This window comes from Glaciibacter kafniensis (genome assembly GCF_039538945.1).
In the GTDB taxonomy this organism is placed as follows: Bacteria; Actinomycetota; Actinomycetes; order Actinomycetales; family Microbacteriaceae; genus Cryobacterium; species Cryobacterium kafniensis.
The window spans coordinates 559587-674929 of sequence record NZ_BAABCN010000002.1; the positions used below are offsets into that span (position 1 = coordinate 559587).

Annotated in this window: 102 protein-coding genes, 4 tRNA genes and 1 other RNA gene (2 of these 107 cut by a window edge); 64 read left to right on the forward strand and 43 right to left on the reverse strand. The window is 65.0% G+C overall.

What is annotated here, in order from left to right; translation table 11 throughout:
- A protein-coding gene (locus tag ABD791_RS03095; RefSeq protein ID WP_345062181.1) for a COG4315 family predicted lipoprotein crosses the window boundary here: on the forward strand, positions 1-323 show its 3' portion. Its footprint begins 229 nt before the window's first position; only the last 323 of its 552 coding nucleotides appear in the window; its start codon lies off the left edge, out of view; the stop codon is at positions 321-323.
- Here the strand turns inward: ABD791_RS03095 and ABD791_RS03100 are convergent.
- Both ABD791_RS03100 and ABD791_RS03105 read right to left on the reverse strand, forming a co-directional pair.
- Complete coding sequence (locus ABD791_RS03100) at positions 317-715, reverse strand: A1S_2505 family phage non-structural protein (protein WP_345062183.1); 399 nt, start codon at positions 713-715, stop codon at positions 317-319. The genes ABD791_RS03095 and ABD791_RS03100 overlap by 7 nt on opposite strands.
- 11 nt (positions 716-726) lie before the next feature.
- A complete protein-coding gene (locus tag ABD791_RS03105; protein WP_345062185.1) occupies positions 727-1500 on the reverse strand; it encodes a VOC family protein in 774 nt (257 codons plus the stop codon).
- 141 nt (positions 1501-1641) lie between these two features.
- On the opposite strand from ABD791_RS03105, the gene ABD791_RS03110 reads away from it, so the two are divergent.
- The 3 genes from ABD791_RS03110 to ABD791_RS03120 all read left to right on the forward strand — a co-directional run bounded on the left by ABD791_RS03110 (position 1642) and on the right by ABD791_RS03120 (position 5904).
- Complete coding sequence (locus ABD791_RS03110; protein ID WP_345064460.1) at positions 1642-2388, forward strand: phosphoribosyltransferase; 747 nt, start codon at positions 1642-1644, stop codon at positions 2386-2388.
- Positions 2389-2692: 304 nt separating this feature from the next.
- Positions 2693-3976: an HNH endonuclease signature motif containing protein gene (locus ABD791_RS03115; protein ID WP_345062187.1), complete on the forward strand. Its 1284-nt coding sequence runs from the start codon at positions 2693-2695 to the stop codon at positions 3974-3976.
- A 179-nt stretch (positions 3977-4155) separates the two neighbouring features.
- Positions 4156-5904, forward strand: a complete 1749-nt coding sequence (locus ABD791_RS03120; protein WP_345062189.1) for a bifunctional 3'-5' exonuclease/DNA polymerase — start codon at positions 4156-4158, stop codon at positions 5902-5904.
- Positions 5905-5920: 16 nt separating this feature from the next.
- Here ABD791_RS03120 and ABD791_RS03125 read toward each other — a convergent pair whose 3' ends face one another.
- Entirely contained in the window at positions 5921-6562 is a 642-nt protein-coding gene (locus ABD791_RS03125; protein WP_345062191.1) for a PadR family transcriptional regulator, read from the reverse strand.
- A gap of 240 nt (positions 6563-6802) precedes the next feature.
- Between ABD791_RS03125 and ABD791_RS03130 the strand changes: the two genes are divergently transcribed.
- Positions 6803-7324 carry a DUF3145 domain-containing protein gene (locus ABD791_RS03130; RefSeq protein WP_345062193.1) on the forward strand — a complete coding sequence of 174 codons (522 nt, stop codon included), beginning with the start codon at positions 6803-6805 and terminating at the stop codon, positions 7322-7324.
- Positions 7325-7509: 185 nt separating this feature from the next.
- On the opposite strand, the gene ABD791_RS03135 is transcribed toward ABD791_RS03130, so the two are convergent.
- From ABD791_RS03135 to aceE, 6 genes are all read right to left on the reverse strand, one after another.
- Positions 7510-8745: a beta-ketoacyl-[acyl-carrier-protein] synthase family protein gene (locus ABD791_RS03135; RefSeq protein ID WP_345062195.1), complete on the reverse strand. Its 1236-nt coding sequence runs from the start codon at positions 8743-8745 to the stop codon at positions 7510-7512.
- 99 nt (positions 8746-8844) lie between these two features.
- The gene (locus ABD791_RS03140) at positions 8845-9093 is read right to left on the reverse strand and encodes an acyl carrier protein (protein WP_179577782.1); all 249 of its coding nucleotides are present in this window, start codon (positions 9091-9093) and stop codon (positions 8845-8847) included.
- A gap of 62 nt (positions 9094-9155) precedes the next feature.
- On the reverse strand, positions 9156-10160 hold the full coding sequence (locus ABD791_RS03145) for a beta-ketoacyl-ACP synthase III (RefSeq protein WP_345062198.1): 1005 nt from the start codon (positions 10158-10160) through the stop codon (positions 9156-9158).
- Positions 10161-10215: 55 nt separating this feature from the next.
- Positions 10216-11136 carry an ACP S-malonyltransferase gene (locus ABD791_RS03150; RefSeq protein WP_345062200.1) on the reverse strand — a complete coding sequence of 307 codons (921 nt, stop codon included), beginning with the start codon at positions 11134-11136 and terminating at the stop codon, positions 10216-10218.
- Between the two features lie 282 nt (positions 11137-11418).
- The gene (locus tag ABD791_RS03155; RefSeq protein ID WP_345062202.1) at positions 11419-12624 is read right to left on the reverse strand and encodes a PucR family transcriptional regulator; all 1206 of its coding nucleotides are present in this window, start codon (positions 12622-12624) and stop codon (positions 11419-11421) included.
- Positions 12625-12632: 8 nt separating this feature from the next.
- The gene (gene aceE / locus ABD791_RS03160; protein WP_345062204.1) at positions 12633-15359 is read right to left on the reverse strand and encodes a pyruvate dehydrogenase (acetyl-transferring), homodimeric type; all 2727 of its coding nucleotides are present in this window, start codon (positions 15357-15359) and stop codon (positions 12633-12635) included.
- A 236-nt stretch (positions 15360-15595) separates the two neighbouring features.
- Here aceE and ABD791_RS03165 point away from each other — a divergent pair, with 236 nt between their 5' ends.
- Complete coding sequence (locus ABD791_RS03165) at positions 15596-16072, forward strand: peroxiredoxin (protein ID WP_345062206.1); 477 nt, start codon at positions 15596-15598, stop codon at positions 16070-16072.
- 9 nt (positions 16073-16081) lie between these two features.
- Here the strand turns inward: ABD791_RS03165 and ABD791_RS03170 are convergent, their stop codons facing one another.
- Positions 16082-16534: a DUF1003 domain-containing protein gene (locus ABD791_RS03170; protein WP_345062208.1), complete on the reverse strand. Its 453-nt coding sequence runs from the start codon at positions 16532-16534 to the stop codon at positions 16082-16084.
- A gap of 128 nt (positions 16535-16662) precedes the next feature.
- Here ABD791_RS03170 and ABD791_RS03175 point away from each other — a divergent pair.
- A tRNA-Val gene (locus tag ABD791_RS03175) sits at positions 16663-16735 on the forward strand.
- A gap of 172 nt (positions 16736-16907) precedes the next feature.
- Here ABD791_RS03175 and ABD791_RS03180 read toward each other — a convergent pair.
- Complete coding sequence (locus ABD791_RS03180) at positions 16908-17450, reverse strand: DUF4352 domain-containing protein (protein WP_345062210.1); 543 nt, start codon at positions 17448-17450, stop codon at positions 16908-16910.
- A gap of 179 nt (positions 17451-17629) precedes the next feature.
- Here ABD791_RS03180 and ABD791_RS03185 point away from each other — a divergent pair, with 179 nt between their 5' ends.
- The gene (locus tag ABD791_RS03185) at positions 17630-18913 is read left to right on the forward strand and encodes a sensor histidine kinase (RefSeq protein ID WP_345062212.1); all 1284 of its coding nucleotides are present in this window, start codon (positions 17630-17632) and stop codon (positions 18911-18913) included.
- A gap of 9 nt (positions 18914-18922) precedes the next feature.
- Positions 18923-19600 (forward strand): response regulator transcription factor, encoded by a 678-nt coding sequence (locus ABD791_RS03190; protein WP_345062214.1) that lies wholly within the window; start codon positions 18923-18925, stop codon positions 19598-19600.
- Positions 19601-19638: 38 nt separating this feature from the next.
- Here ABD791_RS03190 and ABD791_RS03195 read toward each other — a convergent pair whose 3' ends face one another.
- A complete protein-coding gene (locus ABD791_RS03195; protein ID WP_345062216.1) occupies positions 19639-20448 on the reverse strand; it encodes a CPBP family glutamic-type intramembrane protease in 810 nt (269 codons plus the stop codon).
- Between the two features lie 140 nt (positions 20449-20588).
- Between ABD791_RS03195 and ABD791_RS03200 the strand changes: the two genes are divergently transcribed.
- Positions 20589-21245 carry a TetR/AcrR family transcriptional regulator gene (locus tag ABD791_RS03200; RefSeq protein ID WP_345062218.1) on the forward strand — a complete coding sequence of 219 codons (657 nt, stop codon included), beginning with the start codon at positions 20589-20591 and terminating at the stop codon, positions 21243-21245.
- Between the two features lie 146 nt (positions 21246-21391).
- Positions 21392-23047 (forward strand): AbgT family transporter, encoded by a 1656-nt coding sequence (locus tag ABD791_RS03205; RefSeq protein WP_345062220.1) that lies wholly within the window; start codon positions 21392-21394, stop codon positions 23045-23047.
- 36 nt (positions 23048-23083) lie between these two features.
- Here ABD791_RS03205 and ABD791_RS03210 read toward each other — a convergent pair whose 3' ends face one another.
- On the reverse strand, positions 23084-24793 hold the full coding sequence (locus tag ABD791_RS03210; RefSeq protein WP_345062222.1) for a DUF222 domain-containing protein: 1710 nt from the start codon (positions 24791-24793) through the stop codon (positions 23084-23086).
- Between the two features lie 462 nt (positions 24794-25255).
- On the opposite strand from ABD791_RS03210, the gene ABD791_RS03215 reads away from it, so the two are divergent.
- The 5 genes from ABD791_RS03215 to rnpB all read left to right on the forward strand — a co-directional run bounded on the left by ABD791_RS03215 (position 25256) and on the right by rnpB (position 30012).
- Positions 25256-27154, forward strand: a complete 1899-nt coding sequence (locus tag ABD791_RS03215) for an APC family permease (protein ID WP_345064463.1) — start codon at positions 25256-25258, stop codon at positions 27152-27154.
- A 54-nt stretch (positions 27155-27208) separates the two neighbouring features.
- Positions 27209-27808 (forward strand): hypothetical protein, encoded by a 600-nt coding sequence (locus tag ABD791_RS03220; RefSeq protein WP_345062223.1) that lies wholly within the window; start codon positions 27209-27211, stop codon positions 27806-27808.
- Between the two features lie 68 nt (positions 27809-27876).
- Positions 27877-28695 (forward strand): Nif3-like dinuclear metal center hexameric protein, encoded by an 819-nt coding sequence (locus tag ABD791_RS03225; protein ID WP_345062225.1) that lies wholly within the window; start codon positions 27877-27879, stop codon positions 28693-28695.
- A 92-nt stretch (positions 28696-28787) separates the two neighbouring features.
- Positions 28788-29525 (forward strand): zinc ribbon domain-containing protein, encoded by a 738-nt coding sequence (locus ABD791_RS03230; RefSeq protein ID WP_345062227.1) that lies wholly within the window; start codon positions 28788-28790, stop codon positions 29523-29525.
- An 85-nt stretch (positions 29526-29610) separates the two neighbouring features.
- An RNA gene (rnpB, locus tag ABD791_RS03235) (RNase P RNA component class A) lies at positions 29611-30012 on the forward strand.
- Between the two features lie 39 nt (positions 30013-30051).
- On the opposite strand, the gene ABD791_RS03240 is transcribed toward rnpB, so the two are convergent.
- The 4 genes from ABD791_RS03240 to ppgK form a co-directional block, all read right to left on the reverse strand.
- Positions 30052-30456, reverse strand: coding sequence for a DUF779 domain-containing protein (locus ABD791_RS03240; RefSeq protein WP_345062229.1), 405 nt, complete (start codon positions 30454-30456; stop codon positions 30052-30054).
- Between the two features lie 106 nt (positions 30457-30562).
- The gene (gene exaC / locus ABD791_RS03245) at positions 30563-32086 is read right to left on the reverse strand and encodes an acetaldehyde dehydrogenase ExaC (RefSeq protein ID WP_345062230.1); all 1524 of its coding nucleotides are present in this window, start codon (positions 32084-32086) and stop codon (positions 30563-30565) included.
- 119 nt (positions 32087-32205) lie between these two features.
- On the reverse strand, positions 32206-33600 hold the full coding sequence (locus ABD791_RS03250; protein WP_345062232.1) for a transcriptional regulator: 1395 nt from the start codon (positions 33598-33600) through the stop codon (positions 32206-32208).
- A gap of 42 nt (positions 33601-33642) precedes the next feature.
- The gene (gene ppgK, locus ABD791_RS03255) at positions 33643-34401 is read right to left on the reverse strand and encodes a polyphosphate--glucose phosphotransferase (protein WP_345062234.1); all 759 of its coding nucleotides are present in this window, start codon (positions 34399-34401) and stop codon (positions 33643-33645) included.
- A gap of 287 nt (positions 34402-34688) precedes the next feature.
- Between ppgK and ABD791_RS03260 the strand changes: the two genes are divergently transcribed.
- The 3 genes from ABD791_RS03260 (at position 34689) to ABD791_RS03270 (ending at position 36939) form a co-directional block, all read left to right on the forward strand.
- Positions 34689-35177, forward strand: coding sequence for a ribose-5-phosphate isomerase (locus tag ABD791_RS03260; RefSeq protein ID WP_345062236.1), 489 nt, complete (start codon positions 34689-34691; stop codon positions 35175-35177).
- A gap of 2 nt (positions 35178-35179) precedes the next feature.
- The gene (locus ABD791_RS03265) at positions 35180-36190 is read left to right on the forward strand and encodes an Fpg/Nei family DNA glycosylase (protein ID WP_345062237.1); all 1011 of its coding nucleotides are present in this window, start codon (positions 35180-35182) and stop codon (positions 36188-36190) included.
- A gap of 113 nt (positions 36191-36303) precedes the next feature.
- The gene (locus ABD791_RS03270; protein WP_345062239.1) at positions 36304-36939 is read left to right on the forward strand and encodes an FMN-binding negative transcriptional regulator; all 636 of its coding nucleotides are present in this window, start codon (positions 36304-36306) and stop codon (positions 36937-36939) included.
- A gap of 258 nt (positions 36940-37197) precedes the next feature.
- On the opposite strand, the gene ABD791_RS03275 is transcribed toward ABD791_RS03270, so the two are convergent.
- Complete coding sequence (locus ABD791_RS03275) at positions 37198-38868, reverse strand: HNH endonuclease signature motif containing protein (protein WP_345062241.1); 1671 nt, start codon at positions 38866-38868, stop codon at positions 37198-37200.
- A 313-nt stretch (positions 38869-39181) separates the two neighbouring features.
- Between ABD791_RS03275 and ABD791_RS03280 the strand changes: the two genes are divergently transcribed.
- The 3 genes from ABD791_RS03280 (at position 39182) to ABD791_RS03290 (ending at position 42627) form a co-directional block, all read left to right on the forward strand.
- Complete coding sequence (locus ABD791_RS03280) at positions 39182-40207, forward strand: hypothetical protein (protein WP_345062243.1); 1026 nt, start codon at positions 39182-39184, stop codon at positions 40205-40207.
- A gap of 160 nt (positions 40208-40367) precedes the next feature.
- Complete coding sequence (locus ABD791_RS03285; RefSeq protein WP_345062245.1) at positions 40368-41891, forward strand: sensor histidine kinase; 1524 nt, start codon at positions 40368-40370, stop codon at positions 41889-41891.
- 40 nt (positions 41892-41931) lie between these two features.
- On the forward strand, positions 41932-42627 hold the full coding sequence (locus ABD791_RS03290; RefSeq protein ID WP_345062247.1) for a response regulator: 696 nt from the start codon (positions 41932-41934) through the stop codon (positions 42625-42627).
- Positions 42628-42639: 12 nt separating this feature from the next.
- Here ABD791_RS03290 and ABD791_RS03295 read toward each other — a convergent pair whose 3' ends face one another.
- Both ABD791_RS03295 and ABD791_RS03300 read right to left on the reverse strand, forming a co-directional pair.
- The gene (locus tag ABD791_RS03295) at positions 42640-43332 is read right to left on the reverse strand and encodes a hypothetical protein (RefSeq protein WP_425562213.1); all 693 of its coding nucleotides are present in this window, start codon (positions 43330-43332) and stop codon (positions 42640-42642) included.
- 157 nt (positions 43333-43489) lie between these two features.
- A complete protein-coding gene (locus tag ABD791_RS03300) occupies positions 43490-44818 on the reverse strand; it encodes an MFS transporter (protein ID WP_345062249.1) in 1329 nt (442 codons plus the stop codon).
- A 127-nt stretch (positions 44819-44945) separates the two neighbouring features.
- On the opposite strand from ABD791_RS03300, the gene ABD791_RS03305 reads away from it, so the two are divergent.
- On the forward strand, positions 44946-45299 hold the full coding sequence (locus tag ABD791_RS03305) for an MmcQ/YjbR family DNA-binding protein (RefSeq protein ID WP_345062251.1): 354 nt from the start codon (positions 44946-44948) through the stop codon (positions 45297-45299).
- 205 nt (positions 45300-45504) lie between these two features.
- Here the strand turns inward: ABD791_RS03305 and ABD791_RS03310 are convergent.
- Positions 45505-45575: transfer RNA gene (locus ABD791_RS03310), tRNA-Gly, on the reverse strand.
- A gap of 255 nt (positions 45576-45830) precedes the next feature.
- Between ABD791_RS03310 and ABD791_RS03315 the strand changes: the two genes are divergently transcribed.
- From ABD791_RS03315 to ABD791_RS03340, 6 genes are all read left to right on the forward strand, one after another.
- A tRNA-Pro gene (locus ABD791_RS03315) sits at positions 45831-45907 on the forward strand.
- A gap of 39 nt (positions 45908-45946) precedes the next feature.
- Positions 45947-47362: a trigger factor gene (gene tig / locus ABD791_RS03320; RefSeq protein WP_345062253.1), complete on the forward strand. Its 1416-nt coding sequence runs from the start codon at positions 45947-45949 to the stop codon at positions 47360-47362.
- 213 nt (positions 47363-47575) lie between these two features.
- A complete protein-coding gene (locus tag ABD791_RS03325) occupies positions 47576-48175 on the forward strand; it encodes an ATP-dependent Clp protease proteolytic subunit (RefSeq protein ID WP_345062255.1) in 600 nt (199 codons plus the stop codon).
- 17 nt (positions 48176-48192) lie between these two features.
- Entirely contained in the window at positions 48193-48876 is a 684-nt protein-coding gene (locus ABD791_RS03330; protein ID WP_345062257.1) for an ATP-dependent Clp protease proteolytic subunit, read from the forward strand.
- Positions 48877-49022: 146 nt separating this feature from the next.
- On the forward strand, positions 49023-50303 hold the full coding sequence (gene clpX, locus ABD791_RS03335) for an ATP-dependent Clp protease ATP-binding subunit ClpX (protein ID WP_345062259.1): 1281 nt from the start codon (positions 49023-49025) through the stop codon (positions 50301-50303).
- Positions 50304-50452: 149 nt separating this feature from the next.
- Entirely contained in the window at positions 50453-51655 is a 1203-nt protein-coding gene (locus tag ABD791_RS03340) for a benzoate/H(+) symporter BenE family transporter (RefSeq protein ID WP_345064468.1), read from the forward strand.
- Between the two features lie 114 nt (positions 51656-51769).
- Here the strand turns inward: ABD791_RS03340 and ABD791_RS03345 are convergent, their stop codons facing one another.
- Positions 51770-53827: a M3 family metallopeptidase gene (locus ABD791_RS03345; RefSeq protein WP_345062261.1), complete on the reverse strand. Its 2058-nt coding sequence runs from the start codon at positions 53825-53827 to the stop codon at positions 51770-51772.
- 55 nt (positions 53828-53882) lie between these two features.
- On the opposite strand from ABD791_RS03345, the gene ABD791_RS03350 reads away from it, so the two are divergent.
- From ABD791_RS03350 to ABD791_RS03360, 3 genes are all read left to right on the forward strand, one after another.
- Complete coding sequence (locus tag ABD791_RS03350) at positions 53883-54716, forward strand: methyltransferase domain-containing protein (protein ID WP_345062263.1); 834 nt, start codon at positions 53883-53885, stop codon at positions 54714-54716.
- Positions 54717-54819: 103 nt separating this feature from the next.
- Positions 54820-56370: a class I adenylate-forming enzyme family protein gene (locus tag ABD791_RS03355; RefSeq protein WP_345062265.1), complete on the forward strand. Its 1551-nt coding sequence runs from the start codon at positions 54820-54822 to the stop codon at positions 56368-56370.
- A complete protein-coding gene (locus ABD791_RS03360; protein ID WP_345062267.1) occupies positions 56354-57619 on the forward strand; it encodes a thiolase family protein in 1266 nt (421 codons plus the stop codon). The genes ABD791_RS03355 and ABD791_RS03360 overlap by 17 nt, the downstream gene beginning before the upstream one ends.
- Before the next feature lie 25 nt (positions 57620-57644).
- On the opposite strand, the gene ABD791_RS03365 is transcribed toward ABD791_RS03360, so the two are convergent.
- The 7 genes from ABD791_RS03365 to ABD791_RS03395 all read right to left on the reverse strand — a co-directional run bounded on the left by ABD791_RS03365 (position 57645) and on the right by ABD791_RS03395 (position 66436).
- Complete coding sequence (locus tag ABD791_RS03365; protein ID WP_345062269.1) at positions 57645-57911, reverse strand: hypothetical protein; 267 nt, start codon at positions 57909-57911, stop codon at positions 57645-57647.
- Between the two features lie 5 nt (positions 57912-57916).
- Positions 57917-58363, reverse strand: coding sequence for a GNAT family N-acetyltransferase (locus ABD791_RS03370; protein ID WP_345062271.1), 447 nt, complete (start codon positions 58361-58363; stop codon positions 57917-57919).
- Positions 58364-58372: 9 nt separating this feature from the next.
- A complete protein-coding gene (gene valS / locus ABD791_RS03375; RefSeq protein ID WP_345062273.1) occupies positions 58373-61012 on the reverse strand; it encodes a valine--tRNA ligase in 2640 nt (879 codons plus the stop codon).
- Between the two features lie 112 nt (positions 61013-61124).
- The gene (locus ABD791_RS03380; protein ID WP_345062275.1) at positions 61125-62897 is read right to left on the reverse strand and encodes a dipeptide ABC transporter ATP-binding protein; all 1773 of its coding nucleotides are present in this window, start codon (positions 62895-62897) and stop codon (positions 61125-61127) included.
- Positions 62894-63778, reverse strand: coding sequence for an ABC transporter permease (locus tag ABD791_RS03385; RefSeq protein ID WP_345062277.1), 885 nt, complete (start codon positions 63776-63778; stop codon positions 62894-62896). Before ABD791_RS03385 ends, ABD791_RS03380 begins: the two co-directional genes overlap by 4 nt.
- A complete protein-coding gene (locus ABD791_RS03390) occupies positions 63775-64737 on the reverse strand; it encodes an ABC transporter permease (protein ID WP_345062279.1) in 963 nt (320 codons plus the stop codon). Before ABD791_RS03390 ends, ABD791_RS03385 begins: the two co-directional genes overlap by 4 nt.
- A 22-nt stretch (positions 64738-64759) precedes the next feature.
- Positions 64760-66436: an ABC transporter substrate-binding protein gene (locus ABD791_RS03395; RefSeq protein ID WP_345062281.1), complete on the reverse strand. Its 1677-nt coding sequence runs from the start codon at positions 66434-66436 to the stop codon at positions 64760-64762.
- 94 nt (positions 66437-66530) lie between these two features.
- Between ABD791_RS03395 and ABD791_RS03400 the strand changes: the two genes are divergently transcribed.
- The 5 genes from ABD791_RS03400 (at position 66531) to ndk (ending at position 73087) form a co-directional block, all read left to right on the forward strand.
- A complete protein-coding gene (locus ABD791_RS03400) occupies positions 66531-67163 on the forward strand; it encodes an acyl-CoA-like ligand-binding transcription factor (protein WP_345062283.1) in 633 nt (210 codons plus the stop codon).
- Positions 67164-67412: 249 nt separating this feature from the next.
- Positions 67413-70901, forward strand: a complete 3489-nt coding sequence (ileS, locus tag ABD791_RS03405) for an isoleucine--tRNA ligase (protein ID WP_345062285.1) — start codon at positions 67413-67415, stop codon at positions 70899-70901.
- On the forward strand, positions 70894-72276 hold the full coding sequence (locus ABD791_RS03410; RefSeq protein WP_345062287.1) for a bifunctional folylpolyglutamate synthase/dihydrofolate synthase: 1383 nt from the start codon (positions 70894-70896) through the stop codon (positions 72274-72276). The genes ileS and ABD791_RS03410 overlap by 8 nt, the downstream gene beginning before the upstream one ends.
- Positions 72273-72668: a DUF4233 domain-containing protein gene (locus ABD791_RS03415; protein WP_345062289.1), complete on the forward strand. Its 396-nt coding sequence runs from the start codon at positions 72273-72275 to the stop codon at positions 72666-72668. Before ABD791_RS03410 ends, ABD791_RS03415 begins: the two co-directional genes overlap by 4 nt.
- A complete protein-coding gene (ndk, locus tag ABD791_RS03420; protein WP_345062291.1) occupies positions 72665-73087 on the forward strand; it encodes a nucleoside-diphosphate kinase in 423 nt (140 codons plus the stop codon). The genes ABD791_RS03415 and ndk overlap by 4 nt, the downstream gene beginning before the upstream one ends.
- A 687-nt stretch (positions 73088-73774) precedes the next feature.
- On the opposite strand, the gene ABD791_RS03425 is transcribed toward ndk, so the two are convergent.
- Positions 73775-74374 (reverse strand): vitamin K epoxide reductase family protein, encoded by a 600-nt coding sequence (locus ABD791_RS03425; protein WP_345062293.1) that lies wholly within the window; start codon positions 74372-74374, stop codon positions 73775-73777.
- A 283-nt stretch (positions 74375-74657) separates the two neighbouring features.
- Between ABD791_RS03425 and ABD791_RS03430 the strand changes: the two genes are divergently transcribed.
- Positions 74658-77231, forward strand: coding sequence for an Rne/Rng family ribonuclease (locus ABD791_RS03430; protein ID WP_345064471.1), 2574 nt, complete (start codon positions 74658-74660; stop codon positions 77229-77231).
- 34 nt (positions 77232-77265) lie between these two features.
- On the opposite strand, the gene ABD791_RS03435 is transcribed toward ABD791_RS03430, so the two are convergent.
- Positions 77266-77556, reverse strand: coding sequence for a DUF4031 domain-containing protein (locus ABD791_RS03435; protein WP_345062295.1), 291 nt, complete (start codon positions 77554-77556; stop codon positions 77266-77268).
- 203 nt (positions 77557-77759) lie between these two features.
- Here ABD791_RS03435 and rplU point away from each other — a divergent pair, with 203 nt between their 5' ends.
- The 13 genes from rplU (at position 77760) to ABD791_RS03500 (ending at position 87928) form a co-directional block, all read left to right on the forward strand.
- The gene (gene rplU, locus ABD791_RS03440) at positions 77760-78068 is read left to right on the forward strand and encodes a 50S ribosomal protein L21 (RefSeq protein ID WP_345062297.1); all 309 of its coding nucleotides are present in this window, start codon (positions 77760-77762) and stop codon (positions 78066-78068) included.
- Positions 78069-78086: 18 nt separating this feature from the next.
- Positions 78087-78344, forward strand: a complete 258-nt coding sequence (gene rpmA / locus ABD791_RS03445; protein WP_092323831.1) for a 50S ribosomal protein L27 — start codon at positions 78087-78089, stop codon at positions 78342-78344.
- Positions 78345-78422: 78 nt separating this feature from the next.
- Complete coding sequence (gene obgE / locus ABD791_RS03450; RefSeq protein ID WP_345062304.1) at positions 78423-80033, forward strand: GTPase ObgE; 1611 nt, start codon at positions 78423-78425, stop codon at positions 80031-80033.
- Entirely contained in the window at positions 80030-80836 is an 807-nt protein-coding gene (gene proB, locus ABD791_RS03455; RefSeq protein ID WP_345062306.1) for a glutamate 5-kinase, read from the forward strand. The genes obgE and proB overlap by 4 nt, the downstream gene beginning before the upstream one ends.
- A 9-nt stretch (positions 80837-80845) precedes the next feature.
- Positions 80846-82114 carry a glutamate-5-semialdehyde dehydrogenase gene (locus ABD791_RS03460; protein ID WP_345062308.1) on the forward strand — a complete coding sequence of 423 codons (1269 nt, stop codon included), beginning with the start codon at positions 80846-80848 and terminating at the stop codon, positions 82112-82114.
- Between the two features lie 58 nt (positions 82115-82172).
- Complete coding sequence (locus ABD791_RS03465) at positions 82173-82379, forward strand: hypothetical protein (RefSeq protein ID WP_345062310.1); 207 nt, start codon at positions 82173-82175, stop codon at positions 82377-82379.
- Between the two features lie 15 nt (positions 82380-82394).
- On the forward strand, positions 82395-82988 hold the full coding sequence (gene nadD / locus ABD791_RS03470) for a nicotinate-nucleotide adenylyltransferase (RefSeq protein ID WP_345062312.1): 594 nt from the start codon (positions 82395-82397) through the stop codon (positions 82986-82988).
- Positions 82985-83992 (forward strand): hypothetical protein, encoded by a 1008-nt coding sequence (locus ABD791_RS03475; RefSeq protein WP_345062314.1) that lies wholly within the window; start codon positions 82985-82987, stop codon positions 83990-83992. Before nadD ends, ABD791_RS03475 begins: the two co-directional genes overlap by 4 nt.
- A 40-nt stretch (positions 83993-84032) precedes the next feature.
- Complete coding sequence (gene rsfS, locus ABD791_RS03480) at positions 84033-84410, forward strand: ribosome silencing factor (protein ID WP_345062316.1); 378 nt, start codon at positions 84033-84035, stop codon at positions 84408-84410.
- Positions 84411-84485: 75 nt separating this feature from the next.
- Positions 84486-84559: transfer RNA gene (locus ABD791_RS03485), tRNA-Ala, on the forward strand.
- A gap of 298 nt (positions 84560-84857) precedes the next feature.
- On the forward strand, positions 84858-85259 hold the full coding sequence (locus ABD791_RS03490; RefSeq protein ID WP_345062318.1) for a YchJ family protein: 402 nt from the start codon (positions 84858-84860) through the stop codon (positions 85257-85259).
- 130 nt (positions 85260-85389) lie between these two features.
- Entirely contained in the window at positions 85390-86733 is a 1344-nt protein-coding gene (locus ABD791_RS03495) for a glycosyltransferase (protein WP_345062320.1), read from the forward strand.
- Positions 86734-86884: 151 nt separating this feature from the next.
- Positions 86885-87928: an LLM class flavin-dependent oxidoreductase gene (locus tag ABD791_RS03500; protein ID WP_345062322.1), complete on the forward strand. Its 1044-nt coding sequence runs from the start codon at positions 86885-86887 to the stop codon at positions 87926-87928.
- Here the strand turns inward: ABD791_RS03500 and ABD791_RS03505 are convergent.
- Positions 87925-88263 (reverse strand): hypothetical protein, encoded by a 339-nt coding sequence (locus ABD791_RS03505; protein ID WP_345062324.1) that lies wholly within the window; start codon positions 88261-88263, stop codon positions 87925-87927. The genes ABD791_RS03500 and ABD791_RS03505 overlap by 4 nt on opposite strands.
- Before the next feature lie 169 nt (positions 88264-88432).
- On the opposite strand from ABD791_RS03505, the gene ABD791_RS03510 reads away from it, so the two are divergent.
- Both ABD791_RS03510 and ABD791_RS03515 read left to right on the forward strand, forming a co-directional pair.
- The gene (locus tag ABD791_RS03510; RefSeq protein ID WP_345062326.1) at positions 88433-89797 is read left to right on the forward strand and encodes a GH1 family beta-glucosidase; all 1365 of its coding nucleotides are present in this window, start codon (positions 88433-88435) and stop codon (positions 89795-89797) included.
- A gap of 101 nt (positions 89798-89898) precedes the next feature.
- A complete protein-coding gene (locus ABD791_RS03515; protein ID WP_345062328.1) occupies positions 89899-90390 on the forward strand; it encodes a hypothetical protein in 492 nt (163 codons plus the stop codon).
- Here the strand turns inward: ABD791_RS03515 and ABD791_RS03520 are convergent.
- Positions 90387-91517, reverse strand: a complete 1131-nt coding sequence (locus tag ABD791_RS03520; RefSeq protein WP_345062330.1) for an NAD(P)H-dependent flavin oxidoreductase — start codon at positions 91515-91517, stop codon at positions 90387-90389. The genes ABD791_RS03515 and ABD791_RS03520 overlap by 4 nt on opposite strands.
- Before the next feature lie 139 nt (positions 91518-91656).
- Between ABD791_RS03520 and ABD791_RS03525 the strand changes: the two genes are divergently transcribed.
- Positions 91657-92778, forward strand: coding sequence for an epoxide hydrolase family protein (locus tag ABD791_RS03525; protein ID WP_345062332.1), 1122 nt, complete (start codon positions 91657-91659; stop codon positions 92776-92778).
- Between the two features lie 63 nt (positions 92779-92841).
- Here ABD791_RS03525 and ABD791_RS03530 read toward each other — a convergent pair whose 3' ends face one another.
- Positions 92842-93636 (reverse strand): oxygenase MpaB family protein, encoded by a 795-nt coding sequence (locus tag ABD791_RS03530; protein ID WP_345062334.1) that lies wholly within the window; start codon positions 93634-93636, stop codon positions 92842-92844.
- Positions 93637-93835: 199 nt separating this feature from the next.
- Here ABD791_RS03530 and ABD791_RS03535 point away from each other — a divergent pair, with 199 nt between their 5' ends.
- On the forward strand, positions 93836-94399 hold the full coding sequence (locus ABD791_RS03535; protein WP_345062336.1) for a YceI family protein: 564 nt from the start codon (positions 93836-93838) through the stop codon (positions 94397-94399).
- Positions 94400-94453: 54 nt separating this feature from the next.
- Here the strand turns inward: ABD791_RS03535 and ABD791_RS03540 are convergent, their stop codons facing one another.
- The 4 genes from ABD791_RS03540 to sepH all read right to left on the reverse strand — a co-directional run bounded on the left by ABD791_RS03540 (position 94454) and on the right by sepH (position 99051).
- Positions 94454-95212 carry a TMEM175 family protein gene (locus ABD791_RS03540; protein WP_345062338.1) on the reverse strand — a complete coding sequence of 253 codons (759 nt, stop codon included), beginning with the start codon at positions 95210-95212 and terminating at the stop codon, positions 94454-94456.
- A gap of 9 nt (positions 95213-95221) precedes the next feature.
- Positions 95222-96274, reverse strand: a complete 1053-nt coding sequence (locus ABD791_RS03545; RefSeq protein ID WP_345062340.1) for an FUSC family protein — start codon at positions 96272-96274, stop codon at positions 95222-95224.
- A gap of 200 nt (positions 96275-96474) precedes the next feature.
- Positions 96475-97629 carry a winged helix DNA-binding domain-containing protein gene (locus ABD791_RS03550; RefSeq protein WP_345062342.1) on the reverse strand — a complete coding sequence of 385 codons (1155 nt, stop codon included), beginning with the start codon at positions 97627-97629 and terminating at the stop codon, positions 96475-96477.
- Between the two features lie 108 nt (positions 97630-97737).
- Positions 97738-99051 (reverse strand): septation protein SepH, encoded by a 1314-nt coding sequence (sepH, locus tag ABD791_RS03555; protein WP_345062344.1) that lies wholly within the window; start codon positions 99049-99051, stop codon positions 97738-97740.
- A 198-nt stretch (positions 99052-99249) separates the two neighbouring features.
- Between sepH and ABD791_RS03560 the strand changes: the two genes are divergently transcribed.
- Positions 99250-99543 carry a DUF4193 domain-containing protein gene (locus ABD791_RS03560; protein WP_345062346.1) on the forward strand — a complete coding sequence of 98 codons (294 nt, stop codon included), beginning with the start codon at positions 99250-99252 and terminating at the stop codon, positions 99541-99543.
- Between the two features lie 20 nt (positions 99544-99563).
- Here the strand turns inward: ABD791_RS03560 and ABD791_RS03565 are convergent, their stop codons facing one another.
- On the reverse strand, positions 99564-100019 hold the full coding sequence (locus tag ABD791_RS03565; RefSeq protein WP_345062348.1) for a DUF3093 domain-containing protein: 456 nt from the start codon (positions 100017-100019) through the stop codon (positions 99564-99566).
- 38 nt (positions 100020-100057) lie between these two features.
- On the opposite strand from ABD791_RS03565, the gene dut reads away from it, so the two are divergent.
- The 5 genes from dut (at position 100058) to ABD791_RS03590 (ending at position 105822) form a co-directional block, all read left to right on the forward strand.
- Positions 100058-100528, forward strand: coding sequence for a dUTP diphosphatase (gene dut, locus ABD791_RS03570; protein ID WP_345062350.1), 471 nt, complete (start codon positions 100058-100060; stop codon positions 100526-100528).
- A 35-nt stretch (positions 100529-100563) separates the two neighbouring features.
- The gene (locus ABD791_RS03575) at positions 100564-101154 is read left to right on the forward strand and encodes a DUF3710 domain-containing protein (protein WP_345064474.1); all 591 of its coding nucleotides are present in this window, start codon (positions 100564-100566) and stop codon (positions 101152-101154) included.
- Positions 101155-101175: 21 nt separating this feature from the next.
- Positions 101176-101994, forward strand: coding sequence for a DUF3159 domain-containing protein (locus tag ABD791_RS03580; RefSeq protein WP_345062351.1), 819 nt, complete (start codon positions 101176-101178; stop codon positions 101992-101994).
- Between the two features lie 210 nt (positions 101995-102204).
- Positions 102205-105051: an aconitate hydratase AcnA gene (acnA, locus tag ABD791_RS03585; RefSeq protein WP_345062353.1), complete on the forward strand. Its 2847-nt coding sequence runs from the start codon at positions 102205-102207 to the stop codon at positions 105049-105051.
- A gap of 93 nt (positions 105052-105144) precedes the next feature.
- Positions 105145-105822 carry a thermonuclease family protein gene (locus ABD791_RS03590; protein WP_345062355.1) on the forward strand — a complete coding sequence of 226 codons (678 nt, stop codon included), beginning with the start codon at positions 105145-105147 and terminating at the stop codon, positions 105820-105822.
- Here the strand turns inward: ABD791_RS03590 and ABD791_RS03595 are convergent, their stop codons facing one another.
- Positions 105823-107319, reverse strand: coding sequence for a carboxylesterase/lipase family protein (locus tag ABD791_RS03595; RefSeq protein ID WP_345062357.1), 1497 nt, complete (start codon positions 107317-107319; stop codon positions 105823-105825).
- A gap of 151 nt (positions 107320-107470) precedes the next feature.
- On the opposite strand from ABD791_RS03595, the gene dxs reads away from it, so the two are divergent.
- From dxs to ABD791_RS03610, 3 genes are all read left to right on the forward strand, one after another.
- Positions 107471-109426, forward strand: a complete 1956-nt coding sequence (gene dxs / locus ABD791_RS03600; RefSeq protein WP_345062359.1) for a 1-deoxy-D-xylulose-5-phosphate synthase — start codon at positions 107471-107473, stop codon at positions 109424-109426.
- Between the two features lie 101 nt (positions 109427-109527).
- Positions 109528-109911: a MerR family transcriptional regulator gene (locus ABD791_RS03605; protein ID WP_345062361.1), complete on the forward strand. Its 384-nt coding sequence runs from the start codon at positions 109528-109530 to the stop codon at positions 109909-109911.
- Complete coding sequence (locus ABD791_RS03610) at positions 109908-110882, forward strand: aldo/keto reductase (RefSeq protein ID WP_345062363.1); 975 nt, start codon at positions 109908-109910, stop codon at positions 110880-110882. The genes ABD791_RS03605 and ABD791_RS03610 overlap by 4 nt, the downstream gene beginning before the upstream one ends.
- Positions 110883-110929: 47 nt before the next feature.
- Here the strand turns inward: ABD791_RS03610 and ABD791_RS03615 are convergent, their stop codons facing one another.
- The 3 genes from ABD791_RS03615 to ABD791_RS03625 form a co-directional block, all read right to left on the reverse strand.
- Entirely contained in the window at positions 110930-113068 is a 2139-nt protein-coding gene (locus ABD791_RS03615) for a 3-hydroxyacyl-CoA dehydrogenase NAD-binding domain-containing protein (protein WP_345062365.1), read from the reverse strand.
- A 2-nt stretch (positions 113069-113070) separates the two neighbouring features.
- A complete protein-coding gene (locus ABD791_RS03620) occupies positions 113071-114270 on the reverse strand; it encodes a thiolase family protein (protein WP_345062367.1) in 1200 nt (399 codons plus the stop codon).
- A gap of 77 nt (positions 114271-114347) precedes the next feature.
- A protein-coding gene (locus ABD791_RS03625; protein WP_345062369.1) for a ribonuclease D crosses the window boundary here: on the reverse strand, positions 114348-115343 show its 3' portion. It continues 213 nt past the right edge of the window; 996 of the gene's 1209 nt are visible here — the last part of the coding sequence; its start codon lies off the right edge, out of view — the gene reads right to left on this strand; the stop codon is at positions 114348-114350.

Consider the following 115343-nt stretch of genomic DNA (forward strand, 5'->3'; position numbering starts at 1 on the left):
ACGGCACCGGAATGACGGTTTACGTCTTCGACAACGACACCGCGAACTCCGGAAAGAGCGCCTGCGAAGGAAACTGCGCAGCGTCCTGGCCCGCAGTGACCACGACGGGCACGCCAACGGCCGAGGGCGTTACCGGCACGCTGGGCACCATCACGCTCCCCGACGGAGCGAAGCAGGTGACGCTCAACGGGCTGCCGCTCTACCGCTATGCACCTGACACCGCGGCCGGTGATGTGAAGGGACAGGGAGTCGGCGGAATCTGGTGGGTGGTCGGCCCGGATGGGGCCAAAATCACGACCGCAGCATCGGGTGGTGGTTACTGAGAAGACCCGGGTTCGCCCAGTTCGCCGGGTTCTCTCGGCTCACCGAGTTCGCGCATGAAGCGGTCGGGAAGCGCCACATTGGCGGGGCTTTTCGCAAACAGCGGCGCGATCTCGTGGGGCTGGTACCCGGCGATCCCACAGCCGATGGCGGTCACCAGAAATCGCAGTTCGGGGTGTGCCGCCGCGAATTCGAGAAACTCCGCGACCTCTCGCTCGATCACGGCAAAGCCGCTCATCGTGTCGATGCCGTAGCTCTGCCCGTGCAGGCCATGACCTTCGCCCCAGACGGCGCCGAACTTCTCCCAGGCGAGACGGGCGGCGCCCGCTCCGTGCGATCCATCGGCGTTCGAACCGAAGACGAAGACTTCGTCGGGGGCGAGAGAGGTGATCATCGGGCTACTCGTCACGGCGTCAATGAGGTGAGCTTGAAGTACGCTCCCGTCGGGTCGGTTGCCCCGGCGAGACGACCGAACGGGGTGTCTTCAGCGTCTTCGACGATGGTTCCGCCCAACAGGGCGATCCTCGCCAGGGTCGCGTCGACATCCGCTGAACCGAAGTACACCTGCCAGCTTGACGGCATTCCTTCTGGCAGAAAGCCGCGGGCATCCATGATCCCGGCCAACTGATCTGGTCCGGAGACCTGAACCGTGTATCGAAACTCGTCGGTGTCACCGGTGATCTCGGTTTGCCAGCCGAAGACATGCTGATAGAACGGCACGACGACCGGGTAGTCGCGGGTGTGAAGTTCATGCCAGAACGGTGTTCCCGCCGTGCCGTGGGCGGCGAAGCCGGGGTGATCTTTGGCTTCCCACACCCCGACGGATGCGCCACCCGGGTCGACGATCATCGCCATCGTGCCCATCGACACCACCTCCATCGGCGGCAGCAGGATGGTTGCGGATGCCGACTCTGCGGCGGAGACCGTGGCATGGATATCGGAGCTTGACAGGTAGGTAGACCACTCGTCGGGATACCCGGATTCTGCTTCGTTCTTCATCAGCCCCGCGACGATGTCGTCGCCGTGAAAGAGGCTGATATATCCGCCGTATTCCGCACCGCCCTGCTCGGCTCGCCATCCGAAGATGTCGCTGTAGAACGCAATGGCACGGTCGGGATCGGAACTCAGCAGATCGATCCAACAGGGTGCACCGAGCGGGGCGGCGTATCGAGTGGCCATGGGGTCTCCTTTGACGTTTCAGCGAGCGGGTTGGGGCGGGTCGGGTAAGTCGGTGGATGGTGTCGTGTGCGCAGCGAGCGTAGCGCCCGGTGCCGTTCTCCTCTACCGGGGTTAGGCTTTCGAGAGAGAAGCGAGAAGGTGATGTTCAGCGACCGGAGGGAAGCCGGACGTCGACTCGCAACGCGGCTGGCGGCGCTGCACCTCGACGATCCGATTGTGCTTGCGTTGCCGCGCGGCGGTGTTCCTGTCGCCCTCGAAGTGGCGCGTGCGCTGGAGGCACCGTTCGACCTGCTCATCGTCAGAAAGATCGGTGCTCCTGGGTTTCCGGAGGTGGCCCTCGGCGCGGTGGCGGATGCTGCGGATTTGCCCGGCGGTATGACCAGCGACGGCGAGGCCCTCGACGGCGCTGGCCGCGATGGCGCCGATGCGCCGACCGTCGTGAACCTCGATGTCTTTCGGTCAACGGGAAGCGACGCGAGGGGACTCGACGCAGCGCGCACACGGGAACTCGCTGAGATCGACCGGCGTCGACGGCGCTACCGCGGTGACCGCCCCGCACTTCCTGTGCGCGGGCGGGTCGTCATCGTGGTCGATGACGGTGTGGCCACCGGGGCCACGGCGAAGGCGGCGGTGGCGCTGCTGCGTCGTGAGGGGGCGGCTGAGATCGTGCTCGCTGTCCCGGTGGCGCCCGCCGATCAGGTCGCTGAGATGGGGGAGGTGGCCGACCGTTTCGTCGTCGTGAAGGCGCCGCGCGTCTTCTGGGCGATCGGCGAGTTCTACTCAGACTTTCACCAGTTGAGCGATGAGGAGACGCTGGCGTTGCTCGCTGAAGCCTGGGGAGATGGCGCTGAACACCCTCTCGGTGATCGCGCCCATCCCGGTGATTGAGGAGCGCCCACCCCGTTGATCGAGGAGCGGCCGACGGAGGAGGCCGCGTCTATGAGGTCTATGTCCTTCGCGTTGATCGAGGAGCGCGCGAGCTTGCGAGCACGCGTCTCGAGATCTCGTGAGCCAATCCTTGAACTCGGGTTGCGTTCAAACAGTGGCTCGCGAGGCCTCGAGATGGCCTCTGACCCCGCCACACTCGACCCCCGTCCTCCACCGACACCCCCTGGCGAAGTTATCCACAACCCCCGGTCAACAAGCCTTTCTAGCGGGTCGAGTGTCAGTGGTCCCTGGCAGACTTTCACGTATGAACCCGATGTTAGAACGCCTCGGCGAACAGCTCGACAGGGTCGCCGCCTCACACCGTCGAGAGGCGATGGATGCCGCTGAAACCGCTCTCGAGATCGACCGCACCCGGGTGCTCAGCGAAGACCTGACCACCCTCCCGGTGACCGAATCGGTCCTGCGGCAGCGCTGGGCGAACCGGCGCGTGCTCGTCTCCGAACTGGCCGCCATCCTCGTGCTGCCGGAGCGCACGATCGAAACGAAGATCGAGGTCAGTAAAGCCCTCATCCACGCCCTGCCCGATACCTTCGCCGCGTTGCGGGCTGGGGAGATCAGCTATCGGCACGCCGCCGCCCTGGCCGATCAGACCTTCGGGCTCAGCGCGGAGAACAAAGCGGAGTTAGAGAAAGCTGTGCTGCCCGGTGCCGGCGACTTGATCGTGTCGAAGTTCACCCAGAAGGCCCGCACAGCCCGGGAGCGCCTCGACCCGGAATCGATCACCGTACGGCATCAGAAAAGCGTCGCCGATCGGGCGGTATTCCTCGACCCGGCCGCAGACGGGATGGCGTATCTCAGCGTGTTCCTGCCCGTGACGCAAGCGACGGCGATCTGCAACCGGCTGACGAACACGGCGATGGGACTGCAACGCGCGGACGAACCACGCACCCTCACCCAGTTGAAGGCCGATGTGCTCGTCGACCTGATCCTCGACGGCGCAAGTGGCGATGCGGGGAGTGCCGGCGGCGAGAAGGGCGGGGCGAAGCGCAGAAAGCGCGGCATCAAAGCGGATGTCGTGATCCTGGTCCCCGCACTGACGCTCCTCGGTCGCAGCGACGAACCGGCGGTGCTCGAAGGCTACGGGCCGATCGACCTCGACACTGCAACCGAGCTCGCCGGAACCTCGTCCGGCTGGCTACGGGTGCTCACCGACCCAGAAACCGGGGCGTGGCTCTCCGTCGGCCGCAAACGATACAGACCACCACCCGATCTCCGCCTGGTGCTCAGGCTGAGGGACGCAACTTGCCGCTCCCCGGGCTGCAGTCGACCGGCCGCCGAATGCGATATCGATCACACGATCCCGTTCTGGGAGAACGGCCACCGCGGCGAGACGAAATTGACCAACCTCGCGAGTCTGTGCGGCAAAAACCATCGCGATAAACATGAAATCGGCTGGACCTACATCCAAGACGACACCGGCACCATCCACTGGACCTCACCCACCGGGCGCCCCTACACCACTGAACCCGAACACCGGATCCGACCGGTCACCCTCCCCGACACCGACACCGCCATCCCGCCGTTCTAGCTCCGCTTGAGACCGTCGGTGGTTCACTCAGCGAGGTAAAGGCCGCAGGTGGTATCGAGGGCTACTGCGGGGGTGCCGATCGTGTCGCCCGTGGGGAGGCAGGAGTCTTCGATGTCATGGTGGAGCCCACCGGGGTGTCGGCCACCTGCCGTGTCGGTGGTCCGGGAGAGAATTGCAGTGTGTATCGCGTTGTGAGTCAATCGGGCAGCGGGGGAGTCCTCGTGCAGAGCGTCGAACCCACCCCCGATGGCGCGGTCGCTCCATCGACCCCACCGCTCACGCTGACGGAGGCGGAGTTTCACGAGTACGTGCTGAGCGAAGAACCCACGGCCCCACGCTGGGTCTGGGACGACACGGCACGCTGGTATCCCCGATTGCTGCGTGCCGGCATCCGTGTGCAGCGTGCGCACGACCTGCGCCTCTGCCACACCATTCTGCGTAACTCGGAGCTGACCGCGAGCAGCAGCTTGGCTCGGGCCGCCCCCACGAAATGGGATGGCGCGTCGACGATCCCCGGAGACGCGGCACTGGCACCGGCGACACTGTTCGATTTCTTCGCCGCAGAGGCCGACTCCGACGACTCAGATTCGGAGTCCGCCGCCGAAGGCCCCCTCGCCGAGTTTGCCCGCCAGATCGAGGCCGTCGCATCGTCGGCCGAACCGGCGGGCTTGCGCCTTCTCCTGGCCGCAGAGTCAGTGGGCGCCCTCATCGCAGCCGAAATGCAGTTCGCCGGACTGCCGTGGCGCACCGACATCCACGATCGTCTGCTCACCGCCGAGCTCGGACCGCGCGTGCCCTACGGCAGCCGGCCGAGCAGATTGGAGCATTTGGCCGGGCAGATTCGCACGGCACTCGACGATCCGCTGCTGAACCCCGATTCGCCCCAAGATGTGTTGAAGGCGCTGCAGCGGGCCGGGCTTCGCGTGGTGTCGACACGGGCCTGGGAGCTGCAGGAGCTTACGCACCCGGTGATCGCTCCGCTGCTTGAGTATAAGAAGCGATCGCGCCTGCTGACCGCGAACGGCTGGTACTGGATGGACGCCTGGATCGTCGACGGTAGGTTCCGCCCCGACTACGTTCCCGGTGGAGTCGTGACGGGCCGGTGGGCGGCCAAAGGTGGCGGTGCCCTCCAACTGCCGAAACAGGTGCGCGGGGCGGTCGTCGCCGATGACGGCTGGACCTTCGTGGTGGCAGATGCCGCCCAGCTTGAGCCGCGCATCCTCGCCGCACTGTCACTCGACATGGCCATGGCCGATGCAGGGCGTGGCACCGACCTCTACGCGGGCATCGTCGCGCGTGGTGTCGTCGAAACGCGTGATCAAGCCAAAGTTGCGATGCTCGGCGCCATGTACGGGGCGACATCCGGTGAGAGCGGCCGACTGTTGCCGAGTTTGGCCAGGGCCTATCCACGTGCGCTCGCCTTGACCGAAGCAGCAGCGCGCGCCGGAGAACGCGGCGACATCGTGACCACACGCCTCGGTCGGTCTTCCCCGCGCCCTGGCGAACGCTGGCTCGCCACCCAAGCGCAGGCGTACGACCCCGGCGCCTCGGCGACCGACGAGCGGCGGGCGCGCACAGAGGCTCGCGATTGGGGGCGTTTCACCCGCAACTTCATCGTGCAGGGCAGCGCAGCAGAATGGGCGCTGTGCTGGATGGCCGAGATTCGCAAGGCGTTGCTCGCGCTCGGCGACCGGCATCCGCGGCCGGAGTCAGCGGGCGCGGCCGCTGGTCAGTTCGGGGCCGCGCCACACCTCGTCTTCTTCTTGCACGATGAGGTGATCGTTCACGCACCGGCCGAACGTGCCGAGGAGGTTGTCGCCATCATTCACGAAGCGGCTACCCGGGCCGGGCAGCTCTTGTTCGGCGCGTTTCCCGTTGATTTCCCGCTCACTGTGGCCGTCGTCGACAGCTACGCAGACGCGAAATAGCACATCGGGCGATTGATCAGCCCGCGCTGTCTTCTGGCGAGTCAGAATGCGAGCCGTCGCGGCGTGACCTGTCAGGTGCGTGAGTCGGCCGGCGGCCGCGACGCGGGCGCTCGTCACTCAACTCGCGTTCGAATGTGGCGGGCGGAGCCGCGCCGATCGCGGTTGCCGCTTCATCAAGCCAGGCCAGAGCGGCCGTGGCGACGGCCGTTTCTGCCGCGGCAACCAGCAGGTGTTGGCCGCTCTCGGCCGGTCCAGTCGATGCTGGTCCGCGCTCGGCCGGCCGCTGCCGGGCGGCATCCCACACTGTGCGATAGGCGGCGATGATCTCCAGCGAATCGATCTGCGGCAATGACGAGGCAATCAGCACCCGGTCGAGAAACTCTGACCATTCCTCTCCTGGCACGCTCGACGTGTCATGCAACCAGGTGAGGGCTTCGACGCGACCGAGCGCGGTCAGTCGATACAGCGGCAAGCCGTCGTCGGTCAGCCCCGCAGCGTCAACAGCACCCTGGGTGACCAGGCGGTCGAGAGTGGCATAGATCTGACCCACGTTGACCGTGCGCCGTGCTCCGGTGCGCGAGCGAAGTTCCGTGTGAAGCTGAAAGCCGTAGGCGGGGCCGAGCGTCAAGATCGCAAGCAGACCGCTTCGAACTGACATCGGGCCTCCTGATCACCTGAGCGCTGAATATATACCGAATATACATAATCGCCGATGTGCTGAGCGAACGTTGCAGAACTGAGGTCGACACGCTGGCAAATTTCCACGGTTGTGAACTCCGGAAGCGGTAGGGCATAATCAGCTGACGGCCTCACAGCCGCATAATTTCATAGCATTGCCGAATCAAATCTCGTTTCGAGGTCGTTGGGGAAGACGCACCTCACCAGAACGGAGAAATTGATGGCGGCAGTACACACCCGGCAGGTACCCACTGCTCGGGGAGTTATTTATGTTCATTCGGCACCGCGAGCCTTGTGCCCGCACGTCGAATGGGCGGTAGGTCGAGCGCTCGGCGAGGCAGCGAATTTTGCCTGGTCGGAGCAGCCGGTGCTGAAAGGCGCTCAACGTGCCGAGTATTACTGGGAGGGCGCACCCGGCACCGGGGCATCCCTCGCGTCAGCCCTGCGCGGCTGGGAGCATCTCAGGTACGAAGTGACCGAGGATCCCGGTCCCGGAGCCGATGGAGGGCGTTGGCTGCACACTCCCGACCTGGGGATCTTCTTCGCCCAGACCGACGCGGTGGGCAACATCGTGATCCCAGAAGATCGCTTGCGCAGTGCGCTCGAGTTGGCCGGCACGAACGTGCGTGAGCTGCATCGAGAGCTGCGTTTGGTGCTCGGCCAGGCGTGGGACGACGAGCTCGAGCCGTTCAGGCATGCCAGTGACATGAACTCAATCGTCTGGCTGCACAACGTGGGCTGACATCGAATGGGCTGGCATCGAGCAGCCCGCCCCTGAACTTGCGGTTCAGGATGCGTGGCGTCACACGCGCAGGTCGGTGGCAGTATCCCGGTCGCGCACAGACGAAACGCCCTGGACCGCATCGAAAGAAGAATGACCCCGCCGGTGTTTTCCGGCGGGGTCATTCTCTGTCGTGCGGGGTCGAGCTAGACGCTGCGGAACGCGACGACGGCGTTGTGGCCGCCGAAACCGAAGGAGTTGCTGATTGCCAGCAGGTCTCCGGCCGGCAGTGCACGCGGCGAGGTGACGACATCCAGCGGAATTGCCGGGTCCTGCTCGGTGAGGTTGATGGTCGGCGGGGCGATGCGTTCGTGCAAGGCCTTGACGGTGAAGAGCGCCTCGATCGCACCGGCGCCACCGAGAAGGTGCCCGGTCGACGCCTTCGTGGCCGACACGGGAATGCCGTCGAGCAGGTCTCCGAAGACGCGACGCAGCGCGTTGTACTCGGCGATGTCACCGACGGGGGTGCTTGTCGCGTGGGCGTTGATGTGGGCGACATCCGCCAGGCTTGCGCCGGCGTTCTGGATGGTCTCGATCATGGCACGAGCGGCAGCGGAACCCTCCGGATCAGGCGCGGTGATGTGGTACGCGTCGCTGGTTACCGAACCGCCCAGCAGTTCGGCGTAGATGCGGGCGCCACGAGCCAGAGCGTGCTCCTCGGTCTCAATGACGAGTGCAGCTGCACCCTCACCGAGCACGAAGCCGTCACGGGTCAGGTCGTACGGACGCGAGGCGGTGGCCGGGTCGTCGTTGCGCTTCGAGAGCGCCTGCATGGCGGCGAACGAGGCGATCGGAAGGGGGTGGATCGCCGCTTCGGAGCCACCGGCGATGATCACATCGGCCAGGCCACGCTGCAGACGGTCATACGCGTTGACAAGAGCTTCGGTGCTGGAGGCGCAGGCGGAGACGACGGTACGGATGCCGGCACGTGCGTGCAGGTCCATGCCGATTGCTGCTCCGGGACCGTTCGGCATGAGCATCGGAACCGTCATCGGCAGCACGCGGCGGGGGCCGCGTTCGCGCAGCGTGTCCCAGGCGTCGAGCAGGGTCCACACTCCGCCGATGCCGGTCGACCAGTCAACGGCGAGACGTTCGGGGTCGACCTCTGGCGAGCCGGCATCCGCCCAGGCTTCACGCCCGGCGATCAACGCAAACTGGCTGGACGGGTCAAGACGCTTGGTTTCATGGCGTTCGAGCACCGAGGTGGGGGAGACCTTGGCCTGAGCGGCGAAGGTGACAGGGAGCTGCGTTTCAGCAACCCACGGGTAGTCGAGGGTGCTCGCGCCTGAGGCGCCGGCGAGCAGGGCGGACCAGCTCTCGGCGGCCGTGCCGCCGAGCGGGGAGGTCGCACCGATGCCGGTGATAACGATCTTTTTGGTCATAACGGTCAACTCTCCAAGGAACGGGAAAACACGAAGGGGCAGGCCCCAGGGAGAGCAGGCCGGCCGGTTGCCCGACCGGCCCACTCTCGATGCGAGGTCTTAGTCCTGTGCCTTGACGATGAACTCGACGGCGTCGCCGACGGTCTTGAGGTTCTTGACCTCTTCGTCGGGGATCTTCACATCGAACTTCTCTTCTGCGTTGACGACGATGGTCATCATTGAGATGGAGTCGATGTCGAGGTCGTCGGTGAACGACTTACCCAGCTCAACCGAGTCGGTTGCAATGCCGGTCTCGTCGTTGATGAGCTCGGCCAGGCCGGCAAGAACTTCTTCGGTGGACAATGCCATTTTTTTCTCCTTGGGGGGTGTCTCGTTTGACCGAGACCTAGTTTAGGGGGACGGGGGAGGCCTTAGGGCAGAACGACAACCTGCGCGCCGAAGACAAGACCGGCTCCGAAGCCGATCTGCAGGGCGAGACCGCCGCTGAGTTCGGGGTTTTCTTCGAGCAGACGGTGGGTTGCCAACGGGATCGAGGCGGCAGAGGTGTTGCCGGTGGTCGCGATGTCGCGGGCGATCACGACGGATGCCGGCAGCTTCAGCTGCTTGGCGAACTCATCGATGATGCGCATGTTCGCCTGGTGCGGAATGAATGCGGCCAGGTCGTCACTGGTGATGCCGGCGGCGTCGAGGGCCTGCTTGGCCACCTTCGCCATGTCCCAGACGGCCCACCGGAAGACCGTCTGGCCCTCCTGGCGCAGCGTGGGCCACTCGGATTCGCCCAGACGGAACTCCGTGAGCGTGTGGTTCATTGCCACAGCGCCGGCTTTCGAACCGTCGGATCCCCAGATGGTGCTGGAGATGCCGGGAAATTCGCTCGGGCCGATGACAACGGCGCCGGCGCCGTCGCCGAGCAGGAAGGAGATGCTGCGGTCAGTCGGGTCGACGACATCCGAGAGCTTCTCCGCGCCGATGACGAGCGCGTAGTGGGCGGCACCGGAACGAATCAGCGCGTCGGCCTGGGCCACTGCGTAGGCGTAGCCGGCGCAGGCGGCGTTCATGTCGTACGCGGCGGCCGGGTTGGCCCCGACGGAGTCGGCGACGACGGCCGCGATCGACGGAGTCTGCTGGATGTTGCTGATCGTGGCCACGATCACGAGGTCGATCAGTGCGGGAGCGATGCCGGAGCGCTCGATCGCCTCGCGCGCGGCATCCGTCGCCAGATCGACGGCATTGATGTCGCGGCTCGCCCGGGTGCGCGTGATGATGCCGGTGCGCTGCTGGATCCATTCGTCTGACGAGTCGATCGGTCCGACCAGGTCGTCGTTCGGCACGATCAGGTCGCCGCGGGCGGCGCCGACGGAGAGGATGCGGGTGAACTCAGGGCCGTGCGACTGCTTGAGGAGGGGCTTCGTCATAGGTTTCTCTTGGTCGAGGTCAAAGGCTGGGGAGCCGGGAGGCGGGGATCATTGATCAGACGAGCTGATCGATCAGCTCCCAGGCGGCGGGCAGGTCATCCGGGGTGCGGATGGCCACGCTGGGAACGCCCTTCAGTGCGCGTTTCGCGAGTCCGACAAGGGCGCCGGCGGGGGCAACCTCGATGATTCCGGTCACGCCGGCCTCCGAAAAGGCCGTCATGCACAGGTCCCACCGTACCGGCGACGACACCTGGCCGACGAGAAGCTCGACGAACCGCGCGCCACTCGTTACTCGGCTGCCGTCGTTGTTGGTCCAGATCGGAAGGGTGGGATCGTTCGTCTGCAATCCGGTCGCCACCTCGGCGAGGCGTTCAACCGCCGGCTTCATATACCGCGTGTGGAATGCACCGGCGACCTGGAGCGGAATGACCCGGGCACGCGTGGGCGGGTTCTCTGCCAGCGCGGCGAGGGCATCGGGTGCACCGGCGACGACGATCTGGCCGCCGCCGTTGAAGTTGGCCGGCTCCAGGCCGAGCTCGTCGAGACGGGTGAGAAGCTCGGCTTCATCGCCGCCGAGTACCGCGCTCATCCCGGTGGGCGTCAGGGCAGCCGCGGCGGCCATCGCCGCACCGCGCTCACGCACGAAGCGCACTGCTTCAGCGTCGCTGAGGATGCCGGCGCCCGCTGCAGCGGTGAGCTCACCGACTGAATGGCCGGCGATACCGGCGATGCGCTCCCGACGGCCGTCGGCGAGCAGCGCCTTGAGAGTGAGCAGGCCGGCCGCCACGATCAAGGGCTGTGCGATCGCCGTGTCACGGATGGTGTCGGCGTCGCTGGTCGTGCCATGGGCAACCAGATCGAGTCCAACCGCATCGGAGATGGCGCGCAGGTCTGCGGCGAAATCGGGGCGCTCCAGCCAGGGGGCGAGGAAACCGGGGGTTTGCGAGCCCTGTCCAGGGCAAACGACGACAATCACCTGTCTAGTCTTGCAACCTCATGGCTCGAGGGTGTGTCGAGACTCCACCAAGAATTGCCTGATCCCTTGTTGGATCTGTCAGACGATCGATGATCGAGCGTCCCGGTGATCGAGCCTGTCGAGATCCTCCGTCGCCGAGCTTGACACTTCCGGTCGACCTTCCCCGGTGTGCCGGGGTATCTCGACCGCAACTGTCAAAGTCGGCGGGTATGGGCAGGCGAGAGGAGGTGAGAGGAGGTGAGAGGAGGTGAGAGGAGGTGCGGGAAAAGCGTGGGAAAGAAGCTAGCGCCTGCGCGTCGACCCGTCGTGATCGGCGATCGAGCCGAGAATCAGCGCCGACTGCAGAATGAGCGCCTCCCTGGCACCCGTCGCGTCGTAGCCGATCACCTCGGAGACCCGCTTCAAGCGATAACGCACGGTATTCGGGTGCACGAACAGCTCTCGGGCGGTGGCCTCAAGCGAGCGACCGTTGTCGAGGTAGCACCAGAGCGTCGTCAGCAGCTCGGTCGAGTGGGCCTGCAGCGGCCGATAGATGCGGTGAATCAGCGTGGCACGGGCGAGCGGGTCGCCGGCCAATGCGCGCTCGGGCAGCAGATCGTCGGCTTGCACCGGCCGAGGGGCATTGCGCCAGGAGCGGGCGACGGCGAAACCGGCCAGCGCTGCTTTGGCGCTCTTCGACGCGTCGACGAGGTTCGGCACCTCATGTCCGAGCACGAGATGCCCTGGCCCGAAGTTCGGCTCCAAGGCGATCGCGATTTCCATGAAGGTCAATGCGGCGGCGGTGCCGATCGCATCGTCGGTGTCGACCGGGGTCGGATGCGCGCGGCCGATGACCAGAACCAGCCGGTTGCCCTGCACACCGATCAGCACATCGGCAGACATGTGACGGGCTGCGCGACGCAGCTGGTCGACATCGAGCATTTTCGGGGTGGTGCCGACGAGCACACAGGCTTCGCCGTGACCGTGCCAGCCCAGAGCCGCGATCCGGCTCGGCAGTTCATCGTCATATTCCCCGGAGAGAATGGAGTCGACGACGAGGGCTTCGAGGCGGGCGTCCCAGAGGCCGCGGGCCTCTGCGGCGCGAGCGTAGACATCCGCCGAGGCGAATGCGATCTCACGCGAGTAGAGCAGAATCGCTTCCCTGAGAAGCTCGCCGCCCTCTTTCACGCGCTCCTCGACGACCTCGACGGTCACACGAATGAGCTGAAGGGTCTGCTGCAGGCTGATCGACCGCAGCAGTTCACGCGGGGCGGCGCCGAAGACGTCGGCAGCAATCCAGGGTGTCGACGACGGATCGTCGAACCAGGAGATGAACGAGGTGATCCCCGCTTGCGCGACAAGGCCGACGGCGGACCGCCGCCCTGGTGGCATTTCGCCATACCAGGGCAGCGTGTCCTCGAGTCGCTTGAGTGTCGCTGTCGACAGCTCACCTGAAATCGTTCGAAGCCAGGCGAGCGTCTGCTCTTTCGTCTTGGGCGCCGGTGCCACGGTGTGAGTTAGCTCTCGCCCCCGGCAGAGCCGGTGGTTCCAGCGTTCACGTCGTGCAACTGGTACTTCTCGATTGCTGCGGCGACCACACTGCGGTCGACCTTGCCCTGACGGGCCAGCAGCTGGAGGGTGCGCACGACCATCGACGGGCTGTCGATCTTGAAGTAGCGACGGGCTGCTGCGCGGGTGTCAGAGAAACCGAAGTCATCGGCACCCAGTGTTGCGAAGTCACCGGGAATGAACTGACGAATCTGGTCGGGCACTGCGTGCATGAAGTCGGAGACCGCAACGAACGGGCCTTCGGCGCCGGCGAGCTTCTCGGTGACATAGGCGGTGCGCTCGTCTGCCTCTGGGTAGAGGAAGTTGTGCTCCTCAGCCGCCAGGCCGTCGCGACGCAGTTCGGTCCACGAGGTGACCGACCAGACATCGGCCGATACTCCCCAGTCGTCGGCGAGCAGACGCTGAGCTTCAAGCGCCCACGGCACCGAAACGCCGGATGCCATCAGCTGGGCCTTCGGGCCGGCAACGGTTGACTGGTTCAACCGGTAGATTCCGCGCAGAATGCCATCGACATCCGCGTTCTCCGGCTCGGCCGGCTGCACCAGGGGCTCGTTGTAGAGCGTGATGTAGTACATCACGTTCGGGTCGGAGTGGGTGCCGCCGTACATGCGGTCGAGACCGGCGCGCATGATGTGGCCGATTTCGTAGCCGTAGGCCGGGTCGTAGGAGACCATGGCCGGGTTCGTCGACGCGAGCAGGTGCGAGTGGCCGTCAGCGTGCTGCAGGCCTTCACCGGTGAGGGTGGTGCGACCGGCGGTGGCGCCCATGATGAATCCGCGAGCCATCTGGTCGCCGGCAGCCCACATGGCGTCGCCGGTGCGCTGGAATCCGAACATCGAGTAGAAAACGTAGATCGGAATGAGCACTTCACCCTGGGTGGAGTACGAGGTTCCGACGTTGGTGAACGCGGCCATCGCGCCGGCTTCGTTGATGCCGACGTGAAGGATCTGGCCCTGCGGGCTCTCCTTGTACGACAGCAGCAGCTCGCGGTCGACCGACGTGTAGTGCTGGCCGTTCGGGTTGTAGATCTTGGCGTTCGGGAAGAACGCGTCGATGCCGAAGGTGCGGGCCTCGTCGGGAATGATCGGAACGATGCGGTTGCCGAATTCCTTCGAACGCAGCAGGTCTTTCAGCAAGCGCACGAACGCCATGGTGGTGGCGATCTCCTGCGTGCCTGAACCCTTCTTCGCAATCGCGTAGGTCGAGTCGTCCGGCAGGTTCACCTGGGTGTACTTGGTGCGGCGTTCCGGCAGGTATCCGCCGAGTGCGCGACGGCGCTCGTGCATGTACTCGATCGCCGGGTCAGATGCGCCGGGGTTGTAGTACGGCGGCAGGTACGGGTTTTCCTCAAGCTGTGCGTCGGTGATCGGCACGTGCATGCTGTCACGGAAGGTCTTGAGGTTCTCCAGCGTCATCTTCTTCATCTGGTGGGTCGCGTTGCGGCCCTCGAAGCTCGGTCCGAGGCCGTAGCCCTTGACGGTCTTCGCCAGAATGACGGTCGGCTGGCCCTTGTGCTCTGACGCAGCCTTGAACGCGGCGTAGACCTTGCGGAAGTCGTGGCCACCGCGCTTGAGGTTCCAGATCTCGTCGTCGGTGTAGCCTTCGACGAGCTTGAGCGCACGCGGGTCGCGACCGAAGAAGTTCTCGCGGATGTAGGCGCCGCTCTCGGCCTTGTAGGTCTGGTAGTCGCCATCCGGGGTGACGTTCATCAGGTTGAGCAGGGCGCCATCGGTGTCGCGGGTGAGCAGGTCATCCCATTCGCGGCCCCAGACAACCTTGATGACGTTCCAGCCGGCACCGCGGAAGAAGCTCTCGAGCTCCTGCACGATCTTGCCATTACCGCGCACAGGGCCGTCGAGGCGCTGCAGGTTGCAGTTGATGATGAAGTTGAGGTTGTCGAGGCCTTCGTTGGCGGCAACCTGAAGCTGGCCACGGCTTTCGACCTCGTCCATCTCACCGTCGCCGAGAAAAGCCCAGACCTGCTGGTCGCTGGCATCCTTGATGCCACGGTTCGTCAGGTACTTGTTGGCCTGCGCCTGGTAGATCGCGTTGATCGGGCCCAGGCCCATCGACACGGTCGGGAACTGCCAGAATTCGGGCATCAGACGCGGGTGCGGGTAGGACGAGAGTCCACCGCCGGCGTGCGACTTCTCCTGGCGGAAACCGTCGAGCTGGTTGGCGCTCAGGCGTCCTTCGAGAAAAGCGCGGGCGTAGGTGCCGGGGGAGGCGTGGCCCTGGATGAAGACCTGGTCTCCGCCGCCGGGGTGGTTCTGGCCGCGGAAGAAGTGGTTGAAACCGACTTCGTAGAGTGCGGCAGAGGATGCATAGGTGGCGATGTGGCCACCGACGGCGATCCCGGGGCGCTGGGCGCGGTGAACGAGCATCGCTGCGTTCCAACGAATCCAGGCGCGGTAGCGGCGCTCCACATCCTCGTCGCCGGGGAACGCTGGTTCGTTCTCTGCGGCGATGGTGTTGATGTAGTCAGTGGTCGGCACCATGGGCACGCCCAGGTGAAGTTCCTTGGATCGCTTGAGCAGGCTGAGCATGATCTCTCGACCTCGCTCATGTCCGTGTTCAGCGACGAGCGCATCCAGCGATTCCGACCATTCGGCCGTTTCTTCTGGATCTGCGTCGGTGTTGTCCATCGAGTACGGGTCCTGGTCGTTGACAGTCACACTCGACCTCTCTGTGTTGGGCAGGTCGTGCCTGGGTTTCGTGCCGCATATCTGGGTGGGTCGGATCACGACCATCGGCACCACCCGCCAGCCTAGTGATTCTTGTTGTGCTCCGCGTACGCGCCGCAGCATCCGCGGTGCTCCCAGCAAGCATTCTTGGTTCCCGCAGTCGCCGGGACTAGGCTGTGCAGCTTGGCTTGCCACGGGATGACCGTGGCGCGGAAAGGAATTGCGCCATGGCACTGGAGAACGACACGCAAGCACCCGACTTCGAGCTGATCAATCAGTTCGGACAGTCAGTGCAACTCAGCCAGTTTCGGGGTGAGAAGTCGGTCGCACTGGTCTTCTTCCCGCTGGCATTTTCGGGAATCTGCAGTGGCGAGCTGTGCGAACTGCGTGACAATTTGTCGCTCTTTGCGGACAGCGGCGTTGAACTGATCGGTATTTCGGTGGACTCCCGGCACACCCTGCGTGCCTGGGGAGAGCAGGAAGGCTACGACTTCAGCCTGCTCGCCGACTTCTGGCCGCACGGCGGCGTGGCGAAGGAATACGGTGTGTTCCTCGATGAGAAGGGGTTCGCGAACCGCGCGACATTCCTGATCGACCCGAGCGGCATCATCCGTGCCAGCTTCATCACGGCGCCCGGTGAAGCGCGGTCGCTTGCGGCCTATCGGGCTGCGCTCGAAGAGTTGCAGCCAACGCCTGTCATCTAGCAGCGCGAGTCATCGCGGGTAAGCGGATGTCGGCGTCGGCGTGAGAGCGCCGGCTCGTTCTGCCGCGAGGAGCGTGTGGAGATCGTCGAGCATCTCGGTCTGACGATTGGCGATAGTGATCAGTCGGGCAATATCGGCTTTGGCTTCGAGGTTCGTGTCGTAGTCGTGCTGGGCGAGTGCTGCGGCGATTCCGTCTTGCCGTTTCGCGGCGATCAGCAAGATTGCTCCCTGCAGTCCGGCCAGCATGCTCAAGAACAGGTTGAGCAGAATGAATGGGTAGGGATCCCATTCGCTGTCGCGGGGGAGCAGCATGTTGATGACCGCCCACACGATCATGACTCCGATGAAGCCGCCGACGAATGGCCAGCTGCCCATGCCGTTGCGCATGATATCGGCGGCTCGGGCTCCGCGAGTCAGCGATTGCTTGTGTTTGGTGTGCCAGGTGAGCGCGTTGGTGGTCATGCGTCATGGTAAAGCACGCCGGAGTTGCAGCTGCGACGCGCGCGAGCTGCAACCCCGATTCTGATCGGGCCAGGCGGATTGGCTAGGATATACACGACCTGATTCGCCGCGTGAGTGGTTGATTGTCAGGGCCTTTAGCTCAGCTGGTAGAGCGCCACGTTTACACCGTGGATGTCATCGGTTCGATCCCGGTAGGGCCCACAGCAAGAGAAGGATAGCCAGAGGCGCATTTCGTCTCTGGCTTTTCCTGTCTACGGAGGCGATTTGAGCGCTGGTGTGACCGCGTGAGCGCAGCGGCCAGCTGAACGAAGGCCGGGTCAGTATTTCTGACCCGGCCTGCTGTGTTCTTCGCTGCTGCTCGACGTGCGGCGGGCTAGCCGAGTTCGATCGCTGTGCCGTCTGAGAACATGTTGTCGCTGACCAACAGTTTCGACGGCTTCACCCCGGCGGGCAGATCGAAAAGGATCGGCGCCTGTACTGCGTTTCCCGGGTTGATGGCCGCAATCCAGGCTTGTGCGTCACCTCCGGCGTAGAGGGTCGCGCTGGCGTCTGCGTCGTAGGATTTTCCGTCCGCATCTTCGAGCGTGACGTAGTTGACGATGAACGTTTGCGAATCGTTTCCGACGTTCTTGACCGCGAGGTCGATCTGAAAGAACGAACCCTGCGCAGTCTGAGACAGCGGAGCCGTACCGACGGTTGTGCCGGCGTCGGCCGCGGCGAGCGCCGTGAACTCAAACGCGCCGACCGTGACCGGAACGTTCAAACCGGGCGTCTGCGGCTTTTCTTCGGCGGAACTGCCGGCAGCGGAGCCGCCCGATGCGACATCGGCGCTGCAGCCGGTGAGCGCGACGGTGAGGGCGATGGCCGCTCCGGCGGCAATGAGGGTTGAACGACGGACGATGGAACGTGAAAACACGGATGCCTCCTGGTGGGTGCGGACTGCGGCCGATCGGCCTCATCAAGAACACCATCGGTACCCAAGCGCAACCACCTCGTTTCGGCTCGAGCAGACCGACCGAAAGGAGGGGAAATCGTCGCCAGGGTCCGCACGAAAGTCGGTCGGAACGAGGGAGCCCCGCCCCCTACGATCAAGACATGACCGCCGCGCCACCCATTCCGAACGGCGGCTGGGCGGCATCGACCGGCTCAGCCGCTCCCGCCGCGCCGCGGTCCCGTGTTCGTCGTGCCTGGGCGATGGTCGGGTCGATCGCTCTCGTCGTGCTGTCGTCCCTCCTGGTCATCGTGGCGGGAACGACCCATCTGGTCGCAGGCAGCACACCGTCGACCACCCTGCAGGTACTTGTCGCGATCGGGATACTTTCGATGCTCGCCGTGTCGGTATTGCTGATCTGGCGGCATCGCTTCTCGACACTCGTGTACGTGCTCGCGACCGGACTCACGATGATTGTGCCGACTACTCCGCTCCCGGCCCTGCTCGCCCTCGCAGCGCTGACCGCTGTCCGGCGCGGACGAATGCGCTGGGCGCTGGTTGCGGCGTCCTCTGCGGCGACCGTCGTCGCGTGCTTCTGGGATCTCACTGCCTACTCGTCATTCCTCGCCGTCTTTGTTGGCGCACCGGCGGAGGGAACCCCGGCCAGGCTGGCTTTGTTCTGGGTGGTTCCTTTCTTGGCTGCGCTCCTGGTTGCTCCATTCGCCGCGTTCGGGTTCTCGCGGCAGCTGCGAGTCGAGCGCGACAGCGCACGGTGGGGGAACACGACCGCCGCACGCAACATTGCGGCGTTGCACCAGGAGGTGTCCATGGAGCGCGAACGTCAGGAGATCGCCCGTGAGATTCACGACACACTGGCTGCTCGACTGAGCTCGGTGTCTTTGCATGCCGGAGCTCTGGAGCTGCAGGTCGGCGACTCAGACGCGCGGGCGACCGCGGCAGCTCAAGCGGTGAGGGAATCGGCGCAACACTCGTTGGATGACCTCCGCAATCTCGTGCGGGTTCTTCGCAACCCGGCACTGAATTCGGGCACGACCACGGGGTTGGTCGACATCGGTGCGCTCGTCGACGCAGCTCTGCGCGAGGGCACCGACGTTCGCGCCCAGATGTTCGTCGGGGACCCGTCATCGTGTGACCACGAGGTGGCACATGCCTGCTACCGAATTGTGCAGGAAGCAATCTCGAACGTGCGTCGACACGCTCCGGGAGCTTCCCTGTTCGTCGACCTTCGCGGCGGTCCGGAAACCGGTCTGACACTCCGTACGGTCAATTGGCTCGTCCCCGACGCACGTCCGACATCGACGGGAGGCGGCAACGGGATACCAGGGATGAGCGAGCGGGCGGCCCTGATGGGCGGGTCATTCGAGGCCGGAGAAACGGCGGAGGGAACCTTCGCGGTGGTCGTCTGGCTGCCCTGGCACCGTCGCTAGACTGGCGCGGTGCCTACGCCGGATCAGGAAAGCAACCCCATTCGCATCCTCGTCGTCGACGATGACGCCCTGGCTGCTGCCGGTATCACCGCGTTGCTGAGCACTGCCGATGATCTCTCCGTCGTCGGCCACTGCCTCGACGGCATTCAGGTTGCCCACGCGATCCGCAGCCTCGCACCAGATGTCATGCTCTGTGACGTGCGGATGCCGGGCATGGGTGGAGTAGATGTCGTGCGCTCTCTGCATGGGCAGGCCGGTGCGCCTCGCATTCTGATGATGACGGCATTCGACGAAGACGGTCAGGTGCTGGACGCCGTCGCCGCAGGGGCGGTCGGTTTTCTGCTCAAAGATGAGGACCCGCACCGGATCATCGAAGCGGTCAGAGACGTCGCGGCAGGCGACGCAGGCTACTCGCCCCGCGCCGCGCGACAACTGACCCAGTGGGTGCAGGACTCACCCACCGCAGACGCCCGTCGAGATGCGCTCGAGAAGCTCGGTCTGCTCACCGACCGGGAACACGATTTCGCCCTCGCGCTCGTCACCGGCGCGAGCGACGCCGAACTCGCCGCCCAGTTCTTCGTGGCAGAGACCACTGTGAAGTCAGCCCTCTCCGCGATCAAGACGAAGTGGGGCATCCGCAACCGCACCCAGCTCGCAGTGGTCGTCGCGCGTTCGGGGCTCGCTTGACGCCCTGATCGGGTCTTCGCGTCATCCGCTCGCAGTCTTCACTCACCGAACCAGCCGGGGTTATGCGCGTAAACGATGACCAGAAAGACGACCAGATCGAAGAGCAGGTGCACGGTCACCACATAGCTGAGTGAGCGGGTCATCCGAAATATCGCGCCCTGCACCAGCGCGAACGGGAGCGTGAGTAGCGGCCCCCAGCTCTGGTAGCCGAGTTCCCAGAGGAACGAGACGAAGATCGTGGCCTGCAACAGATTCGCGAGCCAGACCGGAAAGTGTCGGCAGAGCAAGGTGAAGACCGTGCAGATGAAGAACAACTCATCCCATATGCCAACGGCGTTCACCCCGAGGAACAGGCGCGCAATGGCGTCTGGCTCGTGCACGGCCGGCCAGTTCTGATACGAACCGGAGCCAATGAAGTAGAGCGGCAACAACACGACGGCGGCCACGACCACGACCACGATGTACCACCACTGCGCTCGCGTCCAGGGCCAGCTCCCTCGCCAGGGAAACCGGATGACGACCTCCCGATAGATGAAGCGCTGGATCAGGAACGGAGCGGCAACCGCCGCGGAGAGCACAATCCCGAACAGCACCATGTTGGGGTAGTCGATGTTGGCCTCGAGCGAGATCGTGCTGATGATTCCCAGGCCTATGGCGATGAGAAGCAAGTCGCGAAACAACGGCCGATCAATAAACCAGGCGAGCAGAACCCCGAACATCAACACCGCGTAGCCCGCCACGCCAGCGCTCACTCCGAAGAGCAGAACAGCCGAAGCCGAAACGAGGGCAGCGGGTAGCACCCTCCAGCCGAGGGCCGTTGGGGTCGCGGTGAGGCTGGAAGCGTGCACGGATTCAGCATTCCACAGTGCACCGGCTGGCCGCTGGTTATGCCGTGAGTGGTGGGGGAGTCCTGAGCGACGAAGGCGTCTTGAGGTGGCGCTGCACGCGGCACGCGGTGAGCGCCGACCGATGCTGCGAAGATGGGGGGATGCCATCGTCTCAGACCCAGCCAGAGCCCGCGGTGCCCCGTGAGGGGCTGCGGGCCAGAAAGCGCCGCGCGACGGAGAATGCGATTGAGCTCGCCGGAGTCGAGCTCGCACTCGAGCATGGTCTCGCTGCGGTGACGATCGCAGAAATCTGCGAACGGGCACAGATCTCCCGAAGTACGTTCTTCAACTACATGCCCTCTCGCGAGGCCGCGATCATGGGTCGTCCGGTTGACGTGTTGCCCCACGAGATCGGTTTCGCGCTGCTCGACAGCGCGGCAGGGGATGTGCCGCTCGGGTTGCTCCGCGTCGTGGTCGCCTCGATCGGGCATAGCGGGGTCAATGCACCAGTGGCGGCTGCTCGCCGGCGCCTCGCGGCTGAGCAGCCGGAGGCCGCCAAGTTGCAGCAAGCCACGCTCGCGGATCTTCGGAGGGCACTGATCGCCTTGACGCTCGACTGGTTGAACGCCCGCCCGACACAACGCATGTTGCAGGGGTCGGTGCAGCGGGAGGTTTTGCTCTTGGTCGGAATTGCGGGCATCGTCGCCGAAGTGCTGCTCGATGAGTGGTCCCAGGCCGACGGAGAGACGCAGATCTCCGAGGAGAGCCTGCACGCGACGGTGTCGGATCTGGCTGCGTTGCTTCGCCGCACGGCGTAATGCTGCCGTCAGCGCGCCACGCGCAGGCGGTTTGTGACACACAAATACGTGGACTTGCAGTGACCCCACTAGGGTGAAGTCGGCGGCCAACGGAGGCCGAATCGGCCCGGCTCGTCACGTCGGCATGCAGAAACGGTGGGGGCATCATGGCAACGGCGGCGACAGCGACTTCGACGGCCACAGGGTCAGGCAATTTTCTCGACAAGATCGAGCGGTTGGGCAATAAAGTCCCGAACCCCACGATCATGTTCGTCTACTTGATTCTGCTCATCGCCATCATTTCCGCGATTCTCTCCTGGGTCGGCGTCAGCGTCACCGACGAGGTCGTCACTCCCGTGCCGACCGAGCAGCTTCAGCAGTTGAACGACGCGCTCGGTGGCACGTTGGTGCCGTTCGACACCAACACGGGCGCGTTCGTGACGCTCCCTGACTACACCCTGAGCGAACAGACCTTCGCGGTGCGAAACCTGTTCTCGTCCGACGGCATCCAGTTCTTCTTCTCGTCCTTCGTCGACAACTTCGCCGGCTTCGGCGTCGTCGCGGTGACTCTCGTCGCCATGGCGGGCGTCGGCGTGGCCGAGCAAGCAGGCCTGATGGGCGCGCTCATCCGTAAGGTCGTCAAGGTTGCTCCGCGCTGGTCGCTGGCCTTCATCCTCATCTTCGTCGGCGTGCTCTCCTCGGTGGCGTCAGACGCGGGATACCTCATCTTGATCCCACTCGCCGCCGCCGCGTTCCTCTCGGTGGGGCGTCATCCGTTGGCCGGCATGGCCGCCGCATTTGCCGGAGTCGGCGCGATCTTCTCGGTCAACCTGCTGATTACCCCGGTCGACTCGATGCTCACCGAGATCACCAACGAAGCGCTGGGCAGCATCGGTCTGCAGCCACTCACTGTCACGGCCAACTTCTATTTCAGCATCGCGTCATCGATTCTGATGGCCTTGATCGCGGTAATCGTGACGGTGAAGATCGTCGAACCCCGCCTCGGCGTCTACGAGATGGCTGAGCCGGTGGATGCGACGACCGGCGAGGCCGTCGACTCCGCCGGCGAAGCACGGGGCCTGCGTCTGTCTCTCTGGGGATTGCTCGTCGTTGCAGTGGTCGTGCTCGCGCTCAGTCTGCCGCCGGGAGCGCCGCTGCGCGACAACGCGACGGGTGAGCTCATCGGGGCGACGCCGTTCATGGCCAGCCTCATCTTCATCATTTCGCTCGGCTTCTTGGTCTGCGGTGTCTGCTACGGCATCGGCGCCAACACCCTGCGCGGAAGCAACGCAGTGGTCGGTGCGATCGCCAAGACGTTCGCCGGACTCGGCGGGCTCCTGATCATGTTCCTGATGATTTCCCAGTTCATTGCCCTCTTCAACTGGACCAATCTGCCGACTGTCGCGGCAGTCGAGGCCGCGCACGTGCTTGAGCAAGCCAATGTGCCGGCTGTCGTGCTGCTCGTCGCGTTCATTCTCGTGATCTTCGTGCTCGACATGATCTTGCCAGGTGTCGTGCCGAAGTGGGCGATCTTCGCGCCGATCTTCGTGCCGATCTTCGCGTCGCTCGATGTGGCGCCGCAGACCCTCCTCGCGGCCTATCGCGTGGGCGACTCCCCGATGAACGTGCTGACGCCGTTGATGGTTTATCTGCCCTTCATTGTGACGATCGCGCAACGCTACAAGAAGGATGCCGGAATCGGCACGATCATCGCGTTGATGGTGCCGTACACCGTGTGGATTCTGATCGGCTGGGTCGTGCTGTACGCCGCCTGGTTCCTCTTCGGAATTCCGTGGGGACCCGGCTCGCCCGTCAGCCTCTAGCGGCGCAAGTCGTCGCTTCGTTTGCCGTCGGCTGAGCTAGCCGGTGAGTTTCGTCGGTTGCACCGTCGGTTGCACCGTGGGTTGCACCGTGGGTTGGCTTGGCGGGAACCGTTCCAGCATGAGTGTGCTCTTGCTCGGCATCGGGATCGGTGTCTGGGTGGTGTCGACGGTGACGGGTGGGAGGAGCCAGTAGTCGGCGCCGGTGCGGAACACATGCCAGTGGTTGTTGTGCAGCAGCAGGTGGTGGGCGCGGCAGAGCAGGATCCCGTCGGCAATATCGGTGTTGCCCTGCTCGGCCTTCCAATGCTCGATGTGGTGTGCTTCGCACCAGGAGGCGGGCCGGTTGCAGCCGGGCCAGCGGCAGCCGCCGTCGCGGGCGGCGAGCCCGGTGCGTTGCCTCGCGGTGAAAAGACGCTGGTCGGGTCCGACGTTGATGCATTGGCCGTCGTCGTCGAACTCAATGCCGGTGTACCCGGAACAGAGGAGCCGTTTCACGGTGTCCATCGAGACCGGGTCGGGGTGTCCCTCGATCTGGCCGTGCCCGGGCGGCGCCTGACTGAGCGGAGCCAGGCCGGTTGGGGACGGTCCGGTCGGTGACATTGCGGTCAATCCGTCCGGTGGAGCCTCGTCCCGTGGTGAACCGCTCGGTGACGCTCCGGCCGGCGATGGCTCGGCGAGTGGTGGCTTGGTCGGCGGTGATGCGGTGGGTGATGATCCGGCGGAGTTCTGTCCGGCGGGAAAATGAGCGGTGGGGTTCCGGAAGGCCGGCGGGACGGAGTGCGCGAGGTCGTGTTCGGTGACGAGGATCCGCACGGCCGGGCGGCGGCCGAAGAACACCGTGTTCGGGTCCGCCTCCGCGCCGAGCTGCAACAACGCCAAGATCGCGTCCGCGGCGATCTGCTCGGTCGTGCGTTCGTCATCGCGGAGGGCGTCGGCGCGGGCCTGCGTCGCCGCATCCACGAACCGGGGGCCGCCCCGCCGCGGGGAGGTCGCGCCGTCGACGATCAACTCGACGAGGCGGCCGTCTTCCGGCGGCAGCAACGCCGACACCCGGTACATCCCGTCGTCCTGACGCCAGATCCGGAAGCTGCGGGCGTCGCGCTGGGTCTTCTCCCGCCGCGCGATCCCGTCCGCGTCGAGCTCGTCGCGCAGACAGCGGGCGCGGCGGAGCAGCTGGTCCGCATTCAACGTCGTGGCCTCTTCGAGCAGGAACTGTGCGGCGGCGGCGAGCTTCTCGGCCGGCACGCCCGGGTCGATGTCGCCCAGACCCTTGCGGATCGCCTCCGCCGCATCGATCGACAGGGTGCCGGCCCGCACCGCGCCGGCGACGACGGCCAGCCAGGGGGCGGCGAGCTCCGGCAGCTCGGTAAGCGGCGCATCGGGGTCGGCTTGGCGACGTTCTGCGGCGCCCTCGGCAGCCTCGGTGTCGACCATCAGTGTGCCGACCGCGACGAGTTTCACGGCCTCCGCCCGGGTGCCCCCGGTCTCCGACTGGATCAACGCTTCCGGGGTGAGGAACCCGTGGCGTTGGGCGAGACCGGAGAAACCGAACTCCCGGGAGGAGCGCCGGGCGATCTCCCCGGCCACCCAGGCCGCATGCGTGTCGTAGTTGCGGCGAATCCGTGCGAGCTGCTTCTGAGACTCGAGCAAGTCCAGCTCGTTAAGCGCTGCGTAGCCGGCCGCACCGTCACCGATTTCCGCGGACGCGACGGCGGCCTGCCGGAGCTGATCGGTGAGAGTCTGCATACTTCAAGACTAGAAAAAGGGGAAGACGCAAACCCGAGATTGCACGCATCCGTGAGCAAGTTCTCGAGTGCTCGCCTGTGGAGAACGGTGGCGGGTGACTGACACGGGACAACACAACAGTGGCGAAACCGACCCACCCGGTCTCGGCTAGTTCGACCAACGAAAGGGGGCGCCCCCGCAGGCCGGCACACGAGCAACCGCGCACGGGCGGTCGCTCTGACGGTGAAAGCCGTCGTGGCAGGACAGCACCGCCGCCGCCTCGGCAGTCGATGCATCGGGCTCGCGCGGTCGCAGCGAGAAGACCGACAGCACGGCCCTGTGCGGACTGTTTGCGTCTGGTCGTCGTGAGTGTGGGGCTAGGTCGTCACTTCGAAGCAAGATTCTCGGTGGCTGAGAGTCGAGCGGGCGTACTCTGTGCAGGTGAGCAAACCGCGAACGCAGAGCGTTGGCTTTCGTGCCTGGATGCTCGATGGCCTGGTCGACAAAACCGGGGCACACGTCGGGCCGCACGCCAAAGCCGTCGAGAAGACGCATGCGTGGTGGCGGGTCATGTGCCTGACCGGCGTCGACTACTTCTCCACTCTCGGCTATCAGCCGGCGATCGCCGCTCTGGCCGCCGGTCTGCTCTCGCCGATCGCGACGATCGTGCTCGTCGCTCTGACCCTGCTCGGTGCGTTGCCGGTGTACCGCCGCGTCGCATCCGAAAGCTTCATGGGCTCCGGCTCCATTCACATGCTCGAGAAGCTGCTGCCCTGGTGGTCGGGCAAGCTGTTCGTGCTGGTGCTGCTCGGCTTCGCCGCGACAGATTTCATGATCACGATCACACTGTCGGCAGCGGATGCCTCTGCCCACTTTCTCGAGAATCCGTTCGTACCCAGCTGGCTCGACTCCCAGATGATCGTCACGCTCGTGCTGATCTCGCTGCTCGGAGCCGTCTTTCTGCGCGGTTTCAAGGAGGCAATCGGCATCGCCGTCGTTCTCGTTGCCGTCTACCTCACCTTGAACCTCGTGGTGGTCGCTGTCTCCATCGCCGAGGTTTTGGAGCACCAAGCTCTCATCACCGACTGGTGGGCCGCCTTGACCGCGCAGCACGGCGACCCGCTGATGATGATCGGAATCGCTCTTCTCGTCTTTCCGAAACTTGCGCTGGGCCTCTCGGGGTTTGAAACCGGTGTTGCGGTGATGCCTCAGGTGACGGGTGCTGAAGGGGACACCGAGGAGAACCCGGTGGGCCGCATTCGCGATACCAAACGGCTGCTCACCACCTCGGCGCTCATCATGAGCGGTTTTCTGATCACGTCGAGCATCGTGACGACCCTGCTTATTCCGCAGAAGGACTTTCAGGCCGGTGGGCCGGCGAACGGTCGCGCACTGGCCTATCTGGCCCACGAATATCTCGGCAATGGGTTCGGCACGGTCTACGACGTGAGCACCATCTGCATCCTCTGGTTCGCCGGCGCCTCGGCGATGGCCGGTCTGCTCAACCTCGTTCCGCGATATCTGCCGCGCTACGGAATGGCCCCGCAGTGGGCGCGCGCGGTGCGTCCGCTGGTGTTCGTGTTCATCGCGATCGCGTTTCTCATCACGATCGTCTTCGATGCCAACGTCGATGCCCAAGGCGGTGCGTACGCGACGGGCGTTTTGGTTCTGATCACGTCGGCATCCGTTGCGGTCGCGCTGTCCGCCCGGCGCAAGCGCCAGCAGTGGCGCACGGCCGGCTTCGGTCTCATCTCGTTGATCTTCGTCTACACGACTATCGCCAATGTCATCGAGCGCCCAGACGGGGTGCGAATCGCGGCACTCTTCATTCTCGGGATCGTGGGAATCTCGCTCATCTCGCGCGTCAGTCGCTCGTTCCAACTCAGAGCGACGTCTGTCGTGCTTGATGCCAACGCGCTCGACTACGTCTTGGAAGACGCTGAGGAGTATGACGCCGTGCGGCTGATCTCCCATGAACCCGGTCTCGACACGGATGCCGAATATCGCGACAAGAGCCGCGACGAGCGCCGGTACGGCCATATCCCGCCCGGGTCGTCGGTGATCTTTCTCGAGGTGTACCCCTCTGACTCGTCAGACTTCGAAGAAGACCTCCTGGTGCGGGGTGTTGCGGCGCACGGCTACCGGGTGCTCAAGGTGACAAGCGGAAACGTGCCAAACACCATCGCATCTGTGCTGCTCGAGATTCGTGATCAGACCGGAATCATCCCTGAAATCTACTTCGAATGGACAGAAGGCAATCCGATCTCGAACATGTTCAAGTTCTTGATCACCGGGGCGGGGGAGATCGCGCCGGTGACGCGTGAAGTGTTGCGGGCGTCGGAGCCGAACCCGAAACGACGGCCGTCGATTCACGTGAGCTGACACGGGAATCAAGCCCAATCAGCTGATTTGAGGATTTCTCAGTAGAATAGTGGGATGTCTGACCGTGGCCCTGAAGGGCAGGATGGCGTCGAACCCACCGAACCGCCGAGCGAAGCGGATCTGGCGATCATCCTCGGCGGCGATCCGGATGCCGTCACCACGACATCGCACGACATCATCAAGGCCGGCTTTGACGATTCCCTTGCTGACGACGCCGACGATGTCTCCCTGGTTCCCTCCGACCCGATCGCGAGTCCGCGGGTGAGTCCGGAAGAACATGTTGTTCCGCGGGTGCGCCGACGCTGGTGGTTCTCGCGGCATCATCATCGGGAGACGGACCAGGGTCGGAGCGGTGCCGATCGCTCTGCCGATGCCGACGCTGACCACGTCGACAACGTGCCGCGGCCTGATCCATTGGCCTGGATGCAGCCAGAGAAGAAGACGCAGCCTGAGACCGAGGCGAGGCCGCCCGTTGAGCCGCACGCGCGAACGGATGCGACGCCAGAACCCAGTCAGAGCGTGAGTGGTACCCCACCAGCGGCTACTCCCGATGCTGTGCCGGACACCGCGGTCTCAGAAGCACCCGAGGCCGCGCCGGATGCCGCGCCCGTGTACGAGACGCGCGCGTCGCGTCGAGCGAAGCGTCGCGATTGAGCGGTGCTGCCGGCAATGCGGGCAGAGTCCACAGACCGTGTTGTTCATGCGACCGGTAGGCTGGCGGAGTGTCTTTATCGCTCGCAGAAGTTACCGCAGTCGTCCATGAATTGTGGCCCCTTTCCGGCGCGGAATCCTGGGATGCCTCCGGCTTGGTGAGCGGAGACCCCGCTGGGGACATCTCGTCGATTCACCTCGCCGTTGACGCCGTGTCGGACACCGTCGACGAAGCGATCGACGTCGGGGCCGATCTTTTCCTCGTGCACCACCCGCTGTTGCTGCGCGGCGTGACGACCGTCGCGGAAGACCGCTACAAAGGCGCGCTTCTCGCCCGGTTGATCCGCGCGAACTGCGCTCTGCTCGCGGCACACACCAACGCGGATGTCGTCGCTGACGGCGTGTCAGACATCCTGGCCCAGCGTCTTCAGTTGCAGAACAGCCAGCCGATCACGGAGAGTTCCGAGCCGGGGACCGGCATCGGCCGGGTCGGTCGACTCGCCCGACCCGTCACTCTCGGCCACCTTGCTCGTGTGCTCGCCGATCTGCTGCCGGCGACGGCATCCGGAGTGCGAGTTGCCGGCGACTATGCGCAAGAAGTCCAGGTCGTCTCCCTCTGCGGTGGCGCCGGTGACTCCCTGCTCGCCCACCCGCTCGTCGTCGGCTCCGATGTCTATGTCACCTCCGATCTGCGTCACCACCCGGCGTCGGAGGCACGCGAGCAGGCCAAAGTCAGCGGCGGTCCCGCCCTCATCGATGTGTCCCACTGGGCCAGCGAATGGCTCTGGCTCGACACAGCGGCGGCCCAGTTGCGCGCGGCGCTCCCCGGCATTTCAATCACCGTCAGCGATCTGCGCACCGATCCTTGGGACTTCGTCGTCATGCACTAGGTCGTCGCGCACCACGTCTCACGCACCACCCGCCGGCGCCGCGCCGGCCCCGCAACTCACTCACACTCAACACTCGTAAAGGTCAGGACATCGTGAAGGCAACTCCCGTAGAACAGAAAGAGCTTCTTCGGCTCCAGGCCCTCGACATCAAGGCCCAGCAGCTGGCGCACCAGATCACGGCGCTGCCCCAGCACGGTGAGCTGGACGAACTTGGCAGGAAGGCCGACGCGAGTCGGCAGAAGTTGACCTCGCGCACGGGCGAGCTTGAGGATGTGCGCACCGAGCTGCGTCGCATCGAGTCAGACGTCGAGGTGGTCGAGAAGCGCATCGCGCGCGACACCGAGCGCATGGGGCAGAGCTCGTCGGTCAAGGACATCCAGGCCTACGAGGGCGAGGTCGCAGCGCTGAAGAAGCGACTGGGCGACCTCGAGGAGATCGAGATTGCCGTGATGGAGCGCGTCGAGGAGCACGAAGCTGCCGTCGCCGCGATCGAGGCTGAAGGCGCGGCAATCGCCGAGCAGATCGCCGAGACCGAGCGCGTGCGCGACGAAGCGTTGGTTGTCATCGACCAGCAGCGCGCCGAAGCCATCCGCGATCGCGCCGCCGTCGCGACCTCCATCGCCCCAGAACTCGTTGAGCTCTACGAGAAGCGTTACGTGGCGGGTCGCGGAAACGCCGCTGCGCTGCTGCGCGCCCGTACCTGCAGCGGTTGCACGATGACCCTCACCGGAAACGACCTCGAAGCCGTGCGGAGCGCGCCGGCCAACGACGTCATCTTCTGCCCTGACTGTGGCGCCATCCTCGTGCGCACCGAAGAATCGGGCATTTGATCTGAGCCAGTCCGTCGAACGCGCGCCCGCGAGATCGCGGGCGCGCACGGCAGCTGGTGTGAGACCGGTAGGCTTGATCCCAGAATGGGTCGGCAAGACGGTCGCGTCGTTCGTGAGTCTCTGACACACGGATGCCGAGGAACGTCCGGGCTCCACAGAGCAGGACGGTGGGTAACACCCACCCGGGGTAACCCGCGAGACAGTGCCACAGAAAGTAAACCGCCTCAGGGCCTCTCTTCGGAAAGAGCCTTGCGGTAAGGGTGAAACGGTGGTGTAAGAGACCACCAGAGGCCAGGGTGACCTGGTCGGCTCGGTAAACCTCGTCCGGAGCAAGGTCAGACAGAAAACGCTAAGGCTGCTCGCCAAGTTTTCGGGTAGGCCGCTAGAGGGCTACGGCAACGTAGTTCGTAGATAGATGACCGTCGAGGGTGTGTGCGTTTCGACGCAGACGCTGAGACAGAACCCGGCGTAATAGCCGGCCCATTCCCTCCTTCAATTCTTCGACTCTTCGACTCTTCGTCGAGGCTCAGGCGAACGGATCGACGGTTTCCATGAGCCGTGAACGAATGAGAAACCGAACGCCTTCCGGCGCTTCCACCGAGAAGCCGCTGCCGCGACCCGGCACCACGTCGACGGTCAGATGGGTATGGCTCCAGTAGGCGAACTGTTCTCGCGACATCCAGAAATCGATGGGTTGTGCTGCGTCCGCCGTGCCGATCTCGAACCGACCGAGCAGAACGTCTTGGTCGGACGTGATGAAATCACCCGCCGGATAGCACATGGGTGAACTGCCGTCGCAGCATCCGCCCGATTGGTGGAACATCAGCGGACCGTAACTCTGCCAGAGATGGCGGAGCAGCGTGGCACTGGTGTCGGTGAGGGTGACCCGCGACCGGGTTTCGTCCGCGAGGGTGACTGCCGCCTCGATCATCTGTGTTCCCTTCTCTCGCGGCCTCCCGCTGCGTGTGCCGGGAGGTGTCGGCGGCCGGCCCCGACCCGAACGAGGCCGACCGCCGAGTAGATCTGGCGGTGTCGGTTTAGAAGAAGCCGAGCTTGTCTTCGGAGTACGACACCAGCAGATTCTTGGTCTGCTGGTAGTGGCCGAGTGCCAGCTTGTTGTTCTCGCGGCCGATACCCGAGCTCTTGTACCCGCCGAACGCCGCACCGGCAGGGTACGCGTGATAGTTGTTCACCCAGACGCGGCCGGCCTGGATGTCGCGGCCCGCGCGGTAGGCGACGTTGCCGTTGCGCGACCAGACCCCGGCACCGAGCCCGTAGAGCGTGTCGTTGGCTTGACGGATGGCGTCGTCGTAGTCGGTGAAGCTCGTCACGGCGATGACCGGACCGAAGATCTCCTCCTGGAAGATGCGCATCGAGTTGTCACCCTCGAAGATCGTCGGCTGCACGTAGAAGCCGTCGGTGAGATCGCCGCCGAGATCGGCTCGTTCGCCGCCGAGCGCCAAGCGAGCGCCCTCCTGCTTGCCGATGTCGATGTAGCTGAGGATCTTCTCCAGCTGATCGTTGGAGGCTTGAGCGCCGACCTGGGTGTCGGTGTCGAGCGGGTTGCCCTGCACCGCCTTCTTGGTGCGTTCGACGGCGTCGCCGAGGAACGAGTCGTAGATCGGTTTCTGCAGCAAAGCCCGGCTGGGGCAGGTGCACACTTCGCCCTGGTTGAAGGCGAAGAGTACGAAGCCTTCTTGGGATTTGTCGTAGAACGCGTCGTTGTGGTCGGCGACATCCGAGAAGAAGATGTTCGGGCTCTTGCCGCCCAGCTCGACGGTGCTCGGAATCAAATTGGCGCTGGCGTACTGCAGAATCAGGCGTCCGGTCGTCGTTTCGCCGGTGAACGCGATCTTGCGGATGCGCGGGCTTGAGGCCAGCGGCTTGCCCGCCTCGACACCGAACCCGTTCACGATGTTGACGACCCCCGGCGGCAGAATGTCGCCGATGAGTTCGATCAGAACCAGGATCGAAACCGGGGTCTGTTCCGCGGGCTTCAGCACGATGGCGTTGCCGGCGGCGAGCGCGGGCGCGAGCTTCCAGACGGCCATCAGGATGGGGAAGTTCCACGGGATGATCTGGCCAACGACGCCGAGCGGTTCATGGAACTGATAGGAGACCATGTCGCCGTTCAGCTCGGCATGGTCGCCGTCTTGCGCCCGAATCGCCGCGGCGAAGTAGCGAAAGTGGTCTGACGCGAGTGGCAGATCTGCGTTCAACGGTTCGCGAATGGGTTTGCCGTTGTCCCAGGTTTCGGCCACGGCGAGCAGCTCGAGGTTGGCGTCGATCACATCGGCGATCTTGTTCAGAACGGCGGCGCGCTCGGCCGAGCTGGTCTTGCCCCACGACGGCGCGGCTCTGTGCGCAGCATCGAGGGCGAGCTCGATGTCTTCTGCGGTGCCGCGGGCGACCTCGGCGAACGGCTTGCCGGTGACAGGGGAGATGTCTTCGAAGTACTGGCCCTTGACCGGTTTGACCCATTCCCCTCCGATCCAGTTCTCGTATCGGGGTTTGAAGGTGACTTTCGCATCCGGTGTTCCCGGCATGGCGTAGACGGTCATGGCGCTCCTTGATTGACGACGGTGTCAGCGGCGAGTCCCTCGCAGAGGGCTCTTCTCGAGCGTAGAAAACCGAGGGTTGCACGGAGGTTGCATGCCTGCGTCACACACCGGCGTTGCCGCTACAGCCCGATCGTGCGGTCGATGAGTTCGATACGCGCGACGACAGCCGCCCGTTTCGGAGAACGCGGCGGCAACAGGGCCAATGCGGCCCGCCAGACCTCGGCGTCGAACGCCGCCTCGTCGGTGCGTGCATAGTCGAGCAGCGTCTCCGCTGAGGCATCCGTGAGCAGCGCATCGCGCAGCCGTGAGCTCACTTCAGCGCGGATCTCGCCGATGCCCGGCGCCTCGGATTGGGGGAGCAGCGGTCCGCTGTAGACCCCCAGCGCCACGCGGTGAGCACCGCGGTCAAGAAATGCGAGCACCTGTTGAGCATCGACGTCCGGCCGTCGAGTCAGCCGATACGGTTTCGATGCGGGAACGAGCGACGGCGCCGCCTCCTCCAGCACACGTCGCAGCCGCACCATCTCGGCACGCACGGTCACCACCGAGTTGTCGGTGCCGAAGAGAAGCTCGGCGAGTCGCCCGGCGCTCAACCCGTTCGGATGCCAGGCCAACAGCGTGAGGATCTCGGCGTGGCGCTGGCTGAGCTCGAGGCACCGGCTCGCATCGCTGCCGATGGCATCCGTGTCGCTGACACCTGAGCCGCTGAGTCGCGCGCTTCCGGAGCCGAGCACCCGCAGCAGGGGAGCGGCAGCGGACCGGCGGGCGAGCGAAGGACGGCGAGTGGTCGCAGCGGCGGACGGAGCGGGTCGACGTTCTGCCGCAAGCAGCTCCTCCAACCGGAGCAGTCGCAGCTCGGCCTCCACCGCCGCCACGGTCGCTTCGATGAGCGGCAGGGTCGCCGGGCCGACCGCGTCGGCACCACCGGTGATGTCGATCACGCCGAGGATCATTCCGGTCGCCGGATCGTGCACGGGCACGGCCGTGCAACTCCAGGGGTGCACGATGCGGTTGAAATGCTCCGGACCGTGGATCTGAATACCGCGGTCGAGCGCGAGAGCGGTGCCGGGTGCGCTCGTCCCTACCCGGTTCTCCGACCAGTCTGCTCCCTCGACGAAGAGCATCGACTCCGCCTTGCGACGCAACTGACGATCGCCGTCGATCCAGAGCAGACGCCCGGACTGGTCACCGACCGCCACGATCAGTCCGGCATCCACGGTGTGACGAATCAGCAATTGACGGATGGTCGGAAGCGCGAGAGCGAGCGGGTGGGCGCTGCGATACTCCCGCAGCTCGTCGTCGCCGAGATCGACGTCGAAGAGAAGCTGATCGGGATCGATATGCAGGTGCAGGGAACGTTGCCAAGACTCCTGCACGAAGCGGCGCACCCCGCCCGAACTCACATCGCCAACCGGAGTGCGATCTGAGACGACGGATGCGTGTGCCTTGGCGATATCGACCGGTTCGGCTGGCGCAATGCGCGCCGCACTCTGGGCCGGTCTGTGATTCGCCATGGGCATCCGATCCTCGCTGTTCGAATGCGCCAAGACTACTGCTTAGCGCGGGAACTTGACCGCCAGGGCCGCCGAGCCCAGGATGCCGGCATTGTTGCGGTGTACGGCAGGGATGATGCGGGTCTGCAGTTTCAACAGGGGCAGGAATTCTTGGTAGCTCTTGGAGACGCCGCCGCCGACGATGAAGAGGTCGGGGGAGAAGAGCCTCTCCAGCGTCGTGTAATAGGCCTGAAGCCGATGCGCCCACTTCTCCCAGCTCAGATCCTCGCGTTCCTTCGCCGAGTAGGCGGCGCGACTTTCGGCATCATGCCCGTCGATTTCGAGGTGTCCGAGTTCTGTGTTCGGCACGAGCACGCCGTCGTTGAGCAGGGCGGAACCGATTCCGGTTCCGAGAGTGGTGAGCAGCACGACGCCAGGTTCGCCCCGTGCCGCGCCGAACTGCGCTTCGGCGTAACCGGCCGCATCCGCGTCGTTGACAAAGTGGATCGGCCGGCCGAGCCCCTTCTCGAAGAGCTCCTCGGCCGCAAGGCCAATCCACTTCTCTGAGACGTTGGCGGCCGACATGGTGTGCCCGTTCTTGATCACCGCCGGAAAACAGACGCCGATCGGCAGCGCGCTGTACCCCTGCGACACCTTCGCCAGAATCTCGCGCGTGGTCTCGACAATGTCGTCTGGCCTGCCGCCGTGCGGGGTGGCCAGCTTCACGCGCTCGGAGAGCAGCTCGCCGGTCGTCAAATCGACCACCGCTCCCTTGATGCCGGTTCCGCCGATGTCGATTCCGATGGCTGTCGTCGCGTTCATGCAGACAACCTATCGCCCTGGCCAGGGGAGCAGGGCGCGACACCTCGCTGCCCCCTGCGAGTCAGGTTCTCCCATTCGACGGAGATTTTCACGATTTCGGCCGAAATCGCGCCGTTTCGGTCGAATCGACGGCATATCTCCGTCGAACGGGAGGCTGAACGGGAGGCTGAACGGGAGGCTGAACGGGCGGTTGAACGGGCGGTTGAACGGGAGGTTGAATGGGAGGCTGAACGGGCGAGGGCAATGGCGTGAGGCGGCGAGCGGCCGCAACAAAATAGACTGTGCGCATGCGCATCCACATCGCCACCGACCACGCCGGCCTCGACTTCAGCCGGCACCTGATCGATCACCTCACCGGTGCCGGACACGAGGTCATCGACCACGGCCCACAGACCTACGATGCGCTTGACGACTACCCCGCCTTCTGCATCAACGCGGCGCAGGCCGTCGTCAACGACCAGTCCGCCGGCATCGAGGCCCTCGGCGTGGTGTTCGGCGGGTCGGGCAACGGCGAGCAGATCGCCGCGAACAAGGTGACCGGCGCCCGCGCCGCACTCGTCTGGAACCTCAGTACCGCGCGGCTGGCCCGCGAGCACAACGACGCCAACGTGATCTCAATCGGTGCCCGCCAGCACACCATTGAAGACGCGACGAGCTTCATCGACGCGTTCATCGCCGAGCCGTTCTCCGACGAAGAGCGTCACGCACGCCGCATCGCCCAGCTCGCCGAATACGAGCTCACCGGCGACATCGCCGGCAAGGGCATTCGGCGCTAGCCGTGCCAGAAGGTCATTCAGTTCACCGGATTGCGCGGCAGTTTCAACGCAACTTCGTCGGCAGCCGGGTTTCTCTGTCGTCGCCCCAGGGGCGTTTCGCGCTCGGGGCTTCGCAGCTCGACGGCTTGGAGATGACGGATGCCCGCGCGGTCGGCAAACAGATGTTCCTCGAGTTCGACCACCGGGTCTGGCTGCGCGTGCACCTCGGCCTCTACGGTGCGTGGGACTTCTCGGGCGAGATTCAGATGGATGCGACAATCGCCTCGGCGAACGGCCGAATGGGACAGACGAACCAGCGGGGCACGATCGTCGACCCGAACGTCGAACCGAGTCTGACCCCGATCCTCGATTCGGCCGGCGAGAACTCCCTGCACTCGATCGGGGCGCCGCGGCGCACCCGGGTGCGGATGTCTGAGCAGGAGAAGGAGACGAGCGCTCCCGAGACCTTTCCGCCCGATCCGATCGGGCAGGTGCGGGTGCGGTTGCTCACCGACACTGTCTGCGCCGACCTCCGCGGCCCGACGGCCTGTGAGGTGCTTGACCCGCAGCAGGTTGATGCGGTGATTGCGAAGCTGGGGCCAGACCCCCTCCTGGACTCAAGTCACGATGCAGAGGACCGCTTCACCGCTGTTGTTCGCAAGAAAGCGACGCCGATCGGCCTCATCCTGATGGATCAGAACGTGGTCAGCGGCATCGGAAATGTCTACAGGGCCGAGCTGCTTTTTCGGGCGAAGCTGAACCCCTATGCGCCGGGAAAGTCGCTCGCCGACGACACCGTGCGCGCGCTCTGGCGTGACTGGGCACACCTGTTGAAGATCGGTGTCGAGACGGGTCAGATGATGACGATGGACGACCTCGACGGTGAAGATTACGTTCTGGCGATGGCCAATCGGGCCGACCGACACTGGGTCTACAAGCGTGAGGGGCTACCCTGTCGGATCTGTGGCACTCACATCACCCTCGAGGAGATGGGCGCGCGCAAGTTGTACTGGTGCCCGCGCTGCCAATCGTGACTGTTTCCTGACCTGCTCATGCGTGACCAGCGTGACCAGCGTGAACAGCGTGACCAGCGACATCCTGTTCGACCTGTTTGGCCCGTGACGTCCCCAGCGAAGTGAGGAATCCCATGAGACAGAACCCCAGCTTTGTGCTCGGCGAGGTCGCCGAGATCAAACGGCTGATTCGGGAGAACCCGTGGGCGACGCTGATCAGTCACACCGACCAGGGGGACCTCGTCGCGTCACACTACCCGGTGATCCTCGACGAGACGAGCGAGGACATCGTGTTGCTGAGCCACGTCGGGCGCCCCGATGAGCAGCTTCACGAGCTGGGCGCACACGAGTTGCTAGTGATCATCCAGGGTCCGCACGGCTATATCTCGCCCGGCTGGTACGACGCCAAGCCGGCAGTTCCGACCTGGAATTTCGTCACGGCCCACCTGTACGGCACGCCGGAATTGCTGAGCAACGACGACAATCTCGCCGTGCTCGACGCGCTCGTCGACCATTTCGAAGACCGGATGCCTGAGCCGCGCCGCATGAACGGCACCCTGGAGAACGCCGAGTATGCCGCACGGATAGTGAGCGGAACAGTGGGCTTTCGGATGCGAGTCGGCCGGTTCGTGGCCAAGAGCAAGATGAGTCAGAACAAGCCGGCGGAAACCGTTGACCGCATCATCGGGGAGCTCGAGGCAGACGGGCCGTATGCAAGCCAGGCTCTCGCCACTGAGATGCGTCGAGTTTACGCTCGGCTGGGTCGCTGATGCGTGGCGGGTGCGCGGCGAAGGGCTAAATCGCACCCACTGGTGGTCGAGGAGCGCCCGACGGAGTCGGCCGCGTCTATGAGGTACGTGGGCCATTTCGTTGATCGAGGAGCAGCCGACGCAGGAGGCCGCGTCTCGAGATCTCGCGAGCCGATCCTTGAACTCGGGTTGCGTTCGAACATCGGCTCGCGGGGTCTCGAGACGCGTGCTCGCAGGCTCGCGCGCTCCTCGACCACCGAGGCGGGATCGGACGGACAGTCAGCGGCCGAGCGTGGTGTGGGCGCGGTGCTTGCGGGCGGGCAGCCAGTCGCCGCTGGGGGCCATCCAGGGTGGTGCCTTGACCTGCACGGCACCGTCGAGGATGCGGATCAGCCAACCGGAGGTGTCGATGGTGGAGTGGTGATACCAACAGAGGGCGACGCCGTTGTTGATGTTGGTTTTACCGCCGCGATACCAGGGCACCACGTGGTGCATTTCGGCCCAGCCCGGCGGTGACGTGCAGCCGGGGACGACGCAACCGCCGTCGCGGGCGATAATCGCCCGGCGTTGCGCCCGGGTGAAGAAGCGTTGCTTCAGATCGGAGTGGAGGATCTCGCCGTTTTCGGCGAAGACGATCCGTTGCATCCCGCCCGCACAGACGAGATGCTGCACGGTGCTGATCGAGACGGGGGCGTCGACCCCGTCGACCCAGCCGACCCCGGTGGAGTCGAGGAGGTCGGTTGCGTTCACGTGCACCATGACGACGGGGGCGGCGCCGCCCATGGTGGGGGTGCCGGCGTCGCGGGCGGCGGCGTCGAAGACGCCGCGAAGGATGTCGGCACGTTTCTCCCCACCGGTGCGGGTATCGAGGTCGTCGAACTGGTCGGCGCCGGGAATGACCTCGCCGGCATCGATGCGCGCCCGCTCCTCGGCCTCGTGGTGGGCTTGTTCCTCGGTCTCGTGTTGGGCTTGTTCGTCCGCGGTCGGGAACCGGCCCGGCTCGGCCGGGACCGGCTGCGCATGCGCCGGGGTTGAGTGAGCACTGAGGGTTGAGTGAGCACTGAGGAAGGTGTCGAAGATGCCGTTCATGATTCCGCGGAGCTCCGGGGTGACCCCACCGCGCAGCGGATAGAGCCCGTCGCGGAACTGGCCGAAGCCGAAGCTGCTGCGGGCGGCCAGCACGGTGCCCTCGGTTGGCGCGGTGCCATCCGGGTCGAGGAGCGCCTTCCACTGTTGCATCTGCCCCCGGATCAGGTCGGCGGAGAACGCGAACCCGGCGTTCGGCAGGCCCTCATTCTCCGCGGTGATGGCACCGGTCGCGGAGGAGACCAGGCCCCGCTCGGCGGCCTCGACATCCGTGGGGTCGAGGTAGCTCGGCAGGTCGGAAAGCCCGGTGACGATCGCCTCGGCCGCATCGACCCCGAGGGTTCCGGCGGTCAGGGCCTCGGCGACGACCGGGTAGCGCGGTGGCAGCATGCTGCCGCCCATCTGACGGACCCGGGTCTTCTCACCGAGCGTGACCCGCCGCTTCACCTCCCGCGCCGAGACGCGGGTGAGCGTCGTGATCAAGTCGGTGCCGGTGACAGAGCCACGCGTGCGCGCCAGGGACACCGTCTGAATTCTCGTGTCGGAGCGCACCTCGACATCCGCGGCCAGGGCGACCCGGCCCGCATCCGCTAACCGGCCCACGGCCTCCATCGACCCGAGCAGGCTCAGCAGGTCGTCGTCGGAGCGCAAGTGGGCGTTGAGCTCGGTCATCGCTCCGGACATCACGGTGGCGGCGAGCTCGAGAGAGTCAGCAGTGGAGAACCCGGCCGCCATCTTCGCGGAAACCTCGAGCGTTTCAGCGGTCGAAAGCCCGGCCGTCAGAGCCTGCACCTGCAGCATGACCGCGGCCACCGGAGTGTCGGTGGTCGGGGCGATGATGGGGGAAACAGGCTCTGATTCCATACCTCAATTCTCTCAAAATGGGAACTGGAATGCGAGCATTTCTCAGGATCGGTGGATAACTTTTCTAAGGTATGTTCTGTGGAGAACTGCGGCATGGATGCGGATGAGCGCAGTCGCGCACTGACCGCCCGATGCGGATTTTGAGTTCTCTTCACTTCACGTAAATTCAAGTTCTGATCGGGTGAATTGCTGGTGATCGCGCAGTGCATTGCCACATCGGAATGATGACTCTCTCAGTTTTCTCCACGTAGGGTCGCTGGGTCGCTACACCCCTGAACAGGGGTGGCGATGACTCAAGCTGAGAGGGAATGTTTTGATTCAAACTGCTCAAAAATGGATTCGCCGCCATCCGAAAACGACGGGAACCCTGGGCGCCGCTGTACTCGCTCTCGTCGTGGCATCGACGATCGGTGTGAACGCAGCCTCTGCAGAGGCTCAGTCGCGGAACGCATCCGCACGTTCCGACTCGTCGCGCTCGCATGTCGCCGACGGTCACCGTGAGCACGGAGCGAAGTTGCTCAAGTCGCAGAAGCACACCAGCAAGAAGCCAACGGCCACGCCGAAGGCCACGCCGCCGGTCGCCTCGGTGCCGGTCCCCGCGCCCGTGACGTCGGCAGCACCCCCCGCCGCTGCAACCGATGTCGCGGCGGTCGCTCCGGTCACCTCGACCGGAACCGGCAGCAGCAGCCATCCGCTGCACACCGGAATCGTCGCGACGACCTTCTGGGTCGGCGAGATCTTCGATGCGAACGCTGAAGACGGTTCGCAGATGCTGTCTACGTTTGACGCCAACTGGTTCGAGAACTTCGGCGGCTGCGATGGAGTCGCGACGAGCGGAACCTGTTCAACCGAGACGCGCACCGCCGCCAACGGGTTCTTCCCGTCGTCGATGACACCGAAGCAGAACCCGTTCTACCTGGACCTGCCGTATGACGACGTGAACGATTCAACCGCCTTCCAGAACCGCGGCACGGATGTTCCCTGGGCCAACGATGCGGCTTATGCCGGCCAGGCGGGCGACGCCTCGGTCAGCCTGATGAAGAACCGTTGGGTCAAGATGATGAAGGACGGCCAAACGTGCTACGGCCAGATCGCGGATGCCGGCCCCGGTGAGTACCACGACGCGGCGTACGTCTTCGGCGGTAACGACGCACGTCCGGCCAACGCTCGCTACGGCGGCGCAGGCATGGACATTTCGCCCGCGCTGACCGGCTGCCTCAACTTCGCTGACATCAACGGCGCCTCTGAAAAGCTCGACTGGCAGTTCGTCGAAGCCGCTGACGTTCCGGCCGGACCGTGGCTGACGGTTTCGTCCAGCGACAACAAGGTCATCAACTAACACAGCAGTACACATCTCACGGTGCCGATCAGGCACCGGGTTGATCGAGAAGCCCCGCCGAATCCGGCGGGGCTTTTCGTGTTCTGCGGGGGTTTTCCCCCGCACCAAATCGGATGCCCACCGGATGCTTCCGAACCTCTTCGGCGCCCACAGTTGAAGTATGTCGTCAAATACCGAGCAATGGTCTGCCACGCTGGAGCCTGTGCAGACTCACCCTGATCCCGCGTCGTCGCCGGCCGCCGAGCCCTCGACTACCGAGCCCGCGACTACCGAGCCCGCGGCAGCTGCAGGCTCGCCGGCCGCCACTGCACCGCCCACCTCCGTGCGTCCACGCCGTGGCTATGGCGCACTCTGGCGCGGCGTGCCACTGGAGTTGGGCTTTCTGCTGCTCACCCTGCCCGTCGTGGTCATCGCGCTCTCGATACTCTCCACCGTTTTCTTCACCGGCGTCGGCATGATCCCGATCTTCATCGGTCTGTTCATCGTCGTCGCGGCGCTCTATATCGCGCGCGGCTTTGGCATGTTCGAGCTTGCTCGACTCACCTGGGCCGGCCAACCCAAGATCACGCCCCCGGCGTGGCAGCCGCGCGGCGTGGCATCCACGCCGATGCGCGCCCTGCTCGGGCCGCTCATCAACGGTCACTACTGGCTCTACCTGCTGCACGGCATGATTGTGAATTTCGTTGTCGGGCTCATCACGTGGACCCTCACGGTGGTCTGGCTGTCGGTGGGCGTCGGCGGAATCACCTATTGGATCTGGGGACGTTTCACCGACAACACTGACGACAACCTCTGGCTGAACCGCGTCATTCTCGACTGGATGCTCCCCGGCAACACGATCCGCGTCGACCCCTTCGTCGGCGAGACTCTGATGTACCTCGCGTTCGGCATCATCTTTCTGCTCACGCTCCCACTCGTCACTCACCTCTTCGTGCGCATTCACCAGGGAATTGCGCAGGGCATGCTCGGCGCCTGGGGCTCCGAGGCGCTGCGCCGCGAGGTCGCCGACCTCAGTGCGTCACGCGGGGCGGCCGTCGCGGCAGAGGACTACTCGCTGCGCCGGCTCGAGCGGGACATCCACGACGGCCCGCAGCAGCGGTTGGTGCGGTTGCAAATGGACCTCGCCAGTGCCGAGCGCAAGATCGACACCGATCCGGATGCGGCCCGCGCGCTTCTCGAGGAGGCTCGCGGACATGCCCACGACACGCTCGAAGAGCTGCGCGCGCTGTCGCGGGGGCTCGTGCCGCCGATCCTGCAAGACCGTGGCCTCGTCGCCGGACTCGAGTCGCTCGCTGCACGCAGCACCGTTCCGGTGATTCTGGAGATGCGACTCGACCCCGCCCTGCGGCTTCCGTCGGAGATCGAACGCAGCGCGTATTTCGTCGCGGCCGAACTTCTGACCAACGCGGCCAAGCATTCCGCGGCCACCAGCATCCGTTTGCACGCCACGTTGCGTCAACACGGCGACGGGTCAACCTGGCTGGACATCTGGGTGATCGACAACGGCGTTGGCGGTGCGACGCCGTCGGCCGGGCACGGGTTGGCCGGTCTCGACGAGCGGTTGAAGGGCCTGCGCGGAATTCTCAGTATCGAGAGCCCGGTGGGCGGACCGACGACGATCGGCGCGCACATTCCGCTGGGTGACGCGGGCGAGGCTGCGACACACTCGGTCCCCTCCGCCTGAGTCGTATTCTGGGCGTCAGCCCGCGCTCTATTCTGAAGGCATGTCTGATACGAGTGCACCCGGCGGCGAACCGACGAATTCGGCGCCGCCGGCGAAACTCAGGCTGGTGCTGGCCGAGGATTCGGTGCTGCTGCGCGAAGGTCTGATTCGGCTCTTCGTCGAGGCCGGCTTCGAGACGGTTGCCGCCTACGGCGACGCAGACGCTCTGCTCGCAGAGGTCGAAGAACTGGCCCCCGACCTGGCCGTTCTCGACGTGCGGATGCCTCCCACCTTTCGTGATGAGGGAGTGCGCGCGGCTCTCGAATTGCGCCGCCGGCTGCCGGGCATCGGCGTGCTGCTGCTGAGCCAGTACGTCGAGGGCACCTACGCGCAGGAGCTGCTCTCGGCCGGCGACGGCGGGCTCGGCTATCTGCTCAAGGATCGCGTCGCGTCGCTCGACGAGTTGAAGGATGCCGTCGCCCGGGTCAGTGCGGGCGGCACGGTGCTCGATCCGCAGGTCGTGCGTGAGTTGCTCGCCCGCCGCACCGACCCGCTCAGCGCCCTCACCCCCCGCGAACGGGATGTGCTCGGCCTGATGGCGGAGGGGCGCACCAACGCGGGGATCGCATCCGCTCTAGTGATCGGTGTCGGCGCCGTCGAGAAGAACGTCACCGCGATCTTTCAGAAGCTCGGGCTCGAAGACTCGGGCAGCGATCACCGGCGCGTGCTCGCCGTGCTGGCGTTTCTGCAGCGCTAGGTTTCGGCGGGGCTAGACCGGGGGAGTCGGCGGAGTGGGGAACTGCGGCGTGTACCGCTTCCAGAAGCGAAAGTAGACCCGGGTGCTGCGCCACAGCGAGAACGCGAACAGAGCCAGGCCGACGGCAGCGCCGATCGCCGCGGCGAGCTCGGCGGAAGCGGTGATGAATCCGGCTGCTGCTGCCGTCAGCAGACCGAGAAGTGTCGAGTTGACCGCGACGATGAACGTCATGCTGCTGCCCAGAACTTGGCTGGGGCCGCGGGGACCCAAGAAGTAGTAGGTCTGCCGTGATCCGGCCAGGTCATCGAAGCGCGAACTCATGAAATAGCGTTCGATGCCCGGGTCGAGTTCGGCGTAGGCGGCGCGCAGCACGTTCATCGCGATGACGTATTGCAGGTCCTCCATCATGGTGTTCATCACCCGCAGCTGCGTGAGCAGGCCGACGAGCAGCACAATTGCGAGCACGACGACCGCGAAGCTCGGAAAGATTCCGTCGAAGTCGTTGGCCTGTCCGACGAGCGCGAGACTCACCAGGGCGGCGGAAGTCAGGGTGAGGAACATGCTGATCCGGGTGAGCACCTCGCTCTGGGTGGTGCTGCGGGAGGCGAGCAGGCTCCAATGCTCGGTGGCGAGCAACTGTGCGCGCACCGAGGGGGAGGCGACCGGCTCGTTTGCCGCACCCGGGGGATCCGCCATCTCTGGCATGAGCCCATTGTGCTCCGGCTTGCCCGATCGCGACATGACCCGCGTACGTGCTCGCCGAGCTTGACTGTTGCGGTCGAGAACCCCTGGTGTGCCGGTCAAAGTCGACCGCAGGTGTCAATCTCGGTGCGATGGCGCAGAGGGGGAGGCGCGAGCGCGACTACGGCCGCGGATCGAGCGCGTCGTAGTGACGGAACGTGCGCTGTGTGCGCACCAGCACCGCCACGAGCACGATGATCGCCAGGCCACCGGCGAGCGGAGGCAGCCAGAGGGCGCCGAACGCGGCCACCGCGCCGACATAGATGTCACCGAGGCGCGGGCCGCCGGTGACCACCACGGTGAATACGCCCTGCAGCCTGCCGCGCATGCTGTCGGGCACCGCGGTTTGCAGCATCGTCATGCGAAAGATGGCGCTGATGTTGTCTGCCCCACCGGCACCGGCCAACAGGATCGCGGCGATGACGATGCCGACCATGTTCGCGCTCTCGATCGACGCACCGACCGGCCCGAACCATCCGGTGGCCAGCACGGCCAGCAGCACGCCGAACCCGAGAATGAAGGCGCCGTAGGCGATGATCGAGCGGGCTATGGCCTGGCCCTGCATTCGAACCTGACCGAGGCGGCCTGAGAGGATGCTGGTGGCGAGCGCCCCGATCGCACCGGCCGCGATCAGGATGCCGACGGTGATCGCCCCGCCGCCGAGCACGAGTGCGCCGACAGCGGGGAACAGCACGCGGGGCTGCCCAAACGTCATTGCGATGATGTCGACGACGAACGACATCCGCACATTGGGTGCGGTCTTCAAGAAACGGAATCCGGACACCAGCGACGCGAGTCCTGGCTTGTCGACGTCGCCTTCCGGCGCCAGGCGGGGGAGCGCGAGGATGCCGAGGAAGGAGGCGATGAAGAGAACGGCGTCGATTGTGTAGGTCCAGCCGAAGCCGACGGTCGCGACGAGCACCCCGGCCAGCGCCGGACCGACGGTGACCATCACGCCGACGCTGATGCCGCTGAGGGCCGAGGCGGCCGGAAGTAGGTGTGCAGGCAGGATGCGGGGGATCACCGCGAAGCGCACGGTGCCGATCACCGTCGCCGCAACGGCGTTGACGGTCGTGAGCAGATAGAACGGCCACACCGTTTCGATGCCCAGCCACGCCAGTGACGCGAGGGCGATGGTCGATCCCCACGCGATCACCGAGCCCCAGATCAGGATGAGGCGCCGGTCGAACGCGTCAGCGAGCATCCCGCCGTAGAGGCCGGCGATGATCATCGGAATCAGTGCGAACGCGCCGACCAGAGCGACGGCGAAGGTCGATTCGGTCAGCGCATAGATGTGCAGACCGACCGCGACGACGGTCATCTGCGCGCCGATGCCTGAAATGGCGCCGCCGGCCCAGAGCCGGGCGAAGGCGGGGCTTTCACGCAGTGGACTGATGTCAACGAGCAGCCCGCGGGAGGAGCGTTCGCGGGTGGGGTTCGTGGTCACCATTCCGAGTATGGCAGCCCCCTGCGCTGTGGCTGACCCGCTGAGGCTGACACGCTGCGGCTGACACGCTGCGCGGTCGCACTGGGCGCCGCTGACGACCGGTGTGTCGCGCGATAGTCTGGCGGGCGAGATGAATCCAGACGAATTGACCGCCTTCCTGCTCGACCTGAACGGCGCAGAGGAAACGTACCCGTTCGGGCCGGAGGCCCGCGTGTTCAAAGTCGCCGGCAAGGTATTTTCGATCGACGCACCGGATGCCCCCAACCCGAGGATCACGCTCAAGGCGCTGCCCGAGAACGTGCCACGCCTGATCAAGAGTGTCGATGGCATCGGCCCTGGCTATCACATGAACAAGAAGCACTGGGTGACGGTGGAGCTCGACGGCAGCGTGCCGGACGACCACGTGCGTGAGCTCATCGCCGAGTCGCACGCGATCATCGTCGCGTCGCTGCCGAAGAACATCCGCTTGGGCCTGGAGGGCTAGCTCGCCACGCGTGCGCTCAAATTGTCGCCTGCGCTTGCGGGAGGCGACGATTTGAGCGCACGCGCGAGCGAGAACGCGGGATGGAAGAGGCGGAGGGCAGGAGCCCCTCGAGTCGGGCTCCGCAGCACGAACAGGGTGCAACTGAGAGTGCAGCTTAACGACAAAGGACCGCAGCCTTTCGGCTACGGTCCGGTGTTCTCTAGGGAGGGGATGACGAGAATCGAACTCGCATCATCTGTTTGGAAGACAGAGGCTTTACCACTAAGCTACATCCCCGCGGCCCAGCAGAACCAGGCACTCAAATTATCGTAGTACACGTTGCGGGGTGCTTTGTGCCACAACGCACATCGCGGCGTGCGCCCGGGCGTGTCCACCGCATCTGTACGGCAAGCACACAGTGCGCACACAGCGGATGCGAATCGTGTGCACCGCGGCACCCACAACAGTGCAGTAGACTGACCGAGGTCAATCCGCACGGCACGTGAAATACTGCGCGTCGGTGGGTGGCTCAATCGGGTTGAGATGGCGATCCGGGGCGTAGCTCAGCTTGGTAGAGCGCTCGGTTTGGGACCGAGAGGTCGCAGGTTCGAATCCTGTCGCCCCGACCATCACCCCAGTACATCGTTCAGATACAGGAGAGTCCCCACGTGAAGTCCACGGTCGAACAGCTGAGCCCCACGCGCGCCAAGCTCACCATTTCGGTGACGCCCGAGGAGCTGAAGCCCAGCATCACCCACGCCTACAGCCACATGGCTGAGAGCATGAACATTCCCGGTTTCCGTAAGGGCAAGGTCCCGCCGGCAATGATTGACCAGCGCATCGGCAAGTCCGCCGTGCTCGAGCACGCTGTCAACGAAGGCCTCGACGGCTTCTACCGCGCTGCGGTCACCGAGAACAAACTGCGCCCCCTGGGCCGCCCGCAGGCTGACATCGTCACCTGGCCGAGCGACAAGGACTTCTCCGGCGATCTGGAACTGGCCATCGAGGTCGACGTTCGTCCCGAGATCGAGCTGCCTAAGTACGACGGCCTGAAGATCGAAGTTGACGCCGCGACGGTGTCCGACGAAGAGGTTGCCGAAGAACTCGACACCCTGCGCGCTCGTTTCGGCACGCTGGTCACCGTTGACCGCCCGGCCAAGACCGGCGACTTCGCTCAGATCGACCTCGTCGCATCCATCAAGGGTGTTGAAGTCGACACGGCCAGCGGAATCTCCTACGAGGTCGGCTCCGGCGACTTGATCGACGGCATCGACGAGGCGCTTGACTCCCTCACCGCCGGCGAGACCACCACCTTCAACTCCAACCTGATGGGTGGAGACCACGAGGGCGAGACCGCAGAGATCACCGTCACCGTCAACGCCGTCAAGGAGCGCGAGCTTCCGGCCGCCGACGACGACTTCGCTCAGATCTCCAGCGAGTTCGACACCATCGCCGAGCTGACCGAGAGCCTCAAGACTCAGGTTGAGCGCTCCAAGGTCTTCGGCCAGGGCAGCCAGGCTCGCGACAAGATGGTCGAGCAGCTGCTCGCCAAGGTTGAGGTTCCGATCCCCGCCGCGATCATCGAAGACGAGGTGCACCGTCACCTCGAGGGCGAGAACCGCCTCGAAGACGCTGAGCACCGCGCCGAGGTCACCGAGTCCAGCGAGAAGACCTTCCGTCAGCAGATTCTGCTCGACACCATCGCCGAGGCAGAAAAGGTGCAGGTCAGCCAGGACGAGCTCACCCAGTACCTCATCCAGGGCGCCAGCCAGTACGGCATGGACCCGAGCGAGTTCGTTCAGGCCCTGTCCAGCAACGGCCAGATCCCGTCGATGGTTGCCGAGGTTGCTCGCAACAAGGCTCTCGCCATCGCCCTCGGCAAGGCGAAGGTCGTTGACACCAACGGCAAGAAGGTTGACCTCTCCGAGTTCACCGCCGTCGCTGACGCACCGGCCGAAGAGGCAGCTGACGAAGCCGCCGCTGAGGTCGCCGAGGCACCCGCCGAGGCAGCTGCTGAAGAAGTAGTCGTCGAAGCGAAGCCGAAGAAGAAGGCTGCAGCCAAGAAGGCTCCCGCAGCGGAGTAACTTTCCACGCAATTTCGCACGCAGCACATTTGCACTGTGCGAACGAGGGCCGGATGTCACAGACATCCGGCTCTTTCGCTGTCTCCTGGCCCCTCACAGTGCCGAATTCTCGCCGAAAGGGGCTCTGGCAATCTGCCGAGGGCGAACAGAGCAGTTCTGGCGCGTTAGCTCCTATAGATTCAATTCGAAGCGATAACTGAAACGGAGCTTGACATGGCCGAACAGACACCCACCCCCGGTGTTTTTGACCGACTGCTGAAGGACCGCATCATCTGGCTCGGCTCAGAGGTCCGTGACGACAACTCGAACGAGATCTGCGCCAAGATCTTGCTCCTGGCTGCAGAAGACTCGGAACGCGACATCTTCTTGTACATCAACTCGCCCGGTGGCTCGATCACCGCTGGCATGGCCATCTACGACACGATGCGTTTCGTGCCGAACGACATCGTCACGGTCGGCATCGGCCTGGCCGCCTCAATGGGCCAGTTCCTGCTGTCGTCTGGCACCAAGGGCAAGCGCTACATCACGCCGAACGCTCGCGTGCTGTTGCACCAGCCCTCCGGTGGCTTCGGCGGAACCGCAGCAGACATCCAGACGCAGGCCAAGGTCATCCTTGACATGAAGAAGCGGATGGCTGAACTGACGGCCGAGCAGACCGGTAAGAGCGTCGAGCAGGTTCTGATCGACAACGACCGCGACAACTGGTTCACCGCACAGGAAGCCCTCGAGTACGGCTTCGTCGACCACCTGCGCGAATTCGCCTCCGAAGTTGTCGGCGGCGGCGGAACCGACGATTCAGCGAACAAGAAGTAGGGACGGGCAGCATCACCATGGAATTCACCAACTTCACGCAGCAGACCGGCAGCCTGCAGGCCGGCGGCCTGGCTCGCCCGGCTGAAGCCCGCTACATCCTGCCGACCTTCGAAGAGCGCACCGCATACGGCTACAAGCGTCAAGACCCGTACGCCAAGCTGTTCGAAGACCGCATCATCTTTCTCGGCGTACAGATCGACGACGCCTCGGCCGATGACGTGATGGCCCAGCTTCTCGTGCTCGAGAGCCAGGACCCCGATCGCGACATCGTCATGTACATCAACTCACCTGGTGGCTCGTTCACCGCGATGACGGCGATCTACGACACCATGCAGTACATCCGTCCGCACGTGCAGACGGTCTGCCTCGGCCAGGCGGCTTCGGCCGCAGCCGTGCTGCTCGCCGGTGGAACGCCGGGTAAGCGTCTCGCACTGCCGAACGCACGCATCCTGATTCACCAGCCCTCTGCTGGTGGCCAGGGTGGCGGCCAGGCCTCGGACATCGAGATCCAGGCCGCTGAGATTCAGCGCATGCGCACCTGGCTGGAAGAGACGATCTCCCACCACTCGAACCGCACGCCTGAGCAGGTTCACAAGGACATCGACCGCGACAAGATCCTCGGTGCTGCCGAGGCACTCGAGTACGGCCTGATCGACCAGGTGCTGACCAGCCGCAAGAGCGTTCCGGCGCTCGTCAAGTAAGTCAGCTCGATGAGCACGATTCGGCGCGTCGCCTCAGGGCGGCGCGCCGTTTCGTTTTGTGCCCGGGGTGCGCGCAAGTGTCGGGGCCACAGGATAGGCTCGAAGGCAACAGCACCCACGATGGACCCGATGAAGGAGGCTGACAGATGGCCCGTATAGGCGAAAGCGCCGATCTGCTGAAGTGTTCCTTCTGCGGCAAGAGCCAGAAGCAGGTTCAGCAGCTCATTGCGGGCCCCGGCGTCTACATTTGCGACGAATGTGTCGAGCTCTGCAACGAGATCATCGAAGAGCGTCTGGCCGAAGCGGGTGCCGAAGAATCAAGCGGCGAATTTGAGCTTCCGAAGCCGAAAGAGATCTACGGCTTTCTCGAGGAATACGTCATCGGCCAAGAGGCTGCCAAGCGCGCTCTCGCCGTTGCCGTCTACAACCACTACAAGCGGGTACGTGCACGCAGCACGCTGACCGCCGCTGAGGCTCTCCACGACGACGTCGAGATTGCCAAGTCGAACATCCTGCTGATCGGTCCCACCGGTTGCGGCAAGACCTACCTCGCCCAGACCTTGGCCAAGCGCTTGAACGTTCCGTTCGCCGTGGCCGATGCGACGGCGCTGACCGAAGCCGGCTACGTCGGCGAAGACGTCGAAAACATTCTTCTCAAGCTGATTCAGGCTGCCGATTACGACGTCAAGCGCGCCGAGACCGGCATCATCTACATCGACGAGATCGACAAGATCGCCCGCAAGGCTGAGAACCCGTCGATCACGCGTGACGTGTCGGGGGAGGGCGTGCAGCAGGCGCTGCTGAAGATTCTTGAGGGCACGGTCGCCTCGGTTCCTCCGCAGGGCGGGCGCAAGCATCCGCACCAGGAATTCATTCAGATCGACACCACGAACGTGCTGTTCATCGTGGCCGGCGCGTTCGCGGGTCTCGACGACATCATCTCCTCGAGAGCAGGCAAAAAGGGCATCGGCTTCGGCGCCCCGCTGCACAGCAAGGGTGACGACGTCAACCTGTTCAGTGAGGTTCTTCCCGAAGACCTGCACAAGTTCGGTCTGATTCCCGAGTTCATCGGTCGACTCCCGGTCGTCACCACGGTCACTCAGCTCGACCAGGCTGCATTGATGCAGATTCTGACCGTGCCGAAGAACGCTCTGGTGCGTCAGTACCAGCGGATGTTCGAACTCGACGGCGTCGAACTCGACTTTGAGCAGCCGGCACTGGAGGCGATCGCCGACCTGGCGGTGCTGCGCAAGACCGGTGCCCGCGGTCTGCGCGCCATCATGGAAGAAGTGCTCGGCCCGATCATGTTCGAGGTGCCATCCAGCACCGAGGTCGCCCGGGTCATCGTCACCCGCGAAGCGGTGCTCGACAACGCGGCCCCTACGATTGTGCCGCACGAGATTCACCGCGAAGAGAAGTCGGCCTAAGCGGGCACCGCAGCGCCGTGCGGCGTTGCGCGTCTGGTCCTCGACTGTCGCGTTCTAGGCTGAAGCCCTGACCACGGTCGCTGACGCGACGGGTACGAGGCATAGGGCCCCTGACATCTGGTCGGTGTGAGAAGGGACCAGCCGTCATCATCCAACCTGTCTTCGCCGGAATCGTCGCCGCCATCACCGGCTTCGCGAGCTCTTTTGTTCTCGTGATCGCCGGGCTGCACGCGGTCGGAGCCAACGACGCTCAGGCAGCATCAGGGCTCCTGGCCCTCTGCCTGCTGGTCGGCCTGATCTGCATCATCCTGCCGTGGTACTTCAAGATGCCGATCTCGTTCGCCTGGTCGACTCCGGGCGCCGCCCTGCTCGTCGCCGCCGGCAGCACAACCAACAATTTCGCGGCAGCCGTCGGAGCCTTCCTGGTCTGCGGCGTTCTGATCGTGCTGACCGGGCTCTGGCCGGCGCTTGGGCGCGCGATCACTCGCATCCCGAAGCCGATCGCGAGCGCGATGCTGGCGGGCATCCTGTTTCCGATCTGTCTCACCCCCGTGACCGCCGCCGTCGAACAGCCGGCGCTTGCTCTGCCGGTGATTGCCGTCTGGCTGATACTCCTCAGGCTCGCCCCGCGCTGGGCAGTTCCGGCCGCGATGGTCGTCGCGGCGCTCGGCATCGCGCTGACGGCGGGCACCGCGTGGCTGACCTCACCGGCGTCACAGCCGGCCCTCGTCTTCACCGCGCCGGTCTTCGACCCGCTGGTGATCGTCAGCCTCGGGCTGCCGCTCTTCATCGTGACCATGGCCGGCCAGAACGTTCCCGGTTTCGTGGTGATGTCTACATTCGGCTACCGTCCACCGCCCCAGCCGATCCTGATCGGCTCCGGAATCGTGACGGCCGTCGGCTCCGTCTTCGGAGCTCACGCGATCAATCTCGCGGCGATCACCGCAGCCCTGATGGCCAGCCCAGAGGCGCATCCCGAGAAGTCGAAACGCTGGGTCGCCACTGTGACGTCAGGAGTGGCCTACCTGGTGCTGGGGCTCGGCGCTGGGTTCGCCGCCGCGCTCGTTGCGGCATCACCACCGATTCTGATTGTCGCCGTCGCCGGCTTGGCGCTGCTCGGAGCTCTGGTGACGAGCCTGACCGGTGCGCTGGACGACCCGCACCATCGCATCACCGCGATCGCCGTGTTTCTCGTGACGGCCTCCGGGATCGCGCTGCTCGGCATCGGTTCGGCATTCTGGGGGCTCGTGGTCGGCGGGATCATCATGTTCTGGCTGAACATCGGTCGCCCGAAGCCCGACCTGCACCCCGATGCTCACCCCGACCGCTCCGAATCGCCTAGCCCGGCCTAAACCACTCGCTCACAGCCCGCGAGCTGTGGCAGATGACCATTTTCGATCCGAGAAACGGTAATCTGCCACAGTTCGCGGGGGTGGAACGCGCGAAGACGGACGAGGCGAAACGGGCTAGTTCAAGCCGCGACGATCGAGCAGAGGCTGGATGTCGGCATCCCGGCCCGCAAAGTCACGGTAGGCCGCCAGCGGGTCGCATGAGCCCCCGACGGCGAGCAAACGGTGCCGAAAACGATCGCCATTCGCCCGGGTGAGCCCGCCATTCTCGGTGAACCAGGCCACCGTGTCGGCGTCGAGCACCTCACTCCAAATGTAGGAGTAGTACCCGGCGTCGTAGCCGCTGGCAAAGGTGTGAGCGAAATAGGTGCTGGAGTAGCGGGTGGGAACCACCGGGTTGTCGAGGCCGACGGCGGCGAGAGCGGATGCCTCGAACTCGGCGACATCCGTCACCGGCGCAGCGGCGTCGGCATCGGCGCCCCGACGGTGCCACGCCTGGTCGAGCAGTGCGGCCGCCAAGTATTCGCTCGTCGCAAAACCCTCGTTGAAGGTGGTTGACGCCTGGAGGCTGTCGACGAGCTGCTGCGGGAGGGGTTCGCCGGTCAGATAGTGCGTGGCATAGTTCGCCAGCACCTCGGGCCAGAGCATCCACATCTCGTTCACCTGGCTCGGAAACTCGACAAAGTCGCGATGCACATTGGTGCCGGCAAACTTCGGGTAGGTCACCTGCGCGAAGAGGCCGTGCAGCGCGTGGCCGAACTCGTGAAAGAGCGTGTTGACCTCGTCGAAGCTGAGCAGGGTCGGCGCACCGACGCCGGGCTTCTGCACGTTCATCGAGTTCGTCACGATCGTCGGCGTCTGCAGCAGGGTGCTTTGCGAGACGAGGGAGTTCATCCAGGCTCCACCGCGCTTGGAATCGCGCGTGTAGGGATCGATGAGATAGAGGCCGAGCGGAGTGCCGTCTTCATTCGAGACCTCGAAGACACGCGTGTCAGGGTGCCAGCCGACGAGGTCAGCACGTTCGACGAAAGTGATCCCGTAGAGCAGGGTTGCGGCGTGGAAGACGCCGTCGTGCAGCACCTTCTCCAGCTCGAAGTACTCGCGCATGGCCGCGGTGTCGATGTCGAAGGTGGCCACGCGCACCTTCTCGGCATAGAACGCCCAGTCCCAAGCGGCGAGCTCGAACGACTCGCCCGTGCCGGCGACGTGGGCCTGCAGTTCGGCCTGTTCGGCCCGGGCGTTGCGCGCTGCGGCAGGGGCAAGCCGCCCCAACATCGTGGCAACGGCTTCGGGCGACTTCGCCGTCTCGTCGGCGGTCACGGCGGCTGCGTGATTGGCAAAACCGAGGAGCCGGGCGCGCTCGGCCCGCAATCGGGTGATCTCGAGAACCAGCTCACAGTTGTCGTTCGCTCCGCCACGGATGCCCCTGGCCCGCGATGCAGTCATCACCCGTTCGCGCACCGCGCGGTTCGTCAGTGCTTCCAGGGTCGGCTGAGCGGTGGGAAGTACCAGGGGGATCAGGTAGCCGCCGGACAGCCCGCGCTCCTGCGCCGCTGCGGCGGCTGCTGAGATCTCCGCGGGGGCGAGGCCGTCGAGTTCGGCGACATCGTTGATTAGTACGGCCAGCTCGTTGGTGTCGGCCAGCAAGTTCTTTTCGAACCGGGTGGTGAGGGTGGACAGACGCTGGTTGTAATCGCGGAGGCGAGCCTTGTCGTCGTCGGAGAGCCCCGCCCCGGCCAGGGTGAACTCGGTGTGGTACCGCTCGACGAGAAAGTGAGACTCGGCATCCAGGCCCAGCGAATCGAGCTGGACGTGCACCGCGGCGATGCGAGCGAAGAGAGCCGGATTGAGAGTGATCGCATCGCGGTGGGCGGCCAACAGCGGGGCGAACTGTTCCTCGAGCGCTTCGGTCACCGCGTTGGAATCGTTGGAAGCCTTGTTTTCAAAAACCTGCAGGGCGCGGTGCAAGGTCTGCCCGCTCCGCTCCAGCGGAATCATCGTGTTCTGAAAGGTGGCTGGCGCGGTGTCGGCCAGGAGCGCGGCCACCTCGGCGAGCTGTTCGCGCATTCCCGACTCGAGAGCGGGCGCGTAGTGTTCGTCCCTGATCTCGGCGAATGGCGGCAGTTGATACGGCAAAGTGCTCTGAACGAGAAGGGGGTTCACGGAGTCGACCATCTCACCAGACTAGTTTCCACTTCAGGCAATCTGGATTCGGTTCTAGGCTGCGACCATGACCGACCTACCCGACAGCTCCGAAACCGCGCCCCGCGAGGTGTACACGCACGGCCACCATCCGAGCGTGCTGCGTTCGCACACCTGGCGCACCGTGGTCAACTCAGCGAGCTACCTCATCCCGCATCTGCACCTCGGGCAGAGTCTGCTCGATGTGGGATCAGGCCCAGGAACAATCACCGTCGACCTCGGTCGCCGGTTGGCACCCGGCCAGGTGATCGGGGTGGATGCCTCGGCCGACGTGATCGACCAGGCGCGCGCTCTCGCGCACGACGAGGGGGTTCACAATGTGAGCTTTCAGATCGGCGACGTGTCCGCACTCGATTTTCCCGACGACTCCTTCGACATCGTGCACGCCCACCAGCTGCTGCAGCACCTCGCGAACCCCATAGCGGCGCTGACGGAGCTACGCCGGGTTCTGAAGCCGGGCGGTATTCTCGCCGTGCGTGACGTCGACTATGGCGGAGTGATGTGGTACCCGCAACTGCCCGGCCTCGCGACCTGGATGAGAGTGTACCGAGAGGTGCACTACTGGAACGGCGGCGATCCGGATTCCGGTCGCGCCTTGAAGGCGTGGGCGCGGCTGGCCGGGTTTCACAACGTCACCAGCAGCGCGTCGATCTGGTGCTTCGCCTCCGACGCGGAGCGCGAGTGGTGGGGCCTCTCCTGGGCCGAGCGCGCCACAGAATCGAACTTCGCCAGCCATGCGATTGAGTCGGGAGCGGCCGACCTGGCCGATCTGACGACCATCGCCGCCGCCTGGCGGGCCTGGTCGGCCAATCCAGACGGCTGGTTTGGGATGCCGCACGGCGAGATCATCGCGCGCAAGTAGGGCGCGGTTAGGGCGCGGTTAGGGCGCGGTCAGGGAGCGGGTAGGGCTCGGGTAGTGCGCGGTAGAGCACTCTCGATCGACGCGCGGGTACGCTGGGAAACTGATGCCATTCCTCGACAGACTCCAGCGGTGGGCCGAACTCACTCCGCATGCGACAGCCATCGACGTTGACGGCCACCGGCTGAGCTTTCGCGAGCTGCATGACGCGGCCGAGGCCCAGCTCGTTTGCGATCAGCGCACGCAGCCCTCCCGTATCACGGCGCTCGCGCTCCCGAACGGTACAGACTTCGTTGTGCAGTTCGCTGCCGGGGTGGCGAACGATTCGCGCTGCGCCGTGCTCGATCCAGGCTGGCCCGTTCCGGTGCGTTCCGCCGTCGATCGGCAGCTGAGCGCGGTTGCAGCGATCGAACCGGCGACAGCTGACACCGGCCCCGCATCGCGCCGGCACGCGCCGGTTCTGAGCGACGGCCCCGGGGATTCGGTTTTTCTCTACGGCTTCACGTCGGGCACGACCAGCGTGCCGAAGGCCTTCACTCGCAACCGGCAATCCTGGCAGCTCTCCTTCGAGGCGAGCGCCGACGTTTTCGGGCTCACCCGCGATGACCGCACGCTCGCCCCTGGCCCGTTCTCGTCGAGCCTGACCCTCTATGCACTTTGCGAATCGCTCTACACCGGCGCCGCCCTGTTCGGGCTCTCCTCCTTCGACGTTGGCGCAGCGCTGCGCTGTCTGCGCAAGAACTCGATCACCCGGGTCGTCGCAGTGCCATCGGCTTTGCAGCTGATCGCCGAGCGGGCGCTCTCCGCAGACGGAGCGGCTGACGGTGGCGCCGACTGCGCACCGGGAACGGGCCTGACCAGCATCGTCAGCGCGGGGTCGAAGCTGCAGGGGGAGACCCTCGCCTTGTTGCGCCGCTGGGCGCCGAACGCCACCATCTTCGAGTACTACGGTGCTGCGGAACTCGGCTTTGTCGCCGCCAGTGCACACCGACCCGACGATGGCGCACGCAGCGAGGCCCGCTTTCCCCACGACCGGGCGACAGCAGTCGGCACAGCCTTTCCCGGTGTGGAGGTACGCATCCAGAACGACGAGGGCCATGCGTTGGGTCAGCGGCAGAGCGGAAGTATTGCAGTGCGCAGTCGGCTGGTCTGCGACGGGTATGACTGGGGCGACGACGGCGAGGCGTTCCAGCGTGTGGGCGACTGGTGCACCGTTGGAGATCAGGGCTACCTCGATGATGACGACGTGCTGCACTTTCTGGGGCGTCGAACCGACATGATCATAACGGGCGGGCACAACGTCTACCCGCACGAGGTTGAAGCGGCGCTTCACTCCGTGCCCGGTGTGCGCACGGCCCTCGTCACCGGTCTGCCCGACCCGCGCCGCGGCCACCGGCTCGTTGCAGCCATCCTCCTGCCCGACGGTGTCGCGGCTGAGCCTGGTACGACGGATGCTGACACGACGGATGCAGACATGACGGATGCAGACATGACGGTTGCGCTGCGCAACGCCTGCCGAGCGGCACTGACGGTTCCCAAACGACCGCGCACTTACTACGCCATGACCGAACTGCCGCTCACCACGTCGGGCAAGTTGAGCAGGAATCTGCTCGCCCGCTGGATCCTGGATGGGGACCCCCGTGTCAGAACCCTTTAGTCGCGACAAGTTCAGTCGCGAAAGTGGCCCCGGCCGTGCGCTCGACCCACACCGGGAGCCGGTGGTCGTCTTCGGCCGACGGACGGCCTTTGGCCGTAAGAACGGGATGCACCGGCAGGTGAGTGCGGCCGAGCTGTTGGCGCCCGTGCTCGCGGCCGTCGCGGCCGAGGCGCTGGCCGGCGACCGGCGAAGCGGCCGCGCCGACCACGGTGTGAGCCCGAACTCGGCACGCATCGACGATGTCATCATCGGAAATGCGGTGGGCGGCGGCGGCAATGTCGCACGGCTTGCCGCGCTCGAGGCGGGACTGGGCGAAACCATTCCGGGCCTCACCGTCGACCGGCAGTGTGGGTCGGGATTGCAAGCCATCATGCTGGCCTGCAGACTGGTCGCGTCAGGAGCCGGAACCCGGTACCTCGCTGGAGGCGTGGAGAGCTGCAGCACCGCGCCGTTGCGCGCCCACCGGCTGACATCCGAACCCGCGCACCCCGACTTCTTCGATCGCCCGGCCTTTTCTCCGACGATGATCGGAGACCCCGACATGGGCGTGGCCGCCGAGAATGTCGCGCACAGGTACGGCATCGATCGCGCTCGTCAGGATGCCTTCGCGTTGCGGAGCCATCGGCTGGCAACCGCGGCCATCGATGCCGGTGACTTCACCGAGGAACTCGTCACCGTCGCGACGATGTCAGAGCGAGACGAAGGCTCGCGCCGCTTGACGCCAGAGCTTCTCGGCCGGTTTCCTGCCGCGTTCCGGGCGGGCGGCACCGTCACGGCCGGAAACTCCTGCGCCGACGCGGACGGCGCCGTGGTGGTGCTCGTCACGAGCCTGGCCGACGCGGCAGCCTCCGGCCACACCCACTATCTGCGATTCGTCGATGACATCGCAGTGGGCGTTGACCCGAACTATCTGGGCATCGGCGGAGGGGAAGCGGCCAAGGCACTGCTGGAGCGGCACGCCCTGCGGGGGAACGACCTCGGCCGCGTCGAGTTCAACGAGGCGTTTGCCGCGCAGGTGCTCGCGTCGCTCGATCTGATCGGGGTGTCGGAGAACGCAGCGAATCGGCAGGGCGGCGCGCTGGCGCTGGGACATCCGTTCGGCGCGTCCGGAGCGATGCTCGTGCTGCGCTTGCTTCAGCAGCACCGCGCGCAGCAGCATCGCCCCGGAATTCCGGCTCACGGCCTGAATCTGGCCGCCATCAGCATCGCGGGAGGAATCGGTCTGGCGTCGCTGTGGAGCGCCGAGTGACGACCGGTCGCCCGCGGGGAATGCGCTAGACCCAGTCCTCTTCGTCGTCAGACGGCCCCATGGGCTGCGTGATCGTCGCGCTGTCCTCGCTCGGGTTATACCGAATGACGGTGCCGTCATCGAGTTCGATAACCGGCTTGCTCTCCAGCCAGGTCAGAGTCCAACGCCAGGCGCTGTTGTCCTCGCCGATCGCTTTCAATTCTTCTTCGACCGCCTGCACGGCGATCTCGACCACGTGCGGCAATCCGGAGGGCACCGGGTCGCCGATGGGCCAGCGTGTTCCCAACTGCATGACGTCTAGACCGGAATCTCGTAGGTGACCCACTCGGTGCGGGTTCCCATCTCGTCGTACAGGATCTGCGCCGTTGAGTTGTCGGCCGCGGTGATGAGCTGAATCTCAGTCAACTTGTGAGCCCGCGCGTAGTCCTGGGCGAACACCATCAGTGCTCGTCCGACGCCGTGACCGCGTGCATCTTCCGCGACGAACAGGTCGTCGAGAAACAGCTTGTTCGTCGCGCTCAGCGTGTCAGGAACTGAGCGGTAGTGAGCCAGGCCGATGAAGTCACCCGCCTCGTTGAGAGCAACAGCCCCATCGAGCACATGGTTCTTGTCGATGATCCAGCTCCACACCTGCAGAGCCTTCTCATCGGTCAGCTCGCTCTCGTAGAACTCGCTGTAGCCCTCGAAAAGACCCAGCCAAGAAAAGAAATCCTTGTCGCCCAGCGCGCGTATCTGTACAGACATCCGGTTCCCCTAACTTTCTGACACCGTGACGAGCACGATATCTGTAACAGCCAACTCGCCGCCAGCGACAAATGACAATTCATTGATTCTGCCCACAGCCTGAAGGTCTGCGGACGCGAGTTCGAGCAGCGCAATATCGTCGGCGGGGCCGGTGATCAGCGCGGACTCGACTGCAGCTTTCTGCGACGCCTTCGCATCCGTCTTCGCTCGGCGGATGTTGGTCAGCGCACGGCTGGCCAAGTCGAGAAGTGCGGGGTTGCCGCTCGTCTCACCGGTCTGAAGCTCGGCAGCGACCGGCCAGGAGGCCAGGTGCACGGACTCGTCATTCGACCACGACCAGGCCTCTTCGGTGGCGAAGGGCACGAACGGGGCGAACAAGCGCAGCAGCGTCGACAGCGCGGTGCGGAGCGCGGCGACGGCCGAGGCCTGTGCGTCACCGCTCTCACCGTATGCACGCTCCTTGACGAGTTCGAGGTAGTCGTCGCAGAACGTCCAGAAGAAGCTCTCAGTGGTCTCCAGAGCGCGCGCATGGTCGAAGTTCGCGAACGCGGCGGTCGCGGTGTCGACGACAGCGGCTAGGTTCGCGAGCATGCTCGCATCGACCGGCTCGGTGATGGCGGCATCGGCCGAACCCTCGAAACCGAGGATGAACTTCGACGCGTTCAAGATCTTGATCGCAAGGCGACGGCCGATCTTGATCTGGGTCGGGTTCTGCGGATCGAACGCGGCGTCGGTGCCGAGGCGAGACGACGCTGCCCAGTAGCGCACGGCATCCGAACCGTGCTGCTCAAGCATTCCGGCCGGCGTGACGACGTTGCCCTTGGACTTGGACATCTTCTTGCGGTCGGGGTCGACGATGAAGCCGGAGAGCGCCGCGTGCTTCCACGGCGAGCTGCCGTGCTCAAGCTCGGCGCGCAGCAGGGTGGAGAACAGCCAGGTGCGGATGATGTCCTGGCCCTGTGGGCGCAGTGAGTACGGGTAGACCAAGTCGAAGAGCTCGGGGTCGCGCTCCCAGCCGCCGGCCAGCTGCGGGGTGAGCGACGAGGTGGCCCAGGTGTCCATCACGTCGACCTCGCCGCGGAAACCGCCTGCGACGCCGCGCTGGTCTTCGGTGTAGCCGGGAGCGGTATCGCTCGACGGGTCGACCGGCAGCATCTCGCGAGTGGCGACGATCGGCTCGTCGAAGACCGGGTTGCCGTCGGCGTCGAGCGGGTACCAGACGGGCAGCGGAACACCGAAGAAGCGCTGACGCGAGATCAGCCAGTCGCCGGTGAGACCGTTGACCCAGTTTTCATAGCGCACGCGCATGAAGTCGGGGTGCCATTCGAGATCGTTGCCGTGCTCAAGCAGGCGAGCGCGCAGGGCCTCATCGCGGGCGCCGTTGCGGATGTACCACTGGCGGGTCGACACGATTTCGAGGGGCTTGTCGCCCTTTTCGAAGAATTTGACCGGGTGCACGATCGAGCGGGGCTCGCCGATCAGGTCGCCGCTGGCCTTGAGCTGCTCGACAACGGCGGCCTTGGCCGAGAAGACGGTCTTGCCGGCCAGCTCGGCGTACGCGGCGATGCCGGCGTCTGAGGTGATGACGTCGGGTGCCTCGGTGATGATGCGGCCGTCGAAGCCCATGATCGCGCGGTTCGGCAGATCGAGTTCACGCCACCAGACAACGTCAGTCACGTCGCCGAAGGTGCAGATCATTGCGATTCCGCTGCCCTTGTCTTTCTGGGCGAGGTGGTGGGCGAGGATCGGAACCTCGACATCGAAGAGCGGCGTGCGCACCGTCGTGCCGAAGAGCGGCTTGTAGCGCTCGTCGTCAGGATGCGCCACCAGGGCGACACAGGCGGGCAACAGTTCGGGACGCGTGGTCTCGATTTCGATGGTGCCGCCGTCGGTCTTCTCGAACGACACGCGGTAGTAGGAGGCCGGCTGCTCTTTGTCTTCGAGCTCGGCCTGCGCGACGGCGGTGCGGAAGGTGACATCCCACAGCGTCGGGGCCATGGCCTGGTATGCCTCGCCGCGCTCGACGTTGCCGAGGAAGGCGAGCTGCGAGGTGAAGAGTGCCTCGTGGCCGATGGTGCGGTAGGTCTGGGTCCAGTCGACGCTCAGGCCCAGGGTGCGCCAGAGCGCTTCGAACTGCTTTTCGTCTTCTTTGGTGAGGCGGTCGCAGAGTTCGATGAAGTTGCGACGGCTGATCGGCTTCTGGTCGGCGGCCTTGATGCTCTTGCCGTCGCCGCCCTCATGCGGAGGAACGAACTCGGCGTCGTAGGGGAGCGACGGGTCGCAGCGCACGCCGTAGTAGTTCTGAACGCGGCGTTCGGTGGGCAGACCGTTGTCGTCCCAGCCCATCGGGTAGAACACGTTCTGGCCGCGCATGCGCTGGAAGCGGGCGACGACGTCCGTGTGGGTGTACGAGAACACGTGGCCGATATGCAGCGAACCGGATGCGGTGGGCGGCGGGGTGTCGATCGAGAAGACGGCGCCGGTGCCGACTGCAGTCGGGCCCGTTGAGCCAGTCGAGGCCGCATCGCGGGCGGCGAGCGCCGCTTCACGGTTGAACCGGTAGGTTCCCTGGCCTTCCCAGGCGGACTCCCACTTGGCTTCCAACCCTTCGAGGGCGGGCTTTTCGGGGACGCGGTCGGCGCTGGACATGACTCTCCGGTTCGTATAGGCGGCACCGTGTCGATGGTGAGGTGCCTGATCTGAGAGAACCCAATCTACCGGATCCCCCCGAACGGGCCGTACGCCGACGGTCAGGTGCTGGTCAGTTGAGGCGTGGAACCGCCTCGAGAAGGCTCTGCGTGTAGGCATGAGCCGGGTTCGTCAGCACCTGCGCGGTCGGCCCGATCTCGAGAATCTCGCCGCCCTGCATCACCGCCACGCGGTCACTGACGTGCTGGATGACGCCGAGGTCGTGGGAGATGAAGAGCAGGCTGAGGCCCAACTCGCGTTGCAGATCGTCGAGCAGGTCGAGCACGTGGGCCTGCACACCGACATCGAGGGCAGACACCGGTTCGTCGCAGATCACGATCTCGGGGCGGGAAGCCAGGGTGCGGGCGATGCCGACCCGTTGCCGCTGGCCGCCGGAGAGCTCGAGTGGCCGCCGTGCGAGCACGGTGGCGGAGAGGCCGACCCAGTCGAGAAGCTCGCTGGGCGAGGGCGTCGGCGAGGGCGCCGGCGAGCGCGCCGGCGTCGGTACCGGGGTATGACCCATCCGCTCGGAGCGCGATACGGAGCGCGATACAGTGCGAGAGACGGCGAGCGCATCGCTGAGGATGTCGCCGACACTCCAGCGCGGATCGAACGAACCGAGGGCATCCTGGTAGATCGCCCCGATGCGGGGGCGGAGCGGCAGGCGGCGTTTCTCGGTCAGAGTGCTCCAGTCCTGGCCGAACAGGCGCACCTGGCCGAAGTCTGGACTGCGCAGGGCCAGGGCCAGACGAGCCGTGGTGGTCTTGCCGGAGCCTGACTCACCGACGAGCCCGAGGGTCTCGCCGCGCAGGAGCGTGAAGGAGACCTGATCGACGGCTAACCGGCGTTGGCCGTCTGGCCCCCGGAATCCGGCGACGAGGTCGATCGCCTCGAGCACAACCTCCGGCGCGACATGCGGCACGAAATCCGTTGCGTCAATGAGCGCGTCAGAGCGTGGTGGCAGGGGGGCGGTCACGGGAAGCCGAGCCGGGCTGAGCCTGCTCCCGCGCGGCTTGTCCACGGGAACCGCCTGCACCATCCGTCGAGTCACCGGATGCGACGGTGCACCGAGCACCTCGGCGGTCGCCCCCGTTTCGACGATGCGCCCGTCGTGAAAGACAGCGACTCGGTCAGCGATTCTGCTCACCACGGCCAGGTCATGGCTGATCAACAGGAGGCCGGTTCCAGCAGCGGTGAGTTCGGCGAGCAGATCGAGGATCTGGGCCTGCACCGTCACGTCCAGCGCCGTCGTCGGTTCATCGGCGATCAGCACGGGCGGGTCGAGGGCAATCGCCGAGGCGATCAGCGCGCGTTGACGTTGCCCGCCCGACAGCGTGCCGGGAAGCTGGGCGGCACGCAGCCCGGCATCGGGCAGGCCGACTCGGCGCAGCAGCTCCACCACCCGGTCGGCCCGCTCGGCCGCGCTCAGCGTGGTGTGCAGGCGCAGGGAATCGGCGACCTCTCGTCCGACGGTGCGCAGCGGGTCGAGTGAGACCAGCGCATCCTGCAACACCAGGCCGATGTCGCGGCCGCGTCGACGGCGCCACGCCGCGTCGGAGAGGCCGAGCACGCTCGAACCATTCAACTCCAGCGTGTCTGCGCGCACCTGGGCCCTGGCGCCGGCCAGGCCAAGCAGGCTGCGGGCGGTGACGCTCTTTCCCGAGCCTGATTCGCCGACGAGCGCGAGGCACTCGCCGGGGCGCACCTCGAACGAGACGCCGCGCACAACCTCGGTCAGCCCGGTCCGGCCCGACGAACCGGCGAAACCGACCTGCAGGTTCTGCACCGATACGGCAAGAGCCGGGTAAGTGGGCTTGTGGAATTCAGAAACGCGCGTGGGGGTCATGCGTGGCGCATCCTTCGTTCGATGCTGCGGCCGAGTGCGGTGGCGGCGACGGCGGTGAGCACGATGACGAGTCCGGGGAAGAAGCTCATCCACCAGGCCGAACCCAGGTAGATGCGCCCGGCCGAGAGCATGGCGCCCCATTCGGCGGCTGGCGGTGCGGCGCCGAGGCCCAGATAGCTGAGGGCGGCCGCCCAGACGATGGCCTGACCGAGGCCCAGGGTAGCCAGCACGAAGAGGGGGGCGAGGGTGTTCGGCAGAATGTGGCGACGCAGGATGCGTGCACGGCTGTGTCCGAGCACGGTGGCGGCCTCGATGAATGCCCCAGATTTCACGGTGATCAGTTGGGCTCTGATAATGCGGGCATACCCGGGTGCCGTCGCCAGACCTACCGCGATGGTCGCCGTGGCGACGCCGGGGCCGAAGATCAAAATCACGACGAGGGCGAGCAGCAGTCCGGGAAATGCGAAGAGCACCTCGAAGAACCGGTTGAGCGTGAAGTCGATGACCTTGCCGCTCATTCCCGCCACCGTGCCGAACACGATGCCGAGACCCAGCCCGATCGCCGTCGCCAGGGTGCCGATGAGCAGTGAGCTTGCGGCTCCGTGTACCACCCGGGTGTAGACATCCCGCCCCGACTCGTCGGTGCCGAACCAGTGAGCCGGCGAGGGCACCGCGAATGCCGAGAGCGGATCGATGGCGAGCGGATCGGCCGGCGCCAGAAGCCAGGGCACGAAGGCGGCAGTAACGAGCAGGAGTGCAAACACCCCGGCGAGCACCTCGCCGACACCGACACGTGTTCCCCACAGCGGGGGGATCGCCCCGCGGGTCGACCGGTCGACACTCGACTGGCCGATACCGGTCTGAATACCGAGTTCACTCATGAGCGCGCCGCCCGTCCGGACTCGGCTTCGCGAGGATCGACCAGCCGCGTCGCCGCGTCGGTGGCCAGCGTGACCAGAATGTAGGCGACGGCGACGATCATCACGACGCCGATGACCACCGGCACATCGCGAGCAGTGACCGCGTTCAGCAGGGTGCGGCCGAGCCCTGGCCTGGCGAAGATCGTCTCGACCACGACGGCGCCGCTGATGAGAGAACCGAAGGCCCAGCCGGTGAGGCTGATCGCCGGAACCGCCGCGTGACGAATCGCATGCAACCGTCTCACCCCGCCCTCGCTCTCGCCCCGTGCCCGAGCCGACAGCACAAACGGCGATTCGAGGGCGGTCAGCAGGGCGGGACGCATGATCTGGCTGAGAAAACCGGCCAACGGGATCGCCAATGCCAGCACCGGCAGCACCAAGCCCGCCGGGGTGCCGGTGCTGATCGGCGGGAGAACCCCGAGCCACAGACTGAAGACGATGATCAAGGATGTCGCCAACCAGAAGTGAGGAAGCGCAGCGGCGATCACGTCGAGTCCAGAACCGATCGACGCGGCGATCCGGCCGCCCCTGGTCGACCAGATCGTGACGGTGAGGGAGAAGGCCCAGGCGACGGCGAGCGAGAGAATCGCCAGGGTCAGTGTGCCGACCAGCTGGGGGAGGATCACCTGGGCGACATCCTGATTCAACGCGTAGGAGCGCCCGAGGTCACCGGTCGCCAGCCTCCCCAACTGCATCAGGTACTGAATGAAGAGCGGCTGGTCGAGCCCGTTCTCGGCGCGTACGAGGGCGAGAGCCTCGGGGGAGGCCTGCGACCCCGGCCCACCGAGGAGGGCCAGGGCCGGGTCGCCCGGAATCAGGCGCACGGCGAAGAAGGTCAGGGTTGCCACGGCCCAGAGCACGCCGATGGCGCCGGCGAGGCTCACCAGCACGCGGGTGATCAGTACCCGATTGATCCCCACACGATCTCTCCCCATTCGTTCGCTACCGGTTCAGCCACGCACCCTGGAACGTCGGAGTCGACACGGTGGGCATGGCCCGCACGCCTTCGACGTCGGAGCGCAACAGGAAGTGGTTCTGCTGGTCGTAGAGCGGCAGGATGTAGAACCCGGCCAGAATCAGGTTCTGCGCATCGGTCTCGAGTGTCTTGCGCTCGCCGGGGTCAGAGACCTGACCGGCCTGTGTCAGCAGGGCGTCGAGTTTCGGGTCGTTCACCTGCGCGTTGTTGGCGAAGTAGCCACTCGGCGCCGGGATGATTCCGCTCGAGTGGTAGAGGATCCGCAACACATCGGGTCCGACCTTCGTGTACGGCGCGCTCACGGCGTTGTACTCGTGGGCGCCCAGGGCTGCATACCAGCTGCCGAGATCCATCGGTTCGAGCACAACCTCGAACCCGGTCTGCTTCGCCGTCGCCTGGATCTGCTCGAAGAGCGACTGCTCGGCCGGAATCGACTGGTTGGTGCTGACCGGAAACTGAACGCTCAGCCGCGCGCCGTCTTTGACGCGATAGCCGTCGGCGTCGCGCTCGGTCCAGCCGGCCGCGTCGAGCAATGCGTTAGCTGCCTTCTGGTCGTAGCCGAACAGCTTCGGCTCTGAGACGGCGAGGGGCTCGACGCTCGACAGGGCGGAGTAGGAGCGGGTCGCCGTTCCCTGAAACAGGCTCGCCACTGCGTCGTCGACGTTGGCGGAGCGGATGAACGCCTCCCGCACGCGCACATCGTCGAACGGCGGCTTGCCCGAATTCAACTCGATGCGGTTGGAGGCCCCGGGGCGCGGGGCGTCGAGGTGCTGCAGTGAACCGCTCTTCTCGGCCTGCACGATCGTGTCGGGCTGGGCATTGTCGATGACGTCGACCTCGCCGGCCTGCAGGGCGGCATAGCGGGATGCCGACTCAGGGATGAAGCGCCAGGTGATGCTGTCGAGATACGCGGGTCCGGTGTTCGTGGCATCGGCCGGGGGAGAGTTGTAGCCGTCGTTGCGGGTCAGCGTGACGGCGTTCTGTTTCACCCACTTCGTCACCACAAACGGACCGGTGCCCACCGGGGCTGCACAGTTGTCGTCCTGACTGCGTTTCAGCGCGGTGGGCGACTCAATGGCGAGCCACGGCTGTGACAACGACTCGAGCAGGGCGCTGTCTGGCTCGCTGAGGGTGAACTTCACCACGTCGGGGGAGACCGCCTCAGTGGAGACGACCTTGCCCAGGGCGAGGTAGCCGGTCGATGACCCGGTTTCTGGATCCTGCAGGTGAGCCACGTTCGCCTGTACGGCGGCTGCATCGAGCGGAGTGCCGTCTGTGAATGTCACGTCGGGCGCGAGCGTGAATTCCCAGGTCAAACCGTCGGCGCTGGTCGTCCAGGACTTCGCCAGCCAGGGCACGATCTCCCCATCGCTGTCGCGCGAGACGAGGGACTCCAAGAACTGGGTGCTGAGCAGAGCCTGCGGGTAGTTGCCACCGACGTGGGGGTCGAGGCAGGTCGGCTCGGCATCGCCAGAAGCATAGGTGAGAGTGCCACCCGTGCGCGGGCTGCCGGATGCCGTCTGCGGGCTGGGCGCTGTGCATCCGGTCAGAGCGAGTGCTGCGATGGCAATCGCAGCGACTGCGGTGAGGGGCTTGGCAAGTCGGGGGGCAGCGCCGGCGGCACTGACAGGGTTCGTGCGCATCTGTGTTCTTTCTCATCGACCAACATGTGCAATTATTGGGCTCAGCCCAAAAACTAGGGAACTCTTTCTATCGTAGAGCCAGCTGAAGGAAGCCATGAACCAGAGTGACGTGAGCAAAGCGGGGCGACCCCGCGGTTCATCACGCGCCATGCTGCAAGAAGCGGCGGCCGAACTGTTTCTCGAGCAGACCTACGCGAGCACCACAATCGAGCAGATCACCCGACGTGCCGGTGTCAGTCGCAACACGTTCTTCAACTACTTTCCGGCCAAGAGCGATCTGCTCTGGGTGGAGGTCGACAGTTGGCTGCTGGCTCTGCCGAGCGCGTTGAAGGCGGCGCTCGCCGGGGGGACGGCACAGGCGACCCAGCCGACCGACGCCATCCGACACGCATTGCTCGCGCTCGCCGGGGGCATTCCCGCCGGTGACGTGCCCTGGGCGCTCACCCAGACCGAGCTGATGGGAACCACCCTGGAGTTGCAGGCTTCAGCGCTCTCCCGATTCACCACTCACGGTGCAGTGCTCACCCGTGCCGTCGAGCGGGCGGCTGGGCGACAGGAGGGCGACCTGCTTGCCCAGGCCTTCGCGGTGGCGGCGCTCGCCGCGAGCTGTGCGGCTGCCCTCGCCTGGGCGGGAGCCGGCGTTGCGCGCGGCAGCCTGGTTCCATTTCTCGACGCTGCGCTCAGTCCGGTCTGTGACGGATTCCGGCCCCTGCTGCCGACACGCTAGAATTGATGCTCAACGACACTGATCCGGCCATCACCGGGGAGTTTTCGGTAGAACGAAACGTCGCTTCGGCGCTGTTTTCAGTAGAGCCGAACGGTTCTGGCCCGTCATAGCCGGTGAATAAGCGGTCGTCGACTGGTCCGAAGGTGGGCCAGCTGGCGGCAAGCGAGGTGGTACCGCGGCGATTCTCGAGGCGAGAGACGTTCGTCCTCGTGGAACACGGGCTGCAGAGCCCACTCGTCCAGGAGAACCATGACGTACCCACAGGGTCAGACCCCCCCACTTCCCTCCGACGGCTCGAAGCCCGCGGACGGTTCCCAGCCCGCCCTTGGCTCGACGAACGCATTCGGCCAGAGCGTTCAGCCTGGCGTCGTCGCCTCGCCGAACTTTCCCCAGATCGAAACCGAGGTTCTTGCCTTCTGGAAAGAAGACGGCACTTTTCAGGCATCCATTGATATCCGCGAAGGCGCCCCTGAGTGGGTCTTCTACGACGGGCCGCCCTTCGCGAACGGCCTGCCGCACTACGGCCACCTGCTGACCGGCTACGCGAAAGACCTGTTCCCGCGTTTCCAGACCATGCGCGGCAAGCAGGTGCACCGTCGCTTCGGCTGGGACACCCACGGTCTGCCCGCCGAACTCGAAGCCGAGCGGCAGCTCGGCATCACCGACAAGAGCGAGATCGAGGAGATGGGCCTCGCCGCGTTCAACGAGGTCGCCCGCGAATCGGTGCTCAAGTACACCCGCGAGTGGCAGGAGTACGTCACCCGCCAGGCGCGTTGGGTCGACTTCGACAACGACTACAAGACGCTCGACATCACCTTTATGGAGTCGGTGATCTGGGCGTTCAAGCAGCTGCACGAGAAGGGCCTCGCCTACGAGGGGTACCGGGTGCTGCCCTACTGCTGGCGCGACCAGACCCCGCTGTCCAACCACGAGCTGCGCATGGACGACGACGTCTACAAGATGCGTCAGGACCAGACCGTCACCGTCACCTTCCCGCTCGTCGGCACCAAGGCCGAAAGCCTCGGCCTGACGGCCGTGCGCGCTCTCGCGTGGACGACCACGCCGTGGACCCTGCCGACGAACTTCGCCCTGGCCGTCGGTCCGACCATCACCTACGCCGTGGTTCCCGCCGGCCCGAACGGCACCCCCGACGCCACCGTGCTGCGTGAAGACGACGCGGTTGCCCACTCCGGTGGTGCGACAGAGGTACTCGGCGCCGAGTACTTGCTCGCCATCGACCTTGTCGGCAACTACGCCAAGGACCTGGGTTACGACAGCGCAGAAGAGGCACTCGCCGCCGTCTCCCGCACCGTCACGGGCAGTGAACTGGAGGGCGTCTCCTACGACCGCCTCTTCGACTACTACGCCGACACCGCCGAGTGGGGCACCGAGAACGCCTGGACGATCCTGATCGCCGACTACGTCACCACCGCCGACGGTACCGGCATCGTGCACCAGGCGCCTGCCTACGGTGAGGAAGACCAGAAAGCCTGTGAGGCCGCCGGCATCCCCGTCATCCTCTCTCTCGACGACGGTGGAAAGTTCCTGCCAGAGGTCACCGAGGTGGCCGGGCTGCTCTGGTCTGACGCCAACAAGCCGCTCACCCAGTTGCTCAAGGCCGAGGGGCGCCTGATTCGTCAGGCCAGCTACGAGCACTCCTACCCGCACTGCTGGCGCTGCCGCAATCCCTTGATCTACAAGGCCGTCTCAAGCTGGTTCGTGCGTGTCACCCAGTTCCGCGACCGGATGGTCGAGTTGAACCAGGACATCAACTGGGTTCCCGACAACGTCAAAGACGGTCAGTTCGGCAAGTGGATCGCTAACGCCCGCGACTGGTCGATCAGCCGCAACCGGTACTGGGGATCGCCCATCCCGGTCTGGAAGAGCGACAACCCCGAGTACCCCCGTATCGACGTCTACGGCTCGCTCGACGAACTCGAAGCCGACTTCGGCGTGCGCCCGACCGACTTGCACCGCCCGTACATCGATGAGCTGACCCGCCCCAACCCCGACGACCCGACCGGTCAGTCGACCATGCGCCGCATCAGCGACGTGCTCGATGTCTGGTTCGACTCCGGTTCGATGCCGTTCGCCCAGGCGCACTACCCGTTCGAGAACCAGGAATGGTTCGACAGCCACAACCCCTCCGACTTCATCGTCGAGTACATCGGGCAGACCCGTGGCTGGTTCTACGTGATGCACGTGCTCTCGACGGCGCTGTTCGACCGCCCGGCCTACAAGAACGTGATCAGCCACGGCATCGTGCTCGGCAGCGACGGCCAGAAGATGTCGAAGTCGCTGCGCAACTATCCAGACGTCAACGAGGTCTTCGACCGCGACGGCTCCGATGCGATGCGTTGGTTCTTGATGAGCTCGCCGGTTCTGCGCGGTGGCAACCTCGTCGTCACTGAGGAAGGCATCCGTGAGGGCGTGCGTCAGGTCATGCTGCCGCTCTGGAGCACCTGGTATTTCTTCTCGCTCTATGCCAACGCCTCGGGCGACGACGGCTACACCGCCACGTGGCGCACCGACTCGACCGATGTGCTCGACCGCTACCTGCTCGCCAAGACCCGCGACCTGGTCGAGGAGGTCGGCAACGACCTCGAGCTTCTGGACAGCACACTGGCCGCCGGTCGCCTGCGCGACTTCGCCGACGTGCTGACCAACTGGTACGTGCGTCGCTCCCGCGACAGGTTCTGGGACGGCGTCGCCGCCGACGGCACCGGCAGCGATGCGTTCGACACGCTCTACACGGTGCTTGAAACCGTGACCCGGGTCGCCGCCCCGCTGCTGCCGCTCATCTCAGAGCGCATCTGGCAGGGTCTGACCGGTGGGCGCAGCGTTCACCTGACCGACTGGCCTGACGCGTCGGCGTTCCCGGCCGATGCTGCACTCGTCACCGCGATGGACCAGGTTCGTGCGATCAGTTCGACGGTTCTCTCCCTGCGCAAGCAGGCCGGCCTGCGCGTGCGTTTGCCGCTGGCGAACCTGACCGTCGTCACCGCGAACATCCAGGCTCTGGCTCCCTTCGACGCGATCCTGCGCGAAGAGCTCAACGTCAAGAACATCGACCTGGTCGAGCTCGCCGACGACAGTGCTGCCGCCTACGGCATCACCTCGAAGCTGACGGTCAACGCCCGTGCAGCCGGACCCCGTCTCGGCAAGAACGTTCAGCAGGTCATCAAGGCCGCTCGCACGGGCGACTGGAGCGAGGTCGACGGTGTCGTCACCGCCGGTGGCATCGAGCTGCAAGCCGGCGAGTATGAGCTGGCCTTGGCGACCAGCCAGGATGCCGGCGCGGCGGATGCGGCCCTCGCGCTGCTCCCCGGCGGCGGATTCGCCCTGCTCGACACCGTGACCACGCCGGAGCTGGAGTCCGAGGGCTTCGCCCGCGACGTGATCCGTGGCGTGCAGGACACCCGCAAGTCTGCCGGTTTCGAGGTGAGCGACCGCATCCGTCTCGACCTGATCTTCTTCAACCAGGACGACGCAGATTCGTTTGCCCGCGCCGTGAGCGTTGACGTGGCGGGGGAGACCCTGGCCGTCGATTTCACCGTGCACAGCGCCTCGACCGGTTTCGACGCGGCAGCCGTCGCGAACACCGTGCCGTCGGAGTGGCTTTACTCGGTCACCGGAGCGGTCGTCGAACACTACGTGCGTTTCGACGCTGAGCACTACGTCAACCAGGGCCCGCTGATTGTTGCGGTGGCCCGAGAGAACGGACTTTTCAATGTCTGACAATTCAGAGCCTGACGAACTGAACGACGACTGGCGCGAGGCAGGGGATGCCGTGCTCACCGCGCTGCTCGCCCGTGTCGGTGAGTCTGCACCGCGGCCGCGTCTCGAGCCGACCCGACGCGTGCTTGACCTGCTGGGCGACCCGCAGACCTCGTACCCGATCATTCACATCACCGGCACCAACGGCAAGACCAGCACCAGCCGCATCGCCGAGAGCATCCTGCGCGCCTACGGACTGCGCACCGGTCTGATGACCAGCCCGCACCTGGTGCGGTTGAACGAGCGCATCGTCATCGACGGTGCACCGATCGCCGACGAGGCGCTGGCCGCGAACTGGGCAGACATCACGCCCTACCTGCAGATGGTCGACGCCGAGTTGATCGCCGCCGGCGATGAGCCGCTCACCTTCTTCGAAGCGCTCACGGCCTTGGCCTTCGCCTGCTTCGCCGACGCGCCGGTGGATGTCGCGGTGGTCGAGGTCGGAATGGGTGGCGAGTGGGATTCCACGAACGTCGCAGATGGCCAGGTTGCCGTCTTCACCCCGATAGCGCTCGACCACATGAACCGTCTCGGCAGCACCACCGCCGAGATCGCCCGCACGAAGGCGGGGATCATCAAGCCGTCGGCGGCAATCGTGTCGGCCAAGCAGAGCAGCGACGTGGAGAGCGAGCTCAAGCGTGCCGCCGAACTGACCGAATCACGGTTCTCGGCGGAAGGCGATGCGTTCGAGCTTCTCGACTCGAAGATCGCCGTCGGCGGGCAGCTGATCTCGGTGCGCGGTCTCGCCGGCACCTACTCCGATATTTTCCTGCCGATGTACGGCACGCACCAGGCGCAGAACGCGGCTGTCGCGATCGCCGCCGTCGAATCGTTCCTCGGTGCCGGCACACAGATGCTCGTCGGCGACCTGCTCGCCGAAGGGCTCGCCACCGCCAACTCGGCCGGGCGACTGCAGCTGGTCGGAATCGAGCCGACAGTGCTGGTGGATGCCGCGCACAATCCCCATGGGGCAGCGGCACTGGTCGAGGCCGTCGGCAGCTACTTCGACTTCGACGAGATCGCCGTGGTGCTCGGTGTGCTCACCGACAAGGACGCGGCCGGAATCATCACGGCACTCGCGCCGATGGCGACACGCTTCTACGTCACGCAGTCACACTCCGAGCGGGCGATCGCCGTCGACGAACTCGCCGACCAGGTTGCTGAGCTGACCGGTGACGAGACCACATTCCGTCACGGTGACATCGCAGAGGCACTCGACGTCGCACGCGACTGGGCCAGCGAGGTACCGCGGCGTGCCGTCGTTGTCACCGGGTCGATCACCCTCATCGGTGAGGCGATCGCCGTCGCCGAGTCACACGATTGGATGGCCAAGTGAGCTCAGGAGACGGCGCTAACGGCGCTAACGGCGCTGCCGGTGCATCCCGTCCGGCTCGGCCCCGTTCGGTCAAACGCTCACTGGCGTCGATCGTGCTCGGCTTCGAAACGATCGTGGTGTTCCTAGCCGCGTTGGTGTTCTTCGGGCTCGGCGCCCTTCCTCCCGTGCTCGCCCTCGGCGGGGGAGCGCTGCTCTGCGTGATCATGCTCGCCACCGTCGCGCTGCTGCAGTACGAGTGGGCGTACGCGGTCGGCTGGGCAATTCAGGCGATCATCGTCCTGTCCGGATTCCTCAATCCGGTGATGTTTTTCATTGGCGCAATTTTTGCCGCCATGTGGATCTACTGCATGGTCAACGGCTCGAGAATAGATCATCAGAAGGAGATCGCATGAGTACCCAGATCGAAGAAACCCTGGTTCTGGTCAAGCCTGACGGCGTCGCCCGCAACCTGACCGGCGAGATCCTGCGTCGCATCGAGGCCAAGGGCTATTCCCTGGTCGACATCAAACTGATCCAGGCCGACCGCGGGCTGCTCGCCGCTCACTACGCCGAGCACGAGGGCAAGCCGTTCTACATCCCGCTGGTCGAGTTCATGGAGAGCGGCCCGGTCGTCGCCATCCGAGTCGCGGGCAACCGGGTTATCGAGGGTTTCCGTGTTCTGGCCGGCACGACCGACCCGACGACCGCGGCGCCCGGCACCATCCGTGGCGACCTGGGTCGCGACTGGGGCCTCAAGGTTCAGCAGAACCTGGTTCACGGTTCTGACTCGCCCGAGTCGGCGGCCCGCGAGCTTGAGCTCTGGTTCAAGTAGCCAGCCGTCGTCTGCGCTGATTCGGGTGCATCCGTTCATCGGGCGCATCCGTCCATCGCGCATTCGTTCATCGGGCGCATCCGTTCATCGGGCGCATCCGTTGATGGGGCGCATCAGTTGATCGAGCTTGTCGAGAACCCGTTCGCGGGTCTCCACAAGCTCGTTCCTCGTTGAGGCCGGTATTTGAGCCGGTCGATCTCGCGAGTTGTCACAGATGGCCCCTTGCGAGCACCCGAAGGGGCCATCTGTGACAACTCGCGCAGTAATCTGCGACAGATTCCGAGCCGCCCACTCACCATGTCGCCCATTCGTTTCTCCGCCCATTCGACGGAGATTTGTCGCGACACACCGACCATGCTGGCCATTCAGCCTCGAAACCGGCGGATTCTCCGTCGAATGGGGGCCGCTCGGCCAACGGGGTGCGGACATCCTCCCGGCTGCGTGACCTAGCAGTACAGACGCTCTCAGCGCTCTCAGCGCCCAGCGCTGTCGCGACTCTCAGTGCTGGGCGCGGGTCGGGTGCCGATGCGCGGGTCGGGTGCCGATGCGCGCGTCGGGGCCAACCGGCGTGGCGGCACACGACCCGCGCCGCTCAGAATGACCCGGATGCCTGCCGCGCCACGCGCGTTCTCTGCCGCCACGCGCGTTGGACACCGCCCGCGAGGGGGGCATCCGCTCACCGATGCTCTACAGGCGGTGCAAGAAGTCCATCTGCAGCTGCGCGAAGATCGCGACGACGATGTAGCAGCCGATCGTGATCACGAAGATCCAGGAGTACGCGATTTCCGCGCGGCGCCTGAAGAATGCCGGAACCGGAATATGTCCGGATTTCAGGTTGTACAGCGTCACGGCCAAGAAGGTCGGAATTGTCACGGCCCAGGTCACCATGCACCAGGGGCACAGCACGTCGAGCACGTAGATGCTCTGAATGATCAACCAGATCACCAACACCAATGCTCCGGTCACTCCCACGTTCAGACCGATCCAGAACCAACGCTTGAAGATCGCCCCGGCGAGAATCGCCATGCCGATGGTGATCACAACGCTCCAGGCAGCGATCCCGATCAAGGGATTCGGGAACCCGAAGAGTGATCCCTGCCACGATGCGAGGTTGGTGCTGCAGCCGATCAGAACGCTGAAATTGCAGGAGAGCTGCGCATCGGGGTTCTCCAGCAGATGGATCTTGTCGAGAGTCAGCGCGAACGCGGCGCCGAAGCCGATGACGCCGGCGATGATGAGAAAAAGGGCAAGGCCGCGCGGGCGCCTGGACAGTTCACTGAGGGACACCCTGGGATTATGTCATGCGGCGCGCGCACGATCTCACGTTTGCATGCGATAATCGAGGAAGTCGCTTGAGCCGCGCTCAAGCAGACGCCAGAGAAGGCTTAATGGGCTGTAATCGCCCAGATTCATTGGTCCCACGACCAAAGGTATTAGCAGCCAGAGCCAAGAGCCGGTTGCAGAGTAAAAAATAGGATTCGCGGGGGAGACGCGTGAGCGGCAACTCCGCACGAGAGAGTACCCGGATGGGCGGCGCGGTTGCCCAGACCGGTCAAGGAGCACACCAGTGATGGTGGAAGACAACGAAATCAAGAAGCGCAAGGGCCTCTTCGGCACGCGCAAATCAGCACGCAAAACAGTACCGGCCGTTCCCGTGGAGCAGCAGCCTGAGGTAGCCCCGGCCCCGCCGGTTCTCGACCTTCAGCCTGGTGCTGTGATCATTGAGCACGATCCGGTGGCACAAGCATTTGTGGCCGCCGCCGCGTCGGCTGACAAGCCGACCCCCGATGCGAACCAGGGCGTGACCGTGACCGATGAAACGACCGCCGATGCCGAGACCGTCGCCCCGGTGCGCCGACCGACGACGTCGCTGCTTTTCCAGGCCCCCGACATCCTGCCGTTGCCACCGCGCGCGAGCTCGCGTCGTGACGATGACGACGACGAAGAGTCGTCGACAGTTCGTCGCCGCGCCCGTCGCCGTTCCGGCGATGAGGGCCGGTCAGGCAGTGACGACCCGGCGAACACCGTGGTCAAGGTGCGCACCCCGCGTGAGCCGGAGCTCATCACCGAGCCGCAGCGCATCAAGGGTTCCACCCGCCTCGAAGCCAAGAAGCAGCGCCGTCGCGACGGCCGTGACGCTGGACGCCGACGTCCGGTCATCACTGAGGCTGAGTTTCTGGCCCGTCGCGAATCGGTCGACCGGTCGATGGTCGTGCGTGCCAAGCACAACAAGATTCAGATCGGCGTTCTCGAAGACGGCGTGCTCGTCGAGCACTACGTCGCCAAGAACCAAGACGCATCGCTGATCGGCAATGTCTATCTCGGCAAGGTGCAGAACGTGCTTCCGAGCATGGAAGCCGCATTCGTCGACATCGGACGCGGACGCAACGCGGTTCTGTACTCCGGTGAAGTCGACTGGGATGCCGCAGCCGAAAACTCAACGACCGGCAACCAGGCGCGTCGCATCGAGCTCGCCCTGAAGCCGGGCGACAAAGTTCTCGTGCAGGTGACCAAGGACCCCGTCGGCCACAAGGGTGCGCGTCTGACCAGTCAGATCTCGCTGCCCGGCCGCTACCTGGTCTACGTTCCGAACGGCTCGATGAACGGGATCAGCCGCAAGCTGCCAGACACCGAGCGCGCACGCCTGAAGAAGATCCTCAAAGAGGTACTCCCCGACAACGTGGGCGTTATCGTGCGCACCGCTGCCGAAGGCGCGACCGACGAGCAGCTGACGCTCGACGTGAACCGTCTGACCGCGCAGTGGGCCGTCATCAGCAAGATGGTCGACACGGTGCAGGCCCCCGCGCTGCTGCACAGCGAACCCGACCTGCTGATCAAGATCGTGCGCGACGTCTTCAACGAGGACTTCCAGAAGATGGTCATCTCGGGCGAAGACTCCCGTGAGGTCATCGAGAGCTACCTGCGTCAGGTCGCCCCCGACCTGCTGGAGCGCGTCGAGAAGTACGACAACCCGACGCAGGATGCCTTCGACGAGTTCCGCATTTCGGAGCAGATCGAGAAGGCGCTCGACCGCAAGGTCTGGCTGCCGTCTGGTGGCTCGCTCGTCATCGACCGCACAGAGGCCATGACCGTCGTCGACGTCAACACCGGCAAATTCGTCGGTTCGGGCGGAAACCTCGAAGAGACCGTCACCAAGAACAACCTCGAAGCCGCCGAAGAAATCGTTCGCCAGCTGCGCCTGCGCGACATCGGCGGCATCATCGTCGTCGACTTCATCGACATGGTGCTCGAGACGAACCGCGACCTCGTGTTGCGTCGCCTGATCGAGTGCCTGAGCCGTGACCGCACCAAGCACCAGGTCGCCGAGGTCACCTCGCTCGGACTCGTGCAGATGACGCGCAAGAAGCTGGGTCTCGGCCTGCTCGAGTCGTTCAGCGAAAACTGTGAAGTCTGCGCCGGCCGCGGAATCATCGTTCACCACGACCCCGTGATCAAGCACCGCCAGACCGCGCAGCCGAGCCTCGAACGTCGCCCGCGCTCCAAGTCGGGCAACGGCAACGGCGGCAATGACGGCGGCAACAACAACCGCAATGGTGGCAACGGCAACTCCGGCAACGGAAACGGCAACTCTGGGTCCGGCAACGGTGGCAACGGCAACGGCGGCAACGGTTCGTCGGCCCCGCACGCCGACGCGGCCAAGGCGGGCAACGGCACCCACGGAATCACCGAGGATGCCAAGCACGCTCTCGCCCTGATCGCGGCCAGCACCATTCCGCACACCCACACGGGCTCGGTGCCGGTTGTCAGCGCGGCGCCGGTTGTCAGTGCAGCGCCGGCCGCCACCGTGGCGCCGACCGCGGCTGCCACCACGCCCGACGCTCCGGCATCCGCTCCGACATCTGCTTCGACGGAAGCTGCTGCTGCTGCCGCTCCGGCCGACGTCGCCGTCGAAACCGGGTCGGTGGAGATTCTCGACATCCCGGTGCGCAAGTCGCAGCGTGGCAAGCGCACGGTGAGCAAGCAGGTCACCGACCAGCTGCTCGACTCGGTGCTCGACGCTCTTCCTGAGCCCAAGCAGCCGGGACAGGGCCGTTCACGCAGCCGTCGTGTCAGCACTGCCGGTGGCTCGACTCAGACGGCGCAGCCGGTCGTTGCCCCGTCGACTGAGGCGAAGAACTCCTAATTCGTCGAAACGAACAGAGGCGGGTCCGTGATTTTCACGGGCCCGCCTTTTTGTGTTTGCCCGATCTCTGTTTGCCCGAGACGCGCAGACCGCTCGCTGCGAGTCGGGTCACCAGCTCACGGATGCCCACGGGAAGCGCCCCAGCGGCCACCAGCGCCTCGTAGCGGGCTTCGGGCACGTCGTAATGGTCGAGATCGAACGCGCGCTGTGGGATGCCGTTCTGCGCCGCGAAGGCGTGAAGTTCCTCGATTGAGGAATCACTGACAAGATGAGACCAGAGCGTGTTGTGCGCGGGCCACAGTGGTTTGTCGATCAACACGGTCATCATCGAATTCTACGGATGTGCGTCGGTTTGACCGAGGGGCATTTGTACCGCTAAAGTTGACCCTTGGCGTGTGTTGGACGTTTAGGTCCGCGCTTTCGCCAAGGTTTTCTGAAAAGCAATGAGTCAGTCTGGCTCGTTCATCCCAGTGACTTTCCACAATAGGAATCGGGACCCCCCGGCTCCCCAGAGATAGGTACGTTAAAGTGGTTTACGCAGTTGTGCGCGCCGGTGGCCGGCAGGAGAAGGTAGAGGTCGGAACCATCGTTACGATGGACCGAATCAAGGCTGACAAGGACGGCATCGTCGAGCTGGCCGCTGTGCTTCTCGTCGACGGCGACAAGATCACCACTGACTCCAAGTCACTGGCCGACGTCAAGGTCACCGCCGAGGTTCTCAACGACCTCCGCGGCCCGAAGATCGTTATCCAGAAGTTCAAGAACAAGACCGGTTACAAGAAGCGTCAGGGGCACCGTCAGGAGCTCACACGCGTTCAGATCACCGGCATCGCCTAGGCCTGAGGAGAAGTACAGATGGCACACAAAAAAGGCGCGAGTTCCACTCGCAACGGTCGTGACTCCAACGCACAGCGCCTCGGCGTGAAGCGCTTCGGCGGTCAGGTTGTCAGCGCGGGCGAGATCATCGTTCGTCAGCGTGGCACCCACTTCCACCCCGGCGTGAACGTCGGACGTGGCGGCGACGACACCCTGTTCGCTCTCGAAGCGGGCTCGGTACAGTTCGGCGCAAAGGGCGGCCGCAAGGTCGTCAACATTGTGGTGGCTGCCGAATAGGCACCCACAAGTTGTGAACGTGAGGGCGGGCTTCGGCTCGCCCTTACGTATTTTTACGCCACCTGAAAGGGGCACCCCATGGCCACATTCGTTGACCACGTCACGCTGCATCTGCGAGCGGGTAACGGAGGAGACGGCTGTGTCTCTGTCAAACGCGAGAAGTTCAAGCCACTAGCCGGCCCAGACGGCGGCAACGGCGGCAGCGGCGGCGACCTCGTACTTGTCGCAGACCCGCAGACCACCACGCTCCTCGGATACCACCGCTCCCCACACCGCACCTCCGACAACGGCGGTCCCGGCATGGGCGATCACCGCAACGGCCACAATGGCGAGATGCGCGAACTCATGGTTCCGCTCGGCACGGTAGTCAAGGATGTCGACGGCAACGAGCTGATGGACATGAACGAGCCCGGCTTGCGCCTCATCGTCGCGCCCGGTGGCCAGGGTGGGCTCGGCAACGCCGCGCTCGCCTCCCTCAAGCGCAAGGCCCCCGGCTTCGCTCTGCTCGGCACGCACGGCTGGGAAGGCGACGTCTACCTTGAGCTGAAGACCGTCGCGGATGTCGCACTCGTCGGCTACCCGTCGGCCGGCAAGTCCAGCCTGATTGCCGCAATGTCGGCAGCCCGGCCCAAGATCGCCGACTACCCATTCACCACCTTGCAGCCGAACCTCGGTGTCGTTCAGGCTGGGGAATCCCGCTACACGATGGCCGATGTGCCCGGCCTTATCGAAGGCGCCAGCGAGGGCAGGGGCCTCGGCCTCGAGTTCCTCCGCCACGTCGAACGGTGCACTGCGCTGCTGCACGTTCTCGACTGCGCAACGCTCGACCCGGGTCGCGACCCGATCAGCGACCTCGACATCATTCTCGGTGAACTTGCCGCCTACCCGGTTCCCGAAGGCCAGAAGCCGTTGCTCGAGCGCCCCCAGCTCATTGCCCTCAACAAGATCGATGTGCCGGAAGCCCGTGAACTCGCCGAGTTCCTGCGTCCGGACCTCGAAGCCCGCGGCTACCGCGTCTTCGAGATCTCCACGGTCACCCACGAAGGCCTCAAGCAGCTCAACTACGCCCTCTCCGAAACGGTCGAGGCCGGTCGTGCTGAGATTGCCGCCGCTGAAGCGCGTAAGCCGCGCATCGTGCTGCGTCCTGTGGCCGTCGATGACGGTGGATTCGAGATCAAGGTCGAGGGTGGCACCTTCGGCAACACGTACCGCATTCTCGGTACCAAGCCAGAGCGCTGGGTGCAGCAGACCAACTTCACCAACGACGAGGCTGTCGGCTTCCTTGCCGACCGTCTGGCCAAACTGGGCGTCGAGAACGAACTGTTCCGAGTCGGTGCCGTCGCCGGATCAACAGTGATCATCGGGCCGGGCAACAGCGGCGTCGTCTTCGACTGGGAGCCCACTCTCACCTCGACGGCCGAGCTCATCACCGCCCCGCGTGGTACTGACACGCGCCTCGATGAGAGCACCCGACGCACGAGCAACCAGCGCCGCGAGGAGTACTTCGGCCGCATGGATGCCAAGGCTGCGGCACGCGCCGAGCTCATCCGTGAGCGCGAGGCAGGTCTCTGGCCGAGCGACGGCGAAGAGTTCTCCGGAAAGTCATCGTCCGATGCGTCCGATGCTTCAGATACGTCTGATGGGTCAGCTCCGGTCTCCGCCGGCAGCCAGGAGGGCGACACGGAGTGAGCGTGACTGAGCGGGAACAGATTCGAACCGCGGCCCGGATCGTCGTGAAGGTCGGCTCCTCGTCGATCAGCGGCGAGAATGCCGGAGCCATCGCGTCGCTCGTCGACGCCCTGGCCGAGGCTCACGGCCGCGGTTCTGAGGTTGTTCTCGTCTCATCGGGGGCCATCGCCACCGGGATGCCGTACCTCAATCTCGACGAGCGTCCGACCGATCTGGCGACGCAGCAGGCTGCGGCATCCGTTGGTCAGAACTTGCTGATCTTTCGCTATCAAGACAGTCTCGACCGCTACGACATCGTGGCCGGTCAGGTGCTCTTGACGGCGGGGGACCTCGAGAATCCGTCGCACCGCGGCAATGCGCAGCGGGCGATGGAGCGGTTGCTCGAGTTGCGCATTCTGCCGATCGTCAACGAGAACGACACCGTTGCCACCCACGAGATCCGGTTCGGCGACAACGACAGGCTGGCCTCGTTGGTGGCCACACTGATCAAAGCCGACGTGCTCGTGTTGCTCAGCGACGTGGACGCGCTCTACACCAAGCCGCCGCACCTGCCCGGCGCCGAACGCATTGAGCGGATCGCCGCCGGCGACCCGCTGCCCGGAGTGGAGTTCGGGTCGACCGGCGCTTCTGGCGTCGGCACGGGTGGGGCGAGCACCAAGGTGTCGGCCGCGCGGATTGCCGCCGATGCCGGAACCGCGGTTCTGGTCACTGCCACGACGTTGGTGGCAGAGGCGTTGCGTGGCGAACACGTCGGTACCTGGTTCGACCCTGCGGTCGTTCCCAGCGGGCACCCGCTCCCGTAAACTGGCGGCATGTCGCCGTCGTCACACCCCGTCACCGTACTCACCCCGACCCTGTCGGCCGCTCGGAGCGCGTCACTCGCTCTTGCCGCCGCACCGACCGAGGTCAAGAACAAAGCGTTGGTCGCCATCGCGACGGCGCTGCGTGCCAACGTGGCGGCGATCGTCGACGCGAACGGTCTCGATCTGGCGGCCGGCGCGACCAACGGGCTCAGCACCGGTCTTCTCGACCGGCTGCGCCTTGACCAGGCACGCGTCGAAGCCCTGGCTGTTGCCGTGCTCGAGGTGGCTCTGCTCACCGACCCGGTCGGTCAGATCGTGCGCGGCAGCAGCCTGCCGAACGGCATCAAGATCAGTCAGGTGCGGGTTCCGTTCGGTGTCGTCGGAGTCATCTACGAGGCGCGCCCCAATGTGACAGTCGATATCGCCGCGCTGGCTTTGAAGAGCGGCAACGCGGCGGTGCTGCGCGGTGGTTCGGCCGCCGAGAACTCGAACCGTGTGCTCGTTGGTTTGATTCAGGATGCGCTGGCGAGCGTCGGCCTCCCCGCCGAATCGGTGCAGACCATCGACCAGTTCGGGCGCGAGGGCGCAACCTTGCTGATGCGCGCGCGTGGCGGCATCGATGTGCTGATCCCGCGGGGGAGTGCGAACCTGATCAACACGGTCGTCAGCGAGTCGACGGTGCCCGTCATCGAGACCGGCGCCGGCGTCGTGCACATCTTTTTGGACGACAGCGCCACCCAGGAATGGGCGGTCGAAATCGTTCACAACTCCAAGGTGCAGCGCCCGAGCGTGTGTAACGCCGTCGAAACCCTCCTCGTGCACGAGAACGCTGCGGCCCGCCTGCTGCCGGCCGTGCTGAATCGACTCGCTGCCAGCGGCGTGACCATCCACGCCGATGAGCGCGCACGGGGATTCTTCCCAGACGCCCTCGTCGCCACCGAGGAAGACTGGGCGACCGAATACATGAGTCTCGACCTGGCCGTTGCCGTCGTCGACTCCCTCGATGACGCGATCGGCCACATCCGTCGCTATTCGACCGGGCACACCGAGTCGATCATCACCAACGACCTCGCCAATGCCGAGCGGTTCTTGAACGAGGTCGACTCGGCTGCGGTCATGGTCAACGCCTCGACGCGGTTCACCGACGGCGGAGAGTTCGGATTCGGTGCCGAGGTGGGTATCTCGACCCAGAAGCTTCACGCGCGCGGTCCGATGGGTCTGTCAGAGCTCACCAGCACCAAGTGGATTGTGCGTGGCAGCGGCCAGGTGCGTGCCTAGCCCCGCTAGGATAGTTGCGGCGACACCGTCTTATCGCCGTTTGTGAATGGAGAATTTCATGTCCTTGGTGACCACTGTTTTGGCCGAAGCCGGGCACGTTGAGCTGCCTATGCCGACTTGGGCCTACGGTCTGATCGCCCTGGTGATTTTCATCGCCCTCGGTGCTGTGCTCTGGACCTACCGTGACGTGGCCAACCGCCACCAGGCCAAGGCAGACGCTTACGCGGCAGCTCACGGCGGCGCGCACGGCCACGGCGGCCACTAAAGCGTCGCTCGTTTCGTGACTGAGCGTCGGCCGCGTATTGGCGTGATGGGTGGAACTTTCGATCCGATTCATCACGGCCACCTGGTTGCCGCGAGTGAAGTCGCGCAGAGCTTCGACCTCGACGAGGTCGTCTTTGTGCCGACCGGACACCCGTGGCAGAAAGAGGATGTGACGCTCGCTGAGCATCGCTACCTGATGACAGTGATCGCGACGGCGTCGAACCCACGCTTCACCGTGAGTCGGGTCGATATCGACCGCACCGGGCCGACGTTCACCATCGACACCCTCCGTGACCTGCACGCGCAGCGTCCAGACGCCGAGCTGTTCTTCATTACGGGGGCAGACGCAATCTCACAGATTCTGAGCTGGAAAGACGTTCAAGAGCTGTGGGACCTCGCACACTTTGTCGCTGTGAGTCGACCGGGACATGAGCTCAGCGTTTCGGGATTGCCCGATCAGGACGTAAGCTTGCTGGAAGTTCCGGCTTTGGCGATCTCGTCAACAGACTGCCGGGCTCGAGTCAATCGGGGATTTCCGGTTTGGTATCTGGTTCCCGACGGGGTCGTCCAGTACATCTCAAAGCATCACCTGTATCGGAGTGTGGCATGACGTTGGGTAATAGCCCGCAGCCACTGACGCGCCGCCAACTTCGCGAGTTGGCCACCGAGCAGGATGCCTCCAGCTCAGCAGACGAGCCGTCACCGACATCGACGCAGTCCCGTGACGCCTCCACCGAATCCTCGTTTACCGAGTTGATTCAGAAGGCAGAAGCGGCGGCGAAAGCTGCCGCTATTCCGCGATCAGGGGAACGCCGAGTCTCCAGCCTTTCTGAGGCGCCGGAGAACGACTACTTCGATTCACTCGACCGAACTCTGACTCGTCGGGAGCTGCGTGCTCTGCAGGCTGCTCAGGCGGAGTCGATTGCTGACTTCTCCGACGATGACGCGGCAGACGCTCTTGTTGATGCCGACATCGACGTCGATGCCGATATCGACTCGTCTGCGCCGACTCTGATGGTGCCGATCGCCGCCATCTCCGTCATCCCGGCATTCATTTCACCGGCCGTTGATGACGATGACGCTCCCCGTGAGCTGCACCCTCCGATTGGGCACTGGTCGATTGACCCCGATGACGACGCTGACGCCGTCAACGAGCACATTCACACTCTCGATCAGGCTCAGGCCTTTGACCAGATCATCGCCCGCGGCATCGGTGCCGGGGGAGTGCCCACCACCACGAACGCGCTCATCCTGCCCGACATGGCCCACCAGGACCGCACGGCAGGACCCCTCACCAGCACGGGCGAGATCCTGATCACCGGCTCTATCGACCTGCCGCGCAGTCTCGGTTCGACCGGGGCGCATCCCGACCGTTTCGACTCGTCGGACGTCGACCACATGCTCGACCAGATCGATGAGAACGGAGCAGGCTCAGACGTCGCTCCGGTCAGCGCCAGTCGCGCCGTGAGCAGCCACTCCTCAACACGCGGCGTGATGACCGCACCGAAGAAGGAGATCGTCTGGTTGCCGACGGTGCTCGCCATCACCGCAGCCGCACTCGCGCTGGGCGTTATCGCCCTGTTCGTCGGTGCCTTCGTGTTCAACATTTTCTAATGCCATCCATATCAGCACCACAAACTCAGGGATTTATTCGATGACCGCTTCTGCCCACGCTCTCGAGCTCCTCCAGGTGGCCGCCGCCGCCGCCGACTCGAAGGCCGGGGAGGATCTCGTTGCCATCGACGTGTCCGAGCCGCTGCCGCTTGCCGACATCTTCCTCATCGTCACCGGCCGCTCAGAGCGCAACGTTGTTGCCATCGCCGGTGAGATCGAAGACAAGCTGATCGAGGCCGGCCACAAGCCGCTGCGTCGTGAGGGCCGTGCAGAGGGTCGCTGGATCCTCGTCGACTTCGGAGATCTCGTCGTTCACGTTTTCCACGAGGAAGAGCGTGTTTACTACGGTCTTGAGCGTCTGTGGAAGGACTGCCCTGTCGTCCCGATCGAGCTTCCGGTTCGCGACACGCGCGAGTAACGCGCCGGTTTTCGTACTCGTTGCGGAATGTAGTAATCTAAACGAGTTGTTCCGGAGAAGTCCGGAGCAAAACGAGGGTCCATGGCGCAGCCCGGTAGCGCACCTGCATGGCATGCAGGGGGTCAGGGGTTCGAATCCCCTTGGATCCACTCAAGAGATATAGCCCCGCACGAAGTGTGGGGCTATATCTCTTTAACACGATGCAGTGATTCGAGGAGCCGCGAGGGCGGAGCCCGAACGGTGGGGTCCCCTTGGATCCACTCAGTAGAAGAGCTCGGCACAATGTGCCGGGCTTTTCTTGGTTAACTCGACGCTCGTTCGCAGCCCGCCTCGGCCTTTGATTCTCAGCTGCGCGGGTCGAGCGCCGCGGCGCGGGTTGGAGCCAACCAGCGTTGCGGCGCTCGACCAGCGCGACGCAGGCGGGGCCAGGCTGGCCGATAATGAATTGTGACTTCCGTCGATTCCGCCGCACCCGAACGCTGCCCCTGCCTGAGTGGCGAGACCTACCTGAACTGCTGTGGTCGCTACCACCGCGACGGCACCACCCCGCCGACGGCTGAACTGCTGATGCGCTCTCGCTACTCGGCCTTTGCGGTCGGCGACGCCGGCTACCTGCTGCGCACCTGGCATCCGCGCACCCGCCCTGCCGCACTCGAGCTCGACGAGGCGTTGCGCTGGTCCCGACTCGACATCGAGCGCACCGAGAGTGGCGGAATGTTCGACACCGACGGCGTCGTTGAATTCACCGCCTACGGGCGCGAGAACGGTGAACGGCTGCAGCAGCACGAGACGAGCCGATTCGTGCGCGTAGATGGCCGCTGGGTCTATCTGGACGCCGTCGACGAGTAGCAGCCCGCTCGGAAGGAGTTCGACGCACGTCTGTGGTGTGCGAAGCCGCGCCACGGTACGCTTCCGCACAGCACGCTGAACGTCGTCCCTAGCGACATCGCGTGACGCTCACCCGAGAGTGGAGACTGTGATGGCGCGCATTCTGGTCAGTGTCATGCCGTTTGCCGGGCACGTCGCACCGATCCTCGCCGTCGTCGAGCAGCTTGTCGCGCGCGGGCACCATGTGCGCGTGTACACCGGATCTCGCTATCTCGACCAGTTCGAGGCGGTCGGCGCGCGGGGAGTGGCCTGGCGCAACGCCCCCGACTTCGACGAGCACGATCTGCATGCTGCCTTTCCCGCGCTGCCCGTGCGCACCGGTCGCCGGGCGTTGCTCGGCAATCTCGAGCACATTTTCGTCAGATCGGCCGTTGGTCAGGTCGCCGATCTCCGTGAGGCCTACGCGGCCGAACCCTGGGACGTGATGGCGGGTGACCAGCTCTGCCTCGGTATCGCCCTGGCCGGCGAAAAACTCGGATGCCCGTGGGCGTCGATCTCCCTCGTTCCGCTGTCGCTGCCCAGCCGCGACTTGCCGCCAGCGGGCTTGGCGCTCCAGCCGGGCCAGACGATCGCCGGCCGGTTGCGTGACCGGATGCTGCGTTCGGCTTTCACTCTGCTGACACAGCATGTGCAGAAGGCCTACGAACAGACCAGGAACGCGGTCGGACTGCCGGCCGCCGCCCAGCCACTGGAGCGTGCGTGGTGGTCGCCGTATCTGATCTGCGCGGTCGGGGTTCCCGCCCTGGAATACCCACGCAGCGACCTTCCGCCGCAGGTGCATTTCGTCGGGGCACTCCGGCGCCCTTCGGGGGTGGTGCGCGCTCAGCATCCGCCGTGGTGGGGTGATGTCCTCAGCGATGAGCGCCCGGTTGTGTATGTGACCCAGGGCACGCTGAACACCGACCCGACCGAGCTGCTCGAGCCGGCACTGGTAGCCCTGGCCGATGAAGACGTTCTCGTGGTGGCCAGCACTGGCAAGCGGGGAGAGAGCGTCCTGCCGTTCTCGATTCCGCACAACGCACGCGTGGCCGACATGCTGCCCTACTCCGAGCTGCTTCCGCGCCTCTCGATGATGATCACCAACGGCGGGTGGGGCGGAGTGCTGGCCGGGCTGGCCAGCGGCGTGCCGCTCATTGTGGCCGGTGGCGACATCGACAAGCCCGAGATTGCGGCGCGCGTCGCGGCAAGCGGGGCCGGGATCGACCTGCGCACCGGTCGCCCGCACCCGGCGGCGATTGCCCGTGCCGTCAACGCGATTCGTGACGATCGTCTGTTCGGGGTGAACGCGGCACGGGTCGCCGAGCAGTTGGCCCGGCACGACGGAGTGCGGGAGGTCGCGCAATTGCTTGAGCGACTGCAGGTGCTCGGGCTGCCAGTGGTGCGCAGTGCGGAGGATCCCTGGACGGAAGAGCGCACGACGATCGGCACGGACTGAGCCGGTCAGGTCACCCAGTCGCAGGTCGCGGAGCAACACGTCGCGGTGTTTGGGTCTGAGGAATATCCGAGTCCGCCCTTCGGTTCACCCTTTTACATGCATTTGCATAGACGTATCATTGGGTAAAACTGACGCGAGAGGCGATCACTGCGTGGCGCACACACTTGAACTTGGTCTAGACACTTTTGGCGACGTGACCTACGACGCCGACGGACGGTTGCTGTCGCAGCCTGAGGTGCTGCGCAATGTCGTCGCAGAGGCCGTGCTGGCCGACCAGGTCGGACTCGACTTCTTCGGCGTCGGCGAGCACCACCGCGAAGACTTTGCAATCTCCGCACCCGAGGTGCTGCTGGCGGCAATCGCCGGCCAGACCAGCCAGATCCACCTCGGCTCCGCTGTCACCGTGCTGAGCTCCGACGACCCGGTGCGGGTGTTCCAGCGGTTCTCCACCCTGGATGCGGTGTCCAACGGGCGCGCCGAGGTCATTCTCGGCCGGGGCTCATTCACCGAGTCCTTCCCGCTCTTCGGTCTCGACCTCAGCGATTACGAGCGACTCTTCGAAGAGAAGACCGAACTGTTCACCGAGATCCTCAAAGAGCAGCCCGTCACCTGGTCGGGCAGTACGCGGGGCGCGCTGGAGAACCAGTCTGTGTTCCCGCCGACGGCATCCGGCTCGCTTCGCACCTGGGTCGGCGTGGGCGGAAGCCCACAGTCTGTGGTGCGCGCCGCCCACTACGGCCTGCCCATGATGCTCGCCATCATCGGCGGCAACCCGCTCGCCTTCGCCCAGTTCACCGACCTCTACCACCGCGCACTCGAGCAGTTCGGCAAGCCGACCCAGCCGATCGGCGCGCACTCGCCCGGCTATGTTGCAGCGACGGATGCCGAGGCTCGCGACGAACTGTGGCCGCACTATTCGGTGATGCAGGCGCGCATCGGGCGTGAACGCGGCTGGGGTCCGATGACTCGCGAACGCTACGAAGAAGAGGCCGGGCCGCAGGGAGCGCTCATGGTCGGATCGCCAGAGACGGTCGCGAAGAAGATCGTCACCGTGGTGCAGGGCCTCGGCCTCAGCCGGTTCGACATGAAGTACAGCAACGGAACCATGCCGCACGAGAAGCTGATGACGGCCATCGAGCTGTACGGCACCCAGGTCGCGCCGCTCGTGCGCGAGATGCTCGGCGAGAACAACTAGCCGGCATTGCCCGCCGACCGCACGAGCACCATCTCGTGCGGTCCCAGCTCCAACAGTTGCTCATTCACTCCGACCGGGCGCCCGCTCCAGACAGTGACGGGGCGGGCGCCCGTCGGAGCCAGCGGCTGACCCGACTCGTCGACGATCTGGCCGTTGCTGTGAGCGAGAATGACTGGATTGCCCACCTCAAGCATGTCGGGGTCATTCCAGCCGCCCGGGCCGGCGAAACCGGCGAGGCCATGCTTGCTGTCGGTCAGGCGCATCACCGAGCGCCACGTCGGACGGATGTCGGACGTCGTGCGCCAGAGGTGGCCGTACTCGGCCGCCCACTCCACGGCTCACCTCTGCTGGTTCTGCTGGTTCTGCTGCAATGATGTCAGGCTTCCCGAGAAAAGTGGGACAACTGACCCAGTCGCTTGACTCACTCGTGTTTCTCCCCGAGTATGAGAGGGTTCCGGCGCTGTGGGCGTCGAATAAACGCAGTGTCGCGTGAAAGGTATCTCGATGTCGAACTCCGCTTTTCCCTCGCTTCCGGCCTCGTTCGTCTGGGGGGTGTCGACGGCGGCCTATCAGATCGAAGGGGCCGTCACCGAAGGTGGCCGGGGTGCGACCAGCTGGGACGCCTTCTGCGCCACACCGGGCCGCGTCTTCGACGGCCACACCGGCGAGATCGCCTGCGACCACTACCACCGTTATCCAGAAGACATCGCTTTGATGAAGCAGCTCGGAATCGACGCCTACCGGTTCTCGTTCGCCTGGTCGCGCATCCAACCCACCGGCAGCGGTGCGGTCAACGCTGACGGGCTCGCCTTCTACGACCGACTGGTTGACGGCCTGCTCGAAGCCGGGATCGCCCCGACGCCCACCCTGTTCCACTGGGACACCCCGCTCGCGCTCGAAGAGAAGGGCGGATGGCTGAATCGCGACATCACGGATCGGTTCGCCGACTACGCCCACATCATGGGCACGCATTTCGCCGACCGCATCCCACAGTGGATCACCATCAACGAGCCGGTCGTCCTGACCATGCTCGGCTACGGCGCCGGCATCCAGGCCCCCGGGCAACAGCTCGGCTTCGGCGCGCTTCCGGCCGCCCACCATCAACTTCTCGCCCACGGCCGCGCCGTCACCGCGTTGCGCGCGGCCGGCGCCGACAACATCGGAATTGCGAACAACCACGCACCCACCTGGGCGGCCAGCGAGAAGGAGGAAGACCAGCAGGCGGCCGGCCTCTACGACGCCATCGCGAACTGGGTGTTCGCCGACCCTATTCTTCTCGGCCGCTACCCCGCAGAGCTTGAGCCGTTCTTGCCCGTCGGGGCACAGGACGACCTGCCGGCAATCAGCGTGCCGATCGACTGGTACGGCATCAACTACTACAACCCGACGAAGGTGAGTGCGCCGGGGGAGTCGACCGGACTCATCGACGGGCAGGAGCTCGACATCGACCTGCCATTCGCCCTGCAGGACATCGAGGGCTACCCGACCACCGACTTTGACTGGCCGGTGGTCCCCGAGGCGTTCACCGAGCTGCTCACCTCGTTCCAGACCCGCTACGGCTCCGCGCTGCCGCCGATATACATCACCGAGAACGGATGCGCCATCAACGATGGCCCCAACGCCGACGGCGTCGTGGCCGATCAGCGCCGCATCGACTACACCGCCTCACACTTGGCGGCCATTGCCGACGCCGTCGATGCCGGGGTCGACGTGCGCGGCTACTTCCACTGGTCGCTGCTCGACAACTTCGAATGGGCGGTCGGCTTCTCGCAGCGCTTCGGCCTGATCTACACCGACTACGAAACGCAGGAACGCATTCCCAAGCAGTCGTATTGGTGGTACCGCGACGTCATCCAGAGTCACCGATGACGCTGCCAGGGGCGTCGGCGATCCTCGGCGGCATTCTCGTGTATCGCATCAAGGGTGTGAGGTAGGCGCGACGTCGGGCCGGCCTGTAGCGTGAAAGCACTATGGGACATTTTCTATCGCCGGCGACCGCTGAGGCGCTGACCGAGCTTGCTGCGGTGGATGCCGATGTCGGGTCGGCACCGCTCGTCCGGCTGCGTGCGCTCCGACGTCTGCAAGCCGCGTTGGACGCCGATCCGGCGGCTCTGGCGAGTGCACGGGCCGCCGAAACCGCCGGGGCGGGATGGTCAGACATCGCCGAGGCGGCAGGGCTCGGTCCGGCCGCGGCCAAGTGGCGCTGGCAAGGGACCGACGATGAGATCGCCTCCCGCCACGATGCCGGACGCAAACGAGCCGCCCGCCCGAGCAGCGTGCCGACCGATCTCCCCGGATTGTCGGTGGCCGAAGCCGCCGCGCAGCTCGGCGTCACCGCCCAAGCGATCTACCTCAAGGTCAGCCGCGGAACGCTGGCCAGCCGCACAGTCGAATTGGCTGATGGACGCAAGTACAAACGCGTGTTCCCGAGTGGCGACCCCGACGGGGCTGCGAGTCCCTAACCGAGCAGCGCGGACGTCTCGGCTTCGAGGCGTGACATGAGCTCGGTCGCCGACCCGGCGCGGGCCAGCGGCCCCGCCTGTCCGGCCCAGAGCGACATGAGCTCGGCGTTCCGGCGCTCGATCGCCGCGGGTTTGAACCGTCCGGTCAGCCAATTCTGGGCGGGGAATGGCGCCAACGCGGTCGCCCCTGTGGTCGCATTGCCGGCGCTATGGTCGGCGGCCTTCTTGGTCAGTTCCGAATACATCCGATTGGGGATGCCGCGAGCCAGACGGCCGCTGTAGACCCGGGTCAACACGGTACGAGTCGCTTCAGGGCTCAGAATGCGTTCCCGATGGGCGGGCGAGATCGCCGATTCGTCGGTGGTGAGAAAGGCCGTGCCGAGCACGGCGGCGTCGGCTCCGAGGGTGAGCGCGGCGGCGATGCCCCGGCCGTCGGCAATGCCTCCCGCGGCAATAACCGGAACCGAGACAGCATCCACGACCTGCGGAAGCAGAGCGAACAATCCCATCAGTGAATCTTCGGCGGTATTGAGAAACGAGACGCGGTGCCCACCCGCCTCGAAACCGCTGGCCACAATGGCGTCGACGCCCGCAGCATCCAGGGCAATCGACTCCGCCACCGTCGTCGCCGTGCCGATCGCTCGGATTCCCGCCGAGCGGCAGCGGTCGAGCATGCCGGCCGATGGCACACCGAAGACGAAGCTGACGACAGACGGTCGCGCCTCGACCACCGCGTCGAACTGCTCGGCGACGGTGGGCAGAAACTGCGCGGGGCGGGTGGGCGGAGCGACGTCGAGTTCGTGAAAGTACGGCAGCAGCGGCTCCAGCCAGGAGGTGAACTCGGCCTCGGTCGGGGCCAGCGCTGCGGCGTTGTCGTGGTCGAGCCAGAGGTTGAGGTTGAACGGGCGGGTCGTGAGCTCGCGAATCTGACGGGCCGCGAGCCGGATGCGTTCGGCATCGTACCCGTAGAGGCCGAACGAGCCGAGGCCACCCGCGTTGCTGACGGCGGCAGCGAGCGCGACAGATGAGAGTCCGCCGAACGGCCCGAGCACAATCGGGAGCCGCAACCCCAGCAGCTCGGTCAGGGTGGTGTGTCGCCAGTCTGAACTGCGTCGTTGCTCGGTCATCGGAGTCCTTTCGCCCGCATTCTGAGCCTAGGCGAATGGGTCGCGGCGGGTCGCTTCGAGTGGTGCTGTTTCGAGTCAGGAATTCCGTCCGGCTCCAGTTCCGTGCCTCACCACCTGTCTCAGCGACGAGAATGAGACGATGAACTCACCCTTGCTCGATGTAGCTCGATACGACGTCGTTGAACTACGCGACCGGCTCCGGCGAACTCGATGGGCGCCCGAGTGGCCGCTGAAGGGCTGGACTGCAGGTTCTGACCAGGCCGAGCTGCGTCGCTTGGTCTCGTATTGGGCAGACGGTTTCGATTGGCACGCTCAGCAGCGCCGGATCAATGAACTGCCCTGGCACAGCGCGACGATCTCGGGCACTGCCGTGAGCTATCTCAAATTCGAGGCTGAGACTCCCGGGGCGCTTCCGATCGTATTGACGAACGGATGGCCGAGCACATCTCTCGAACTTGTCGAACTTGCCCGACGTCTTGCCACCCCGTCCGCGTATGGCGGAGACGCGGCGGACTCCTTCACTGTCATCGTGCCGGCACTGCCCGGGTTTCCGTTCTCGCCGCAGCGCCCAACCCATGCCGAGCAGACGCACGAGATCTGGCATCTGTTGATGTTCGAAAAACTCGGCTTCGAACGCTACGCCGCCCACGGGGGTGACTTGGGCGCCGGCATAACGTCGCGCCTTGCGGAGGCCCACCCGGAGTCGGTGGTCGGAATTCACCTTCTCGCAGTTGCCGCTCCTGTTCACCTTGACACAGCGTCGCTCACGAGCGAAGAGCAAGCGTACCGGGGTGCGGTGCAATCCTGGGTGAGCGCAGAAGGTGGGTACCAGCACGAACAGCAGACTCGTCCGCTCAGTCTCGCACCGGCACTTTCTGACTCTCCGGTTGGCCTCCTCGCATGGATCATTGAGAAGTACCGAGCCTGGAGCGACTGCGACGGAGAACTGTCGGCGCGATTCAGCGACGACTTCCTGCTCACCCAAGTCTCGCTGTACTGGTTCACGAATTCGATTTCGACATCGTTCCGGCCCTACTGGGAGTTCGCGGCCGGTTTGACGACCCGTATTCGGAGGGTCGACGTGCCGACTGCGGTTGCCGTCTTCCCACACGATCTCACGCAGCCACCTCGCAGCTGGGCCGAGAGAACGTACAACGTGGATAGATACACGACAATGCCCAGTGGCGGTCACTTCGCGCCGCACGAAGAGCCAAACTTGCTCGCCATCGACCTGAGAGAATTTCTTCGCCCGCTGCGGTAGCGGGCACTGACGCGGCCGCGGATCCGCAGCCTCACGTCAGCCCGATTCGAATCGCGGCTCAGGTCACGCCATCGATGCCCTAAGTGCTCGCAAGTAGTGATTCTTCGGCCAGTGCCGGATCGCTCGGGGGAGAACGGGATAGACAACGGAGGAGACCCGCATCAGCCGGTCGAACCGTTTCTGATCGCGTCGTGTCCACCGCAACTCGAAGGCCTCGCGCAGCTCCGGCGGCAGAAAACCGGCGGTGAGCAGACGCCCCACCGGCATGGCGGCGCGCAGCCAGAACGGTCCGGTGCGCGGATGCAGCAGCTGCGTGGCGACATTGCGTGTCGTGGCGTCGGTGCGGAGCCGGCTGAGCTGATCGGTCCAATAGTCAGCGAACGCCGCACGATCGGCCGGCCACAGCGACTGCGGTACTTGAAGCTCGGACCCGAGCGCCGCGTAGTCGCGGTACATTCCGTCGGCCTCGTCGTCGCTGAGCGGGCCGAACACGCGATTGTGCACTGTCACGGCCGAGTCGTACAGCGTGGCCGCAACCCACAGCTGAAGTTCAGGAGTGAACGCGTTGTAGGCCGGATGCTCAGCGGATGCCTCGGAATCGGCGTCGGTGGGGGCACTTCGCACGGGCGCGTGCGCCCGGTTGACGCGGCGTCGCACGGCGCGAAGTTCTTCTGGAGTGCCGCACGACACGGCGTAGACGTAGGTCAACGTGGCGTGGAGGCGATCGAGCGGTCGGTTGGTGAAGTCGCTGTGATGCGCGACCCCGTGACCGATTGCCGGATTCGCCAGCTGCAGCAAAATGGCACGCCCGCCCCCGGCGATTAAGATCGCTTCCGCTGCTTTGTCATTCGTGAACACGCCGGCCTCCCTTGGCCAGAGTTTAACGGCGGGACCTGGGAGCGGAAGACCCACTCACCGGGGCTCAAACGGATGCTCGAAAAAAGTTTCAAAGAAATTTGTGGCGTTTGGAATAACTCGAGACTCCATGCGCTTGCATACATCTGTGGGCAGCGAAAGCTTCCCCATCGACTTTCCACCTGTCACACAAGGAGCACGCATGACTGACACGATCACCACCACCATCCCGGGCTACAAGGCTGGCACCTGGACCATCGACCCCACACACAGTGAGGTTGGCTTCAGCATCCGCCACATCATGATCAGCAAGGTCAAGGGCACCTTCGACAGCTTCAACGCCACGTTCGTCACGGGCGAGAACCCGCTCGACTCCACCGTCACCGCATCCGCCGTTGTCGCTTCGATCAACACGAACGAGGCAAACCGCGACGGTCACCTCCGCACTGGCGACTTCTTCGACGCAGAGACGTACCCGACCATCGACTTCGTGTCGACCGGTGTGCGCGAGGTCAAGGGCGACTTTCTCGTCGATGGCGACCTGACGATCAAGGGCGTGACGAAGCCAGTCACGTTCGACTTCGAGTTCGGCGGCTTCGGCAGCGACCCGTACGGCAACTACAAGGCTGGCGCAACCGCCAAGGCCGTAGTGAACCGTGAGGACTTCGGCCTCACCTACAACGCCGCACTTGAGACCGGTGGCGTGCTGCTCGGTGACAAGGTCACCATCACGCTTGAACTGCAGGCTGTTCTGAACCAGGCCTAATCGTCTGACGTGAAGAAAGGGGTCCCGCTTCGGCGGGGCCCCTTTTTGCGATGCCTACGACGAGCGGTCACCCGGGGAGGGCGCGGCTGCTGGCGTGAGACGCCGCCGACGCGTGAGGTCGATCAGCGGGTCGAGCGCAAAGAGCAAGAACGCGAAGGAGCCTGCGACGATCGAAAGCAGTACGACCCCCAACGCCAGCACCGATGCGATGAGGCCATGCTGGCGGGCACTGGCAATCCCTGCGGGGGAGAGCCCCGCCACGAGCCCGCGTCCCGGAGCGCTCGCGTAGTACCACTGCACGGTTCCGAGCAGAATCACCGCCAGAAAACAGAGCGGCAGTGCGATCCGTCCGGCCAGAAAGTCGCCGTAGTCATTGTTCAGGCTCGTCGCAAATGGAACGAGAGCAACGCCGAGAAGTCTCAGGATGTTCAGCCAGAGCACCGTGTCATCGGTGGCGATGACGTATTCAAACTGACGCACATGCACGATCCAGAGCAGCCCGAGCAGCACAAAACTGATCGCGAAATTCAGGATGTTGTGGCTGAGTGCTCCCAACGCCTGCCAGAGTTCGGAGTCCGACGTGATTTTGGCCTGCGCATCGATGGTGATGTCGAGCACGAGAAGGGTGGCCGCGATCGCGAAGACGCCATCGGTGAATGCTTCGAGACGGCGAGTGGACAACCGTTGCCGGTCGACGTCGGGTGTGTTGTCACGCGGGGCGGCACTTCCCGTGGATGCGTCACCGGTGGAGGCGTCACTGGTGGAGGCGTCGCCCGCGGCGTCGTCGTGATCCCCATTCCGATCTCTCGGCATGGCGGCAGCCTACTCGCCGGTGATCTCCTCACGCACGCGCCGTAGATCTTCCATCAGCGAACCGATCAGAATCCAGTGTTGGGGTGGTGGCGCTGCGATCACGAGAGGGGCGGTCAGGGCCGGGTCGTCGGCGAGTTCCCAGTCTTCCTCGACTGAAACACGCTCATCCGGTCGTTCATCCTGACGTGCGAGCAGGCGCAGATCGTGCGCGGCCCGTTCGAGCTCGAGCGAGAGCGCCTGCACCGTCGGCTCGCGGTGCAGCGTGTGATCGTAGTGATCGTGGAGCGCCCTGACCATGCCGATCGACCGCGTCACCAAGGCCCGCAATCGCTCGTACCTCACGATCTCCGCGTCGAGAGCCGTGCGGTAGGAGGCCTGTCGAGGGTTGAGGGTGAGGCTTTCCTCTGCTTGCACGATCGCCTTCTCTGCCGACACCAGCATCGGGCGCAACAGGCGCGCTTCGATCATCATCTCGGCGAGTGCGGCATTGGTCTGGGGTGAGCGCAGCGCGATGGCAACCCGGTCGAGGGTGTGCGCCACCTCTCGCGCCAACAGCGTGAGGGAGTCATGGGCGGGGGTCAGCAACACCGGAGGAACGATCAGAATGTTGACGACGAGGGCGATGCCGGCGCCGATGCAGGTCTCGATGATGCGGTCGAGCGCGTAGGCGGGAGTTGTCGCGCCGATCGAAAGCACGAGCATCGCGCTGATCGGAACCTGGTTCGACGACCCGGGATTGAGGCGAAATGCCCAGGCGAGAAAGATGCACACTACGACGGCCAGGAGCACGATCCAGCTCGAGGTGCCGAAGAGCAATCCGATGCCGTACGCGACGAGCACTCCGCCGACGACACCGAGGGTGCGCTCGATGGCCTTGCCGAGTGACTGGTTGATGCTGGGCTGCACGACGAGCAGGGCGGCGATCGCGGCGAAGATCGGGAGACCTGCGCCCGGGAGCAGTAGTTGGGCGAGAAACCAAGCTAGAACCGTCGCCACGGAAGTCTTCACTGCCTGAAGCAGCGGCACTCGGTTGTTGCTCTGAAACCTGGCAGTCAATCGCACTCTTCCAGGCTAGTGCTGCCTGTCGGTCTCCTCGGGCGAGTCGGTCGAGAACCGCCGGGTCGACCGTGTCGGCAGAAACCGCACGCCACGGCAGAAACCGCACGATCGGAGCGGCCGGCTGTGGCGTTGCGACAATCTGAACTGTTTCTGCGGCGCGACGGCGCTCGATCAGCAACCAGCAACTAGCAAACAGCAACCGACTACGAGCTCGGTATCACCCCAACGGGCACCCCGAGAAACGTCGAGTACTCACGGATGCTGCGCTCAAAGCTCGCACGCTGACGTGCGGTCAGCCCGTCGAATGGTCGCGGTTCGGCGGTGATGCCGCGGGAGGTCTTCTCCCTGCGCCAGGTGCCGAGCACCCGACCGTGCTCCAGCATCATCGGCAGAAACATGCCGTTCTTGCCCGGAACAACACGCTCAAAGTTCTCAACGCTGACCGCGAAACTGCGATCGGTGTAGCCGAGCAGCATCTCGTCGAACCCGGCAAGCGCAAGCACGGGGGAGCGTTGCCGGGCAATCGACCCCCACGAGCCGGTGTCCGCATCCGCGGGCAGAAAATGGCTGGTCTCACCGACTCGAATCTCAATCAGCCTGTCGCGCACCACGGCCAAGCCGAGAGTCGCATCGGCGACGGTCAGTTTCGCCCACCAGGCGAAGTCCTTCAGCGTCGCAGGGCCATGCCCGGCGAAGTAGCGCAGCACGAACTCGCCGAGTGCCTCGTCGCGCACAAGCCGGCGCGGGTTCGGCACCCACTCGTCGAGCAGCACCAGAGCCTGCACGTTGGCGACACGGGGACCCCAGCAGAGCGTGCCGCTCTGCGCGAGATGCCAGATCAGGTGATAGCCGCGTTGGTTCGCCGTGGCGATGCCGTGCGCCTCAAGCAGCTCAAGAAACGCGGCCCGGGTAAGTGCACGCCCGCCGACCAGCGCTTCCTGAGCGATTTCCCGTGCCTGCTCAATCACAGCCATATCAAGATCGAGTTGCGTGCGCCGGGTCTTCGTTCCGGTCATCAGGCGCGGCGTCGTGAGTTCAAGCATCCAATTGAGGTCGGCCGGCGGAACGAAATGCAGGGTTCCGCGCATCGGCCAGGAACGCAGAATGCTGCCCTCATTGATGGCCTGGTCGACGTCGGCCTGGGTGAGGCCAGGAGCGCGCACTCCCAGCGCCCACGCGGCGGCCGGCAGGTCCTGTGCCTGTATTGCGAGCATCCGCTCCACGACGTCGGCCGCAGTGCTCAATGGGCGGTCACTGCCCAGCACGTCTGGCGATGCCGAACCGAGGCCTTGGCGGGTCACACGGATGCGGGCAATGTCGCGTGGCGACGCCGTCACAACCACTGCCGCAGCACTCACGAATTTACACCGAGCGTTCCTGCACCGAGCGTTCCTGCACCGAGCAATTCGACACCGAGCGGCGGCCGCTGACGAATCAGCGGCCGCCGCAGCGGGAGGAGTCGGCCGTTAGGCCAGGTCGTCGTCGCTGCGGGCGCCGAAAACAATTTCATCCCAGCTGGGCATCGAAGCGCGCCCGCGTTTGCCGAGGTTGCCGGTGTTGCGAGCCTGCGCTTTCGCTGCCTGAGTAGCCCAGATGTTGGGGGCAGCCGCGACCGGAGTCGGCGGCTCAGACAACGTGGGCGTCGCCGTGCGGTCGCCGGCCGAATCGGTGTCTGACGAAGAGTCTGTCGACGCGGGTTCCGTCGGCTCCGCGGGTGCGGGTTCCTCGCCGACAAGTCGCATGGCGGGCGCCGACACCGGGGCAGAACCCTCAGCATCCGCCGCCGTGTCGACCTCTGACGACGCGGCAGGCGCGATCGCGGCCGGAGCGATCGAGGGCACCGCGGTCGGCGGTACGGCGAGGGGAGTCGGCGCAGTCGCAAAGCTCGGTGGCAGAGTCGGCAGCTCCATCGTCTCGTTGTACGGCGGGGCTGCCGCAGCCTCACGCTCACCGCGGCGGCGACGCAAGGCTTCGAGCAGGTCAGCGGTCTCCGACAACGTTGCCGCCGGCTCGACAGCCCGCTTGATTGCCGCGTTCGCGACAGCATCGGTGGTGTTGCCGGGTCGGGCGTATGGCACCGGGTCGAGGATCGGGGCGGTGTCGTTGATGACTTCGTCGTTCTGCAGTTCTTTGAACGTGAACGCACCGCTGTCGAAACGCGACACGTCGGCTGGACTCGTTTCAGAGCCGACCGCGCGCAGGCGGGGGATGAGCGCACCCTTGAGTTCGCCCTGCTGCGAGAGCGCGATGGCTTCACTGCCGATGGGGGTCAGCGAGTTCTTCTTGGGCTCGAAGCCCCAGCGTGCATCGTGATCGATGTCGTCGGCGGTGAAGGAGAGCTTGATGATCCAGCCGCCGGCCGGTTCCTTCCAGCTCGCCCACCGTTCGTTGGTGGCGCCGAGCGAGGCAAGCCGCTCACGAATGACGTTGCCGAAGTTCGCCTCTTCGGCGGTGGGATCCGGGTCGATCGCGGTGTGCACTGGCACGCTGAGCGCAGACGAGACGATGTACTCGCGTTCGGCGAGCACCGGCCCCTCGAATCGACGCACATAGTCGAGCGACGCACCCGTCACATCGGCGACGTCTTCAGCCGACATCCCAGAACGGATGTGCGACTGAATTTCTCGGGGTGATAACTTCGCCCCATTCGACGGTTCCGATTGGGTTTGGCGAAGCCTCGATTGGAGAACTTCGTCGATGGCAATTCGAAAACGATCACCTTCTTCGCTCGCTGCAAGCAGCGCGCCGTTCTCGACACCGATAACTTTCAATTCCTGCATGGCGAAAGCCCTCTCGCGATCACTGTTGAGCCTCAGAATGTCACGGATTCACGGTTTTAACTGGGAATACACCGGGCGTGCCGTAAGTTGACCCCTGTGTTAGGCACATGAGCAGAAAATAGGGTTTGCTATTCAGCTGGGATTGTTGCAAACTATGGCCGCCGATTTCGTTTATCGGCGTTACTGAAATGGATGGGCATGGCAACCGATTACGACGCACCGCGGAAGACCGAAGACGACTCTGAGTCGATTGAGGCCCTCAAGGAGCGTGTCCCTGACAAGATGTCCGGAGTCGTGGATGTCGACGATGCCGACAACCCCGGAGGTTTTGATCTGCCCGGCGCAGATCTGTCCGACCTCGACCTCGACGTTGTTGTACTGCCTCCGCAGGCCGACGAGTTCACCTGTGTTGAGTGCTTCCTGGTGAAGCACCGCTCACAGATGGCTCGTGAATCAAAGCTCGGCCCTGTGTGCAAGGAGTGCGACGCTTAGTCACACACACTGATCTGACGCTAGCCGTCAGAGCCCGGCCGTCGCGATCCTTCGATCGCGGCGGCCAATTTTTGTGGGTTGCGAGTCGACACGATCCAATACGGAGCCGGGTCGCCCGGGTCGGCGATCTGAATGCGCACAATCGACGAGATCCAGCCGCGCAGCAGTAGCCAGGCACGCATATCCATTCGCGGGCCCCGCTCAGCTGTCGCTTCGGCGCCGTCGAAACAGTCAACGTCGCCGAGCTGATCGACCGAGATGCGCGCGTGACCGGCCGTCAGAATGCCGTCAGCCACCTCGATGCGCGGCGAGGTCAGTGTCAAAGCAAGCACGATTCCGCCGTAGAAAACAATGGCGGTGATGATTCCGGCCAACGGTGAAATCGGCATGAGAACCAGGATGCTCGCCGGGATGACGAGGGCGGTGGCAAGGAAGACCCAGGGGGAGGGCCAGAGTTTTTCGCGATATACGGGCATGGCTCTATTCGATCAGACTTCTGCACTACCCTCGACACGTGACAGAAAGCGTCGAAGTACTGATTACCGCCTCCGTTGTTCCGAGCTACGCGCATCCGGGCGATGCCGGGGCCGATCTTCATTCCAATGAGTCCATCCAACTTGCACCCGGTGAGCGTGCATTGGTCGGAACTGGTGTGTCGATTGCGCTCCCCGACGGCTACGCCGCGTTCATCGTTCCCCGCAGCGGTCTCGCGGCCAAGCACGGAATCACGATCGTGAACTCGCCGGGCACCGTTGATGCCGGCTATCGCGGCGAGATCAAGGTTGCCTTGCTCAACACCGATCCCACCGCGCCGTTCTCGATTGACGTCGGCGACCGGATCGCCCAGATCATCATCATGCCCGTCACCCGCGCCACCTTTGTTCCCGTCGAACGCCTCCCCGGCAGTCAGCGCGGACACGGCGGCTTCGGCTCGACGGGCGTTTCCGCCTCAACGACCACACCCCTGTCAGGAGAAGCCCTGTGAGTGACATTGTGAACCCCGACGAAACACCGGAGATCATGCCGAAGTCCGCGCCGGAAGACCGCGAGACCGAAGGCCCCCTCGACGAGTCGGAAGCCAACCCGGTTCGCCCCTACGTCGACCTCGGCGGGGTGAAGATTCTTCCCCGTGAAGGCCTGCACCTGCGTCTCGAGATCGAAGAGGGCAGCAAGCGTGTCGTCGCCATCGGTCTCGACTACGCCGGTTCGACCCTGCAGGTGCAGCCGTTCGCTGCACCGCGCTCAAGCGGCCTCTGGCACGAGATCCGCGACCAGATCGCCGACCAGATCGGCAAGCAGGGTGGAACCACCACGCTGCGCGAAGGCCCATTCGGCCCGGAGCTCGTCGCCGAGATCCCCGTCGCCGCCGGCCAGGACACCACCGAATCGACCCGTCTCGCCCGCTTCATCGGCGTTGACGGCCCGCGCTGGTTTCTCCGTGGCGTCATCGCCGGCGAAGGCGCCATCAACGAAGAAGCCGCTGTGCAGATCGAAGACCTGTTCCGCAGCATCGTCGTCGTGCGCGGGTCCACCCCGATGCCGCCGCGTGACTTGATTCCGCTGCGCATGCCGGCAACGCCGGCTGGTCCGTCAGAGCCCACCGAAATTTAGTCGGGAACCGAGTACGTGTCGATGACGGATGCCCACGGACAGTTGCCAGAAAGCGACCCGGAGGATTCCGACTCCGGGCGGTCAGCAGCTGAGCCAGATCGCACGTCACAGTCGCCCGAGTCGCCCGAGTCATTCTCCAGCACGCTCGGCCAGGGGCTTGCTGCCGCGGCCAAGCGCAGCGGACTCGGCGGTGTGGCCGAGGGGCAGGCGCCGACCGGCGCCGCCCTGCTGAAAGCGATGGGCGGCATCCGTGGAATGGCCGAAACCATTTTGCCTGGCCTCGTCTTTCTCGTGCTCTACTCGTTCACGTTCAATCTGCCGCTCGCCCTCGGCGCGTCGGTGGGCGTCGCCGTCATCTTCACGGTGCTTCGCATCATTGGCCGCACCCCGGTCACCCAGGCGGCCGCCGGGTTGATCGGTGTTGCCGCATCCGCCGCCCTCGCGTTGATCAGTGGGAAGGGCAGCGACAACTTCGTTCTCGGCCTGTGGACAAATGCCGGCTATGCCGCAGCTCTGCTCGTCTCGATCCTCGTGGGCTGGCCACTGATCGGCCTGGCCGTCGGCTATCTGATGGGCGACGGCGTCGCCTGGCGGGTGAACAAGGGCAAGTATCGCGCCATGCAGCTGCTCACTCTCGCCTGGTTGGGCATGTTCGTCGCCCGCTTGGTCGTGCAGTTGCCGCTCTACCTGGCCGACAACGTCGCCGGGCTGGCCGTGGCGAAACTGATCATGGGCATTCCGCTCTACGCGCCGCTGCTTTTGCTGTCCTGGCTTGTCGTGCGGGCGGTCTACCGCCGTGATTCTCCGGCCGCCCCCGCTGGCACGGATACGCCCACCTGATCGGTCGGGAACACGCCGACACCACCGCTCCGCACCGGTCAGTGCTGCTGCTAGAGTTATCTCGACATCGAGATACTTTGAGGTATCGCAACAAGCCGGGCCTGCAGGCTCGCACTTAGGCTAACCTTGCTGGCAACAGTGGGGGTTCGGCAGCAAAGATTGGATCGAACTGGTGGCTTTCCGCCGGTTCTCCACGAAGGAGAGGGCACCGTGTCGGAGCTTGGAAAAACAGCGGTCAACAGCTTTGGGGCAAAGGACACCCTCCGCGTCGGCGAGACAGACTATGAAGTCTTTCGTCTTGACGCGGTCGCGGGCTACGAGAAGCTTCCGTTCAGCCTGAAGGTGCTGCTGGAGAACCTTCTCCGCACCGAAGATGGCGCCAACATCACCGACGCACACATCCGTGCCCTGGGCGAGTGGGTTCCCACCGCAGAACCCGACACCGAAATCCAGTTCACGCCCGCCCGCGTGATCATGCAGGACTTCACCGGCGTTCCCTGCATCGTCGACCTGGCCACCATGCGTGAGGCTGTCGAAGCCCTCGGTGGCGACCCCAAGAAGATCAACCCCCTTGCTCCGGCCGAGATGGTCATCGACCACTCCGTCATCGCCGACCTCTTCGGTACTGAGAACGCGTTTGAGCGCAACGTTGAGATCGAATACGAGCGCAACGGCGAGCGTTACCAGTTCCTCCGTTGGGGCCAGACCGCGTTCGACGACTTCAAGGTCGTTCCGCCCGGAACCGGCATCGTGCACCAGGTCAACATCGAGCACCTGGCCCGCGTCACCATGACCCGCACGGTCAATGGCGTGCTCCAGGCCTACCCTGACACCTGCGTCGGCACCGACTCGCACACGACCATGGTCAACGGCCTCGGCGTGCTCGGTTGGGGCGTCGGCGGAATCGAAGCTGAAGCAGCGATGCTCGGCCAGCCCGTCTCCATGCTTATCCCGAAGGTCGTCGGCTTCAAGCTGAACGGCACCATCCCGACCGGCGTCACCGCAACGGATGTCGTGCTCACGATCACCCAGATTCTGCGTCGTCACGGCGTAGTCGGCAAGTTCGTCGAGTTCTACGGAGCCGGCGTTGCCGCCGTTCCGCTGGCGAACCGCGCCACCATCGGAAACATGAGCCCCGAGTTCGGCTCCACCGCTGCCATGTTCCCGATCGATGACGTCACCCTCGACTACCTGCGTCTCACCGGCCGCAGTGCAGAGCAGGTCGCACTCGTCGAGGCCTACGCCAAGTTGCAGGGCCTCTGGCACGACGCATCCGCTGAGCCCGTGTTCAGCGAGTACCTCGAACTCGACCTCGGCACTGTCGTTCCGTCGATCGCCGGCCCGAAGCGTCCGCAGGACCGCATTGAGCTGTCGAAGGCGAAGAGCCAGTTCGAGATCGACCTCGACAACTACGCGACCCCGATCTCCGGCGTCGACGCGGCAATAGAGGGCACCTTCCCGGCGTCAGACCCGATCGGCCTGACCCCGGAAGACGAAGAGTCTGCTCACCGCATCTCGCACCAGTCCGGCGACTCGCACCACGCCAGCCACGCCCCGGTGTCGCACACGCAGCCGACGCAGGTCGCGCTGGCCGACGGCCGCGAGTTCACGATCGACAACGGTGCCGTCGCCATTGCCGCGATCACCTCGTGCACCAACACCTCGAACCCCTCAGTGATGCTCGCGGCCGGCCTGCTGGCCCGCAACGCGTCGCTCAAGGGCTTGAAGTCGAAGCCGTGGGTCAAGACCACGCTCGCACCTGGCTCGAAGGTTGTCACCGACTACTACGCGAAGGCGGGCCTCAACGGCTACCTCGAAGACCTCGGTTTCTACCTGGTCGGCTACGGCTGCACCACCTGCATCGGCAACTCCGGCCCGCTCGAAGATGAAATCTCCGCAGCGATCAACGAGAACGACCTGGCCGTCACCGCAGTTCTTTCCGGTAACCGCAACTTCGAGGGTCGCATCAACCCCGACGTGAAGATGAACTACCTGGCGAGCCCGCCGCTGGTCATCGCCTACGCCTTGGCCGGATCGATGAACTTCGACTTCGACACCGACTCGCTCGGCAAGGACCACGACGGTAACGACGTGTTCCTCAAGGACATCTGGCCCGACGCTGCCGAGGTGCAGCGCACCATCGACTCGTCGATCGACTCCGGCATGTTCGAGACGCAGTACGCCGGTGTCTTCGAAGGTGACGAGCGCTGGCGTTCACTTGAGACCCCGACCGGAGCGACCTTCGAGTGGAACCCCGAGTCGACCTACGTGCGTCGCCCCCCGTACTTCGAGGGCATGACCATGGAGACCACCCCGGTCACCAACATCGAAGGCGCGCGCGTTCTCGCGAAGCTCGGCGACTCGGTCACCACCGACCACATCAGCCCGGCCGGTTCGATCAAGGCCGACAGCCCCGCTGGTCGCTACCTCGACGAGCACGGTGTCGCTCGCATCGACTACAACTCCTACGGCTCGCGTCGCGGAAACCACGAGATCATGATTCGTGGCACCTTCGCCAACATCCGTCTGCGCAACCTGCTGCTCGACGGTGTCGAAGGCGGCTACACCCGCGACTTCACGCAGGTCGACGGCCCGCAGTCGTTCATCTACGACGCGTCGCAGAACTACCAGGCTGCCGGCACCCCGCTGGTCATCTTCGGTGGCAAGGAGTACGGCTCCGGTTCGTCGCGTGACTGGGCAGCCAAGGGCACCAGCTTGCTGGGCGTCAAGGCCGTCATCACCGAGAGCTTCGAGCGCATTCACCGCTCGAACCTCATCGGGATGGGCGTTGTGCCGCTGCAGTTCCCGGCCGGCGAAAGCTGGGCGTCGCTCGGCCTCGACGGCACTGAGTCCGTCACGATCACGGGCATCGACGAACTGAACAACGGCACCACGCCGAAGACGGTTCGCGTTGTGGCCACTCCGACCGAGAACTCGCCGGCCGGCAAGGCCGTCGTCGAGTTCGACGCCGTCGTGCGCATCGACACTCCTGGTGAGGCCGACTACTACCGCAACGGTGGCATTCTGCAGTACGTGCTGCGCTCGCTCGTCGCGTAGTCACACCCCGTCGCACCGAAGAGGGCCGGAATCCGAATGGATTCCGGCCCTCTGTGTATCTTTCAGTCTCAATGCGTGTCCTAGTCTCGAACGATGGGGAATCGAAGAGTGAGACGGCTGACGAAGTTCGCTGTGGGTGCAGTGATCCTGGCGGCGCTCTTCGCGTTGTCGCCGATAATCGGTCCCATGTTGGCGTCAGCGCCGACCGATTTCCGCGACATATTGGCTTCGGCAGCGGATGGCGGCAGCTCCGAAATGCTCCCATCGAGCGATGGCAGTGGGGCAGAAGCCGGGGATATCGTGCCGGAAGATGCCGCTGGTGCGGACAGTTCCGGCGTCCCGGCCAGACCCGCCGATGCCACCGTGATGACCGTTGACTACGTGCACGACGGCGACACACTCTTTCTGCTGCCCACCGATGCCCCCACATCGGACTCCGGCACGGTCAAGGTTCGGCTCATCGGGCTCGACACTCCGGAGATCGGCGACCAGGCCGAATGCTACGGCGATGAGGCGACTGAGCAGCTGCAAGCGCTTCTGCCCGAGGGAACTCAGGTCGGTGTCGCGGCCGACATCGAGATGCTCGATCAATACGGCCGCAGCCTGTTCTATCTCTGGACCGAGGACGGCCGCTTCGTCAACTACGAGCTGGTCGCCGCCGGCGCCGCCGAAGAAGTCACCTACGCGCCGAACGACGCCTACGCTGACCTTTTTCGCACGGCGGAAATCTCAGCCCGGTCATCGGGCGTTGGCCTGTGGGGTGCATGCTAGCTAGCGCCAGCTGGCCCGCTCGTCTTCTCGCGGAGAATGAACGAGCGGGTTGCCGGCTCCATCCCAGACTCGCACCGGGCGGTACGCGTTCCAGGTCGGCCAACCGGGGTCACCCGTCTTCGCGAAACGCACCCAGGCCTCGTGCATCTCGGTGGCCAGCTGCTGGGGTGCATCGGGCCCGCCCATAGCGTGGGCGTCCGCGCTGTCGAGGGTGTCGAAAACGAACCCGAGTTCGAGCGCGTGGCACGCGCCCAGGTCGGCAACGGGGGAGCGCCAGGCGAACTCGTAGACATGAGTCGTGGCACCCCTCGGTTGGGCCAGGCGTGCGTCGGCCACTCGATTCACCGGGATGCGCAGCAGCAGATCGGTGGCGAGGGCGCCGAAGAGCTCGCCGACACTGCAGCCAGGGCGGTTGCGCCGGTAGCGGCTCACGGTACCGGGCGAGATGCGAAACTTCAGCATCGCCGCCGCGATGTGCAGCCATCCGATCTTCTTCATCAGCCCGGTGGGAATGAACCACAGCCGATATTCCTCGGTGTTGGCGCCGATCAGCAGGGGGATGCTGCTGCCCCGGCCGGCCACGAGAGCGGTGGCAGGATCTCTGGGCACCAGGGTGGAGTCGAGTGTGAGGGTGAAGGCGGGGCCGCCGGTGATCGGCGTCGTGCCGGCGGTCACCTTCTTCTGCGCCTCCAGGAGGCGCGGGGCGCTCGTGGCGGCGAACGTGGCGCGTGTCGGGGTGATGCCGATTTCTTTCGCCATCAGATCGGTGATGAGCCGACTCTTTCTGCGGGGGCGGGAATCCGGCGGGCCGCTCTGCATGATGGCCCGGTCGAACAGCTGGGCAGCGTCGGGATGCGCGAGCAGCGCCGCGATACAGATTGCCCCCGCGGACTCGCCCATCACAGTGACATTTGCAGCGTCACCACCGAACGCCCCGGCATTCTGTCTGACCCAGCGCAGCGCAGCCGCCTGGTCTGCGAGACCGAGATTGGTGTCGGCGTCATCGAGCACCGAGAAGCCTTCGGCGCCGAGCCGATAGTTGACGCCGATGAAGACCACGCCGTCGCGGGCGAAGGCGCTCCCGTCAGAGGCGGTGATCGCGTTCGATCCGCGGCTGAGCGAACCGCCGTGAATCCAGACGATCACCGGATGCGCCGCCACGTGCGCGCCGACCACGTCGGTGGGCGTCGCCGCCGGAGCCCAGATGTTGAGGTTCAAGATCTCATCGCCCGGCACCGTCACGGTGGAGAGATAGTTCTCCATTCCGCCGGCATAGGGGAGCTGGGGAGCCGTGGCGCCCATCTGTCGGCAGTCGCGTTCGGTATCGTGCGCCGCAACGGGCTGTGGCGCGCCGAACCGGTTTTCGCCGATGGGAGCCGCCGCATAGGGCACGCCCAGGTAGCGGTCGATCCTTCCCCGTCGCACGCCGCGAATTCGGCCGCTCGTAATCTCAACTGCGGGCGCGGCATCCGCACCGATGGTCTCCGGCTGGATCATTGCGCTCCCTCGAACGTTCGACTGCGTTCAATCATGCCGGATATCGGGCGCAGACAGCACTCCAAGCGCTACGCTCGGAGTTCGGTCAGCCGCACACCGTAGAATTGGTGAGAACAGTTCGACCGGCGTGCCGGTTCACGAAAGGCAGTGCATGACCCTTCTTGAGTCGATCACAGGTCCGCGCGACCTCGACGCCCTCTCGAAGGAACAGCTGCTTCAGCTTTCCGCTGAGATTCGCGATTTTCTGGTTCACGAGATTGCCAAGACCGGCGGTCACCTCGGCCCCAATCTCGGCGTCGTTGAGACAACCATCGCCATCCACCGTGTGTTCGACTCGCCCAAAGACGCGATCATCTTCGACACCGGGCACCAGTCCTATGTGCACAAGCTGCTCACCGGTCGCCAAGACTTTGCCCGCCTGCGCCAGACCGGTGGCCTGGCCGGCTACCCGCAGCGCTCAGAGTCGGTGCACGACATCGTGGAGAGTTCGCACGCGTCGAGCTCGCTCTCGTGGGCAGACGGAATCTCCCGTGCCTTCTCGATGACCGGCCAGACCGACCGCCACGTGATCGCCGTCGTCGGCGACGGCGCCCTCACCGGTGGCATGACCTGGGAAGCGCTGAACAACATCAGCGACGACAACACCCGGCGCCTGATCATCGTGGTCAACGACAACGGTCGCTCGTATGCGCCGACCATCGGCGGCATGGCCCGCTTTCTGAACACAGTGCGCACGCGCCGAAGCTACCGCAACCTCTACATTTCGAGCCGCGACGCGTTCGACAAGCTGGGCTCGCCCGGCCGTGCGGTGTACCGCGGGGTGCGCGGTGGCCTGCACGGCTTCCTGGCCCGCTTCTCCAACAATGAGGCGCTCTACTCGAACCTCGACATCAAGTACATCGGTCCGGTCGACGGCCACGACCTCGAGGCGATGCAAGAGGCGTTGACTCAGGCGAAGGGCTACGGCGCCCCGGTGATTGTGCACACGATCACCCAGAAGGGTAAAGGCTACGAGCCGGCCATCCAAGACACCGCAGACCAGTTCCACGCGGTCGGCCAGATCGACCCGGAGACCGGAGAATCGGTCGAGACCGCCGGCGCCCCGAGCTGGACGTCAGTGTTCGCCGATGAGCTGCTACGTCTCGCCACCGAGAACGACCGGCTCGTGGGAATCACCGCGGCGATGCTGCGCCCGACCGGGCTGCACCGCATGGCCGAGCGTTTTCCCGACCGCGTTCACGACGTCGGTATTGCAGAGCAGCACGCGGTGACCAGTGCGGCCGGCCTCGCCTTCGGCGGTCTGCACCCCGTCGTCGCCCTGTACGCCACCTTCATGAACCGTGCATTCGACCAGGTGCTGATGGATGTCGCGCTGCACAAAGCAGGAGTGACCTTCGTTCTCGACCGGGCCGGCGTCACCGGCCCCGACGGGCCGAGCCACCACGGAATGTGGGATCTGGCCATTCTTCAGGTCGTGCCGGGCATCCGTCTGGCCGCCCCGCGCGACGAAGCACGCCTGCGCGAGGAGCTCGGAGAGGCCGTCGCGGTTGAAGACGCACCGACGGTGCTGCGTTTCCCGAAGGGCAGCACCGGCACCGAGTACCCCACGGTTCGTCGTCTGGATGACGGCGCCGATATTCTGCGCGAGTCTGCCCAGAAAGACGTGCTCATCGTCACGGTCGGTCCGATGGCCGGCATGGGGCTGGAGATCGCCGAGCGTCTGGCCGCCGCCGGCATCGGTGCGACGGTTGTCGACCCGCGCTGGGTGGTGCCCGTGCCGACCAGTATCGTCTCGCTCTCTGCCGAGTACCGCCTCGTCGTGAGCATCGAAGACGGCATCCGGGTCGGGGGAGTGGGAACACGCATCCGTCAAGACCTGCGCGAAGCCGGCGTTGACACGGCGGTGACCGAATTGGGTCTGCCCGATGAGTTCCTCGACCACGGCACGCGTGCCGAGATTCTCGAGAGGGTCGGTCTGACCGCTGAGAAGATCTCGAACGATGTCATCGGGATGGTGCAGGGCAGCAAGCTTCCCCGGGCCCGCGCACTGGCGCCCGACGGCACGAACACCGGAGCGATCCCGGTGATCTTCCACCCGCAGGCGTAGCGAGCCTCTCCCGCCGACTATGACCTCTCCGGTCGAGTTTTCTCGGTGTGAATTGATCCCGAGCTTGACTTGAAGCGCACTCGAAGTTTTAGTGTTGCGGTATGCCCACTCTTTCGAAGCGATTCTCCATTGCCGAGGTCGCTGAACGCACCGGACTGACCACACACACCCTGCGCTATTACGAGACCTCTGGTCTCATGCTGCACGAGATCGAACGCGCGTCATCGACGCATCGACGCTACTCCGAACGCGACGTGTCCTGGGTGGTCTTTCTGACCCGATTGCGGTCGACGTCAATGCCGATTGCGCAGGTCAAGCAATATGTCGAGCTTGCTCGCGAGGGTGACATCACCAGTCCCGACCGGCTTGAGCTGCTGCTCCGGCACCGCATCTCGGTTTTCGCACAACTCGCCGAGCTGCAACACAGCCTTGCTGCCATCGACCATAAGATTTCTCTCTACTCAGAAAAGGTTGCATCCGCATGAAGATCATCAATCTCGGAAGTACTGGCCTCGAGGTTTCACGCCTCGGCCTCGGCTGCATGGGCATGTCAGCGTTCTACTCCGGTGCCGGTACCGATGACGCAGAATCGGTGCGCACCATCCACCGCGCGATCGATCTCGGCGTCACCCTGTTCGACACCGCGGAGATGTACGGTCCCTACGTCAACGAAGAACTGCTCGGGCGCGCCCTGGCGGGTCACCGCGACAGGGTGGTGATCGCCACGAAGTTCGGCATCGTGAGAAAGGTCGACGGAAGCCGCGGCTTTGACGGCACTCCCGCGAACGTACGTGCCTCGGTCGAGGGTTCGCTCGCGCGGCTCGGCACCGATCACATCGACCTCTACTATCAGCACCGAATGGATCCCGACGTGCCGGTTGAAGAGACGGTGGGAGCGCTCGGCGAACTCATTGCCGAGGGAAAGATCGGTCACTACGGTCTTTCCGAGGCAGCGCCTGAGACGATCAGGCGTGCTCATGCCGTTCACCCGGTGACCGCGGTACAGACGGAATACTCGCTCTGGACGCGCGACCCAGAGGCAGCGGTACTTCCTGTGCTGCGCGAGCTCGGCATCGGGCTGGTTCCGTATTCGCCGTTGGGTCGCGGCTTCTTGACCGGAGCCATCCGCTCGGTTGATCAGCTCGATGAGAATGATTTCCGTCGGTCGAACCCTCGTTTCGAGGGTGAAAACCTTGCCGCGAACATCCGCATTGTCGAGCATGTTGAAGCCGTGGCTCGCGAGCTTGACGCTACACCGGCGCAGGTCGCGTTAGCTTGGCTGCTCGCCCAGGGCGACGAGATCGCGCCCATCCCCGGCACCAAGCGAGTTTCACGTCTGGAAGAGAACGTGGGGGCGGATGCGCTCGAGTTGACCGCAGACCAGCTCGCCACGCTCGGCGCTATCGATGCGCCAGCAGGCGATCGCTACGCCGATATGACGCCGTTGAATCGCTAGGCCGTTGGTCGAGGAGCACGCTCGCTCCTCGACCAACGAGGGATCGGCTAGGCGCCCACGCCCCGCACCGGCGGGTTGTGGAACGTGGCACCGAACACGCGTTCGCTGGCACCGACCCGGTCGAGGTACGGCGTCGCACCGCCCATCTGGAAAGGCCATCCTGCACCGAGAATCATGCACAGGTCGATGTCTTCGGCGGCGTGCACGACGTTGTCGTCGAGCATCCGCTTGATCTCATCGGCGAGTCCGTCTTCGACCCGACGCAGAATCTCGTCGGCGGTCATCGGCGTCGTTCCGCCGGCCACGATCTTGACGGCTCCCTTGTCGAAGCCCTTGATCTTGCCCTTCACGTCGCGTTCCAGAATCTTTCCGTACTCGGCGAGCTTGTGCAGGTTCTCACTCTCGAAGAATCGGTCGGGGAACGCCGCGTGGTGGGTGTCGAGCACATGAGCGCCGACCTTGAGCCCGACGAGCTCCAGCAGTTCGAACGGCGTCATCGGCAGCCCGAAGGAGTCGAGGGCGTGGTCGACGACCTCGAACGGGGTGCCCGTGTCGACGGCGTGCATTGCCTCGCCCAGCAGCTTGGCCAGCACGCGGTTGACGACGAAGCCGGGGGAGTCACTCGTGATGACGGCGTTCTTGCGCAGTTTGGCCGCCACGACCATGGCCGTGGAGAGTGTCACCTCGTTGGTCTGTGGGGCGTTCACGACCTCGATCAAGGGCATGACCGCCACTGGGTTGAAGAAGTGGAATCCGACGAGGCGTTCCGGGTGCGCGAGCTTGGCGCCGATCTTCTCGACCGAGAGCGACGAGGTGTTGGTCGCGAGGATCGCGTCGGGCGCGATGTGCTTCTCGATCTCGACGAAGACATCCTGCTTCACACCCAGCTCCTCGAAGACGGCTTCGATGACCCAGTCGCAGTCGGCGAAGTCCGACTTGTCGGTGGTGCCGGTCACCAGCGCCTGCAGGCGGTTCGCCTCATCCTGCGTGATGCGACCCTTGCCTTCAAGCGCGGCAATCTCGTCGTGAATGTAGGCGACACCCTTGTCGACGCGGGCCTGATCCAGGTCGGTGATGACGACGGGAACCTGCAGGCGACGCACGAAGAGCAGCGCGAACTGGCTGGCCATCAGACCGGCGCCGATCACTCCGACCTTCGTGATCTTCTTCGCCAGCGCCTTGTCGGGCGCGCCGGCCGGGCGCTTGGCGCGTTTCTGCACGAGGTTGAACGCGTAGATGCTGGCCTGCAGCTGGTCGCCGCTGATGAGCGTGGCGAGTGCCTCATCTTCGCGCGCGAACCCTTCGGCCTTCGTGCCGTTCTTGGCCGCCTTGAGCAAGTCGAGCGCCGCGTAGGGGGACTTCGCGACCGACCCGATGCGACTCTCGAGCATCTTGCGGGCGATGCCGATGGCGACGTCCCACTTGACCAGGCGTTCGACCTTGCCAGGCAGGTTGGGCCTGGAGACCTTGGTGGTTCCGGCGATGACGCCATCGGCCCAGGCGATCGATTTCTCGAGGAAGGTCGCAGACGGGAACATGACATCCGCGATTCCGAGCGCCAAGGCATCCTTGACCTTGAGGGTGCGGTTGTTCTTCAGCGGGTTCTCGACGATCACCTTGAGCGCGTTTTCGATGCCGATGAGGTTCGGCAGCAGGTAGGCGCCTCCCCAGCCGGGGATCAGCCCGAGGAAGACTTCGGGCAACGCGATCGCTGCAACATTCTCGTCGACAGTGCGGTAGTCGGCGTTCAAACCGATTTCGAGGCCGCCACCGAGTGCGAGACCGTTGATGAACACGAATGACGGCACATTAAGCTCGGCCTGCTTGCCCAGCGCGAAGTGGCCGAGCTGACCCAGCTGTCGGGCAACTTCGAAGCTCGGGATCTCGCTGACGTTACTCAGGTCGGCACCGGCGGCCAGAATGAACGGCTTGCCGGTCACGGCCACGCCGTGGATCTCACCGCGGGCGGCACGAGCCTTCAGCTCGTCCATGGTCGTCGCGAACTCAAGCAAAGTCACCGGGCCGAGGGTGTTCGGGCGGGTGTGGTCGCGTCCGTTGTCGAGTGTGACGAGAGCCAGTGTTCGACCGCCGGACAGCGGGATGTCCTGCACGAATGAGTGAGTGACGACCTCATCGGCTGACAGCTCGACCAGGGGAGTGAAATCGATGGTGGAGTAGTCGGTCATGCTCAACGTGCCTTCCGGTTGAAGTGCGGGTTTTCCCAAATCACAGTGCCACCCTGGCCGAGGCCGACGCACATGGCGGTGAGCCCGTAGCGCACCTCGGGGTGCTCGGCGAACTGCGCGGCGAGCTGGTTCATCAGGCGCACCCCTGAGGAGGCCAGCGGGTGACCGATCGCGATCGCGCCGCCGTACTCGTTGACGCGCGGGTCATCGTCGTCGATTCCAAAGTGGTCGAGAAAGGAGATGACCTGAACGGCAAATGCCTCGTTGAGCTCGAAAAGGCCGATGTCGGTGATCGACAAGCCGGCCTTCCGAAGCGCCTTCTCGGTCGACGGAACGGGACCGAGGCCCATGACCTCCGGCTCGACTCCGGCGAAGGCGAAGCTGACCATGGTCATCTTGACGCTGAGGCCAAGCTCTTTCGCCGTCACGGCGCTGGCGAGCAGACACGCGGTCGCGCCGTCGTTCAGCCCTGAGGCATTGCCGGCGGTGATCCGACCGTGCGGACGGAACGGCGTCTTCAACGTGGCGAGACCGTCAAGGGTCGTTTCAGGGCGAGGTGCTTCATCACGCGTGGCCAAGCCCCAGCCTGATTCGCTGCGGATGGCGATGGGCACGAGGTCCGGCTGGATCTTGCCTGCTGCGTAGGCGGCGGCGACCTTCTGCTGACTGCGCAGGGCGTATCGGTCGGAACGCTCTTTCGTGTACGACGGAAAACGGTCGTGAATGCGCTCGGCCGTTGCACCCATCATGAGTGCGTCCTCGCCGACCAGACGTTCGGAAAGGAAACGCGGGTTCGGGTCGACTCCCGATCCCATGGGGTGTCGGCCCATGTGTTCGACGCCGCCCGCGATTGCGAGGTCGTAGGCGCCGAAGCCGATGCCGGAGCCCATCGTCGTGACGGCCGTCATCGCGCCGGCACACATGCGGTCGATGGCAAACCCGGGAACCGACTTCGGCAATCCGGCGAGCAACGCCGCAGTGCGGCCGAGGGTGAGTCCCTGATCGCCGGTCTGCGTGGTGGCGGCGATGGCGACCTCGTCGATGCGGTCGCCGGGAACCCGTGGGTTCCGTTCCAGCAGGCCGATTATCGCCTTCACCACCAGGTCATCGGCACGAGTGCCCCAGTACATTCCTTTTTCACCGGCGCGCCCGAACGGGGTACGGACCCCATCCACAAAGACGACTTCTGCTCTTTCGGCCACAATGCCTCCACTAATCAGTCAAACCACGTTTGATCCTAGGGATGGCCCTGAACCCAACGGGAATCCTTTGCTTCTTTCTACGAAGCGGGGTCGACCTCATCCGGGGTCGTTTGGCGCGCATCGACAAAGGCATCGGCAATCAGCTGTGCAGTTGCTTCAATTTGCCAGGGGCGGGCTCCGAGCTCAGAGAGCGTAGCGGCGATCGATTCGGCATCCTCACCCGCAGGCGGAGCCCAGCACACGCGGCGCAGAAAATCGGGGGTCAGGATGTTCTCGGTCGGGATCGCGAGAGCCTCAGAGAGCGTGGCGATGGCGGTACGCGCCGCCTTGTAGCGCAGATCGGCGTCGGGATTGCGTTCGGCCCAGGCACGCGGCGGCGGAAGCGTGTCACCGTTGACCCGGGCGTCGGGCAGATTGGAGGTCGTCAAGCCCGTCGAAATCGCGTTCCACCAGCGGTCGATCTCAGTGCGGGTCGCACGCCCGCTGAACTCACGAAGGTTGGCCAGTGCCTGTTTGTTCGACGGGCCGACCCGTGCCGCAGCGACAAGTGAGGCGTCGGGAACAAGACGGCCAGGGGCCACATCGAGTTGCTGGGCGAGCGCGTCTCTCGCCAGCCACAGTTCCCGTGCGACGGCGAGGTTGCGCTGGCCACGCAGCGAGTGTAAACCGGAGAGTTTGCGCCACGGATCGGTGCGCGGCGGCTTTGCTTCCTTCGCCAGAACTGCCTGAAACTCCTGCTCCGCAAGCTCAGTCTTCTGGGATTCAGCCAGCATCGGCACCATTTTGTCGAAGAGGTCAGGAAGCAGCTCGACATCGAGCGCTGCGTAAACCAGCCAGGCTTCCGGCAGGGGGCGGGTCGACCAATTTGCCGCCGAATGCTCCTTGGCGAGGTGAATGCCGAGCAGCTCTTCGACTACCGTACCGAGACCGACTCGCGGCATTCCGAGCAGGCGCGCGGCGAGCTCGGTGTCGAAGATGCGAACAGGGTCGAGGCCCACCTCGCGCAGGCAGGCGAGGTCCTGGCTCGCCGCGTGCAGAATCCAGACGGCGTCGGCCAGCGCGGCATTGAGCTC

What these genes read in the sequence shown, in the direction of transcription:
- ABD791_RS03270 (WP_345062239.1), top strand. Translation starts at nt 36,304, where the DNA reads ATGAGACAGAACCCCAGCTTTGTGCTCGGCGAGGTCGCCGAGATCAAA.
- ABD791_RS03355 (WP_345062265.1), top strand. Translation starts at nt 54,820, where the DNA reads ATGCCATTCCTCGACAGACTCCAGCGGTGGGCCGAACTCACTCCGCAT.
- ABD791_RS03580 (WP_345062351.1), top strand. Translation starts at nt 101,176, where the DNA reads ATGACGGATGCCCACGGACAGTTGCCAGAAAGCGACCCGGAGGATTCC.
- ABD791_RS03295 (WP_425562213.1), bottom strand. Translation starts at nt 43,332, where the DNA reads ATGCCAGAGATGGCGGATCCCCCGGGTGCGGCAAACGAGCCGGTCGCC.
- ABD791_RS03240 (WP_345062229.1), bottom strand. Translation starts at nt 30,456, where the DNA reads ATGATCGAGGCGGCAGTCACCCTCGCGGACGAAACCCGGTCGCGGGTC.
- ABD791_RS03595 (WP_345062357.1), bottom strand. Translation starts at nt 107,319, where the DNA reads ATGATCCAGCCGGAGACCATCGGTGCGGATGCCGCGCCCGCAGTTGAG.
- ABD791_RS03520 (WP_345062330.1), bottom strand. Translation starts at nt 91,517, where the DNA reads ATGACCGAGCAACGACGCAGTTCAGACTGGCGACACACCACCCTGACC.
- ABD791_RS03615 (WP_345062365.1), bottom strand. Translation starts at nt 113,068, where the DNA reads ATGACCGACTACTCCACCATCGATTTCACTCCCCTGGTCGAGCTGTCA.
- ppgK (WP_345062234.1), bottom strand. Translation starts at nt 34,401, where the DNA reads ATGAACGCGACGACAGCCATCGGAATCGACATCGGCGGAACCGGCATC.
- ABD791_RS03140 (WP_179577782.1), bottom strand. Translation starts at nt 9,093, where the DNA reads ATGGCATTGTCCACCGAAGAAGTTCTTGCCGGCCTGGCCGAGCTCATC.
- ABD791_RS03275 (WP_345062241.1), bottom strand. Translation starts at nt 38,868, where the DNA reads ATGGAATCAGAGCCTGTTTCCCCCATCATCGCCCCGACCACCGACACT.
- ABD791_RS03380 (WP_345062275.1), bottom strand. Translation starts at nt 62,897, where the DNA reads ATGACCCCCACGCGCGTTTCTGAATTCCACAAGCCCACTTACCCGGCT.
- ABD791_RS03110 (WP_345064460.1), top strand. Translation starts at nt 1,642, where the DNA reads ATGTTCAGCGACCGGAGGGAAGCCGGACGTCGACTCGCAACGCGGCTG.
- dxs (WP_345062359.1), top strand. Translation starts at nt 107,471, where the DNA reads ATGACCCTTCTTGAGTCGATCACAGGTCCGCGCGACCTCGACGCCCTC.
- ABD791_RS03430 (WP_345064471.1), top strand. Translation starts at nt 74,658, where the DNA reads ATGGTGGAAGACAACGAAATCAAGAAGCGCAAGGGCCTCTTCGGCACG.
- obgE (WP_345062304.1), top strand. Translation starts at nt 78,423, where the DNA reads ATGGCCACATTCGTTGACCACGTCACGCTGCATCTGCGAGCGGGTAAC.
- ABD791_RS03510 (WP_345062326.1), top strand. Translation starts at nt 88,433, where the DNA reads ATGTCGAACTCCGCTTTTCCCTCGCTTCCGGCCTCGTTCGTCTGGGGG.
- valS (WP_345062273.1), bottom strand. Translation starts at nt 61,012, where the DNA reads ATGTCCAGCGCCGACCGCGTCCCCGAAAAGCCCGCCCTCGAAGGGTTG.
- ABD791_RS03435 (WP_345062295.1), bottom strand. Translation starts at nt 77,556, where the DNA reads ATGACCGTGTTGATCGACAAACCACTGTGGCCCGCGCACAACACGCTC.
- ABD791_RS03215 (WP_345064463.1), top strand. Translation starts at nt 25,256, where the DNA reads ATGCTCGATGGCCTGGTCGACAAAACCGGGGCACACGTCGGGCCGCAC.
- ABD791_RS03185 (WP_345062212.1), top strand. Translation starts at nt 17,630, where the DNA reads ATGACCGCCGCGCCACCCATTCCGAACGGCGGCTGGGCGGCATCGACC.
- ABD791_RS03200 (WP_345062218.1), top strand. Translation starts at nt 20,589, where the DNA reads ATGCCATCGTCTCAGACCCAGCCAGAGCCCGCGGTGCCCCGTGAGGGG.
- ABD791_RS03400 (WP_345062283.1), top strand. Translation starts at nt 66,531, where the DNA reads ATGAACCAGAGTGACGTGAGCAAAGCGGGGCGACCCCGCGGTTCATCA.
- ABD791_RS03170 (WP_345062208.1), bottom strand. Translation starts at nt 16,534, where the DNA reads ATGACCACCAACGCGCTCACCTGGCACACCAAACACAAGCAATCGCTG.
- ABD791_RS03535 (WP_345062336.1), top strand. Translation starts at nt 93,836, where the DNA reads ATGACTGACACGATCACCACCACCATCCCGGGCTACAAGGCTGGCACC.
- ABD791_RS03515 (WP_345062328.1), top strand. Translation starts at nt 89,899, where the DNA reads ATGGGACATTTTCTATCGCCGGCGACCGCTGAGGCGCTGACCGAGCTT.
- ABD791_RS03290 (WP_345062247.1), top strand. Translation starts at nt 41,932, where the DNA reads ATGTCTGATACGAGTGCACCCGGCGGCGAACCGACGAATTCGGCGCCG.
- ABD791_RS03560 (WP_345062346.1), top strand. Translation starts at nt 99,250, where the DNA reads ATGGCAACCGATTACGACGCACCGCGGAAGACCGAAGACGACTCTGAG.
- ABD791_RS03575 (WP_345064474.1), top strand. Translation starts at nt 100,564, where the DNA reads ATGCCGAAGTCCGCGCCGGAAGACCGCGAGACCGAAGGCCCCCTCGAC.
- ABD791_RS03350 (WP_345062263.1), top strand. Translation starts at nt 53,883, where the DNA reads ATGACCGACCTACCCGACAGCTCCGAAACCGCGCCCCGCGAGGTGTAC.
- clpX (WP_345062259.1), top strand. Translation starts at nt 49,023, where the DNA reads ATGGCCCGTATAGGCGAAAGCGCCGATCTGCTGAAGTGTTCCTTCTGC.
- ABD791_RS03115 (WP_345062187.1), top strand. Translation starts at nt 2,693, where the DNA reads ATGAACCCGATGTTAGAACGCCTCGGCGAACAGCTCGACAGGGTCGCC.
- ABD791_RS03145 (WP_345062198.1), bottom strand. Translation starts at nt 10,160, where the DNA reads ATGACGAAGCCCCTCCTCAAGCAGTCGCACGGCCCTGAGTTCACCCGC.
- ndk (WP_345062291.1), top strand. Translation starts at nt 72,665, where the DNA reads ATGAGTACCCAGATCGAAGAAACCCTGGTTCTGGTCAAGCCTGACGGC.
- rpmA (WP_092323831.1), top strand. Translation starts at nt 78,087, where the DNA reads ATGGCACACAAAAAAGGCGCGAGTTCCACTCGCAACGGTCGTGACTCC.
- ABD791_RS03565 (WP_345062348.1), bottom strand. Translation starts at nt 100,019, where the DNA reads ATGCCCGTATATCGCGAAAAACTCTGGCCCTCCCCCTGGGTCTTCCTT.
- ABD791_RS03305 (WP_345062251.1), top strand. Translation starts at nt 44,946, where the DNA reads ATGAATCCAGACGAATTGACCGCCTTCCTGCTCGACCTGAACGGCGCA.
- ABD791_RS03385 (WP_345062277.1), bottom strand. Translation starts at nt 63,778, where the DNA reads ATGAGTGAACTCGGTATTCAGACCGGTATCGGCCAGTCGAGTGTCGAC.
- ABD791_RS03410 (WP_345062287.1), top strand. Translation starts at nt 70,894, where the DNA reads ATGTCTGACAATTCAGAGCCTGACGAACTGAACGACGACTGGCGCGAG.
- ABD791_RS03590 (WP_345062355.1), top strand. Translation starts at nt 105,145, where the DNA reads ATGGGGAATCGAAGAGTGAGACGGCTGACGAAGTTCGCTGTGGGTGCA.
- ABD791_RS03395 (WP_345062281.1), bottom strand. Translation starts at nt 66,436, where the DNA reads ATGCGCACGAACCCTGTCAGTGCCGCCGGCGCTGCCCCCCGACTTGCC.
- ABD791_RS03300 (WP_345062249.1), bottom strand. Translation starts at nt 44,818, where the DNA reads ATGGTGACCACGAACCCCACCCGCGAACGCTCCTCCCGCGGGCTGCTC.
- ABD791_RS03370 (WP_345062271.1), bottom strand. Translation starts at nt 58,363, where the DNA reads ATGTCTGTACAGATACGCGCGCTGGGCGACAAGGATTTCTTTTCTTGG.
- rsfS (WP_345062316.1), top strand. Translation starts at nt 84,033, where the DNA reads ATGACCGCTTCTGCCCACGCTCTCGAGCTCCTCCAGGTGGCCGCCGCC.
- ABD791_RS03365 (WP_345062269.1), bottom strand. Translation starts at nt 57,911, where the DNA reads ATGCAGTTGGGAACACGCTGGCCCATCGGCGACCCGGTGCCCTCCGGA.
- ABD791_RS03460 (WP_345062308.1), top strand. Translation starts at nt 80,846, where the DNA reads ATGTCGCCGTCGTCACACCCCGTCACCGTACTCACCCCGACCCTGTCG.
- ABD791_RS03250 (WP_345062232.1), bottom strand. Translation starts at nt 33,600, where the DNA reads ATGGCGAATCACAGACCGGCCCAGAGTGCGGCGCGCATTGCGCCAGCC.
- ABD791_RS03495 (WP_345062320.1), top strand. Translation starts at nt 85,390, where the DNA reads ATGGCGCGCATTCTGGTCAGTGTCATGCCGTTTGCCGGGCACGTCGCA.
- ABD791_RS03465 (WP_345062310.1), top strand. Translation starts at nt 82,173, where the DNA reads ATGTCCTTGGTGACCACTGTTTTGGCCGAAGCCGGGCACGTTGAGCTG.
- ABD791_RS03205 (WP_345062220.1), top strand. Translation starts at nt 21,392, where the DNA reads ATGGCAACGGCGGCGACAGCGACTTCGACGGCCACAGGGTCAGGCAAT.
- exaC (WP_345062230.1), bottom strand. Translation starts at nt 32,086, where the DNA reads ATGACCGTCTACGCCATGCCGGGAACACCGGATGCGAAAGTCACCTTC.
- ABD791_RS03125 (WP_345062191.1), bottom strand. Translation starts at nt 6,562, where the DNA reads ATGTCAGTTCGAAGCGGTCTGCTTGCGATCTTGACGCTCGGCCCCGCC.
- ABD791_RS03605 (WP_345062361.1), top strand. Translation starts at nt 109,528, where the DNA reads ATGCCCACTCTTTCGAAGCGATTCTCCATTGCCGAGGTCGCTGAACGC.
- ABD791_RS03220 (WP_345062223.1), top strand. Translation starts at nt 27,209, where the DNA reads ATGTCTGACCGTGGCCCTGAAGGGCAGGATGGCGTCGAACCCACCGAA.
- ABD791_RS03210 (WP_345062222.1), bottom strand. Translation starts at nt 24,793, where the DNA reads ATGCAGACTCTCACCGATCAGCTCCGGCAGGCCGCCGTCGCGTCCGCG.
- ABD791_RS03165 (WP_345062206.1), top strand. Translation starts at nt 15,596, where the DNA reads ATGGCACTGGAGAACGACACGCAAGCACCCGACTTCGAGCTGATCAAT.
- ABD791_RS03100 (WP_345062183.1), bottom strand. Translation starts at nt 715, where the DNA reads ATGATCACCTCTCTCGCCCCCGACGAAGTCTTCGTCTTCGGTTCGAAC.
- ABD791_RS03135 (WP_345062195.1), bottom strand. Translation starts at nt 8,745, where the DNA reads ATGACCAAAAAGATCGTTATCACCGGCATCGGTGCGACCTCCCCGCTC.
- ABD791_RS03345 (WP_345062261.1), bottom strand. Translation starts at nt 53,827, where the DNA reads ATGGTCGACTCCGTGAACCCCCTTCTCGTTCAGAGCACTTTGCCGTAT.
- ileS (WP_345062285.1), top strand. Translation starts at nt 67,413, where the DNA reads ATGACGTACCCACAGGGTCAGACCCCCCCACTTCCCTCCGACGGCTCG.
- ABD791_RS03540 (WP_345062338.1), bottom strand. Translation starts at nt 95,212, where the DNA reads ATGCCGAGAGATCGGAATGGGGATCACGACGACGCCGCGGGCGACGCC.
- ABD791_RS03285 (WP_345062245.1), top strand. Translation starts at nt 40,368, where the DNA reads ATGTCGTCAAATACCGAGCAATGGTCTGCCACGCTGGAGCCTGTGCAG.
- ABD791_RS03260 (WP_345062236.1), top strand. Translation starts at nt 34,689, where the DNA reads ATGCGCATCCACATCGCCACCGACCACGCCGGCCTCGACTTCAGCCGG.
- ABD791_RS03610 (WP_345062363.1), top strand. Translation starts at nt 109,908, where the DNA reads ATGAAGATCATCAATCTCGGAAGTACTGGCCTCGAGGTTTCACGCCTC.
- ABD791_RS03330 (WP_345062257.1), top strand. Translation starts at nt 48,193, where the DNA reads ATGGAATTCACCAACTTCACGCAGCAGACCGGCAGCCTGCAGGCCGGC.
- ABD791_RS03130 (WP_345062193.1), top strand. Translation starts at nt 6,803, where the DNA reads ATGGCGGCAGTACACACCCGGCAGGTACCCACTGCTCGGGGAGTTATT.
- ABD791_RS03525 (WP_345062332.1), top strand. Translation starts at nt 91,657, where the DNA reads ATGAACTCACCCTTGCTCGATGTAGCTCGATACGACGTCGTTGAACTA.
- ABD791_RS03105 (WP_345062185.1), bottom strand. Translation starts at nt 1,500, where the DNA reads ATGGCCACTCGATACGCCGCCCCGCTCGGTGCACCCTGTTGGATCGAT.
- sepH (WP_345062344.1), bottom strand. Translation starts at nt 99,051, where the DNA reads ATGCAGGAATTGAAAGTTATCGGTGTCGAGAACGGCGCGCTGCTTGCA.
- ABD791_RS03325 (WP_345062255.1), top strand. Translation starts at nt 47,576, where the DNA reads ATGGCCGAACAGACACCCACCCCCGGTGTTTTTGACCGACTGCTGAAG.
- ABD791_RS03475 (WP_345062314.1), top strand. Translation starts at nt 82,985, where the DNA reads ATGACGTTGGGTAATAGCCCGCAGCCACTGACGCGCCGCCAACTTCGC.